Source organism: Bauldia litoralis (genome assembly GCF_900104485.1).
GTDB classification, from domain to species: Bacteria; Pseudomonadota; Alphaproteobacteria; order Rhizobiales; family Kaistiaceae; genus Bauldia; species Bauldia litoralis.
Genome location: NZ_FMXQ01000003.1, coordinates 221,674 through 333,861 on the forward strand (window position 1 = coordinate 221,674; position 112,188 = coordinate 333,861).

Genomic DNA, 112,188 nt, shown 5'->3' on the forward strand with positions numbered 1-112,188 from the left:
AACGTGATCGACCGTTCCAACGACGGTGTTGTTGCCGGGAGTGTGATGCGAGCCGGCCGTCGGAGCGGAAGGATCATCGACGTGGCCTGCCGCCGAGGCGGAACGATCACCTCCACGCAGTCCCACTGCGCCAAGGGCAACTGCCGTTCCTATGGCGGCTCGGCGCGACACAGGATGCGATCTCCAGTCCGGCATTTTCGAACGTTCCTGCAAATGCGAATTATTCTCATTATCATAAACTGAGGGATTGGAGAAGCGCTATGTCGCTGGTCCGTCGCATCCCGCCAGAATCGCCCTGCCTGGCGTTCTGGCCGCTGAAACGCTCTTGCTCAAAAGCGTGTCTGCTGAAAGCGCCCCATGAGGAGAGACCGGCCTGCGTCATCGAGCAGGGCCACGGGCGGACAACGAATCACGAATGCGAAAGTGCCGTGGGTCTCTGGCACCGACCGGCGCACCGACCCACGCCTTCCCGCCGGATGCCGGGAGAACCCTCAGGCCGCCAGGTCGGCCACCACCGCGTCGAGGACGAAGGACCCCGCCCGCGTCGCCCGCAACCGCCCGTCCACCGTCCGCTCGACCATGCCGTGGGCGACGAGGTCGGCGAGCTGTTCCGGGTCGAGGTCGCGGCCCGAGAGTTTCTCGTAGCGGGCGATGTCGATGCCCTCGGCGAGGCGAAGCCCCATCAGCAGCATCTCGTCGCCCTGTTCCTCGCGGTTCAGCAACTCGTCGACGATCAACCCGTCGCCGTAGCGCTCGACCCGTGCCAGCCAGGCTTCCGGGTTGCGCTCGGTCTCGGTGGCGTGGCGGCCATCGGGCAGGCGCAGCCGGCCATGGGCGCCGGGGCCGATGCCGGCATATTCGCCGTAGCGCCAATAGACCAGGTTGTGCCGGCACTCGGCGTCGGGACGGGCGTGGTTGGAAACCTCGTAGGCCGGCAGGCCGGCGCCCTCGGCGGTCTCGCGCGTCACCGCGTAGAGTTCGGCCGCCGTGTCCTCGTCCGGCACCTTGAGCTTGCCGGCGCGGTAGAGCCGGGCGAAGGGCGTCTCGTCCTCGATGGTCAACTGGTAAAGCGACAGATGGTCGGCGGCGAGCTTGAGCGCCTCGCCGAGTTCGCGCTGCCAGGCAGCCGGCGTCTGGTCGGGCCGGGCATAGATCAGGTCGAAGGAAATTCGCGGAAAGGTCTTGCGGGCGATCTCGATCGCCTTCAGCGCCTCGGCGACATCGTGCAGCCGGCCGAGAAACCGCAGGTCGGCGTCGTTCAGCGCCTGGACGCCGAGCGACACGCGGTTGACGCCGGCCAGCCGGTAGCCGCGGAACCGCTCCGCCTCGACGCTCGACGGATTGGCCTCCAGCGTCACTTCGGTATTGGCGGCGACCGTCCAGTTCAGCGCGATCGCGTCGAGAATCGCGCCGACCGTCGCCGGCTCCATCAGCGATGGCGTGCCGCCGCCGAGGAAGATGCTCGACACGGTGCGGCCGGGCATCCGGTCGGCCGTCGTGGCGATCTCGCGGGCCAGAGCGCGCGAGAAGCGCGCCTGGTCCGGCGGGTCATGGCGGACATGCGAGTTGAAGTCGCAATACGGACACTTCGCGGCGCAGAACGGCCAGTGAACGTAGACGCCGAAGCCGGGTTCGGCGGCGCTCATCCCTTCAGCCTCTCGTCGGCGAATTTTGCGAAGGCGCGCGACCGGTGGGAAAATTCCGCCTTGGTCTCGGGGGCCAGCTCGCCAAAGGTCTGGTCGTAGCCGTCGGGCACGAACATCGGGTCGTAGCCGAAGCCGTTGGTGCCGCGCGGCGGATAGACCAGCGCGCCGGCGACCTCGCCGCGGAAGAAGGCGCGCTCGCCATCGGGAAAGGCGAGGCAGAGAACGGAGACGAAGGACGCGCGGCGGTCGGCCGGGTCGGTGGCGCCAAGCGCGTCGAGCTTCTCGGCGACCTGGCGCATGGCGGCGTCGAAATCCTTGTCCGGTCCCGCCCAGCGGGCCGAATAGATGCCGGGCGCGCCGCCCAGCGCCTCGACCACCAGGCCGGAATCATCGGCCAGCGCCGGCAGGCCGGCCGCTTCCGAAACGGCCGCCGCCTTGAGCTCGGCATTTTCCTCGAAGGTGACGCCGGTTTCCTCCGGCTCGGCGATGCCGAGTTCGGTCGCCGAGACGACCGACAGGCCGAATGGCGCGACCATCTCGCCGATCTCGACGAGCTTGCCCGGATTATGGCTGGCGACGACCAGCCTGTCGCCGCGCTGGAAGGCCCGGGCCATCGGCAACCGTCAGCTGATGGCCAGCTTCTGCAGCTCGACGAGCCGGGCGATGCCGTCGCGGGCAAGGCCCATCAGCTGGCCGAATTCGGCTTCGCTGAACGGGGCGCCTTCGGCGGTCCCCTGGATCTCGACGATGCCGCCGGAGCCGGTCATCACGAAGTTGGAGTCGGTTTCGGCGGCGCTGTCCTCGACATAGTCGAGGTCGAGCACCGGGGTCTCGCGATAGATGCCGGCGGAGATCGCCGCGACATGGTCGATCAGCGGCGATGTCTGCAGGATCTGCCGGGCCATCATCCATTCGATGCAGTCGCGCAGCGCCACCCAGCCGCCGGTGATCGCGGCGGTGCGGGTGCCGCCATCGGCCTGGATGACATCGCAATCGACGACGATCTGGCGTTCGCCGAGCGCCTTGAGATCGACGACGGCGCGCAGCGAGCGGCCGATCAGGCGCTGGATTTCCTGGGTGCGGCCCGACTGCTTGCCGGCGGTCGATTCGCGGCGCATACGCTCGTTAGTGGCGCGCGGGAGCATGCCGTATTCGGCGGTGACCCAGCCCTTGCCGGCGCCGCGCAGCCATGGCGGCACGCCGGAATCGAGGCTGGCCGTGCACAGCACATGGGTGTCGCCGAAGCGGACCAGGCAGGAGCCCTCGGCGTGTTTCGAGACGCCGCGCTCAAGCCGCACGGGCCGCATGTCGGCGGGCATGCGTTTCGAGGGGCGGATCTGGGTATCGGTCGCTGTTTCCATGCCGCTTCTTAGCGGCCGTCCGGGCTCAAGGCAAAGGCAGCTTGAAACCTTGGTGAAAACCGACACTTAATAGGGTGAAACATGGACCAGTCGCGATGACCAACCAGCCCCCGTCGAATTTCTCAATCGGCTCCGGCGCAGGCGATTCGCAGGGCTCGGCCCTGCAGGGCCTCGACCGGCGGTCGCGCGAAATCTTTCGCAGCATCGTCGAGACATTTCTCGATACCGGCGAGCCGGTCGGCTCGCGCAACATCAGCCGCCTGCTGCCGGCGCCGCTGTCGCCGGCCTCGGTCCGCAACGTCATGGCCGACCTCGAACAGCTCGGCCTGATCTACGCCCCGCACACCTCGGCCGGCCGGCTGCCGACCGACTATGGCCTGCGCTTCTTCGTCGACGCCCTGCTCGAGATCGGCGACCTGCCGGCCGACGAGCGACGCCGGATCGAGGCGGAGATGCGCGCCTCCGAACCCGGCCGCGGCATGGAGAGCCTGCTCAACGAGGCGAGCCAGGCGCTGTCCGGCCTGTCGCGCGGCGCCGGCGTGGTGCTGTCCGGCAAGACCGACACCCGGCTCAAGCATGTCGAATTCGTCCGCATCGAGCCGACCCGGGCGCTGGTCGTACTCGTCGGCGAGGACGGCTCGGTCGAGAACCGGCTGATCGACCTCGATCCCGACACCACGCCCTCGGCGCTGGTCGAGGCCGGCAACTATCTCAATACCCGGCTGCGCGGCCGAACCCTAGCGGAAGCCCGGTCCGAGCTGCAGCGCCGCGAGGCCGAGGCGAAGGCCGAGCTCGACCAGCTGACCGGCAAGCTGGTCGAAGCCGGCCTTGCCACCTGGGGCGATGTCAGCGACGGCCACCCGCCGACACTGATCGTGCGCGGCCGCGCCAACCTGATCGAGGACGTCACCGCGGCGGAGGACCTCGAACGCATCCGCCGCCTGTTCGACGACCTCGAGACCCAGCGCGAGCTGATCCGCCTGCTTGGCCTCGCCGAAGCCGGCGACGGCGTCCGCATCTTCATCGGCGCGGAAAACCAGCTCTTCTCGCTGTCGGGATCGTCGCTGGTGGTGTCGCCCTATCGCGACACCGAGCAGCGGGTGATCGGCGTCCTCGGCGTCATCGGCCCCACCCGCCTCAACTACGCCCGCATCGTCCCGATGGTCGACTACACCGCCCAGGTCGTCAGCCGCCTGATGCGGTAGCGGGTTTCCCGGGGCCGACGTCAGAAGGGCGCCCAGCCCTCCCCTTGTGGGAGGGCTGGGCGCGGCGTTCCCCTCCCGCGATCGCGCTCCTACACCACCCGATCAACCGCCGAGATACTGCCGCCAGATTGCCTTGTCGCCGAGGGCTTCCAGCCGCGCGGCGTGGGCGGCCATTTCGGCTTCGCTGACCCGGAAGAGCCGCGGCTCCGGCCTGGGGGCGGCGGCGTGGACCACCGCGCCGTAGCGCGCCTGCTGGCCGCCGCCGCGTTCGTCGGCGAGGATCAGGCTCGCCTGGCGGCCGCCGATCAGCTCGATATAGACCTCGGCGAGTAGGTGGGAATCGAGCAGCGCGCCATGCAGCGTCCGCTTGCTGGTGTCGATCTGGTAGCGGGCGCAGAGCGCGTCGAGCGAATTCGGCCCGGCCGGATGCTTGCGCCGCGCCAGCATCAGCGAATCGACGATCTGCCCCGCAGGGATCAGCGGCTGCTTGCAGCGGCCAAGCTCGGCATTGAGAAAGGCGAGGTCGAAATCGGCGTTGTGGGCGATCATCGGCGCATCGCCGACAAAGGCGAGCAGGTCAGCGACGATCGACGCGAAGAGCGGCTTGTCGGAGAGGAACTTGTCGTCGAGACCGTGAACGCGCTGCGCCTCGGCCGGCATCGGCCGCTCGGGATTGATGTAGCGGTGAAAGGTCTGGCCGGTGGCGATATGGTTGAACAGCTCAACGCACCCGATCTCGACGATCCGGTCGCCATTGGTCGGGTCGAGGCCGGTGGTCTCGGTGTCGAAAACGATCTCGCGCATGATTCGCGAATCGTGAACGGCAATCGCCCCCGGTGCAACCCGCCCGGCGCCGGGCATCCCCGATAATCGTCGGCCGGCCGGTGACCGCCCGGATGCGACCCACCGGCCGGCCGAATGCTATTTCGGTTTTCGCGTCCGCCCCTTGCGCGCTGCCGGCGGCGAGACCTCGGGGGCCACCGTGTCGGCCTGTTCCTCTATGGTCGGGGTCGGGTCGTCGTGGTCAGGCTCGTCGGGAAAGGCGATGGCGTCGGCGGGATCGGCGTCAACGTCGCGCGACTCGCGCTCGGCCCGCATCCAATGCTCCTCGGCCAGGCCCTCCGGCCGCCCGTCCTCTTCCCATAGCTGATAGGCGCGCTCCGCAATCCGCGCGTCCCTCTCGTCGTCTTTCCGGCCATCCATTGCCATGTCTCCGGCTCCGTATCTGACAGCCGATCAACGCCGATCGGGCACCCGCGGTTCCCGCGTCCGCGCGCCCTCAAACGCGCCCGGTCATCCCCGCCACGGCGCGCAGCACGCCGCCGACCTGGCGGCGCGCGTCTTCGATGCTGGTGCTGGTGTCGATGAGGAAGTGCGCCCGCCGCCGCTTCTCCGGGTCGGGCACCTGGCGGGCGATCATCGCCTCGGCCCGCTCGCGGGTCATGCCGTCACGCGCCAGCATCCGCGCCATCTGGATTTCGGCCGATGTCGTCACCACGATCACCATGTCGACATCGCCCTCGGTCGCGGTCTCGAACAGCAGCGGAATGTCGAGCACCACCGCCCGGTAACCGCCGGCCGCTGCCTCGCGGAGAAACCGGTCGCGCTCGGTCCTGACCAGCGGATGGATCAGTGCTTCGAGACGGGCCATCGCCGCATCGTCGCCGAGCACGCGGTCGCGCAGCCTGTCGCGATCGACGACGCCGTTCTCGGTGGTGCCGGGAAACGCCGCCTCGACCACCGGCGCCGCGGCGCCGCGATAAAGCTCGTGGACCGTCCGGTCCGCGTCGAAGACCGGCAGGCCGGCCTCGGCGAACATCGCGGCGGTGGTCGACTTGCCCATCGCGACCGAGCCGGTGAGGCCGATCAACAGCATCAGGCGGCGTCCGTCCCGGCGCCGGCATCGGCCGCGGCCGGCGCGACGACACCCATGGTCTCCAGCACGGCGGTGCGCAGTTCGGGCGTCACGGTCGGCGTCTGGCCGAACCAGTGGGCGAAGCCCGGCACCGCCTGGTGGAGCAGCATCCCCAGCCCGCCGACGGCGCGAAGGCCACGCGCCTCCGCCGCCTTCATCAGTCCGGTTTCCAGCGGCACATAGACGAGGTCGCTGATCACCGATTTGCCGGGCATCGCGCCAAGATCGAGATCGAGCGGCGGCTGGCCGTCCATGCCGAGCGTCGTCGTGTTGACCAGCACCCGCGCATCGCCGAGCAGGCCGGAGAGCGCGGTGAAACGCGCCGCGGCGATCGGACCGCCGAGATTGCGGGCGATCTGTTCGGCCCGCTTCTCGGTGCGATTGACGATGGTCACCGGGGCGAAGCCGCGCGATCGCAGCGCGAAGACGATCGCCTTGGCCGCGCCGCCGGCGCCGAGCACCACGGCCGGACCCGGATGCGCATCCCAGCCCGGCGCCTCCTGATCGAGGCTGGCGAGGAAGCCCGGCGCGTCGGTGTTGGCGCCGACCAGCTTGCCGTCCTCCATCCAGATCGTGTTGAGCGCACCGATGGCGCGCGCCGCCTCGTCCATCTCGGCCACGGCGGCAAAGGCGGCTTCCTTGTGCGGCACCGTGACGTTGCAACCGACGAAACCGGAATTGGCGAAATCGGCGAAGAAGCCGGCAATGGCGTCCGGCTCGACCGGCTTCAGCACATAGTCCCCCTCGATCCCCAGTTCCTTCAGCCAGTAGCGATGGATCACCGGCGAGCGCGAATGCTTCACCGGCCAACCGACGACGCAGGCAAGGGGAGTGGTCATGACTTTCTTCTTTCTCAACGCGGCAGGAAATGGTTCGACAGTCTCATACGCGCTCACCCCCCGACCCGTCACGCCCCGCGGGTATCGGATGTTCCGGATCGGATCGTGTGCGTCCTTCGAGGCTCCACTACGTGGAGCACCTCAGGATGGCGGGGATGTGCTTGCCCCTCTTGCCCTGAAATGCCTCAAGTCCCCGGACAACCCACCTCGCCATGCGAGAACGCTCAACTCGTTTGCCTACCCAGACAAAGCCGTAGCCATCCTGAGGTGCGAGGGCAGAGCCCGAGCCTCGAAGGACGCACCCCACCTGAACCGACGAACGGACCGCCCCCGGTCGACCTCACCCCAATCCCCCCTCCTCCCGCAGCCAGTGGAGAACCGGCAGCAGCGGCAGGCCGAGGATGGCGAAGTAGTCTCCGTCGATGTGGTGGAAGAGCTGGATGCCCGGGCCCTCGATCTGGTAGGCGCCGACGCTGCCCAGGGCCGCCTCGCCGACCGTTTCCAGGTAGCGGTCGACCTCCGCCCGCGACAGGGACCGCAACGTCAGCGTCGCGCTCTCGACATGGCGCCAGCGGAGTGCGCCGTCGCGGACCCCGGCCACCGCCGTGTGGAGCCGATGGCTTCGCCCGGCGAGCGACAGCAGTTGTCCGCGCGCCGCATCCATCGTTTCCGGCTTGTCCCAGCGCTCGCCGTCGGCATCGAGCGTCTGGTCGGATCCGACGACCAGGGCGTTGCCCGCGTTTATCGCGACATCCATCGCCTTGGCTTCGGCCAGCGCCAGCGCCACTTCGGCAGGCGAAGCACCGGCGGCGATCAGCGGCGCTTCGACCTGCCGCTCGTCGACGCGCGACGGCATCGTCTCGAACGCGACCCCGGCATTGGCGAGGATGGCGCCGCGGGTCGGGCTTTTCGAGGCGAGAACGATCCGGGTCATGGCGGTCCTGCTATGGCGGCGCGGCATCGCGCTCGCGCTTCTCGCGCAACGCTATGATCGCCGCGGCGGTCTCCTCGATCGACCGGCGGCTGACATCGATGGTCGGCCAGCCATGCCGGGCAAAGAGCTTGCGGGCCTGGGAGATCTCGTCGGCGATCGCCGCCTTGTCGATATAGGATTCGCCGTGCGCCATGGCGTTGAGCGACAGGACGCGGTTCTCCCGCAGGTGCGCGATCCGTTCGGCGCTGGCGGTCAGCCCGACGACCAGCGGATGCTTCACCGTCTCGAGCTCCGCCGGCGGCGGCACGCCGGGCACCAGCGGGATATTGGCGGTCTTGATGCCGCGATTGGCGAGATAGATGCTGGTCGGCGTCTTCGAGGTCCGGCTGATGCCGAGCAGGACGACGTCGGCTTCCTCAAGCGCCCCAGCCAGCTGGCCATCGTCGTGGATCATCGTGAAGTTCAGCGCGTCGATGCGACGGAAGTAGTCCGCGTCGAGCATGTGCTGGGCGCCGACCCGGCGGGTGTGCGGCGTGCCCAGGTAGTTCTGCAAGAGCTGCAGCATCGGTTCCAGCACCGAGGCGCAAGGGATGCCGATCCGGCGGCATTCCTGTTCGAGCCGCTCGCCGAGCTCCTTGTCGACCAGCGTATAAAGGACGATGCCGGGCTCTTCCTCCAGCGCCGTCACGATCATGTCGAGCTGCTTGCGGGTCCGCACCATCGAATGGATGTGCTCGACCGGCCGCATGTCGCGATATTGCGCCGCCGCTGCCCGGCCGACGGTGATCAGCGTCTCGCCGGTCGCGTCAGAAATCATGTGCAGGTGGAAGAAGCCTTCGCGGTTCCTCACACGGTTCTCCCCAGGCCTGTTGATAAGGTCACCCGAAAACGCCCCCTGTCGCCGACCGCGCAAAACTGTCCCCACAGCGCCGGATTCGATCAACAGGTGTCTGCCCTGAGGATACGATTCCGTGACGGTGGGAAGGAATCGGTAATTTCACAGGTTGTCCCCGGCCATCCCGTGGATAGTCCTGTGGATGCCGCTGAACGACTGCCTGCCACAGAGATTAATGGACTGTTAATGCAGGCCGGTTCAAGATTTCCCCGCTGTTACCACAATTCAGTGTGAGGCCTTCGGAAACCATCCCGATTGCCTGCCAGACGCTGCCGATTTGTGGACGCTGCGGATTGGCTGTAATCCACCCCCAAACTAAAACAAAACCAATAAGATTCTCTTACCTTTTGGACTCTTGGTGTGAATCCCGAACCCCGCGATCTTCCCTATCGGCGCATGCGCGACGCTCTCGCCGGCAACACAGCCACGCCGCCTCCGATCTGGCTGATGCGGCAGGCGGGACGCTACCTGCCCGAGTATCGAACGCTTCGCGAGACAGCCGGTTCCTTTCTCGACCTTTGCTACAATCCAACCTTCGCTGCAGAAGTCACCCTTCAGCCCATCCGTCGCTTCGGCTTCGATGCCGCAATCGTCTTTTCGGATATCCTGGTGATTCCCGATGCCTTCGATCGGGGGCTCACCTTTGTCCAGGGCGAAGGCCCGCGACTTGATCCGATCGACGCGGCCGGTATCGCCGCCCTTGATGTCTCTCCGGTCAGGGAACGGCTGGCGCCGGTCTTCGAGACCATCCGGCAGGTGCGGGCTGCCCTCGATGCCGACAAGTCGCTGATCGGCTTCTGCGGGGCTCCCTGGACGGTGGCGACCTACATGGTGGCCGGTCGAGGCACCCCGGACCAGGCGCCGGCGCGATTGATGGCGGCGACCGAGCCGGAGGTGTTTCAGGATCTCATCGACACGCTGGTCGAGGCTTCGGTCATTTCGCTCCTCGGACAGATCGAGGCTGGCGCGGATGTCGTGCAGATCTTCGACAGCTGGGCGGGCATCCTCAACGAGCATGACTTCGACCGCTGGTCGATCGCGCCGACGGTCGAGATCGTCCGCCGGGTCAGAGCGGCGGCCCCCGATGTGCGGATCATCGGCTTTCCGAAAGGCGCCGGCTTCCGGATCGAACGCTATGTCGCGGCGACTGGGATCGATGCCGTCGGGATCGACTGGACCGTGCCCTTCGATGTCGCTGCAAAGCTTCAGTCGCAGGTGACGGTCCAGGGCAATCTCGATCCGCTGGTCCTGGTGGCGGGCGGTGCGGCGCTCGACCGGGCGATCGATGCGATCCTCGAGGCCCTGGGCGGCGGCCGGTTCATCTTCAACCTCGGCCATGGCATCGTGCCCCAGACACCGATCGCCCATGTCGAACACCTGATCGCACGCGTCCGGGGACGCTAGGACCGCATCATGCCCGCCGATACCCGCACCCGCATCCTGCGCGCCGTCACGGCACTCGCCATCGTCGCGATCCTGTTCGCGCTGCTGGTCTGGTGGCAGCTGTCCGGCCTCTACAACTGGCTGAAGGCCGCCCACATCATCGCCGTCATCTCGTGGATGGCGGGGATGCTCTACCTGCCGCGGCTGTTCGTCTATCACACGGCGGCGGCAGTCGGCTCGGAGCAGTCCGAAACCTTCAAGGTGATGGAGCGGCGGCTGCTGACCGCGATCATCAACCCGGCGATGATCGCCACCTGGGTGCTCGGGCTATGGCTTGCCTGGGACGGCGGCTGGTTCCAGAGTCCGTGGCTCCACGCCAAGATCGCTCTGGTGCTGATCCTCTCCGGCATCCACGGCATGTTCTCGCGCTGGGTCCGCGATTTCGCCGCCGACCGCAACACCCACAGCCAGCGCTTCTACCGCTTCCTCAACGAGGCGCCGACGCTGCTGATGATCGTCATCGTTATCCTCGTTGTCGTGAAGCCTTTTTAAGGCGTTCAAACCGCTTGCCGTTCCGATCGCGAACGACTATCTTCCCGACAACCACACGAGAAGCAGACGGCGCTGGCGATCGATTGGGACCGTCAGATAGCCGTGCCGACGACCCCCTCTTTCGGCCGCAAGCTCTCCTTTTTCCCCCCCTCTGTGCTCACTTTCCTCATTCCAAGAGACATCTGAATTCTATGCCAGAAATGAAACTGAAGGACCTCAAGGCGAAGTCGCCTGTCGAGCTTTTGGCTTTCGCTGAAGAGCTGGAGGTCGAGAATGCGAGCATCCTCCGCAAGCAGGAGTTGATGTTCGCGATCCTCAAGCAACTGGCCGCGAATGATACCGATATCATCGGCGAAGGCGTCGTCGAAGTGCTGCAGGACGGCTTCGCCTTCCTGCGCTCCCCTGACGCCAACTACCTCGCTGGCCCCGACGACATCTACGTGTCGCCGTCACAGATTCGGCGGTTCTCGCTGCGCACCGGCGACACGGTCGAGGGCGAGATCCGCAGTCCCAAGGACGGCGAGCGCTATTTCGCGCTGCTCAAGGTCAACTCGATCAACTTCGAGGATCCGGAAAAGACCCGCCACAAGGTCCATTTCGACAACCTGACGCCGCTCTATCCCGACGAGCGTTTCCGGATGGAGCTGGAGAACCCGACCAGCAAGGACCTGTCGTCGCGAATCATCGATCTCGTCGCGCCGCTCGGCAAGGGCCAGCGCGGACTGATCACCGCGCCGCCGCGAACCGGCAAGACGGTCTTCCTGCAGAACATCGCCCATTCGATCGCCGCCAATCATCCCGAGTGCTATCTCATCGTCCTGCTGATCGACGAACGGCCCGAGGAAGTCACCGACATGCAGCGCTCGGTGAAGGGCGAGGTGATCTCCTCGACCTTCGACGAGCCCGCCACCCGCCACGTCGCCGTCGCCGAGATGGTGATCGAGAAGGCCAAGCGCCTGGTCGAGCATGGGCGCGACGTCGTCATCCTGCTCGATTCGATCACCCGCCTCGGCCGCGCCTACAACACCGTGGTGCCGTCCTCCGGCAAGGTGCTGACCGGCGGTGTCGACGCCAACGCCCTGCAGCGGCCGAAGCGCTTCTTCGGCGCCGCCCGAAACATCGAGGAAGGCGGTTCGCTGACCATCATCTCGACCGCGCTGATCGATACCGGCAGCCGCATGGACGAGGTGATCTTCGAGGAGTTCAAGGGCACCGGCAACTCCGAGATCATTCTCGATCGCAAGGTCGCCGACAAGCGCACCTTCCCGGCGATCGACATCACCCGCTCCGGCACCCGCAAGGAAGAACTGCTGGTCCCGCCCGACATTCTCAAGAAGATGTATGTGCTGCGCCGCATCCTGATGCCGATGGGCACGGTCGATGCCATCGAGTTCCTGCTCGACAAGCTCAAGGCGACCAAGAGCAACGACGACTTCTTCGATCAGATGAACACCTGATCGTCGCTTGGCGGCGGGTTCGCCCGTCGCCGCGATTGCCGGTCAGACCGCACCCCCAGGTCCGGGTGGCGACAGGGATCGACCCGCACCGCCGGATGGTGGTCGAGGGTGTTCTCTGCGCACGGTCAGAATGAGACCGCTCGCAAGGACGACCCCCGCTGAGCCACCCAGCCATGATTCACAACGATACTGACAGGCCTGCCGGCAGCAATTTCTTCGTCATCAGTGGCGGGCCTGGATCGGGCAAGACGACCATCATCGACGGGCTGCGGTCGCAGGGCCTGGTCTGCGTCGACGAGGCGGGACGCGACGTCATCCGGGCGCAACGGCGGATCGACGGCCGTGGAACCCACGCGTCGGACCGGGCGCTCTTTTGCGAACTGATGCTGGCGCGGATGATGGCGGACTACGATGAAGCCGGGTCGGCACAAGGCCCGGTGGTCTTCGATCGCGGCATCCCGGGTCTGGTCGGCTACTGCAGGCTGACTGGGCTGGCGGTGACGGACCACCTGCTCAGGGCGGTCGCCCTGTTTCGCTACAATCCGGTCGTCTTCGTCACGCCGCCATGGCGGGCGATCTTCGGCCAGGATGACGAGCGGAAGCAGGATTTTGCCGAAGCGGTGCGGACGTTCGGGACTGTCGCGGCGGCCTATGCCGCGTCGGGCTATCAGGTGGTCGAGGTTCCGATCGGTCCCGTCCACGAGCGGGTCGCCTTCGTCGCCGCGGCGATCGCGGACGCCTGACGGTCCAATTGCGGCCTGGGCTCAGGCCGAGCGCATTGCCTTTCGGAACCAGGCGCCAGTGCGCCGTTCGGTCCGCTCCGCGCGGCCATGGTTTGCCGAAACCTCGCCTTCGTACCGGGCGAAGCCGAGCACCTTGACCCGCTCCTTGGCTTCCGAGAGAGACAGGGCGGGGATGTCGACGCTCCACTCGGTGCCGTTGAAGCAGTAGGTGAAGCGGTACGGCCGGTATTGCGGGGTCGGGGCATCGTGACTATGTGATCGGGAAGCGAGAATTGAGGTCATCGCGGTACGCCTGTTACCTGGGTCGGTCTTGAGCGGGTCCCGGAACCGGGATGCGGCGGGTGGCCGCTTCTCCTTTCCTTGCGCCAGCAAGTCCCGTCCGATGTTGCGGGGAGTTGCTGTGGGAATACGTTAGCCGGCAACAGGTTTACGAATCGTAAACCATGTTTTTCTCCTCACGCTGGCTGCCTTTGGAGCAGGGCGGCGAGGTCTTTGGGCCCGGTGATCGGCAGCGAACAGGTCTCACCGTGGCAGACATAGGCGGTGGGGCGGTTGTCGGCGGTCGTCTTGCCGGATGCGGGATGGCCGGTCGGCAGGTCGGCCGCGCCTTCGTAGACCGACAGGATGATGTCATCGGTCCAGTGGTTCCGGGTGTGGGCAATCAGGTCGGCGGGACTTGATTCCGCGGGGTGGACGATGACGACGTCGGTTGCCCGCATGCGGAGGTCGAGGGCCGACAGCATGGCGGCGGAAGCGAAGAGGTTCTGGGCGATCGCGGGCCCGGCGGCGGCGATGATCGCGTCGGCGTCGGCGCGGTAGGCGTCGTTGCCGGTAAGGTGCCAGAGCCGGGTCAGGTTCTGCGCCATGATGGCGTTGGCCGAGGGCGTCGCTTCGTCGGTTTCGGAGCGGGGGCGGACGATCAGGGCCTCTGCGTCGTCGGCGGGCAGGAAGTATCCCGCGGCCTCGTCATCCCAGTGATGCCGCCGGATCAGGCCGGCGAGGCGTTCGGCCTCGGCGATGAAATGTGTGTCGAGCGTCGCTGCGTGGAGGGCAAGGGCTGCCTTGATCGTGTCGGCATAGTCGGTCGCGAGACCGGGGAAGACGGACTTGTCGTCGCGCCACGAATGGGCGAGGCGGCCATTCCGGGCCATCGGCCCGGTGATGAAGGCATAGGCCCGCTTGGCCGCGTCGATCCAGTCCGCTCGGTCGAAGGTCGAGCCGGCCAGGGCCAGGGCGGCAATGCTGAGGCCATTCCAGTCGGCGAGGATCTTGTCGTCGGTTGCCGGTCGGATGCGACGGGTGCGTTGGTCGAGGAGTTTGGCCCGGGCCCGCGCGAGGCGCGCTTCGTCTTCGTGCGGGAGCCGGTCCATCGTGCCGAGCCGGTTGAGGATATTGACCCCCTCCCAGTTGCCGTCGGTATAGACACCATAAGCCCTTGCGAAGAAGGCGCCCTCCTCCGGTCCCAGCACGTCGGTGATCTCGGCTTCGCTCCAGACGTAGAACTTGCCTTCGTGGCCCTCGGAGTCGGCGTCGATGCTGGCGGCGAAGGCGCCGGATGGCGTCGTCATCTCCCGGTCGAGCCAGCCAATTGTCTCCTCGACCCGATCGCGGAAGAGCGTGTCGCCGGCGGCGATGAAGGCCAGGCAGAGCAGTTCGATCAGCTGGCCATTGTCGTAGAGCATCTTTTCGAAATGCGGCACCAGCCAGCGGTCGTCGACGGCATAGCGGGCGAAGCCGCCGCCGAGATGATCGTAGATGCCGCCCTGGCAGATGTTGCGCAGCGTGGTGAGGACGGTCTGGCGGTAGGCTGGGTCCTGGGTGCGGCCACCGGCGCGCCACAGGAAGGCGAGCAGGCTGGGCTGGGGGAATTTGGGTGCGCCGCGCGTGCCGCCGTGATCGGGATCGGTCAGGCTGAGAAGGCGCGTTGCGGCGCGGTCGAGGAGATCTCGGTCGAGGGTAACGGTGGCGTCGGCCTCGGTGCGGCGCTCCGACAGGCGGTTCATCAGAAGACCGCTGTTATGCGCGACGGTCTCCGGTTCCTCGCGGACGACGCGGGCGACCTCCTCGAGGATGCTGGTAAAGGCGGGGCGGCCGTAGCGGGCTGTCGGCGGAAAGTAGGTTCCGCCCCAGATCGGCTTGCCGTCCGGGGTCAGGAACATGGTGAGCGGCCAGCCGCCCTGTTCGCCGAGGGCGTGGAGGGCCGTCATGTAGATCTGGTCGATGTCGGGGCGCTCTTCCCGATCGACCTTGATGTTGACGAACAAGCGGTTCATCACGGCGGCGGTGGTGGGATCTTCGAAACTTTCATGTGCCATGACGTGGCACCAGTGGCAGGCGGCGTAGCCGACGGAAAGCAGGATCGGCTTGTTCTCGCGGCGTGCTTCGTTGAGGGCGTCCGGTCCCCAGGCCCGCCAGTGGACAGGGTTGTCCTTGTGCTGCAGAAGATAGGGGCTCGATTCGTGGGCCAGCAGATTTTCGCTCATGGTGCGCAATCTAGTAACGCCTGTGGTGGTTTGATAGTGCGGGCGGCGAATGGGGGCTGAGACGATCTTTGCGCTGGCGTCGGGGGGAACCCCGTCGGGTGTCGCGGTTGTCCGGGTTTCCGGACCCGGGACTCGATTCGGACTCGAAACACTTATCGATTCGGTGCCGGAACCACGCCGGGCGTCCTTGCGATCCATCCATACCGTGACAGGCGATCCGATCGATCGGGGGCTTGTTCTGTTCTTTCCCGGGCCGGCGAGCTTCACCGGTGAGGACGTCGCCGAACTTCATCTGCATGGCGGGCGCGCCGTCGTTGCGGCGACGCTGGACGCCTTGGGCGGTCTTCCGGGATTCCGTGCGGCGGAGGCGGGCGAGTTTACCCGGCGGGCTTTTGACAGCGGGCGCCTCGATCTCAGCCAGGTCGAGGGACTTGCCGATCTCGTTGCGGCGGAAACCGAAGCCCAGCGCCGGCAGGCCCTGCGCCAGGCCGGCGGCGGTCTCCGCGCCGTCTGTGAAGGGTGGCGGGAACGTCTTGTGCGAGCGCGGGCATTGCTCGAAGCCGAACTCGACTTTCCGGACGAGGACGACGTTCCCGGCTCGGTCGCCGACTCGGCCTGGGCCGATGTCGGGGCGCTTTCGGCTGAGATCGGAGCGCTCCTTGACGATGGCCATCGCGGCGAGCGGCTTCGGGATGGTATTGAGGTGGTGGTGCTTGGACGGCCGAATGCCGGCAAGTCGAGCCTGATCAACGCCCTGGCGCGGCGGGACGTGGCGATCGTCTCGGAGGAGCCCGGAACAACCCGGGATCTGATCGAGGTGCGGCTCGATCTCGGGGGCTACCCGGTTACCGTGGTCGATACCGCCGGGCTTCGCGAAGCCGGAGGTGGGGTCGAGCGCGAGGGCATGCGTCGGGCCACGGCCCGGGCGGAAGGCGCCGACCTGGTGCTTCTCCTGGAGGATGTGACCGCGGCCCCGGCGGCGATCGTCCTGCCCGCCGCAAGTCCGGTGATCCGTGTCGGGACGAAGATCGACTTGATTGATTCGGCGGAGGAACGGTCGAGGATCTCCGCGGGGTACGACCTCGTCGTGGCGCCGACGACGGGCGACGGCCTCGATGCGTTGATGACGGCGCTGACGAATTTCGCCGGAGATGCGCTCGCGGTCGGCGAGTCCTCCCTTGTCACCCGGGCCCGCCAGCGGTCGGCCCTGGTCGGATGCCGGGCTGCCCTCGAAGACGCGCTGGATGACATCGGCAAGCCGCTTGAACTTCGTGCCGAGGATCTGCGGCGGGCGACCGACGCTCTCGGTCGGGTGACCGGCCGGGTTGATGTCGAGGACCTCCTCGACGTGATTTTCGGCGAGTTCTGCATCGGGAAATGACATCTGGATGGGACAGCTGCCGATTGCGCCTGTCTCGCCGGCGTCCGGGGTTGTCCCGGGCGGTGTCCGACGGTGCATTAGGGTCGTCCGTTTGGTGTCCGCCGGTGTCCCAAGGTGGCTTTGAGGATGGCCGGCGTAACGGAAACGGCGGAATTTCTATCTTTCGGGCGGCGTCAGGTGGGATGTTTCACGTGAAACAGCGGCGGTTATGTCAGGGCAATTCAAATTCGTCTTTGACGTTGCAACGGTCGACGGTCTAGGGAATTCGCCATGGACAGCTTTGATGTCATTGTCATTGGCGGTGGGCACGCCGGGACCGAGGCAGCGGCCGCGTCGGCGCGGTTCGGTGCGCGCACGGCGCTGGTCACCCACAGCTTCGGCACCGTCGGCGCGATGTCCTGCAATCCGGCAATCGGCGGCATCGGCAAGGGGCACCTGGTCCGGGAGGTCGATGCGCTCGATGGATTGATGGGCGTTGCGGCGGACCGGGGCGGAATCCAGTTCCGGGTCCTCAACCGTCGCAAGGGTCCGGCGGTCCGCGGTCCGCGGGCCCAGGCCGACCGCAAGCTCTATCGCCAGGCCATTCAGGATCTTATTCGCGAGACGGCGAACCTGACGGTCGTGGAGGGGGAGGTCGACGATCTTATTGTCGAGAATGAGCGGGTCACCGGTGTCCGGCTTGGTGATGGTCGGGAGCTGTCTGCGGGGGCCGTCGTCATCACCACCGGCACGTTCCTGCGCGGCGTGATCCACATTGGTGACAAGACGGTGCCTGCGGGACGAGTCGGCGAGGGGCCGGCGGTGGGCCTCGCGTTGACCATCGAGCGGCTCGGTTTCCGGATGGGTCGCCTCAAGACCGGCACACCGCCACGTCTGGATGGAAAGACTATCGACTGGTCGAGCCTCGAGCGCCAGGCGGGTGACCAGCCGCCGCTCCCCTTCTCCTTCATGACTGAGGCAATCACGACCCCGCAGGTCAATTGCCACATCACCCGCACGACCCCGGCGACCCATGCGGTGATCGAGAAGAACATTAGCCGCTCGGCGATGTATTCCGGCGGGATCACCGGCCGTGGCCCGCGCTATTGCCCGTCGATCGAGGACAAGATTGTCCGCTTCGGGGATCGCGACAGTCACCAGATCTTTCTCGAGCCAGAGGGCCTCGATGACGCCACCGTATACCCGAACGGCATTTCTACGTCGCTTCCGGAGGACGTCCAGCGGGCATTGATCGCGACGATCCCGGGGCTTGAGCGGGCTTCCATAGTCCGGGCGGGCTACGCGATCGAGTACGACCATGTCGATCCGCGAGAACTGAAGGCGACGCTGGAAACCCGTCGTCTCCGTGGCCTCTTCCTCGCCGGCCAGATCAATGGCACCACCGGTTACGAAGAGGCCGCCGGCCAGGGCCTGGTCGCCGGGATGAATGCCGCGCGATTGGCTGCCGGCATGGAGGGCGCCGTCCTGGGTCGGGCGGATGCCTATATCGGCGTAATGATCGACGACTTGGTGACGCGGGGCGTGACCGAGCCCTACCGCATGTTCACCTCCCGCGCCGAATATCGCCTGTCGCTCCGTGCCGACAACGCGGACCGCCGCCTGACCGGAGAAGGGTTGCGGCTCGGGATTGTCGGATCGGCGAGGGCTGACCTCTTCTCCAGAAGGATGACGGCGCTGACGGAATGCCGGGCGATGGTCGAGAACTTGTCGCTGACGCCGAACGAGGCCGAGAAGCACGGGCTGGTGCTGAACCGGGACGGCGTGCGCCGGACCGGTCTCGACCTCCTCGCGCGCCCGGACGTGACGATGGAGGTCCTTGCTCGAGTCTCGCCGGAACTCGGCGGGTTGAATCGATTCGTTGCCGAACAGATTGAGATAGACGCTGGCTATTCAGTCTACCTTGAGCGGCAGGACGCCGATATCGCTGCGTTCCGGAAGGATGAGAACATTTCGATACCTGATGATCTCGATTTCCTGGTTGTGCCCGGATTGTCGACGGAGATGCGCGAGCGACTCGTTGCCGGGGCCCCGCGGACGTTGGGGCAGGCGGCCCGCATCAATGGAGTGACGCCGGCGGCGCTCGTTGCGTTGCTCGGCGAGGTCAAGCGCCATCGGGGGCGGAATGCCGCCTGACAAACGGTCCAGCGACGGTCCCGAAGTGCTGCGGCCGATCCTTGATGTTTCACGTGAAACAGTCGACCGTCTCACAGTTCTCGTCGAGCTGGTCCGCAAATGGCAGCCGGCCGAAAACCTCGTAGCCCCAAGCACCCTGCCGGACATCTGGCGGCGCCACGTCGCCGACAGCGCTCAGCTCGTGCCGCTGTTTCCGAGCGCCCGGCGCTGGCTCGACCTTGGCAGCGGTGGCGGATTTCCGGGGCTGGTCCTTGGCTGTCTTCTCGCCGACCGGCCAGGCGCCGCAGTGCATCTCGTCGAAAGCAACGGCCGCAAGTGCGCCTTCCTGCGGCGCGCGGCCGCCGCGACCGGGAGCCCGGTTACCGTCCATCAGGGACGCATCAAATCAATCCTTGCCGGATGGGACACGCCAATCGACTGTCTCACCGCCCGCGCCTTGGCGCCGCTCGATCGGTTGCTCGACCTCTCAGAACCGATCCTGGCCGCCGGAGCACCCGCCGCCTTCTTCAAGGGGGCAGATTTTGTGCGGGAAATCGACGAAGCCACTCAATCTTGGGATCTCGATCTGGTAGAACACAAAAGTCGAATCGATGACCGGGGTGTCATCCTGGAGATTCGTCAGGCCCTCAGAAGGGACGCCGGCGAGCGGCCGGCCTGAAACGTCATGAGCCTACCGATCTCTCCCCGCGTCATCGCGCTCGCCAACCAGAAGGGCGGCGTCGGCAAGACGACGACTGCGATCAACCTCGGAACGGCGCTGGCGGCGATCGGCGAAGAGGTGCTGATCGTCGATCTCGATCCGCAGGGCAATGCATCGACCGGTCTTGGAATCGACCGGAAGAGCCGGGAATTGTCGACTTACGATTTGCTTCTCGGCGAAGCGACACTGGCCGAGGTGGCGATGACCACTGCCGTTCCGCGCGTGTCCGTCGCGCCGTCGACCCTCGACCTGCTTGGCGTCGAGCTCGAGATATCGGCGGCCACCGACCGCGCCTTCCGGCTGCGGAATGCCCTCGCTACGGCATCGGAACGGAGTTCGAGTCGCACCCGAAACTATACCTATGTGCTCGTCGATTGCCCGCCGTCGCTCAATCTGTTGACCATCAACGGCATGGCCGCGGCCCATTCGGTCCTCGTGCCGCTGCAGTGCGAGTTCTTCGCGCTGGAGGGCCTGAGCCAGTTGCTGCAGACCGTCGAGCAGGTCAAGCATGCGCTCAACCCCGAGTTGTCGATCCACGGTATCGTTCTTACTATGTTCGACAGCCGCAACTCGCTGTCCGGCCAGGTTGCCGCCGACGTGCGCGCCAACATGGGCGCGGCGGTCTACGAGACGGTGATTCCCCGCAACGTCCGCGTGTCGGAAGCCCCGTCGCATGGCAAGCCGGTGCTGCTCTACGACTTCAAGAGCACCGGGAGCCAGGCGTACCTGCGGCTCGCGGCGGAGATCATCCAGCGCGAACGGCAGTTGCGCGCCGCCTGATCGATTCGTCTCCGGAACCAGATCGCAACATTCTGTTAACCATGTAAGTCAATGATCATAAGAGGAAAAGGCCATGGCTGAAGATGCACCCCGGCAGCGCCTTGGCCGCGGACTTGCTGCGCTGATTGGCGATATCGCACCGGAGCCGGCCACGGAGAAACGGCGGTCAGGGCCGCCAAGGACCCTGCCGGTCGAGTTCCTGCGGCCGAACCCGCGTAACCCGCGCAAGGATTTCGTCACCGCCGACCTCGACGACCTGGCTTCGTCGGTCAAGGAGCGCGGCGTCGTGCAGCCGATCCTCGTCCGGCCGGTCGCGGATGCGGCCAACACCTATGAGATCATCGCCGGTGAGCGGCGCTGGCGGGCCGCGCAGAAGGTCGGTCTCCACGACGTGCCGGTCGTCGTCCTCGAGGTTTCCGACAGCGAGGCGCTGGAACTGGCGATCATCGAGAATGTCCAGCGGGCGGATCTGAATCCCCTCGAGGAGGCGCTTGGCTACCAGCAACTGCTCGACGATCACGATTATACTCAGATGCAGCTCGCCGAAGTGATCGGCAAGAGCCGATCGCATATCGCCAACACGCTGCGCCTTCTGAAGCTCCCGGAGTCCGTCCTCGCCTATGTGCGCAGTGGGAAGCTCTCCGCCGGGCATGCGCGTACGCTGGTGACGCTTCCCGATCCGGAAGCCGTGGCGCGCCGGATCGTCGAGGCCGGGATGAGCGTTCGCGAAGCCGAGGCGCTGGTCGAGACCGATCGCCGCAAGCCGGGTGGCAAGGCCCCTGCCGCGGCGAAGGACGCCGATACGCGCGCGCTGGAAAAGGCGCTGTCCGATGCCTTGGGGCTGACCGTCGCGATCAACCACGGCAAGGGCGGCGGCGAGGTTCGCATTCGCTACAAGACGCTGGAACAGCTCGATGGCGTCTGCCATCGTCTCAAGCATTAGCAACCGAAGATGGCGGTCATGCGCGCAGCCGGGCCCCGGCGCAATGGTGCGGGTGGTCGGACTCGAACCGACACTCTGTCACCAGAACTGGATTTTGAGTCCAGCGCGTCTACCAGTTCCGCCACACCCGCGCGGCCGGCCGATCGCCACTTGGCGGATCGGAAGGCCGGGATCATAGTGCCGCGCCCGGCCCGGTCAACCTCGCAACAACCGGCGCCGCTTCGTCGCCTCATTCGCGGATAGAACCAGCCCGTGCTCCGACGCCTTTACGACTGGACGATGAGCTTTGCCGCCGGCCGCCACGCCACCAAGGCGCTTGCCGGCGTCGCCTTTGCCGAGAGCTCCTTCTTCCCGATACCCCCCGACATCCTGCTGATTCCGATGGTGCTGGCAGAGCGCGCGAAGGCCATGCGCTTTGCGGCGATCGCCACCGCCGCGTCGGTAATCGGCGGGATCTTCGGCTACCTGATCGGCGCCTTCCTGTTCGAACAACTGGCGTTGCCGATTCTACAGTTCTACGGCTACGACCAGCAGTTCGAGACCTTCGCCACCTGGTATAACGACTGGGGCGTGTGGATCGTCTTCATCGCGGGCGTGACGCCGTTTCCCTACAAAGTCATCACGATCGCCAGCGGCGCGACGGGCCTCAACTTCGTGGTCTTCATCGTCGCCAGCATCATCGCCCGCGGACTCCGCTTCGTCATCGTCGCCGGGCTTCTCTACTGGATCGGTCCGCCGATTCGCGATTTCATCGAGAAGCGGCTCGGGCTTGTTTTCACCGTTTTCGTGGTGTTGCTGATCGGCGGATTCGTCGTTGCCCGATACATGATCTGAAGGACTGAAGCATGGACGCAGCGCGTCGCCGCGAGATGTTCGCGCCCGCCGTCGTTACCGTCGCGGGACTGGTTACGATCGCAACCGCATGGGGTTTCGAGCTGATCGGCGGGTTCATTCCCTGCGCGCTCTGCCTGCAGGAACGCGTGCCCTATTACATCGGCATCCCGCTGGCCTTCGCCGCGCTGCTTGCCGCACTTGCCGGCGCGAAGCCGACCGTGGTGCGGATGCTGCTGGTCATCGCCGGCCTGATCTTCGCCTATGGCGCCTTCCTCGGCATCTACCATGCCGGGGCAGAGTGGGGGTGGTGGCTTGGCCCGGCCGATTGCGGCGGCAACGCCGGCGGCGTCGCCAATGTCGACGACCTGCTCAGCCAGCTCGACACCATCCGGGTGGTTTCCTGCACCGAGGCGAGCTGGCGTCTCTTCGGCCTGTCCTTCGCCGGCTGGAACGCCGTGGCCAGCATCTTCCTGGTCGCCGTGGCGATGTGGGGCGCATTTCGTCCCCTGGCGGACGAGCCGGCGGCAACCGCCGGCTCGCGCGCCTGATCGTCAGAGATACGGCCCGAGCAGCGCCATGTCGGCGTCCGACAGGCGGTCGTCGGCGGCCATCGCCTGGTGCCAGTAGGGATAGATCAGCGGCAGCTTGCTGACATCGTCCAGCCGCTGGCGCTCGTCTTCCGTCAGCTTGAGTTCGTCGGCCGCAAGGCTGTCGCTGAACTGCTCTTCGTTGCGGCCGCCGACGATCACCGACGTGACGCCCGGACGACCAAGCGTCCAGGCCAGCGCCACCTGGGTGCCCGAGACCTTCCGCGCCTTGGCGATGTCGACGATGACCTCGACGATGTCGTAGAGCCGCTCGGTGTCGCGGATCGGCGGCTCGCGCCAGTCCTTCGCATGCCGGGTCCCGGCCGGACGCTTCTTGCCGCGACGGAACTTTCCGGTCAGCAGGCCACCGGCCAGCGGGCTCCACACCAGGATACCAAGGCCCTCCGACAGCGAGATCGGCACCAGCTCGTATTCCGCCTCGCGCGCCTCGACGGTGTAGTGGATCTGCTGGCTGACGAAGCGCGGTCCACCGAGTCGTTCGGCAGCGCCGAGCCCCTTCATGATGTGCCAGCCCGACCAGTTGGAGCAGCCGATGTAGCGAACCATGCCGGCCGAGACGAGGTAGTCGAGCGCCGCCATGATCTCGTCGATCGGCGTCTGCCCGTCCCATTGATGCACCTGGTATAGATCGATCCAGTCGGTCTGCAGCCGCTTGAGGCTCGCCTCGCACTGGCTGATGATGTGATGCCGCGACAGGCCGCGGTCGTTGGGGCCCGGTCCCATGCCGAAGCGCACCTTGGTGGCCAGGATCACGTCGGCGCGTTTGCCCTTCAGCGCCGCGCCGGTGATCTCCTCGGATCGGCCGGCGGAATAGGCGTTGGCGGTGTCGATCAGGTTGACGCCCCGATCGATGCAAAGGTCGATCTGCTTGCGCGCTTCCTTGAGGCTGGTCGAACCGACCGCGTCCTTGCGGCGACCGAAGGTCATGGTCCCCATCGCCATGGTCGAAACTTTGAGGCCCGAGCGGCCGAGCAAACGATATTCCATCGTCATCCCTCACAATAATTTGCAGACAAAAAGTACCGTCGTCGCATAGCGCGTTCACGCCGGCTTGTCGCGGTCGCGGCGTGGCTTTCGTGTCGCCGCGCCGCTGGCCGGGGTGTCGAGAATGGCGCTGCGGATCAGGATCCAGGCGAGCAGCGCGGCCAGCAGATGCCAGAGGAAATGCGTGCCGAAGGGGATCGCGGCGCAGAGCGGACCGTCCGACTCGCGCGCCGCCAGCGCACCGAGAAACACGATCGAGGCCAGAAGATAACTGACGCCGGCTTTCGACCCGCGGCGCTGGAGGATCACCGCGACAGCGAAGAGGACAAGCAGCGGCGGCAGGTAATAGGCCCCGCCGGGAAGCAGTCCGCGCGGGATCAACGGACCGCTGCCGAAGGTGATGGCGAGAAAGCCGAGCACGGCGATCACCGCGGCCCATGCGGGCCAGCCGAAATGACGGGTCAGGGCCAACCAGAGGATGATCATCATGAAGACCAGGAAGGGCATCATGTCGGCCCAGACCGCCCACACCGTCGCGGTGGTGTGGAAGAGGGTGGCGCCAATGCCGCCGAGGGCCACGGCGATGATCGCCGCCCAGATCAGGCCGGCGGCATCCCGGTTCGGGCGGGCGATCTGCAGGCGCGCGGCGAAGGCCGCGACGACCAGCATCGCGACGTTGGTCAGCGCATTGAGCGGCTCGGCGTCGAGGCCGAAGCCGATGCGCTCGCAATAGACATCAAACTGGCGGCAAAGCGCCGGCGCGGCGTCAGCGATCAGGGCAGGGCAGACAAGGTCCATGACGAGGAGACTCCAGCGTCGATCGACAGGACCGCGGCGGTGGCCTCGATACCCGCCTCCATGTCAGGATAGCGCGAAACCGGTTCAAGACGCGGCGAGGGATACCAGGGCATGGCGACCAAGATAACATTTCGCGGCGGAGCGGGGACCGTCACAGGATCCTGCTATCTGGTCGAGCATGACGGCGGCCGCTTCCTCGTCGACTGCGGCATGTTCCAGGGCAACAAGACGATCCGCGAACTCAACTATGCGCCTTTCCCCTTTGATCCGGCGACCGTCGACTACCTGCTCCTCACTCACGCTCATATCGATCACAGCGGGCTGATCCCGAAACTGACGCGGCATGGCTTCGCCGGGCCAATCCACGCGACCGCGCCGACGCTCGATCTCCTGACCTTCATGCTGCCGGACAGCGGCCGCATCCAGGAGGGCGAAGTCGAGCGGAAGAACCGCACGCTGCGGCGCCGGGGCAAGCCGCAGATCGAGCCGATCTACAATCAGGCCGACGCCGAGGCCGCCCTGAAGAATGTCTCGCCACACGAACTCGAGGAATGGTTCGACGCTGGCCCCGGCGTCAGGGTCCGCTTCTGGAATGCCGGCCATATCCTTGGCTCGGTATCGATCGAACTGGCGATTGACGACGGCGCCCCGCGGCCGGTGCGCATGCTGTTTTCCGGGGATCTCGGCCCGGACGAGAAGGTCTTTCACCTCGCCCCGGAAGCACCGGAGGGTTTCGACTATATCGTCTGCGAAAGCACCTATGGCGATCGCGACCGCGAGGATGTGACCGTTGTCGCGCGACGGCAGGCAATGGAGCGCGAGATCACCGAGGCGCTGAAGCGCGGCGGCAATCTCGTCATTCCAAGTTTCGCGGTCGAGCGCAGCCAGGAACTGCTGCACGACATCGGCGTCCTCCTGGCGGAAGGACGGATCCCGCCGGCAACGCCGGTCTTCCTCGACTCGCCGCTGGCAAGCCGCGTCACCAAGGTCTTCATCCGCCATGCCGATACCCTCGACGATATCGCGGTCGACGAGGCGGCGCTTTTCCGGCATCCGAATTTCCACATCACCGAGGATGTCGAGGAGTCGAAAGCGATCAACCGGATTGCCGGCGGGGCGATCATCATATCGGCCAGCGGCATGTGCGACGCCGGCCGCATCCGCCACCACCTGCGGAACAACCTCTGGAAACGCGACGCGACGGTGTTGTTCGTCGGCTACCAGGCGCCGGGAACGCTCGGCAACATCATCCAGGGCGGGGCGGACGAGGTCCGCATCCATGGTCGCGACATCAAGGTGAAGGCCACCATCCGCAGCCTCGGCAGCTACTCGGCCCATGCCGACCAGACCGAACTGCTGGCCTGGATCCGGGAGCGCCTGCCGGTCAGCGGCGGACTGTTTCTCACCCACGGCGAGGACCATGCGCGCGAAGTCCTGCGCGACCTCGTTGTCGCCGAAGGGGTGCCGGCGGATCGCATCCACATGCCGCAACTCGACGACGCTTTCGACCTGAAGGCCGGGGCGGAGCGGCTTCGGCGGCCGCCGGAAGCGCCACGCGTGCCGCCCGGCCAGATCGAGCGCGACTGGGCCAACGACTACGTTGCCTTCACCCAGGCGCTGGCCCGGCGGCTCGAGGCGATGTCCGACGAGGAAGCGAAACAGGCGCTTGTGCAGGAACTGGAGGCGGTCCTCGAACGCGGGCCGCCGCCGGCGTAAGCCGCCGCCGGAATCCCGCGGTTCCGACGGGGTTTGGACGGGCGGCGCGAGCCCCCTTCACACCGGTGTCACAGACACTATAGACTATCCCTCCGCGACGACCGCTTACGCTGTTCGAGCGTTTGTGATTCGGGAGTAGAAGTGAACGTTCACGTCTCGCCGGGGTCCAATCCGGCGCTGGTCCTCAATGCCGACTACCGTCCGCTCAGCTACTACCCGCTCTCGCTGTGGTCGTGGCAGGATGCGATCAAGGCGGTGTTTCTCGACCGGGTGAACATCGTCTCGGAATACGAGGTGGCGGTTCACAGTCCGTCCTTCGCGATGAACCTGCCGTCGGTCGTTTCGCTCAAGACCTACGTGAAGCCGGCGAAGCACCCGGCCTTTACCCGGTTCAACGTCTTTCTCCGCGATCGTTTCGAATGCCAGTATTGCGGGATCGACGAAGACCTGACCTTCGACCACCTGATCCCGCGGGCCCTTGGCGGCCAGACGACCTGGGACAACGTTGTCGCCGCCTGCTCGCCGTGCAACCTGAAGAAGGGCGGCAAGCATCCGCGCGACGCCGGCATGTGGCCGGGGCAGCGGCCCTACCAGCCGACGGTCAGCGACCTCCACAATAACGGTCGGCTTTTTCCGCCAAACTACCTGCACGAATCGTGGTTCGACTATCTCTACTGGGATACCGAACTGGAGCCGTAGTCGCGGTCGGGCCCGGACACCGGCGCACCCTTCCTGGGCACGCCGGCGATCCAGGATCAGTTCGTCGCGAAGCAGTAGAAGTAGCCGTTGCCGCCGGTTCCGATCAGCGCTTCCTGGCTGCAGCCACGCGACGGGTGCGATGCATTCCACGACTTGGACGGCGCGTCGTCACGCAAGCCCATGCGGTCGCTGTGTCCAACCATCGCGGCCCCGTCGCCATTCAACGTCCAGTCGCCGCAGGTCATGTCCGGGGCATAGGTGCCGTCGGCATTCGAGCCGGTCAGGATGTCGTGCTGGTTCGGGGTATCGCCACGCCCGTTGACCACGTCGCCCTTCTCGGTCAGGCCGGTCTGCTTGCTGATGGCGTTGGCGCCGCCATGCAGGTCGTCGAGGCTGGCGGCGATCAGTTCGCCCTTGGCGTTGTGCCAGGGACCGGAGCCGATCCGGTCGCGGGCGTTCTCATCGCTCGTCGACAGGTAGGCCCGCCAGGTCTTGTCGCCGCTTCCGGCGACTTCGGCCAGCGACGCACAGATCGCATCCGCGCCGGCTATACCGCCGAGATTCGCGCCGTCACCGGGCCCGGCGCTGGTGATGAAGAAGGTCATGTCCTCCATGTCCTGCGCCCCGGCGACCGCCGTGGCGCTGCCGATCAAGGCGCCGGCGAGAAGTGCGATGGTCAGTCTGCTCATGGATTCCTCCCTGGTTGGTCGGTCCGCGACCCGCGTCGCCAACCCGACATCGCCGGGAAATAGGGCGGCGAACGCCTGGGACCAGCATGGCGCGCCGCGCAGCATCTGCCATGGTTTCAACGCCGGTCCGGTGACGTCAGCGCAGGATGCGGTCCATCAGCCGTGTCGGCAGGAGGCGCTTGAGGAGGGCGCCGACATGGGTCGGGACCGTTACCCGATAGCGCGGACGCGGATTCCTGCTATCGAGCGCCCGGACCAGTTGCCGGAAGACCGCGTCGGGCCCGCGTCGGAACGGCGTCGGGGCGTGCCCGTCCGGTCGTTCGGCGAGGTCGCGCCGATAGGAATCGCGATGAACCGAGGCGTCGATGTCGATCGTGCCGCGGGTATTCTCGACGGCGTTGGCCCGGAAGGCGCTGGCAATCGGGCCCGGCTCGATCAGGACGACGGCGATGCCGGTGCCATGCAGTTCCAGCCGCAAGGTGTCGGCGTAGCCCTCGACGGCGTGCTTCGAGGCGACATAGGCGCCGCGATAGCGCGCGCCGAGAAAGCCGAGCACCGACGAACAGAAGACGAGGCGGCCATGTCCCTGCCGCCGCATGACCGGGATCGCCAGCCGGGTCAGTTCGTGCCAGCCGAAGAAATTCGTCTCGAACTGGGCGCGCATCAGGTCGGTGTCGATGTCTTCGATGGCGCCCGCCTGCGCGAAGCCGCCATTGTTGAACAGCGCGTCGACCCGTCCGCCGGTCTGCTCCAGCACATGAGCGAATCCGGCCCCGATCGAGGACCGGTCGGCATAATCGAGCGCCACCGATTCCAGGCCCTCCCCGGCAAGCCGCTCGACATCGGCCGGCTTGCGGGCGGCGGCGAAGACGCGCCAGCCGCGCGCCTTCAGGCCATGGGCGGCGTGATGGCCGATACCGGAGGAGCAGCCGGTGATGAGAATGGTGCGGGGCGCTTCGGTCAAGGGATCCGGTCGTCGGGTTGGCCTCGTTGCAGGCGGCAAAGGTAGCACTTGGGCGGCGACCATGATACGCGGCGACGGTCAGCCGGCGGCGGGAGATTCATGACGGACGCGAACGCATCCCTTTACAGGCGATGTCGGGCAGTGATTGGCGACGCTGTCGGCCACCTCACGGTCGACGACGGCTTTGCCATGGCCAGTCACGTCGCCCTGTCGGCGCTGATGTCGGTCTTCCCGTTCCTGATCTTCGTCGCGGCCCTGGCGGGCTTTATCGGCGAGGCCGATCTTGCCGGGCGGGTGGCCGGCCTGCTCTTCGAGACATGGCCCCAGGATGTCGCCGAGCCGATCGCCAGGGATGTGAGCGACGTGCTCACCCGGCAACAAAGCGGGCTGCTGACGATCTCGGTGCTGGTGACCATCTTTCTCGCCTCGAACGGGGTCGAGGCGGTGCGCACCGCGTTGAACCGCGCCTATCGCGTCACCGACAAGCGCAACTATTTCCTGCTCCGCCTGCAGAGCGTCGTCTTCGTGATCGGCGGCGCCTTTGCCAGCCTCGCGGTCGCCTTTCTCGGCCTGCTCGGCCCGCTGCTGTTCGACTGGCTGTCGACTCACTTTCCGGCAATCGAGCCCTACGCGACGACGTTCGATCTCGTCCGCTTCGCGGTGACCGGCGTCATGCTGGCGCTGGTCCTGATCGGCGCTCATCTCTGGCTGCCAGCCGGCCGCCCCCCGGCGCTCCGGCTGTGGCCGGGCATCGTGATCACCCTGGCGCTGTGGCTGATCGCGACCTGGGCTTTCGGATTCTATCTCCAGCGTTTCGCCAACTACGCCGCCTACTATGCCGGTCTCGCCAGCGTGGTGACCGCCATCTTCTTCATGTATCTGGTGGCGCTGATCATGATTTTCGGCGCCGAGCTCAACGCGTCGCTGGCGCGGACGGATCGACCGCGGTCCTGACGGCAGCCGCCGGTCAGGACAGGGGCAATGCCGGTTGCGCGGCGTGGATGAGCGCGGTTTCAAACGCGCCGTAGAGTTCCCGCGGGCTGTAGGGCTTGGCTACCGCCTGATCGAAGCATGCGCCCCGCGCGCCAAGGGCGTCGGTCATCGTCTCCGCGTCGGCAATGGCGACGATCGGCAGGGCGCTGTCCTTGTCGAGGATCCGCACCAGTTGCGCCGCGACGTAGGGGTCCATGTCGGGAATGGCGAGGTCGATGGCCACCAGATCGACCGCGTTTTCCTGCCTGAGAAGCGCCAGGGCGTCTTCCACCGAGCGGCTGGCGATGACCCGACAACCGAATTGCTGGCCGAGCATGACCAGCACGGCGGAGGTCGACGGGTTGCTATCGATCACCGCGAGGACCGGTTGTCGGCCATCATATGTTCGAAGTCCCCTGACGGCGTCGCCTGGCATTTGCGCTCGCTTCCACGGCAAATTCCGGGCAAGTATCCGTCGCCTTGCTTAAGAACCGGCTAACAGCGCTGCCGTGGTCGTCACCCAGATCGTCAATATCGTCCTTCCCGTCTTCGGGCTGATCGCCATCGGCTGCGGGGTCGCCTGGTCCCGCCTGCTCGACCGTACGGTGGGCGAGGCGCTGGCCGACTTCGTCTTCGTCATCGCCATCCCGATGCTGATCTTCCGGACCATCGCCACGGCGGATTTCAGCGGGGCCGAGCCGTGGCGGATCTGGCTTCCCTACTTCGTCGCGCTGGCCGTGATGTGGGCGATCGGCGACCTGATCATCCGCAAGTTTTTCGGGCGCGATGCCCGCGCCGGACTCGTCGGCGGCGTCTCCGCCTCCTACAGCAACACGGTTCTGGTCGGCATTCCGCTGATCATCGCCGCCTATGGCAATGACGGCGCAGTGGCGATCGCCCTGATCGTCGCCGTCCACATGCCGTCCCTCATGGTCGCCAGCGCGATCCTCATCGTGCGCGCCGAGCGCCGCGATGGCGTCTCCGAGCCCGGCGGCGGTGCTCGGGTCATTGTCCGCACGGTCGTCGTCAACCTGGTGACCAACCCGATCATCATCGGCCTCGTGCTCGGACTTCTTTGGCGGCTGATCGACCTGCCCTACGAAGGCCTGCCGGCGACGCTGATCAACCGCCTTGCCGATGTCGCGGCGACGCTGGCGCTGTTCGCCATGGGCATGTCGCTGCGCAAATACGGAATGCGCCGAAACATTCCCGCCGGCATCGCGCTGAGCGTCGTCAAGCTGATCCTGATGCCAGGCCTGGTCCTGCTCTTCGCCCGCTACGTCGTGCCGATGCCACCGGTCTGGGTGAAGGTCGCGGTGGTCGCCGCCGCCTGCCCGACGGGCGTCAACGCCTATCTGCTGGCGTCGCGTTTCCGGACCGGCGAGGCGCTGGCCTCCAACACGATCTCGATATCGACCGCCTTCGCGGTCGCCACCGTCACCCTGTGGATGACCGTTCTCGAGTGGCTCTAGGCGCGATCCGCCAGCGCCGCGTCGATGCCGATCATGGCGCGAATGTCGTCGGGTGTCGCGCCGGCCTCACGCAGCGAACGCAGGCTGGTTGCGCGGTCCGACTTCGAAAGCTTGCGCCCCGTATTGTCGGTGATCAGCCGGTGGTGGTGATAGACCGGCGAGGGCAGGCCGAGCAGGCGCCTGAGAAGGACATGTGCCGCGGTGGCGTGAAACAGGTCGCGACCGCGGACGATATGCGTGACGCCCTGCGCCGCGTCGTCAAGCACCACGGCGAGGTGGTAGCTGGTCGGCACATCCTTGCGGCCAACGACGAAATCGCCCCAGCGCTCCGGCCGCGCGACGACCACGCCGCTCTCGCCATCCGGACCGGCGCCGTCCTCCTGCCACGACAGCGGTCCGGCCTGCGTCGCGGCGATGTCGGTCCGCAAGCGCCAGGCGTATGGCGTGCCGGCGGCGATCCGCTCTTCCGTCGCGGCTCGGGTGAGATCGCGATCCGTGGCGGGGTAGAGCGGCGCACCGTCGGGGTCGCGCGGCCAGGTCGGGTCGGCGGCGACGGTGGCCGCGATCTCGCCCCGGGTCATGAAGGCCGGATACACGAGGCCGGCAGCGCGCAGCCGGTCGATGGCCTCGCCATAGGTCGGCATGGCATCCGACTGGCGGCGGACAGGGGTTTCCCACGCAATGCCGAGCCATTCGAGGTCGCGGTAGATGCCCTCTTCGAATTCCGGGCGGCTGCGCGTCCGGTCGATATCCTCGATCCGCAACAGGAAACGCCCACCTGCCTGCCGGCACAGGGCATGGTCGTAAAGCGCCGAAAAGGCGTGACCGAGATGAAGCTCGCCGTTCGGGCTCGGCGCAAAGCGGAAAACGGGTGGCATGGGTGGCATCGGCCAGCTTGAATAGAAGGCTGTTCGTGGTCTAGCAGCAGACGCCCGCCCGGACAAAGGTCGACGCGATGGCCAGGATCAACACGGATGCCGATGTCGCGGAAGGCCTCGCCTGGCTTGCCCGTCGGGACCGGCGTCTCCACGCGGTCATTGATGTCGCCGGTCCTCTCCCCCTCCGCCGCACCGAGGGCGGGCTACCGGGTCTTGCTCGCATCGTCGTCGGCCAGCAGGTCTCGGTCGCCAGCGCGGCGGCAATCTGGCAGCGAACGCAAACGTCCTTTCCAGGCCTCGTCGCCGCCGATATTCTCGCGGCCGATGAGTCCCGGTTTCGCGCTGCCGGGCTGTCGATGCCGAAGATCCGGACGCTGCGTGCCGTCGCCACCGCCTGTAACGAAGGCCTCGACCTCGATCGACTGGCCACTATCCCCGCAGAGGAGGCGCATGGGCGCCTGACGGCGATCAAGGGGATCGGCCCCTGGACCGCCGACATCTATCTTCTCTTCTGCCTCGGTCACGCCGATGTCTTCCCGGCCGGCGATCTCGCGCTGCGCAAGGCGGTTGGCGACGCCTTTGGCGCTGACGAGACACCATCCATCGAAGGGGTGGCCGAGATCGCCGCAGACTGGTCGCCATGGCGGGGTGTCGCGGCGCGGCTCTTCTGGGCTTACTATCGCGCGACTCGGCAAAAGGCGGCAGTACCAGTCTGATGATTGACGGACCCCGAATTCCACCGGCCAGCGGCGGCCCGGCGCGGCATCTCGTCGTGCTTCTTCACGGTTATGGCGCGGACGGCAACGACCTGATCGACATCGGACGGCATTGGGCGCCGCTGCTGCCGGACACAGCTTTCGTTTCACCCAACGCGCCGGAGCCCTGCGACCAGGCGCCGATGGGGCGGCAGTGGTTTCCCCTTTCGATGATCGACATGGACCTGATCGCCGACGGTGTCCGGCAAGCGGCGCCGGTCGTCGATGCCTTTCTCGACTCCGAACTGGCGAGCCTCGGCCTGACCGACGCCAACCTGGCGCTGGTCGGTTTCAGCCAGGGGGCGATGATGGCGCTGCACGTTGGTCCGCGTCGTCCGGCGCCAATCGCCGGCATCGTCAGCTATTCCGGCATGCTCGCGGGTCCCGAACGTCTGGCGGAGGAAGCGGTCGGCAAGCCGCCGGTCCTGCTCGTCCATGGCGATGCCGATCCGATCGTTCCCGTCATGGCGCTGCATGGCGCCGTGCCGGCGCTGGCCGAAGCCGGCTTCGCGGCCGAGTGGCATGTCTCTCCCGGCCTCGAACACGGCATCGATGGCGCCGGCCTGCAACTCGGCGCCGCCTTCCTACGTCGCGTTCTCGTCTAGTCTCGAGCGGAAAGCGTCGGCGGGGCGCACGCAACAAGGAGGCCGCCCATGGCCGTCGACGATATCGCCCGCTATCGCGCCAATCTTCAGGGCGAGGTCGACAGCGTCGCGCTCTACACCGCGCTGTCAGAGGCCGAATCCGATCCGAAGGTCGCCGAGGTCTATCGCCGCCTCGCCGCCGTCGAGCAGGATCATGTCGAGGTCTGGCGCAAGGAGATAACCGGGAAGGGTGGGAGCCCGGGCGACATCAGGCCGAGTATTCGCGCCAGGGTCCTCGGCTGGCTTGCGAAGCGTTTCGGCGCTGCGATGGTCCTGCCGGTGATCGCGGCGACGGAAGCGCGCGACCACGCGGTCTACCAGGACCAGCCTGAAGCGATCGCTGCCGGCCTTCCGGCCGACGAGCAGTCGCACGCGCGGGTGATCCGCACCGCCATGGCCGGCTCCGGCGGCCTTGCCGGTCCCGAAATCGCCCGGCTTGAGGGGCGCCATCGCGCCGGCTCCGGCAACGCGCTGCGGGCAGCGGTGCTTGGCGCCAATGACGGCCTCGTCTCGAACATGAGCCTGGTCATGGGGGTCGCCGGCGCAGCCGCGGCCGAACAGACCATCCTGCTCGCCGGCCTCGCCGGGCTGATAGCCGGCGCGTGTTCGATGGCGATGGGCGAGTGGCTTTCGGTCAACAGCGCCCGAGAGCTCGCCGAGCAGCAGATCGCGCTGGAGGCGAACGAACTCGAAATGTTTCCCGAACAGGAACGCGAGGAACTTATCCTCATCTACCAGTCGAAGGGCCTGTCCGAGACCGAGGCCACCTCGGTCGCCGATCGCTTGCTCAGCCAGGACGGCGCGGCGGTCGATACGCTGGCGCGCGAGGAACTCGGCATCGATCCGAGCGAACTCGGCGGCTCGGCCTGGGTCGCGGGCGCCTCGTCCTTCCTGCTTTTCTCAATCGGAGCGATCTTTCCGGTCGCGCCCTTCTTCTTCCTGACCGGCACCACCGCCGTCATCGCCAGCCTCTTGTCGGGCGGTGTCGCGCTGGCGCTGATCGGCTTCGGCACGTCGCTGTTCACCGGTCGCGGTGTCCTGTTCTCGGCGGGCCGGCAGTTGCTGATCGGCTATGCCGCGGCGGGCGTCACCTATGCTGTTGGCGCCCTCGTCGGGGTTTCCCTGACCTGAGGCGATTGCCGAGGGCGGCCCGCAGCCGCTACGCTCCGGCAAAACAACCTGAGGGAGTTGCGCCGATGTTCACGACCCGAAGACTCTCCGAGACTTTCGGCATGGCGATCGAGGGCGTCGATCTTTCCCGACCGCTCGCCGATGACGAATTCCGCGCCGTCGAACAGGCTTTCTTCGACGGCCAGATCCTCGCGATCAAGGGCCAGTCGCTGGAACCGGGCGCGTTTGTCGACTTCGCCCGGCGCTTCGGGCCGCCGCAGCCGCATGTCATCGACCAGTTTCACTATCCGGATCATCCCGACATCCTGATCCTTTCCAATGGCAAGGAGAACGGCCGGCCAATCGGGCTGGCGGATGGCGGGAGCTATTTCCATACCGACTATTCGTATCTCGCGGTGCCGGCGCGGGTGACGATCCTCTATTCGGTGGCGGTGCCAAAGCAAGGCGGCAACACGCTTTTTGCCAACATGTACGCCGCCTATGACGACCTTCCCGAAGCGACCAGGGAACGGATCGACGACCTTGTCGTTCTCCACCACTATGGCAACCGCGACGACCTCGATGAGACCTCCCGCACCGCCGCTTCGCCGCTGAGCGAGGCGCAGAAGGGTAAGGTCGACTGGGTTCGGCACAAGCTCGTCCGCACCCATCCCGGCACCGGGCGCAAGGCGCTCTACGCGGTGTCGGGCTCGTCTTTCGAAGTCGAGGGAATGCCGAAAGATGAGGGGGTTCAACTGCTTGACGACCTGAAGGCGCATGCATTGCAGGACCGCTACATCTACAGCTACGCCTACGAGAAGGGCGATGTCGTCCTGTGGGACGATCTGGCGACTCTCCACTCGGCGACGTTGACAGACCCCAACGATCTCAGGACCTTGTGGCGAATTACCGTGATCGAGGAAGCGTAGGCGCATGCGGGTTCTGATTTGTGGCGGCGGGGTGATCGGGGCGGCTACTGCCTATTACCTTAGCCGGCGAAACATCGCGGTAACGCTCGTCGAGCGGACCGGAATCGCCTGTGCCGCGTCCGGAAAAAGCGGGGGATTCCTTGCACTTGACTGGTGTGACGGAGGAACGCTTCAGGATCTGGCGCGGCGGAGTTTCGCGCTTCATGCTGAGCTGGCTAAGGAAATCGACGTCGATTATGGCTATCGCCGCATGACGACCTATTCGGCGGCCGCCGCCGAAGGCGAAAGACGCAAGCAATCCAATGACTTCGGTGTCGACTGGGTGGCCGATACCGTGGCGCTTGGGCCACGGCTGGGATCGACGGAGAGCACCGCCCAGGTCAATCCGGAAGCCTTCACCAAGGCCTTGGTACAGGCCGCGGAAGGGCATGGAACGGTGGTGCAACGGGGTACGGTCACCGGTTTGACGCGTTCGGACGACGGCCGGGCGGTGACGGGCGCGACCGTCTCGGGCAAAACACTCGAGGCCGACGTCGTCGTCCTGGCGATGGGGCCGTGGTCGATCCTCGCCTGCGCCTGGGTGCCGCTGCCGGCCGTCTACGGGCTGAAAGGGCATAGCCTGGTCTTCGATACCCCCGCGGCACTGCCGCCCGACGCGCTGTTCGTCGAGTATCGCGAAGCCACCGGCGCGATGGCGTCGCCGGAGATCTTTCCGCGCACTGACGGCACGACCTATGTCTGTGGCGTCTCGGCCCATGACAGCCCGCTGCCGGTCGATCCGGCCGACGTGACGCCCGATCCGGGTGCGATCGAACGGCTGGAGGCGATGTGCGCCGCGATGGCGCCGGCCCTGGCGCCGTCGACGATCGTCGCCCGGCAGTCCTGCTTCCGGCCGGTCACCCAGGACGGGCTGCCGCTGATCGGCGCGGTGCCCGGTATCGATGGCGCCTATGTCGCGACCGGCCACAGCGTCTGGGGAATCCTCAACGCCCCGGCGACCGGCGAGGCGATGGCCGAGCTGATCGTCGACGGCGGGGCGACGACGGTCGACCTGTCGCCCTTCGATCCCGGCCGGAGCCCGCCCTTCGACGCGGCCGGCCTGCAGACCGGGATGCTCTAGGCCCCTCGGTCCACCTCTCGACATTTCGCGAGACGCTCATTGGGCGGCGCGATCGCCTCACCCCGGTTGTCCCACATTCCAGGCTCGCCCCCCGGCGCACGGCGAGCACTGCCGTGATATACTCCGCCCGACTATCAGCGAGTGTCTCCGATGATCTTTCGCCAGCTCTTCGACACGACGTCCTCGACCTATACCTACCTGATCGCCAGCCGGAAGGGCGGCGAGGCGCTGATCCTCGACCCTGTGTTGGAGCGCGTCGACCGATACGTGAAACTGCTGACCGAGCTCGACCTCAAGCTGGTCAAGGCGGTCGATACCCATGTCCATGCCGACCACATCTCCGGTCTCAGCGAATTGCGCGACCGGACCCGCTGCATCACGGTGATGGGCGAGGAGAGCGGCGTCGACGTGGTGTCGATGCGGGTCGGCGACGGCGAGCGGGTGGCGATCGAAGGGGTGAGCCTCGAGGCGATCTACACACCCGGCCACACCGCCGATTCCTACTCCTTCGCGATGGGCGACCGGGTGTTCACCGGCGACACGCTGCTGATCCGGGGAACCGGACGGACCGACTTCCAGAACGGCAGCCCGGAAGCGCAATACGATTCGATCTTCAATCGGCTCCTGCGCTTTCCCGACGAAACGCTGGTCTTCCCGGCGCATGACTACAAGGGCGATACGGTGTCGACGATCGGCGAGGAGCGGGCGTTCAACCCGCGCCTGCAAGTCGGTTCACTCGACGAATATGTGGCGATCATGAACAATCTCGACCTGCCCAATCCGCGGATGATGGATGTCGCGGTGCCGGCCAACCTCCAACTCGGCCTCGACCAGGATAATCCCGACCGACGGCAATGGACGCTCGATGTCGACGCGGTGATCCGGGCGGTCGACACCGGCGGCGCGGTGCTGGTCGACCTCCGCGACCGGTCGGAACGCGAGCGGCATGGCGTGATACCGGGCTCGGTCCATGTGCCTTACCCCGCGCTCGACGAACAGATCGCACCGGGCGGGCTGTTGAGCGAACTGGTCAAGGCCAGCGACAAGCGGCTGATTTTCTACTGCGCCTATGGCGAACGCTCGGCGATGGCGGCGGAGGCGGCGCGTGACGACGGGCTTGCCGGCTCGTGCCACCTCAAGGGCGGTCTCAAGGCGTGGAAGGCGGCCGAGGCGCCGATCGCCGGATGACGACACCGACGATTGCGCCAATCGCCGGCGCCGACGCGGCGACCCGATCGGCCCTGCTCGACCTCAACAACGATCACGCGCGCGAGACGTCGCTGCTGACGCCGGCAAGCTGGGACTCCATGGTCGCCACCGCCTTCTCGGCGACCGTTGTCGACGGCGGCGCCGCTTTCCTGATCGCCTTCGATCAGTCGGCCGCCTATGACAGCCCGAATTTCCTGTGGTTTCGCGAGCGGCTGCCCCGCTTCGTCTATGTCGACCGGATCGTGGTGGCGGCGGACGATCGCGGCCGCGGGCTGGCGCGGCACCTTTATGAGGATCTCTTCGGCAAGGCGCGGGCGACCGGCTTTGACCGGATCGTCTGCGAGGTCAATTCCGAGCCGCCGAACCCGGGATCCGACGCATTTCACGGGCGGATGGGATTCACCGAAATGGGTCGTGCCGAGCTCATCGATCGCGGCAAGACGGTGCGCTATCTCGTCAGGATCCTCGATGCCGCCCCATAGCCGGGCAGTCCGGTCCGATCGCTGATCTTCTCTTAACAATCGCCCTCTAACTGTCACGAGGCCGAGCGACACATGTGTCCTGCTCGCCGGTCCCAAACAGGAGAAGACCTGATGCTCTTTCGTACGTGCATGGCTGTCGCCATCTCCGTCTTCGCGGTGTCGACGGCGACGGCGCAACAACCCGCGACCTCCGCGGTGCTTTTCGAGGATGTCCGCATTTTCGATGGCACCAGCGAGGCGCTGTCGGGGCCATCGCACGTCCTGGTCGAGGGCAATGTCATCAAGCAGATTTCCGCGTCGGCGATCACGCCCGACGAGGGGATTGAGACGACGGTGATCAAGGGCGGCGGGCGGACCCTGATGCCCGGATTGATCGACGGCCACACGCACCTGATGATGTCCAACGTGCCGCAACTGGCGCTGCTGACCGCCGACATCGGCTACGTCAACATCGTCGCGGCAAAGGCCGCCGGGGAGATGTTGCTGCGCGGCTTCACCAGCGTTCGCGACATGGGCGGTCCGGTGCTTGGTCTCAAGCGCGCGATCGATTCCGGCGTCACGCCCGGGCCGCGGATCTGGCCCTCGGGAGCGATGATCTCGCAGTCCGGCGGTCACGGCGATTTCCGCCTGCCGACCGACCTGCCGGCGGCGCCGGATGCCTTTTCCTATTCCGAACGGATCGGCGCGGCCGAGATCGCCGACAGCCCCGACATGGTCAGGAAGCGCTCGCGGGAGCAACTCGCCCTTGGCGCGTCGCAGATCAAGGTGATGGCCGGCGGCGGTTCGTCATCGAACTACGATCCGATCGACGTGACCGAATACACGGTGCCCGAACTGGAAGCCGCAGTGGGGGCGGCCGAGAACTGGGGAACCTATGTCGCCGTCCATGCCTACACGCCGCGGGCGATCCGGCAGGCCCTCGAGGCCGGGGTCCGCTCGATCGAGCATGGGCAACTGGTCGACGAAGACACCGCAAGGCAGATGGCGGAAGCGGGCGTCTGGTGGAGCATCCAGCCGTTCACGGTCGACGACGCGACCTCCTTCGCGGTCGGCTCGTCGAACTGGCTCAAGCAGCAGGAGGTGCGGCACGGCACCGATACGGCCTACGGCTTCGCCAAGCAGTTCGGGGTCAAGACCGCCTGGGGGACGGACATCCTGTTCGATCCGGCAAAGGCGGCCGAGCAGGGCTCATTCCTGGCCAAGATGACCCGCTGGTACACGTCGGCCGAGGCCCTGCGGATGGCGACCGCCGACAATGCCGAATTGCTCGCCCTGTCCGGCCTGCGCAGCCCCTATCAGGGGAAACTCGGCGTGGTCGAGGAAGGCGCACTGGCCGACCTTATCCTGGTCGACGGCAATCCCCTCGAGACGCTGGAGCTGGTAGCGGACCCGGCCGCGAATTTCGACGTCATCATCAAGGACGGCAGGATCTACAAGAATGCCGTAAGCAACTGATTGCCAGGCTTTGTCGAGCGGCAGCGGGGCGCCCTGCTTTCAGTCGTCGCCCGATGCGATGCCTTGCTGGTTGCCGAGCACCCCGAAGTCGTTGGACCGGGAGGAATCCTCGGCAATATCGAACCCTTCCGCAAGTAGTCCGCGGCGCAGCAGCTCGCGGACCGCGGCGGCGCGGCTCGGCATCCGCGCGCTGAATCGCCAGTCGTCGATCGCCTTGCGTTCGGCAGGGCTCAACATGATCTGCAACCGCTCATCGCGCGACCGGTTCATCGCCGCTTCTCCCACATCGACCTCTGCTCCAGGCAAGCAAACGGCCAAGCCACAAATATAAACTGTTAGTAAGTGACTGCAAGAAGGGTCTCTCAGCCACCAGCGGTGATGGCAGTCATCGTTGCATGGCCGCCAGTTGCGTCAGCGACGGCTCTACGGCGGGATGGCATTGATCTATATTGATTGAAGCAGGCAGAGGGGCGGCGTGCCGACGGCGAGGAGAAAGACCCAGAAATGAAAGGCGTTCACGACATCGGAGCGACCCTGCAGGGCACATTGGCGCGGCCGATCAGCAGCCTTCCGTTCTTCGACGTCATCGAGGCCTTGCCCGCTGCGATCTACACGACGGACGCCAACGGCCGCATCGACCTCTATAATCATGCCGCCGTGACGTTGTGGGGGCGCGAGCCCGTCGGAGACGAGCGATTCTGGTGTGGCCCTCATCGGCTCTTCACGGCCAATGGCGCGCTGTTGCCGCACGACAGATCTCCCACCGCAAGAGCCCTCCAGACCGGCCAGGCAATTGCCGCCGAGGAGATTGCCGTAGAACGGGCGGACGGGACGCGGGTGGCGCTCCTCTCCTACCCGACGCCGCTTCGCAACGAACACGGCGCGATCATCGGCACGATCACCATGATGGTCGACATCTCGGATCGAAAAGCCGCCGAAATCGAGCGCGACCGTCGCCTCGTCCAGCTCGAAGCCCTGTCCGAGCTCGGCATCCTGGCCATGAGCAGCGACGATCTCGACGCCCTTTTCGACCAGGCGGTGGCTTTGCTTTCGAAAGGCCTCAACGTCGAGTTCGCCAAGGTGCTGGAGCTCAGCTCCCATGGACAAGATCTCCACCTCCGCGCCGGGATCGGCTGGAAGGATGGGATTGTCGGCAAGGCGCGTGTCGGGACCGACCGCGAGTCCCAGGCCGGCTACACCTTGTCGATCGATGAGCCGGTCATCGTCGAGGATCTGGCGACGGAAACGCGGTTCAGCGGGCCGCGCCTGCTGCTCGACCACAAGGTGACCAGCGGTCTCAGCGTCATCATCCGGCAGGAGGATGGCCGTGCCTTCGGCGTGCTCGGCGCGCATACCAGCGCCCGCCGCCAGTTCACCGGCCACGATGTCAACTTCCTCCAGTCGGTCGCCAACATCCTGTCGTCGGCCATCGGGCGCGTCGTCTATCGGGACCGGCAGACGATGCTGATGCGCGAGCTGTCGCATCGCATGAAGAACAACATGGCGGTGATCCATTCGCTTGCCCGCCAGTCCGGCCGCGACGCCAGCAACGTCGCGGACTATGTCGACCGCTTCGAGGGGCGGCTTGCGACGATCGAGGCGGCGCAGGACCTGCTGACCGACGCCGACGGCACCGGCGTCGCGCTCAGCGCGCTGCTCTCCATGGTGATCGGCAGCCAGTCGGACGCCGGCTCGGTGACGCTGGAGGTCGATGATGTCGACCTTGGCCCGTCCGGTGTCCAGACGATGAGCCTGCTGCTCTACGAGCTGATGACCAACGCCGTGAAATATGGCGCCTTCTCCGATGGCGGCGGCAGGGTGGCGATCACCGGACGTCGCGACGGCGACGGTCACTATGCCCTGACCTGGGCGGAGAGCGGCGGGCCGCCGGTCGAGGAACCGTCGCGCGAGGGCTTCGGCTCGCGACTGGTCGTCGCGACCGTCGAGCGGCAATGGGGCGGCACGATCTCGCGGGACTGGCGGCGTGAGGGTCTTGTCGTCAACTGCGCCCTGCCGCTGCAATCGATCACCGGGCAGGGTGCGCCGCTCGTCCAGAAGTAACGCGCTGGCGGCTTGACGCTGCGGCGCGGCATGACGATGGTTGGGCGACAGGGCCGCGGCCCGCCGCTCGAACCAGGAATTTCCATGACGATCAAGGTAGGACTCATCGGCGCCGGCGTAATGGGCGGCGACCATGCGCGGATTCTCTCGACCTCGGTCGGCGGGGCGGAGCTGGTCGCGGTCTCGGATGCCGACAGGGCAAGGGCGGAGGCGGTGGCCGCGTCGTATGGCGGCGGGGTGGTCGCCGATGCCGAGGCGGTGATCGGCAACGACGCGGTCGACGCGGTGATCGTCGCCTCGCCGGACCCGACCCACAAGCCGCTGGTCCTGGCCTGCCTCGCCGCCGGCAAGCCGGTGCTTTGCGAAAAGCCGCTCGGCCTAACGACCGACGAATGCCTCGAGATCATCGCGGCCGAAACCGCGCTGGGCAAACGCCTGGTGCAGGTCGGCTTCATGCGCCGCTTCGACCCGGGCTATGTGGCGATGAAGACGACGCTCGACAGCGGCGACCTCGGCCAAGCGCTGATGCTCCACTGCGTCCATCGCAACGAGACGGCCGCCTCCTACACCACCTCCGAGAACATGATCGCCAACACGGCGGTACACGAGATGGATATCGCCCGCTGGCTGCTCGGGACCGACGTGGCGCGGGTCACCGTGGTGACGCCGCGGCCGACGCGCCTGGCCAGGATGCAGGATCCGCAGATCCTGCTCTTCCACATGACCGACGGCGTGGTGGTCACCGTCGAGGTCTTCGTCAACTGCCAGTACGGCTACGACGTGCGCGGCGAACTGGTCTGCGAGAAGGGCACCGCGACGCTGACGCCGCCGCATGACATCACGCTGCGCCAGGCGCGCCACGACGGCTTCGGCCATCCGGCGGACTGGCGGCCGCGCTTTGCCGAGGCCTACCGGGTCGAGCTGCAGGCATGGATCGATGCGGCGGCGGGCGGGCCACCGGCCGGGGCCAGCGCCTGGGACGGCTACGCGGCGACCGCCGTGGCCGAGGCGGGGCTGGCGGCGCTGAAGAGCGGGGCGACGACCGAGGTGACGATGGCGGATCGGCCGGGACTCTACGACTGACGGTCGGAGGTGTTCGTGGGTCGCGGTGCGGTCGGCGGAGAACCCCACCCACCATCACTGCGTGATGGTCCCCCCTCCCCGGTTCGGGGAGGGATGGTGCTTGGGAACGGCCGAACCGAAAAGCTCCGTCAGTTGGGGCCGCCAGTCCGGAAGGGTCTACGCGGTGAAGGGCAGACCCTGTCAGCGTTCCCTGATCCACCAGTCGAGGGCGAAGGCGCCGGTCTTCGGGGCGAGCGTTTTTCGCAGCGACTGGCAGAGCGCGTCGAGTTTGGCGCCGAGGCCGTAGGGCGGGTTGCAGATCAGCAGGCCGCCGCCGGCCAGGGTTTCGCCGTCGACCGGGGTTCGCAGGAATTCGCAGGTCAGGGTCGGCGGATTGTCGGGGGCGTAGCAGCGGCGGAGGGTGTCGATGCCGGCGCGGTCCTTGACCGGATACCAGGCGGCGAAGATGCCGGTCGGCCACTTGGCGATGCCGGCATTCAACGCGTCGGCGAGGCGCTCGAACTCGTCGCGGGCCTCGTAGGGCGGGTCGATGAAGACGAGGCCGCGCCGGGTCGGCGGCGGGACGAAGGCGCCAATCGCCTCGTAGCCGTCGCGGGCATGGACGGCGACGCGCGGGTCGCCGCGGAAGGTCCGGCGGAGCAGCTTCACATCGTCAGGATGAAGCTCGCAGGCGATCAGCCGGTCGTCGTCGCGCAGCAGGGCGCGGACGAGGGCCGGCGAGCCGGGATAGACCTTCAGGCCATCCGGGTTGAGGCCGCGGACGATGTCGAGATAACCGCTGGCTGCGGACATGTCCGCGTCGATGATGCGGGCGATGCCGTCGGCCGCCTCGCCGGTCTTGCCGGCCTCGATCGAGGCGAGGTCATAGAGGCCGATGCCGGCATGGGTGTCGATGACCGTGAACGGCTTCGGCTTCCTGCGCAGATGTTCGAGCAGCATGACCAGCACCGGGTGCTTGAACACCTCGGTGTGGTTGCCCGCGTGATAGGCGTGGCGGTAGTTCATGGTGGGGTCTTTTTGTTGCTCGCTCTTCCGGACGGAAAAGTGTGCACACTTTTCCTGGAAACGCTCGGGCTCGCTCTCTCCGGGCAGCGATTGGGCACACTTCTTCTGGAAAGGCCCGGGGCCACTCTTTCCGACCGATGCGGTCGGGCTTGTCCTCAGACCGGCGGGGCGTAAGCGGCCGGGTCGACGGTGGGCGGGCGGCCGTCGAGGGAGAGGGTGGCGATCTGGGGCGGGGTCTCGGCGATGACCTTGCCGCGGCGCACCACCGCGAGGCGGCGTGCCTTCAGGCGGATCGCCTCGATCGGGTCGGCGGCCTGGAGGACGACCATGTCGGCGTTGCAGCCGACGTCAAGGCCGTAGCCGTCGAGGCCCATCGCCTTCGCCGGATTGACGGTCACCGCGTCGAAGCAGAAGCGCATCGCCTCGCGGCTGGTCATCTGGCCGACATGCAGGCCCATATGGGCGACCTCCAGCATGTCGGCGCTGCCCAGCGAGTACCAAGGGTCCATGCAGCAATCCTGGCCGAAGGAGGCGTTGATGCCGTGCGGGCGCATCTCGGGGATGCGGGTCTGGCCGCGCCGCTTGGGATAGGTGTCGTGGCGGCCCTGCAGGACGATGTTGATCAGCGGGTTGGCGATGACCTGGATGTCGGCCTCGGCGATCAGCGGCAGCAGCTTCGAGACATAGTAGTTGTCCATCGAATGCATCGAGGTGAGATGCGAGCCGGCGACGCGGCCCTGCAGGCCGAGCCGGGTGGTCTCGGCGGCCAGCGTCTCGATGTGGCGGGAGAGCGGATCGTCGCTCTCGTCGCAATGCATGTCGACCATCAGGCCGCGCTTCTCGGCAATCTCGCAGAGTGCGGCGACGCTGGCCGCGCCGTCGGCCATCGTCCGTTCGAAATGCGGGATGCCGCCGACGACGTCGACGCCGAGGTCGAGGGCGCGGTCGAGGTTCTTCGCGGCGTTGGGCGAGCGGTAGTAGCCATCCTGCGGGAAGGCGACGAGCTGGAGGTCGATATAGGGGGCGATGCGCTCGCGGACATCGAGCAGCGCCTCGACGGCGAGCAGGCGATCGTCGCAGACATCGACATGGGTGCGGATGGCGAGCAGGCCTTGCGCCACGGCGAGGTCGCAGTAGCGCAGCGCCCGTTCGGCGACCGCCTCGTGGGTGAGCAGCGGCTTGAGTTCGCCCCACAGGCCGATGCCTTCGAGCAGCGTGCCGGACTTGTTGAGACGCGGCAGGCCGAGCGACAAGGTGGCGTCCATATGGAAATGGCAGTCGATGAAGGGCGGCGAGACCAACCGGCCGCCGGCATCGATGACCCGCGCCGCCTCCGCCGTAATGCCTTTTTCGATGGCGGTGATGCGGCCGCCCTCGCAGGCAATGTCGACACCGGCGCGGCCATCGGGAAGCGCCGCGTTGCGGATGATGAGGTCGAGGGACATGGGAAGGTTCTCCGGCTGACGCTTCGCTGACGCGGCTCGCGCCGCGCATAGTCTTTTCGCTCTTTCCGGGCGCAAAAGTGAAGCTACTTTTCCTGAAAACGCTCTACCGCGCGCCCTTGAACCACGGGGCCAGCAAAGCGCGCGGGTATTCGGCGCGGCGGGCGACGAGGACCAGCGCGACGATGGCGAAGAGGTAGGGCAGCATCAGGAAGACCTGGCTCGGCAGGAAGGCGCCGACCTGGGTCTGGAGGCGGACCTGGTAGGCATCGAAGGCGCCGAAGAGCAGGGCACCGAGCAGCGCCTTGCCCGGCCGCCACGAGGCAAAGACGGTCAGCGCGATGCAGATCCAGCCCCGGCCGTTGACCATGCCGAAGAAGAAGGCGTCGAAGGCCGACATGGTGAGGAAGGCGCCGCCCATCGCCATCAGGGCGGAACCGACGACCACCGCTCCGGTGCGCAGCGCATAGACCGAGAGGCCCTGGGCATCGACGGAATCCGGGTTGTCGCCGACGGCGCGGATCGCGAGGCCGAGCGGCGTCCGGTAGAGCACCCAGGCGACGATCGCCACCATGGCGAAGGCGAGCCAGGTGAAGGCGGTCTGGCTGAACAGCGCCGGGCCGAGGAAGGGAATGTCGGAGAGGACCGGGATATCGAGCGGCCGGAACGGTTCGATGCGCGGCGGCGAGGTCACGTCGGGCAGGGCGGTGCGGTAGATGAAATAGCTGAGGCTGGAAGCAAGCAGCGTGATCCCGATGCCGGAGACATGCTGCGACAGGCCGAGCGGCACGGTCAGCGCAGCATGCAGCAAGCCGAAGAGCGCGCCGGTCAGGGCTGCGACGAGGACGCCGGTCCACAGGTCGACCCCGAGCCAGACCGCCATCCAGCCGGCCATGGCCCCGGCGGTGAAGATGCCCTCGATGCCGAGATTGAGGACACCGGCACGCTCGCAGATCAGGGCGCCGAGAACGCCGAAGATCAGCGGCGTGGCGATCCGGATCGCCGCCGCCCAGAAATTCGCCGTGAACAGGATGTCGAGGAATTCCATGGCTATGGCGACGACCGGTATGGGGCGCCTCCTCTCCCATGGGGAGAGGATAGCGAGACTTGCGCCGCGAAGCGGGGCGTAGGCGAGCTTGGTGAGGGGCGAGACCTGTCCGCAGCTCCTTCTTCTTCGAGCCGTCGCCCCTCACCAAGCTCCGCATCGATCGCAAGCGATCGTGCTCCACTGTCCTCTCCCAATGGGAGAGGAGGGAGGGTGCCCTTCGTGAGGAGGCTTCGCCCCTCACCAACTTCGCCTTGGCGCGCCCGGGGCGCGCGAGGCTTCGTATCCTCTCCCCATGGGAGAGGAGGGTGGGGCGCGCAAACCTTTCGGCGCAAAGGAGTTTTCATGGCCGTACCGTCCTGGCCGCGCGACCGGCCCAGCGGATGTGGAAGCGGGTGATGAAGCCGCCGATCAGGACGCAGAGCAGCGACAGGGCGACAATGAGATCGGCGAGGTAACTCGAGACACCGAGGCCACGGCTCATCGAATCGGCGCCGACGAAGACGCTGGCAATGAACAGCGCGGCGGCGACAACGCCGAGCGGCGACAGGCCGGCCAGCATGGCCACGACGATGCCGGCATAGCCGAAGCCGGGCGACAGGTCCGAGGTCAGGTAGCCCTTGAGCCCGGCGACTTCGCCAACACCAGCCAGGCCCGCGAGCCCGCCCGAGATCAGCGCGACGCGGACCATGGTGGCGGTGACCGGGATGCCGGCATAGCGGGCGGCCGGGGCGTTCTCGCCGACGGCGCGGATCTCGGCGCCCCAGACGGTACGGCGCATCATGATGGCGACGGCGACCGCCGCGACAAGGCCGATCAGAAGGCCGGAATGGACCCGCATGCGGCCGAGCAGCGGTGGCAGCATGGCGGAGTCGATGATCGGCGCGGATTGCGGCCAACCAAGACTCATCGGGTCCTGCAGCGGGCCTTCCAGCATCATCTGGACGAAGAGCAGCATGACGAAATTGAGCAGCAGCGTGGTGACCACCTCGTCGGCGCCGAATTTCAGCTTGAGCAGCGTCGGCCCGAGCATCAGGAGCGCCCCGGCCAGCGCGCCGGCAAGCAGCACCAGCGGGATCATGACGATCGGCGGGCCGTCGATCAGGCCGGAGCCGACCGCGACCGCTGCCAGCGCACCGGCGTAGAGCTGGCCCTCGGCGCCGATGTTCCATAGCCGTGCCCGGAACGCGACTGCCGCGGCGAGGCCGGTGAGGATCAGCGGTGTCGTGCGGGTCAAGGTTTCCGAGAAAGCGAAGAGCGAGCCGAAGGCGCCTTCGACCATCAGGCGATAGGCCTCGACGATCGGCGCGCCGGCAAAGGCGAGGGGGATCGCGGCCAGCGCCAGCGCGACGAAGCCGGCAGCAACCGGCGCAGCGATGGCGAGCGCCGGCGAGAGGTTCTGGCGGGGCTCGAAGCGGATCATGCCGCTTCCTCTTCGTCGCGGTGGCCGGCCATCATCAGGCCGAGGGTACCGCGATCGAGGGTGTCGGCGGCCATGGTCTCGCTGAGCCGGCCGCCGGTCATCACCGCGATGCGATCGGACAGCGCAGTCAGTTCGTCCAGATCCTCAGAGATGAGAATGACGCCGACGCCGGCTTCGCGCGCGGCCAGCAGGCGGCGGTGGACTTCCGTCTGGGCGCCGATATCAAGGCCGCGTGTCGGCTGGTTGGCCAGTACCAGGCGGGGCTGGCGGTCGAGGACGCGGGCGAGGATCAGCTTCTGGATGTTGCCGCCGGAGAGGAGCCGCGCGGCAGTGTCGGGCCCGGGACAGCGGACATCGTAGTCGCGAATGGCGGCCTCGGCCCGCGCCCGGATCGCGCCAAAGCGCAGGAAACCGGCTCGCTGGAAGCCGGGCTGGCGCAATTCCTCCAGCGCGACATTCTCGGCCACCGTCATCGCGCCGACGACGCCGTCGTGGTGGCGGTCCTCGGGAATACGGGCGATGCCGGCGCGGGCAAAATGGCCGGGGTCGTGGCGGGTGACGGGCGCGCCGAACAGATGCATGGCGCCGCCGCTGGGTCGTTCCAGACCCGCGACGAGGGCGGCGAGCGCCGCCTGGCCGTTGCCGGAAACGCCGGCGATGCCGACGATCTCGCCTTCCCGGACGGCGAGGCTGGCGTCGACCAGCGTGCGTCGATGGGCGCCGGCGACGGAGACGCCAGCGAGTTCGAGCAGGACGGCACCGGGCTCACGCGCGACGCGCCGGCTTGCCGGTACCTCGCGCCCGACCATCATCTCGGCGATCGAGCGTCGGTTGGCGTCGGCGGTGACCATCTCGCCGACCTTGGCGCCACCGCGCAGGACGGCGATGCGATCGGAAATGGCGAGAACCTCGCCGAGCTTGTGGGAGATGAAGACGACGGCGAGGCCGCGCGCGGCAAGGGCGCGCATGGTGACGAACAGGCTGTCGGATTCCTGGGGCGTCAGCACCGCGGTCGGCTCGTCCATGACGAGGATGCGGGCATCGCGATAGAGCGCCTTGAGGATCTCGACCCGCTGCCGTTCGCCGACGGTGAGCCGCGAGACGGGGACGTCAAGATCGACGGTCAGGCCGGAGTCGGCCATGACCTTGCCGATCTTGCGGCGGGCCGGGCCGGTGCGCCGTGACAGGCGAAAGATCGACTCGGTGCCGAGGACGATATTCTCCAGGCCCGTGAGGTTCTCGGCGAGGGTGAAATGCTGGTGGACCATGCCGATGCCGGCGGCGAGCGCCGCGCCCGGCGAGCCGGGTTCGAGCGGCGCGAGGACGCCGTCATCGCCGGCAACCATCACCGTGCCTTCGTCGGCGACATAGTGGCCGAAGAGAATGTTCATCAGGGTGGTCTTGCCGGCGCCATTCTCGCCGAGCAGCGCCAGGATCTCGCCGCGGCCGAGATCGAGGTCGATCGCATCGTTGGCGGTCAGCGCGCCGAAGCGCTTGGTGATGTTCTGGAGGCGGAGGACGATGGGGCGGGGGTCAGGCATGGTGGGGGTGCCTCCCCGGTCGGTGGATGCTGGTCAGGGGGGGCGGTGGTGACGGTAACGGTCGTGCGTCCTTCGAGGCTCGCCGCGCATGCGGCGAGCACCCCCGATCAAGCCGGGGGCAAGCTCTCAGGATGGCGACGTTGGTGTGGGCGACCAAGGGCTCGTGGAGTGCACTTCCCTCGCCATCCTGAGGTGCTCCGCGCAGCGGAGCCTCGAAGGACGCACCAAACGCAAGGCGCGCCCGAAGCGCGAGCGGCGGAACGCCCCCTCCGTCACCGCTTCGCGGCGCCACCCCCGGTCGCGCCGGGGGCAGGCTCTCCCCCGTTGCACGGGGGAGGATATCGCGCGTGCTTCCCCGCGGGGGGCGGGGAAGATGAAGCGTCACCGCCTGCGGCCTACATCGACGACTTGGGTTCGCCGTCGTTGACGTTGACGCGGAACAGGCCGTCCTTGATTTCCTGCTGCTTGGCGTTGGCGGCCTCGAGGGCCGCGGCATCGACCAGGGTCTCGTCGACGACGAAGCTGCCGCCGTCATAGGCCATGTAGCTGTACTGGCCGTAGTCGGCCGGCTCGAAGCGTCCCTCGGTCACCGCGGCGATGGCGCGGTCGATGGTCGGCTCCATGTGCCAGAGCGCGCTGGCGAGGATGGTGCCGGGATAGTCGGCCGCCGTGTCGATGACGTTGCCGATCGCCTTGACGCCACGCTCCTTGGCGGCGTCGGAGACGCCGAACCGCTCAGCATAGAGGATGTCGGCGCCGGCATCGATCATCGCGAAGGCGGATTCCTTGGCCTTCGGCGGGTCGTACCAGGAGTTGATGAAGGTGACGAGGAACTTGACGTCGGGATTGACCGCGAGGGCGCCTTCCATGAAGGCGTTCATCAGCCGGTTGACCTCGGGGATGGCGTAACCACCGACCATGCCGATGATGTTCGACTCGGTGGCGGTGCCGGCGATCATGCCGGTGAGGTAGCTCGGCTCGTGGATGAAGTTGTCGAAGACCGAGAAATTCGGCTGGCTCGGGCCGAAGGACGATCCCATCAGGAAGGCGATGTCGGGATAGTCGCCGGCGACCTTGCGGGCGGCACGCTCGACGCCGAAGACCTCGCCGATGATCAGGTCGTTGCCCTGCTCGGCATATTCGCGCATGACGCGCTCATAGTCGGTGTTGGCGACATTCTCGGAATAGACATACTCGACGTCACCCCGGTCCTGGGCGGCGTTGAGCGCCTTGTGGATGCGGCTGACCCACTGCTGCTCGACCGGCACGGTGTAGATCGCGGCGACCTTGATCGGCTTCTCCTTCTGGGCGGCGGCCGGGCCGGCGAGACCGAAGGCGGCAACGGCCGCGGCGGCGAGAGTCATCGCGGCGCGGCGGGTGATGGTCATTCTCGGCGTGTTCATATGAAGTTCCCCTCTTCGCGGGCGGGCGTCGTTGCGCCGGCCGCGTTGCCAAAACAGCGTGCATCCAATCAGGCAGAGCCTAGCAAGGATGAGACCACCTGTCGGCGGCGAGGATAGCGGCTTTGCGGGGTCCCGACAATTTGGGGGCGTGAGGCGGACGGACCGCACGCCGGCGCGGTCAGTCCATGGGATAGTCGCGGGCGAAATCGGCGCCCGGGATATCGACGGTGACGGGGCGGCGCTCGGCAGCGCTGGCGACGGCCGCCTCGACGATGGCAATGCCGCGCAGGCCGGCGCCGAAGGTCGGAAAATCGGCGGTTTCGCCACGCATGCCGCGCCACGACTCGGCGATGACGTTGCGGAAGGCGTCGGGGTAGCCCTCCGGGTGGCCGCCCGGCACCGCGGCGGTCCAGCGGTCGGCGGGGTCGAGGCGGTCGGGGTCGCGGTCGCGGATGATCTTCAGGCCGGGCCGGCGCTCGACGAAGCTGTTCGGCTGCTCCTGGAGCCAGTCGAACCCGCCGCTCTCGCCGTCGACCGAGAGGGCGATGTGATTGGGGTTGCCTGGTGAAAGGGCCATCACCGTGGCGCTGCCAGAGGCACCGCCGGCGAGACGGAGGAGCAGGTCGGCCTGGTCCTCGAGGGCGAAGTCGACCCGGACGCCGCCGTCCTCGGTGGCTTCGCCCCGCGGCCGGGGGCCTTCGCCGGGGTTGCCATGCCAGGTGCGGTCGGGGCGGCGGGTGCTGAACTGCGCCTGGATTTCGGCGATCGGTTGGCCGGTGACGAACTGGAGGAGATCGAACCAGTGGACGCCGTAGTCGAAGAGGGCGAAGGCCGGTCCGCAGAGGCCGGGCGAAAAGTGCCAGACGTATTTGTCGGGGTCGCAGACGTCCTGCGACAGGTAAAGGCCGGTGATCCGCCACAGGGCGCCGAAGTCGCCGTTGCGGACGAGGCGGCGGAGCTCGCGGACAATCGGGTAGCCGCGATAGCAATAGGCGATCGCGCCGACCCGGCCGGCGGTGTCGGCGGCGTCGATCATCCGGCGGCAGTCGTCGGCACTGGTCGCCATCGGCTTCTCGCACAGGACATGGGCGCCGGCGGCGAAGGACGCGATGGTCTGTTCGGCATGGAAGCTGTTGGGCGAACAGATATGGACGACGTCCGGCTTCTCGGCCCGCAGCATGGCGTCGAGATTGTCGTAGGCCTGGCCGATGCCGAAGGCCTGTGCCCCCGAGAGCGTCCGACCGCAGACGGCGACGACATCGCCGCAAAGCTCCGCGATCAGGCGGGCATGGACCCGGGCGATGTAGCCCGAGCCGACGATGGCTGCGCGCATCACGGGTTCGCGCCGGCGTTGGAGCCGCCGGGATTGTCGGCGATGACGGCGAGCAGGCCCTCGATCTCGGCTTCGAGCGAGCGCAGGTCCTCGCCGCCCGACATGATGTTCATCACCTCTTCCCGCGAGATTTCCGACTTGCGGAAGGTGCCCTGGTTCTGGCCGCGATTGAGCAGGGTGAAGACGTCGCCGACCGGGTAGGCGTGGTGGATGTTGTGGCTGATGAAGATCACGGCGAGGCCGCGGAGCCGCGCCTCGATGATGAATTTCAGCACCATCGCCGCCTGGTGGACGCCGAGCGCCGAGGTCGGCTCGTCGAGGATCAGGACTTTGGCGCCGAAGTGGATGGCGCGGGCGATGGCGACAGACTGGCGCTCACCGCCGGACAGGGTGCCGACCGCCTGGGTCGGGTCGCGGACGTCGATGCCGATATCGGCCATCGCCTGGCGGGCGGTATCGTTGGCGCGTTCCTTGTCGAAGCGCCGGAAGGGAAAGACACCGCGCAGCGGCTCGCGACCGAGGAAGAAATTGCGCGAGATGCTCATCAGGGGGATCATGCCGAGGTCCTGGAAGACGGTAGCGATGCCACGCTCCTGCGCGTCGCGCGGATTGCGGAAGGTGACCGGCCTGCCGTCGATGAGGATCTCGCCCTCGGTCGGCCGGTGGACGCCGGACAGGATCTTGATCAGCGTTGACTTGCCGGCGCCGTTGTCGCCGAGCAGGCAATGGACCTCGCCGGGCTGGACCTGGATGTCGACGTCGCGCAGCGCGATGACCGAGCCGAAGCGCTTGGTCACCTTGCGCAGTTCCATGGCCGGGGCGGTCATCGTGCGGTTCCTTCGCCAAGCGCCTTGGCGCGGATGTAGTTGTTCACAAGCACCGCGATGAGAATGACGATGCCGAGGAAGACCTTGAACCAGTCGGTGTCGATACCGGTGAAGAAGATGCCCATCTGGACCAGCCCGAAGATCAGGGCACCGAACATCGCGCCGTAGACCGTGCCGTAGCCGCCGGTGAGGAGGACGCCGCCGATCACCGCGGCGATGATCGCCTCGAACTCCTTCAACAGGCCGCGCAGCGTATCGGCCGAACCGGCGTCCATCACCTGGATGGTGGCGAGCAGGGTGGCGGAACAGGCGGTGCCGATGAACAGGATGATCTTCACCCGCGACACCGGCACGCCGACGTTGCGCGCCACTTCGGGATCGCCGCCGGCGGCGTAGATCCAGTTGCCGAAGCGGGTCTGGGTGAGGACATAGGCGGCGACGACCGTTACGCCGATCCACCAGACGATCGACATCGGGATGCCGGGGACGAAGGGCACGCCGTCGCTGCGCGTGGCGATCCAGCCGAGGTCGCCCATCCACTGGAACAGGCCGGTCAGGACATTGCCATTGAACAGGCTTGCCGTTCCGGGGTCGGGGACGTCGTCAAGGATATAGGGAATCTGCGTGCGGCCGGTGACCGCCCGGGTGATGGCGACCGACAGGCCGCGCAGGATGAACAGCGTCGCCAGCGTGACGATGAAGGATGGCAGTCGGGTGCGCACGACGACAAAGCCGTTGAACCAGCCGACGGCGATCGCGACGGCGAAGGCCGACAGGATGCCGCCCCAGAGCGGGAAATCGAGATGGCGTACGGTCAGGCCGATCACGACGCCGGCGAAGCCGATCATCGAGCCGACGGAGAGATCGAACTCGCCGGCGATGATCAGGAGCGCAGCGGCGGTGGCGATGATGCCGAGTTCCGCCGAGAGCGTCAGGAAGGTGAGCGACCCCTGCAGCGAATAGAGGGCGCTGGCGCCGGGCAGGAGGGCGAAGATGATGATGGTGGCGACGAGGCCGCTGGCGGCACCGGCTTCCGGCCGCCTCAGCAGTCTGGTCAGCCAGCCGGCTGCCGCAAGGCGCTCGTCTGCCTCGCCCCGGCGTTTGGAACTCCCGGTCGTACCCACCTCGGCCATGGACAAGTCTCGCGGTTCTGCGCTGGTCATCGTAGGACTTCGCCGGGCTGGAGTCTTCGGGTCGCCGCGAGGATCGCGGGAGGGAGGAAGGCCGCCAGGGGGCGGCCTTCCCAATGGATTGCCGCGATCAGCGGATGCCCTGCTTGGCGAGCGTCAGGATCGCCTGGGCCTTCTCCGGCGTGTCGACGAAGAGCGGGCCGGTATAGGTCGAGTTGATCGGCATGATGCCGTTGACCGCGACCTCGACGAGGTAGAGCGCGGGCAGGAAACCCATCAGATACTGCTGGGCGTCCATGCCGAAGCCCATCTCGCCGGCGATGACCGAGTCGAGAACCTCCGGGCTGATGTCGAAGGTGTAGAGGCCGAGCGTGCCGAACAGTTCCTTGTCGTGGAACAGGTCGATCAGCGGGTTGGCGGCGCCGGCGCCCATGGCGAAGACCGCCTGGACATCGGGATGGGCCGACAGATAGGCCTCGGTCCGACGCTGGATGTCGGCCGGATCGGGCGTCACGGCAACGACCTCGGTGCCGCCACCGGACGGCTCCAGACCGTCATTGAGGCCCTGGCACCGCTCATCGAGGCTGACATTGCCGACCTCGTGATTGATGCAGACGACCTTCAGCGTGCCTTCCTTGGCGAGGCGCTGGCCGGCCTTCACGCCGGAGTCATATTCGGAGACGGTGCCGACATAGCCGTTGACGCCCATCTCCATGCCCGGGCCTTCCCCGGAGTCCATGACGATGACCGGAATGCCGGCGGCGAGCGCCTTCTCGACACCGTCGCGCATGGCGTCGGCATCGGCGATGGAGACGGCGATGCCGTCCGGTCCGGCGGCGATCGCGGCATCGAGCAGGCGGGCCTGCTCGATGACGTCGAAGACCTGCGGATTGTAGTATTCGATCTGGGCGCCGGTCAGCGCGGCGGCGTCATCGACACCGCGCTTGACGACGGACCAGTAGGGATCGGACGCGGAGCCATGGACGACGAAGGAAATCTTGACGTCCTTCGGGTCCTTCATGCCGTCGGCATGGGCGGCGGCGGACAGGCCGCCGAGTGCGATGAGGCCCGCAAACGCGGACTTGGCAAGTGTCGTCAGTGTCATTGTCATTCCCCTCTTTCTGGTTGAACGGTCCAAAGCCCCCGGTGGCCGGACCCAGGCAGAGCGGCGCGTGGCGAAACGGTCGCGCGTCGCGTTGAGAACAGATGTCACGGTCTTGTCGTTGCCGATTAGCCAGCCATTCTCCCCTTCAGGCCGCCGCCGCGACGGTCACTGCCGTCGGTTGGCGGAATGCCATTTCGTTTCCCGGCCGTGAGAGGTCCGGGAGATCGTTTTGCCAAAGCGTGGTGGGCGGGATCCGACATCAAGCCGCTCCCTCGCGTGTCTCGACGGTGAAGCCGGCATCGCGCGCCATGCGGACCAGGTTGTCGTATCCCAGCCGCGCGTAGGTCAGCGGGATCGCCTTGCGCGGATCCTGCTCGGCCTCGACCACCAGCCATCCCTCGTAGCCGGCGTCGCAGAGCCGCTCGAGGATCGCCGGGTAGTCGATGCTGCCATCGCCGGGCACGGTGAAGATGCCGTCGAGCACCGCGTCCATGAAGCTCATGTCCTCGGCGCGCGCCTTCGCCAGCTTGTCGGGGCGAACGTCCTTGCAGTGGACGTGGACGACGCGGTCGATGGTACGGGCAAGCAGCGCCAGCGGATCGCCGCCGGAAAAGGAACTGTGGCCGGTGTCGTAGAGCAGACCAACCGCCTTGCCGGTCACCGACATCAGCCTTTCGGTCTCGGCGTCGGTTTCGACGATGGTGCCCATGTGATGGTGGAAGGCCATGTCGACGCCGAAGTCGTGCATCCATTCGGCCAGTTCGGTGACCTTGTGGCCATAGGCCGGCCAGTCCTCGTCGCCGAGCTTCGGACGGTCCGAGATCGGCCGCCAGATGCCGTCGTGTCGGCCCATCGAGGTGTCGGCATAGACGACATGGGCGGCGCCGAGATCGCGATGCAGCGTCAGGTGGGGCAGCAGCGCGTCGAACTCCTCGGCGACCTCGCGTTCGAGGATGCGGCCATCCCACCAGCCGGCGATCAGCCTCAGGTCATATTGCTCGAGCAGCGGGCGGAGCACGGCCGACTCCCGCGGAAACTTGCCGCCAAGCTCGGTGCCGGAATAGCCGGCTTCGCTTGTCTCGGAGAGGCAGGTTTCCAGCGGCGTGTCGCCGCCGAGTTCGGGGACGTCGTCATTTGTCCAGGTGATGGGGTTGATGCCGATCCGGACTGTCATGCGTTCAGTGCTTCCCTGGCGTGTGCGGCTGACGGGTTCGCCTCCGGCCGATCGATGCGGGCGCCGGAGGTCGAGGAATCGAGAACGGCCTCGCAGACCCGGGCAATGCGGCAGGCCTCGTCGAGATCGGGCGCGAGGTTGCCGCCGGCCGCGATGGCGCGCAGGAAGCCGTGGAGTTCGATGGTCTTGAGGTCGTTGAAGCCGAGGCCGTGGGCCGGGGCCGGGATGAAGGCGCCATAGCCGGGATGGGCCCCGTCGATGCGGATCGTCTTGAAGCCCTGGTCGCCGGCCGGCTCGCCGTGGCGGTAGAGCTGCAATTCATTGGCGCGCTCGCCGTCGAAGATGATGCCGCCGCGCTCGCAGGTGAGCTCGAAGCCGATGTCCATCTTGCGGCCATGAGCGATGCGGCTTGCCTCGATGCTGCCGACCGCGCCGCTTTCGAAGCGCGCAAGCAGGCCGGCCCAATCCTCGTTGTCGACGTTGCGCGGCCGCTCGCCGGCCTTGGCCGTCCGGCGCGTCGCGTAGCGGGTCTCGGCCAGTCCGTTCAGCGAGACGATCGGCCCGCAGAGCAGCCGGGCGATCGCGATGATGTGCCAGCCGAGATCGCCGAGCGCGCCGCAGCGGCCGGCAAGACTCGCGTCGAGACGCCATGAGAAAGGCGCGTCGGGATCGGCCAGATAATCCTCGGCGTGCCAGCCGCGGAAGCTGACCGGCTTGCCGATAGCGCCCGAGGCGACGATCGTGGCCGCGTGCTGGACCATCGGGGCGCGAACATAGGTGAAGCCGACGCCGGTCGTGACACCGGCTTTCGCGGCCGCCTCGGCGATCTCTTCCGACTCTGCGACCGAGCGGCCGACCGGCTTTTCGCACAGCACATGCTTGCCGGCGGCGATCGCGGCGAGAGCGATCTCGCGGTGGCTGAAACTCGGGACGGCGATGATGACGGCGTCGACCTGGTCGAGCGCTGCCCGCCAGTCCGTGCCGGAGCCGGCGAAGCCGAGCTGCTCCGCCTGGCGCTGGGCCAGGCCTGCGTCCTGATCGACGAGGATGGTGGCCTCGGCCCGGGGCGCGTCGCTGAAGACGCGATTCACCGCCTGCAGCGCCAGACCATGGATACGACCGATGAAACCCGCACCGATCAGCGCGAAACGAACCTGCCCGCCTGTCAACTTTTCATGCCCCCACACAGACGAAAAAACCTTTCGTCATCCCCACGCTACGGCTAACGTTGGCCCCACAAACAGGGCCATTTTCCAAGAATCGAATGGGTACAGTCTCCCAACTCAGCTATCCGCTCGACCTCGTCGCCTTGAAGCCCAGGGCCGGCGCGCCGCTGCATCGGCAGCTCTGCGACCAACTGCGCGAGCTGATCCTCGAGGGAGCGGTTCCGGCCGGGACGCGGCTTCCGTCGATCCGCGCATGCGCCGCCGAACTGGCCATTTCGCGCAACACGGTGATCACGGCGCTCGATCAGCTTTCGGCCGAAGGGCTTCTCGAAAGCCGGCGGGGGTCGGGCACGCATGTCTCGCTCGCCGCGGCGGTGTCGCAGCCGCGCGGCCCGTCGGCCGGCGACAGCCTGGCGAAGCTCTCGCCGCGCGGCCGGATGATGATTTCGCAGCCGCGGGTGCGGACCTTTCCGGGACGCACGGCCTTCCATCCGGGGACGCCGGAGCTGGCCGAATTCCCGTTCAAGACCTGGAGCCGGCTCTTGTCGCGCCGCGCCCGTTTCGGTGGCGAGGACCTGTTCGGCTATCACTATGTCTCCGGCCATCCGGAACTGCGCGAGGTGATCGCCAGCTTCCTGACCGCGATGCGGCGGGTGCGCTGCTCGCCGGAGCAGATCGTCGTCACCACCGGCGGCCAGGCGGCGCTCGACCTGCTGGCGCGGCTGCTGCTCGCCGAGGGCGACACGGTGTGGATGGAGGAGCCGGGTTATCTCGGCGCGCGCGGGGCGTTTCTCGGGGCGGGTGCGAAGCTGGCGCCGCTTCCCGTCGATCGCGACGGCTGGCGGGTGCCGGCCAGCGCCGATCCGTTGCCACGGCTGATCTACCTGACGCCGTCCTGCCAGCATCCGCTCGGCATCACCATGCCGCTCGAACAGCGGCTGGCGGTGCTCGATGTCGCCGGAGCCGCCGACGCCTGGGTGATCGAGGACGACTTCGATGGCGAATATACCTTTCGCGGCCAGCCGCTGCCCTCCATGCAGGGGCTGACCGACAACCCGCGCGTCATCTATGTCGGGACCTTTGCCAAGACGCTGTTTCCGGCGATGCGGCTCGGCTTCATCGTGCTGCCGGCCGACCTCGCCGACCGGATTCGGCCGGCGATCAGCGTCACCGGGCAATTCGCGCCGCTGGTGCTGCAGGCGGCGCTGGCCGACTTCATCGAGCAGGGCTATTTCTTCCGCCACCTCAACCGGATGCGGCGCCTCTACGGTCGCCGCCGGGCGGTCTTTCTCGGGCTGCTGGCCGAACACCTGGAGCCGTGGCTCGATCCGATCGACGGACGGACCGGCATCCAGCTCGCTGCCCTGTTCAAGTCGGCGATCGACGACAATCGCGTCGTCGACCGGGCGGCGGCGGCCGGCATCAACCTGGCGCCGCTGTCGGTCTACTTTGCCGGCGAACCACGCGCCTCCGGATTGCTGATGGGCTATGCCGGCGTCGTCGAGGCCGAGATGCGCCGGCTGATCCCGATGATGCGGGACATCCTGCAGGAGCTTTACCCGGCCGGCAGCGACGGTTGACGGGATCGCAGCGCAGGACTATTCCATTGCTGTGAAATAAACGCGGTTGTCGGCGAACGGTTGGCCGGATCGCGCCGGTCACTTTGTCAGGCTTCGCGATGAGCACACCCAGCGTTCTTTCCGACGACGATCCAGTCCCCGGCACGGCGGCCGCCTCCGAGACGCCACGCCGGACGCGGGTCAGCGGCATCGACCGGGCGTTGCAGATCCTCGATCATCTCTACCACACGGAAAAACCGTGGACCGCGTATGCGATCGCCAAGGCGATCGGCGCGCCGCTGTCGACGACCTACGCGATCATCGACGACCTGATCGCCCGCGACCTTCTCACCCATCGCGGCGACAAGGAAGTGTGGCTCGGGCCGCGGCTCTACCACTACGGCCTCGCCTATGCGCATTCGCTCGACTTTCTCAGCCGGGCGACGCACGAGATGCACGAGCTTTGCCGGGAGGTCGGCGAGACGGTTCAGATCTGCGGCCGCGACGGCGATCGCATGGTGGTGCTGGCGATGGCGGACGGGCCCGGGCATTTCCGCGTCACGTCGGAGATCGGCACCCGGGTGCCGCTCAACTGGACGGCCTCGGGACGGCTGCTGGTCGGCCACCTTGGTGAGGACGAGCGGCTCAACCTCTTCCGGCAGAGCGCCAAGATGTCCCCGACCGAACGGGCCGAGACCGATCCGGTGCTGCTGGCCGGACTGTCGCGCCAGGCGCTGAAGGACCGGCTGTCGATCCAGATCAGCGAGACCGACTTCCTGGTGTCCTGCGTCGCCTCGCCGATCTGCAACCGGCTCGGCGAATGCGTGGCGACCATTTCGATCGTGCTGCCCGAGCACAAGGTCGTCGAGAAGCGCGACTACTACGGAGATGCGGTCCGCCGCGCTTCGGAGAAGGTCGAGCGGGCGCTCGGCTGGCGCGACCCGTAAGCCCTAGTCGCGAACGGCGATCACCGCCTCGATCTCGACCGTGATCTGGCCGGGCAGCGAGCCCATGCCGACGGCCGAACGGGCGTGGCGGCCGATTTCCTCGCCGAAGACCGCGACGAACAGGTCGGAACAGCCGTCGATCACCTTGGGGTGGCTGTCGAAGGTCGGATCGGCGTTGACCATGCCGAGCAGCTTGACGATGCGGCGCACCTTGTCGAGCGAGCCGAGCGCCTCGTGGATGACGGCCAGCATGTTGATGCCGGTGATGCGGGCATGGCCATAGGCTTCCTCGATGGATACGCCAGCGCCGACCTTGCCGCTATGCTCGATGCCGCTGGGCTCGAGCGGCCCCTGGCCGGCGAGGTAGAGGAAACCGCCTTCACGCACGGAGGTGACGAAATTGGCCACCGGCTTCGGCGGCGTCGGCAGGACGATGCCGAGCTCGCGCAGCCGTTGATACGGTGCCGATTCACCGGGCGTGCCGGCAGTATTCACTGATTGCTCCATGCGTTCCCCGTCGCTCAGTCTTTTGGCGAATCCGTTCCGCTTTGGCGCCGAAATGAGGCGCTGGCGAAGGTCTGGCAAGCGGCCGGAGTTCTATAGTAATGTAATTGCATTCACTCGGGCGGAAGGGTATCATTTTCGCCTTCCGGGTCAATACCCGATCGGCGCGCCAGGCCGCCCAGGCGCAGCGGTCCGGGTGCGACCGCCATCCTGCTGCCGGGGAGCCTCCGCATGGCCAGTGTCGTCGTCAAGGACTTGTACAAATCCTATGGGGACACCGAAGTCCTGCACGGCGTGAATATCGACATCGAGAATGGCGAATTCGTCACCCTGGTCGGGCCGTCCGGCTGTGGGAAGTCGACGCTGCTGCGCATGGTCGCCGGGCTCGAGGACGTCACCGGCGGCGAGATCCGGATCGGCGACAAGGTGGTCAACCTCGACCCGCCGAAGGATCGCGACATCGCGATGGTCTTCCAGAATTACGCGCTCTATCCGCATATGAGCGTCGAGCGGAACATGGGCTTCGCGCTCCGCCTCTCAGGCGTCGCCAAGGACGAGATCGCCAAGCGGGTCGGTCGCACGGCCGAAATCCTCAAGCTCGAGTCGCTGCTCAAGCGCCTGCCACGCCAGCTTTCGGGCGGTCAGCGCCAGCGGGTGGCGATGGGCCGGGCGATCGTCCGCGATCCCAAGGTCTTCCTGTTCGACGAGCCGCTGTCGAACCTCGATGCCAAGCTCCGGGTCCGGATGCGGGCCGAGATCAAGGAATTGCACCAGCGGCTGAGTTCGACCACGATCTATGTCACGCACGACCAGATCGAAGCGATGACCATGGCCGACAAGATCGTCGTCATGCAGAGCGGCAATATCGAGCAGATCGGCAGCCCGGTCGAACTGTATGACCGGCCGAACAACATCTTCGTCGCCGGCTTCATCGGCTCGCCGGCGATGAACTTTCTCGGCGGCCGTTGCGAGGGAAGCACCTTCGTCACCGGTGGCGGCGGCACGATCCAGCTTGGCCGCGCGATTGCCGCGCCGGCCGATCGCGAGATGGTGCTCGGCGTGCGTCCGGAAGACCTGACGCTCGCCGCCGACGGCGCCGATGAGGGTGTCCTGTTCCCGTCCGAGGCGCGCGTCGTCGAGCCGACCGGGGCGGAGGAACACGTCGTCGGCAGCTTCGAGGGCGAGGAAATCGTCGCGGTGCTGCGCGGCCGACACGGACTGAAGAGCGGACAGGCGGTCCGCTTCACCGCCGAGCCGGCCAAGCTTCACGTCTTCGACGCGGCGAGCGGCAAGCGAATGGGCTGACCGCCCCGGGGAGGCACGCGACCATGGATACCGAACCCAAGCCCAACGGCCGCCTTGCCGGCAAGGTCGCCATCGTTACCGGCGCCGCCGGCGGCATTGGCGGAGCGGTGACCGAGCGCTTCCTGCAGGAAGGGGCGCAGGTGGTGGCGATGGACCTCGGCGGTCCGCTGGGTGGCATTGCCTGGGACGGGCCGCAGATCGTCTCCGTCTCGGTCGACCTCGCCGATCGGGTCAATACCGACGCGGCGCTGGAAACCGCGCTCGCCGCCTTCGGCACGCCGGACATCCTCGTCGCCGCCGCGGCATTGAAAGGCGGCAAGTCCTTCCTCGATTGCAGCGATGCGGACTGGGACAGCTATGTCGCGGTCAATCTCACCGGCACCTTCCGCGCCTGCCAACGGGTGGCGAAGGCGATGGTCGCGGCGGCGAAGGGCGGCCGCATCGTCACCGTCGGCTCGGTCAACAGCTACATGTCGGAGCCGAACGCCGCCCAGTATGTGGCGACCAAGGGCGGGATCGCGATGCTGACCCGGGCGATGGCGGTCGACCTCGCCCGCCACGGCATCCTCGTCAACATGATCGCGCCCGGCCCGATCGACGTGCCGAGCAATGGCGACATGTACCGGGAGCCGAAGCTTGCGGCGTCGCTCGCCGACGAGGTGGCGCTCGGCCGGCCCGGCCTGCCGGAGGATTGCGCCACTGCCGCGCTTTTTCTCGCCGAGGACGAGAACCGCTATACGACCGGCAGCACCATCACGGTGGATGGCGGGCTGTCGGCGATGATCTTCGGGGCTATGCGATGATCGACGGCGGGCAGGCGAAGCGCACCACATATTCCATCGCCGCGTCGGCATGGCGGCGGGCGTCGCTCAGGCTGAAATTGAGATGACCCGGAAGCAGGGTGTCGAAGTCGCGCGCGGCGAGGGTCCGGACCGTGCTGCAGACAGCGCCGATGTTGCAGTCGTAGATATCCTGGATGGCGACCTTGCCGCCGCAGAAGAGCGCGTCGCCGCCGACGAGGATGCGGCGGGTCGGCGTCGTCACCAGATAGGAAACATGGTCGAAGGAATGGCCGGGGGTCTCGATCATCTCGACCGTCACCGGGCCGAATTGCAGCGGATTGGCGGTCTCGACCACCGTGTCGATCGGGCAGGCGCGGTAACGGTAGTCGGCCGGGTAGACGCCGCCCTCGATGGCGCGCTCGAGGCTGATGCCGGCCGTGTCGCCGCCGCTGACCATCTTCGCCGTCGCAGCGCCGGCATAGGTCCTGAGGCCGAAACGCTCGCGAAGCGCGGCGGCACCGCCGGAATGGTCGGCATGGCCATGGGTGAGAAAGAGGTGGCCGACCGATCCGGGATCGATGCCATCCCCGGCCAGAATCTCGGCGAAGCGATCGGGCGCGCGACCGGCGCCGGCGTCGAAGAGCAGCCAGGTGTCGCCGGCCGCGATCATGAAGACATTACAGTCGAACGCGTCGGAGAGGTCGAACCCCGCGCCGCCGCTCAGCACCAGATGCAGTCCGTCTTCAATCTTCATTCTTGCCCACTCCCGTTTTCCATTCACACAATTGCCCGGCCGGCTCGGCTATCGCCTCCGGACCGGCTGGAGACTTTCGGATAATGCACACCGGCGCCTATTGCGACATCTCCTGGGACGACGACGGCAAGCAGGTCGGCTTCATCGGCTTCCCCTACTCGATCGACCGTTCGCCCTATTACCAGATCAAGGTTCCGGTCTGCCGGATCGCCAATGGCGAGGGGCCGAGCGTCGTCCTGATGGCCGGAAACCACGGCGACGAATACGAGGGCGAGCTGACCCTGCTCAAGGTCACTCGCCTGCTCGAACCGTCGGCCATCAAGGGCAGCGTGACGATCCTGCCGGCGACCAACCTGCCGGCGGTGATGGCGGCCAGACGCTGTTCGCCCTTCGACGGCGGCAATCTCAATCGCGCCTTTCCCGGCAACCCGGCCGGCGGGCCGACACAGCGCATCGCGCATTATGTCGAGCACGACATCCTGCCCCGCCACGACGTGCTGTTCGACATCCATTCCGGCGGCACCAGCATGGACCACCTGGTCTGCGCGCTGATCGAGACAATGCCCGACCCGCAGCGCCAGGCGCGGGCGGTCGCGTTGATGAAGGCGATGCGGATGCCCTATGGCATGGTCGCCGACAACGGTGCGGACTCGCCGACCTCGATGGCCGCCGCCCTGCGGTCCGGCTGCATCGGGCTCAGCGGCGAGTTCGGCGGCGGGGCGACGGTGACGCGACACACCATGGCGATGACGGCGCTGGCCGTCGACAACCTGCTGCTGGCCATGGGGATCACCAGCGCGCGGCTCCTGACCGACGCCGATGCCGACACCGAGAGCCGGATGATGCAGCAGGGGTCGCAGAACCTCTTCGTCTATGCCGAACGCGAGGGCTGGTTCGAACCGGCGGTCGACATCGGCGACATCGTCGCGGAAGGCGATACGGCCGGCTGGCTGCACGATCTCGAACGGCCGCTGGCCGAACCCGAGGTGCTGCGCTTCCGGGCCGGCGGCATCGTTCTGTCGCGGCGGCTCCATACCCACAGCCAGTCGGGCGACTGCCTGATGAATCTCGCGCAATTCGTCGATTGAAGCGCGGCAGTGGCCGGCAGGCTGAAGCCGACCGGTCACAGCACCTTGCCGAGGGCGTCCAGGCATCGATCAATGTCGTCGGCGTCGTTGTAGAGATAAGGCGAGAAACGGACGCGCTCTTCGCCGGCCCAGACCAGGACGCCGTGTTCCCGGAGTCCGGCCTCGACCCGTTCGGAGGCTTCCATGGCGATGCAGACATTGCCGGCGCGGCGCTCCGCCGGTTCGGGCGTCAACACGTCGAGACCGCGCGCGACAAGACCGTCGCGCAGCCGCCGCGTCAGCGCCTCGCAATGGGCCTCGCGGTCGGCGGCGTCGATCGCCATGAGGGTGTCGAGGCCGTTCTCGAGAACATGGATGGCGAGGAAGGGCACGTTGCCGCTTTCGAAGCGCTCGATGCCCGGCTTCAGGGTGTGGCCGAGGAGCGGCTGCCCGGTCTCGGTCTCGATGATCGCGTGCCAGCCGATGGTCCGGGGCATCAGGTCCGGCCACCGGCGATGGTTGACGCAGAACAGGCCGCAGCCATGAACGGAGAGCAGCCACTTGTAGCAGCAGGAGACGACGATATCGCAGAGCCGCCCGTCGACCGGGACGGCGCCGGCGGCGTGGGACACATCGACGATCAGCCGGGCGCCGACCGCATCGGCGACGGCGCGCAGGGCGGCGAGGTCCTGCCGCGCGCCGGTCAGGTGGCTGACATGGCTGACGAAGATCGCGCGAGTCTTCTCATCGACGGCTGCCGCATAGTCGTCGGTGGTGGCGACGAGGCCGCTGCCCGCGGCGCGGATCTCGACGCCGGCCCGGCGAAGGCCGGTGGCGGCCAGCACGACGGAGGGAAAGTCGGCGCCGGCGACGACGACGTTGTCGCCCGGTCCCGCGCCAAGGCCGGCGGCGGCGACCGTCAGGCCTTCGGATGCGTTGAGAAGGAAGCCGATATCGCCGGCCTCGAGGTCGAACAGGCGGGCGACCTTGCCGCGCACCCGGCCGGCCGTCTCGAACAGGCGGTTACGCCCCGGCATGCCGCCGGACTTGTCGGTCAGGAAGCGCTCGACGGCGGCGGTGTGGCTGCGCAGGGCGGGGGTTTCGCCGCCGGCGGCGAGATGGGTGATCCCGTCGAGACCAATGAACTGCTGCGGAGGGATGAGCGGCGTGGCGCCGTGGGTGATGGTCATGTCCGGCGAGCCTCGCGGATGTCTGATGGCAAGAGCAGGCGCAAGCTGTTCATCGATCGGATACTCTCGCTGGTCCCGGCTGGCACCGACTGAGCAGCCCGCTTGACCGGGCGCTGCACGGTGATAAACTTCTTTTGGTCTGTATGCAATTCCATTGTTGAGGAATAAAGCATCGTCGGGAACTGAATCAGGAGACGCGACGAATCCACGTTTCGATCCTGGACAAATACAGGGGAGCCCTATGCTGAAATCGGGAATTCTGGCCGCGGCAGGCGCCGCGATCATCACCGCCGCGGTCTCGACCGCAGCGCTTGCCGACACCACCATTCTCGCATGGCCGGGCGGACCGGCCGAGACGGCGCTCCGCAAGGTTGTCGACAAATACAACGAGACCTCCGACAGCAAGGCGGAGCTCCTGTATTTCAGCCGCGACAACTTCTTCGACAAGATGCTGGCCGACTCCGCCGCCGGCTCGACCGAGTTCGACGTCATGCTGACGGCCACCTACAACGTCGGCAAATACGCGCCCTTCATGAACCCGATCGACGACCTGATCACCGAGGACGTCCTCAAGGTCTTCCCGCAGAGCGCCATCGACTCCCAGGCCTTCGACGGCAAGGTCTATGGCATCCCGATGGATCTCGGCCTGCACTTCCTCTACTACCGCACCGACCTGATCGACGAGCTGCTTTCCAACGACGAATGGAAGGCCAAGTACGGCGAGATCTCGGAAGAGTATCTGGGCACAAAGATGGAGCCCAAGATGCCCGACGCCTGGACCTGGGACGACTTCATCGCCTCGGCGCTGTTCTTCACCCAGTCGATCAATCCCGACAGCCCGGTCCGCTACGGCACCGTGCTGCAGATGAAGAACCTCCTGTTCAACATCATGATCTGGCAGGGCACCGCGGCGAGCTATGGCGGCAACTGGCTTGATGCCGACGGTAACATCACCGTCGACTCCGACGCCTATCGCAAGGGTCTCGACATCTTCAAGAAGATCACCGAGCTCGAAGCGACGCCCGGCGACTCGAACAGCTATGAGTATGCCGAGGCGAACGGCGCCTTCGGTACGGGCCAGGTGGCTTTCTTCATCCAGTGGTCAGCGGCCTATGCCGAGTTCGTCAACGCCGAGGACTACCCGGCGATCGCCGACAAGTTTGACATCACCCATCAGCCGGCCGGTCCGGAAGGCCCGAAGACCCACTTCCATGCGCTTGGCCTCGGCATCAACAAGGCGTCGGAGAAGCAGGACGAGGCCAAGGCCTTCTTGACCTTCCTCGCCTCGCAGGACGCCATGAGCATGTATGCCAAGGAAGGTGGCCAGCCGCCGGTGGTCGACTCGATCATCAAGGCCGTCGCCAGCGACCGTCCGGACATGCTGAAGATGGGCGAGCACACGGGCGCCTACGGCATCGTGATGAACGGCAGCACCAGCGCCGAGGCGCTCGGCATCTATTCCAACATGGCGGAGAACTTCACCGCCTACTGGAACGGTGCGCTCGACCAGGACACCGCGATCGCCAATGTCGAGGCCTACATGAAGGACGCCTTCGGCAAGTAGCTTCCTCCCGGCCGGGCCGTCGGCGCCACGTTGGCGTTGACGGCCCGCGATCGCTGCGCTCCTCTGCTTGACCGGCCGATGCCGGGTGTTAGACTTCTGTTCCTGTGTATGCGGTTCCATAACTGCGTTACAAAACATGGCTGGCAAACCGGCCGGGATCTCAGGACTTCACGTTTCGACTGGGTAAAAAGAGGGGAACTCCAATGCTGAAATCCAAAGTCCTCGCTGCCGCTGGTGCAGCGATCCTGTCGGCGGCCATATCGACGACGGCACTCGCCGACATCACCATTCTCGCATGGCCGGGCGGACCGGCCGAGACGGCGCTCCGCAAGGTCGTCGACAAATACAACGAGACCTCCGACAGCAAGGCGGAGCTCCTGTATTTCAGCCGCGACAACTTCTTCGACAAGATGCTGGCCGACTCCGCCGCCGGCTCGACCGAGTTCGACGTCATGCTGACGGCGACCTACAATGTCGGCAAATACGCGCCGTTCATGGTGCCGGTCAACGACCTGATCACCGACGACGTGATGACGGTCTTCCCGCAAAGCGCCATCGACTCGCAGGCCTATGAGGGTAATGTCTACGGCATCCCGACCGACCTCAGCCTGCAATTCCTTTACTACCGCACCGACCTGATCGATGAGCTGCTTTCCAACGACGAATGGAAGGCGAAATACGGCGAGATTTCGGAAGAGTATCTGGGCACCAAGATGGAGCCCAAGATGCCGGACGCATGGAGCTGGGACGACTTCATCGCCTCGGCGCTGTTCTTCACCCAGTCGATCAACCCGGACAGCCCGGTCCGCTACGGCACCGTGCTCCAGATGAAGAACCTCCTGTTCAACATCATGATCTGGCAGGGCACGACCGCCAGCTACGGCGGCAACTGGATGGACGCAGACGGCAACATCACCGTCGACTCCGACGCCTATCGCAAGGGTCTCGACATCTTCAAGAAGATCACCGAGCTCGAAGCGACGCCGGGCGACTCGAACAGCTATGAATATGCCGAAGCCAACGGCGCCTTCGGTACCGGCCAGGTGGCGTTCTTCATCCAGTGGTCGGCTGCCTATGCCGAGTTCGTCAACGCCGAGGACTATCCGGCGATTGCCGACAAGTTCGACATCACGCACCAGCCGGCCGGGTCCGAGGGTCCGAAGACCCACTTCCATGCGCTTGGCCTCGGCATCAACAAGGCGTCGGAGAAGCAGGACGAGGCCAAGGCCTTCCTGAGCTTTCTTGCCTCGGAAGATGTGATGAGCATGTACGCCAAGGAAGGCGGACAGCCACCGGTGGTCGACACGATCATTCAGGCGGTCGCCAGCGATCGTCCGGACATGTTGGCGATGGGTGACCACACCGGCAAATACGGCATCGTGATGAACGGCAGCACGGCGGCAGAGGCGCTTGGCGTCTATTCCAACATGGCGGAGAACTTCACCGCCTACTGGAACGGCGCGCTCGACCAGGACACCGCAATCGCCAATGTCGAAGCCTACATGAAAGAAGCTTACGGCAAGTAAGCCGGCTTTCCTCCTCCGGCCGTCGGCTCCATCGCGGGGTCGACGGCCGACTTTTGTTTCCCCATGCCACTGAATTGGCGACAACGCGGAAGGGCCGATGGCTCGTAGCAAAGCCGGCGTGCACGAAACGGAGCGGGCCAACGCTCGCACTTTCCTGATCGGGCTCTGCATCTTCCTGGCCCTGATGCTGGGATTCCCGACGGTCGCCAATCTCTGGTACTCGTTTTCCAACGTCTCGATCTACGACCTGACCGGCACTGCCTTTGTCGGGCTGGCCAACTACGCGGAGGCGGTGACCAATCCCAATCTCTGGGACGCGCTCGGCTTCTCGCTGAAATTCGCGGTGATCTGCACCGTGCTCGAGGTGGCGCTCGGGCTGGCGATGGTCTTCATCCTCCACCCGATCCTGACCAAGCGGCCGTGGCTCACCGGTCTGCTGATGCTGCCGATGATGGTGTCGCCGGCGCTGATGGGCGTGATGTACCGGCTGATCCTCAACGAATTCACCGGCGTCGTGCCAGCCTATCTCTACATGATGGGCCTGCCGATCAACCTGCTCGGTCGCAACTGGATCTACGAGACGGTGATCGCCATCGAGGTCCTGCAATGGACCCCCTTCGCCTTCCTGATCATGCTGACGGCGCGTCAGTCGATGGCCGGAGAGCTCGAGGAAGCGGCTGCCGTCGATGGCGCGACCGGCGCCAAGTTCGGCCGGCTGATCGTCATGCCGGTGATCATGCCGTCGATCATCATCGTCTCGTTCATCCGCTTCATCGACTCGTTCCGGGTCTTCGACCACATCTTCGTGCTGACCGGCGGCGGGCCGGGCAACGAGACGACATCGATCAGCATCTACATCTACAAGCTGTTCTTCACCCACAGCAAAATCGGCGAGGCGGTCGCCGTCTCGGTCATGCTGCTGATCGCATCGATGGCGCTGCTCTATTCGGCCTTGAGACTCGCGGTCAGGAGGGCGCCGACATGATCGTCACCCGCCGCAACCCGGTGACCCGGCTGGTCCACGCGCTGCGCTGGGCTGCCTTCATCGTCATCGCCTTCATCCTCAACCTGCCGATCCTCGCGACGATCATGACCTCGTTCAAGACGACCGGCGACATCAACACCAGCCCCCCGGTGTGGATCTTCACGCCGACGCTGTCGAACTACGAAGAGGTGCTGTTCGCCGGCAACACCAACCTGCCGGAATATATCTTCAACAGTATCGCCATCGCCGGCGGCGGCACGATCCTGGCGATGTTGCTGACCTTCCCGGCGGCCTACGCGATGGTGCGCTACGACATTGGCAAGAGCTGGCTGCTGCCGCTGGTCACCAATGTCCGGGCGCTGCCGCTGATCATCTACGCGATCCCGATCTACCTGATGTTCCAGATGGTCGGGCTGCTCGACACCCGCACCGGAATGGCGCTGATCGCCTGCGTCATCAATATCCCGGTGGCGCTGGTGCTGTTCGTCGGCTTCCTCCAGGAAATCCCGGAGGAGATGGACGCGGCGGCGAAGATCGACGGGGCCGGCAAGTGGGGAATCCTCTGGCATATCATCCTGCCGCTGTCGCGGCCGATCCTCTTCGCCGTGCTGGTGCTGAGCTTCGTCTATAGCTGGAACGAGTTCCTGTTCGGGCTGATCCTGACCACCAAGAACGCGGTCCCCGTCACCGTCGGCGCGACCTTCTTCGTCACCTCCTACGGGGTGAAGTGGGGTGCGACCGCTGCGGCGATGACGCTCGGTATCGTGCCGCCGATGATCCTCGGCCTGTTCGCCTATCCCTATATCGGCAAGTCGATGCTTGCCGGCGCGCTGAAAGGCTGACGATGGACGCAAGCGCCTACACGGACGCGGCGGCGCGGATCGCCGGGCACGTCCGGCGCACGCCGCTGGTGCCCGCCGCACCCGCCGGCGAGCGGGCGAACCTTTGGTTCAAGCCGGAGTGCCTGCAGGTCTCGGGCTCGTTCAAGGCGCGCGGTGCGTTCAATTCGGTTCTCTCGATCCCCGAAGAGAAACGCGCAAACGGCGTGGTCACTGCATCCGGCGGCAATTTCGGCGCGGCAATCGCCTATGCCGCCGAGCGGCTCGGGATTCCGGCCCGTGTCGTGGTGATGACCGGATCGACCGAGCTGGCCCGCGACCGCATCCGCTCCTTCGGCGCCGAACTCCATGTCATCGGCGAGCATTGGGACCTGAGCTGGGAAGCCGGCAAGGAACTCGCCGCCGAATCCGGCGGGACGCTGCTGCATCCCTTCGCCGAGGATCCGGTGATCGCCGGGCAGGGGACGATCGGCCTCGAAATCCTCGACGAAATGCCCGACGTCGAAACGGTGGTGGTATCGATCGGCGGCGGCGGCCTGATCAGCGGCATCGCCGAGGCGATCAAGCAACGGCGACCGGGGGTGCGGGTGATCGGCGTCGAGACGACAGGCTGTCCGACCCTCTACCGGGCCCGCGAGGCCGGCCATATCGTGATGATCGAGTCCTTTGTCACCAACGTGCCGATCCTTGCGGCGCGCACTACCGAGCCGATCAACTTCGAGATCGTCGAGCGCTGCGTCGACGACCTGGTGCTCGTGCCGGAGGACGAACCGATCGAGGCGGCGCGCTGGATGTGGCGCTCGACCGGGCTTGCGGTTGAACTCGGGGCGGCGACCGCCGTCGCGGCAGTCCGGAACGGTCATGCCAGGATCGGCGACGGCAAGACCGTCGTGGTGCTGTGTGGCAGTGGCAATGACGGATTGCCGCCGCGCTGATCACTCGTTTCAGGCGATGCCGGATTTCGTCAGGGCGATTGCGTTGTCGCCGAGCTTTCCCGACAGGTCCCGCGCTGCCGATTTGAGTGCTTCCCGATAGGTGTCGAAATTCCTGACCGCGTCCTCGCGCGGAGATATCAGGCACAACGTTGCGACACAGGTTGTGCCGTCCTGGCTGACGGGGGCGGCGAAGCAATGGGTGAAGGTGTCGGCGAGGCTGTCGAAAGAGAAGACGCCCTCCTGCCGCGCCCGCTCTGTCTCGGCGAGGAACACCTCGGTCGCGAGCGTCGAGCCGTCCGGCAGGACAAAGTCCTCGGACGGGATGAAATCGAGGATCTCGGCGTCGCTCATGTGCGAGAGGAGGAGGCGGCCGGATGCCGTCCATGGTAGCGGGATCGGCTCGCCGACATCGGCGCTGATCCGGAAGGGACGGGCGCCCTCATGCATCATCGCCACGGTGTATTTGTTGCCGTCGAGCATGCAGAGCTGCGCCGTCTCGCGGGTCTCCGTGGCGAGATCGCGGAGGTAGGCCTTGCACTCGCGTGTGAGATCGAAATGCTCCTGGTAGGCAAGGCCGAGGAAGTAGAGCTTGCGACCGAGGAAAACGCGGCCGTCGCCGTCGGCATATTCGAGGACGCCGGTCGCCAGCAGGGCGTTCACCAACTCATAGGCCGTCGATTTCGGCGCGCCGATGCCGATGGCGATCTCGTTTGGCCGGGCCGGCCCGCCGCGCTCGCGCAGGTAGGCCAGCATCTCGAAGGCGCGGTCGAGACCGCGCATCCGCCGGCTCGCGCCGAGTTCCGTGACGTTGTCGGATGTCACTGCTGAATCCTCCTTCCGTTGCGCTGTCTTCTATTGCCGATCCCGGGGATCGGCGCTAGGCTCCGCTTGTCCGCTATATTGGTATCAATTCCAATATATTGGAATTGTCGGGCAAGGGGTAGGATATGGGGCTTTCGACATCCGCGCGCCAGAGGTCGAGCGACCAGCCCGCGGGGGAAAGCGTCACCGCCCCCAACATCTCCAGAGAGGAAGAGACATGCTGAAATCGTCACTCAAAGCGGCGACCGGCGCTGCCTTCATCGGCCTGTTCGCCATGACGGGACTGGCGTCGCAGGCCCAGGCCGCGGCCAACTGCATCGACGGCAAGCGCCAGCCTCCCTACACGCTGGGCTGGGCGAATATCTATTCGGTCCCGACCTGGATGAAGCAGACCGAAGGCACGATCGCCGACGAAGTCGAGAAGCTGAAGGCCGCCGGCATGGTTGACGAACTGGTCATCACCGACGCCCAGGGCGACGCCAATGTCCAGATCCAGCAGATCCAGTCGATGATCGACGCCGATGTCGACGCCATCCTGCTGATCGCCGGTTCATCCACGGCGCCGGCCCGCGTCCTCGAAGACGCCTGCTCCAAGGGTATCGCGATCATCAACTTCGACAGCCTCGTCGACACCGACCAGGTGACCGCGAAGGTCAACACCGACTCCAACAAGTGGGGCGACACCGCCGCCAAATGGCTGATCGAAAAGCTGGGTGGCGAGGGCAAGATCCTCGTCCTCAACGGTCCGGCCGGCATCTCGGTTTCGGACGATCGTCGCGCCGGCTCGAACGAGGCGCTTGCGGCCAATCCCGGCATCGAGATCCTGGCCGAGACCAACACCGCCTACAACGTGGCGCCCGCGCAGGAAGCGGTCACCAGCCTGCTCTTCGCCCATCCCGAGATTGACGGCATCCTGTCGCTCGGCGGTGCCTTGTCCGCCGGTGCGATCCTCGCCATGGACAAGCAGGGCCGTGACATGGTCCCGATGACCGGCGAGAATGCCCGCCAGTTCCTTGAGCTGTGGAAGGAAAAGGGCCTGAGCTCCTGGGCGACCATGCAGCCGAACTGGCTCGGTGCTTTCGCTGCCTATACGGCGGTCAAGGCGCTGCAGGGCGAAGACATCCCGGCCTTCATCGAGGTGCCGCTGCCGATCATCGACGACAGCAACATCGACGAGTACCTGGCCCGTGCAGGCGACTTCCCGGCCGACGGCTACATCTACTCGCCGTGGGACGAAGCCCTGTTCGACGACATCATCGCAGGCTCGATGTAAGCCTGTCGTGACGATGCCTGCGCCCATCATCGCCGCGCGCGATGTCTCGAAGTCGTTCTTCGGCAATCCGGTCCTGCGCGATGTCTCCATCGCACTGGTACCCGGACGGATCCACGCCCTGCTCGGCGAGAATGGCGCAGGCAAGTCGACGCTGATCAACCTCCTGTCGGGGGCCTTGCCCTCCGACAGGGGAACCATCGAGATCGACGGCAAGGCCGTCGCCGCGCTGACACCGGCCGCGGCAAGGAACGCCGGCATCGCGGTGGTCCAGCAGGAACTCAGCCTGACAAGTTCGCTGTCGATCGCCGAGAATATCGGCCTTGGCGCTTATCCCCGTCGCTACGGGTTCATCGACTATGGCGCGCTGGCGCGACGGGCGAAGGCCGTCTGCGACATGGTGGGGCTCGACGAAAGCCTGTCGCGGCCTGTCGGCGACCTGCCGCTCGGCCGGCGGCAGATGGTCGAGATCGCCAAGGCGCTGTTTCGCGAACCGCGGGTGCTGATCCTCGACGAGCCGACCTCGTCGCTGTCGGCGCATGAGGCGGACACCCTGACGCGGCTTCTGGTCAAGCTGCGTGAAGCGGGCACCGCCGTTCTCTACATTTCCCACCGGCTCAACGAGGTCATGCGGCTCTGCGACCACGTCACCGTTCTCAAGGACGGGGTGGTGACGGCGGACCAGTCGCTGGCCGGAACCGATGCCGACGGGCTGGTGCGGCTGATGGTCGGCCGCGATCCCGGCGACCTGTTCCCTTCCTGGACGGCAACGCCGGAGACCGAGACGATCGTTTCGGTCGAGGGCTTCTCGTCGGGGCCGCTCAAGGACATCGACCTGACGATCCGGCGCGGCGAAGTGCTGGGCATCGGCGGGCTGGTCGGCCAGGGGCAGGAAGACCTGCTGCTCGGCCTCTATGGCGCGTTGCCGGCTTCGGCGCGGCGCGCGTCCTTCGACGGCGTCCCCGGCATTCCCGCCTCGGTGCCGAAGGCCAATGCCCTCGGCCTCGCCTATGTGCCAGCCGATCGCAAGCGCGAGGGCTTGCATCTCATTCACACCATCGCATGGAACATGATGCTTCCGCAGTTTGGACGGGCGCGCGGCCTGTCGCTCCGCAATCGCGGTAAGGAAAAGGCGCTGGCGCTCGACCTTGCCGATCATCTCGGTATCAAGGGCGACCTGACCCGGCAGGTCCAGGCGCTGTCCGGCGGCAACCAGCAGAAGGTGGCGCTGGCGAAATGGATGCCGAGCGACCCGTCGATCCTGCTGCTCAACGATCCGACCCGCGGCGTCGATGTCGAGACCAAGCGCGAGATCTATATCCTGCTCCGCCGCTTCGCCAGCGAGGGCAAGGCGGTGGTGCTGTCGAGTTCCGACACGCCGGAACTGGTCCATCTCTGCGACCGTGTCGCGGTGATGCGCGAGGGCAAGCTCGCCGCGACGCTCGACCGCGACGGGCTCAGCGAGGAGGCGATCGTCGCCGCCGCGATGGGCGCCGAGGAAGCGGCGCAAGCGGCATGAGTCACACGCCTGACACCCGTTCGCAGCGGCTCTACTGGCCGGTGCAGATGCAGCGCAATCGTGGCGTCCGCGGCCTGTTCGTCGTCGTCGCGGCCTTCCTGGCGCTCTACGTCTACCTGTTCCCCGGCCTTTTCTCGATCGGCGGCGTCTCGAAATTCGCCCAGAGCTGGTTCCCGCTGGCGCTGGTCTCGATGTCCCAGGCGATCCTGATGCTGACCGGCGGTATCAGCCTGTCGATCGGCGCGACGGTCAGCCTCGGCGCAGTGATCGCCGCGACGACGATGACCGGGCCACTTGGCGTCGTCGGCGGTATCGCCGCCGTGGCCGTCGCCGGCCTTGGCATCGGCGCGATCTCGGGCGCGATCGTCGTACGGCTCAAGCTGCCGGCGATCGTCGTGACGCTGGCCGCGTCCTTCATCATCGGCGGGGCGGCACTTCTGATCCTGCCGCGACCGGGCGGAGCGATCCCGATCTGGTTCTCGGACCTGCTTGCCGGCAACACGCCGGCGGCGCTGATCCTGCTGATCGTCACGGCGCTCTTGTGGAAGCTCTATCTCGCCACGCCGCTCGGCCTCAGCCTCTATGCCTCGGGCGAAAATCCGGTCGGCGCCTATCGCGGCGGCGTTCCGGTCGACCGCTCCCTGATCGCCGCCTATGCGATCAGCGGATTGCTGGCCGCCGCCGCCGGGCTGTTCGTCGCGGCGCAGACCGGCTCCGGCGATCCGGTGATCGGTACGGCCTTCACCCTCAACTCGATCGCCGCGGCGGTGCTCGGCGGCGTCGGCTTCCTCGGCGGTCGCGGCACGATGCGCGGCGCCATCGCCGGCAGCCTGCTGCTCAGCGTGATGATCAACGTCATGTTCTTCCTCGGCTTCCCGCCCGTCGCCCAGTATGTGGCGCAGGGACTGATCATCATCGGCGCCGTGGCGCTGCCGGAAATCACCGGACGCAGGGGGCCGCGATGAGCGCGACGGAAAGCGAAACAACCCGGTTCCCGCCGCGCCGGATCAGCGCGTTGCTGCGCAACCGCGCCTTCCTGACCTTCATCATCGTCGCGCTGGTCTGGGTCGTCGCCGGCTTCGCAAAGCCCGGCTTCGGCTCCTTCGGCCATCTTCGCTACCTACTCGAACTCGCGGCGGTGATCGGGCTGGTGGCGATCGGCCAGACATTCGTCGTCATTGCCGGCGGCATCGACCTGTCGGTCGGCGCGATTGTTACAGTCAGTGCGGTCGGCGTGCCGCTGGTTGCCGATCTCGGCGATCCGACCGGCACGGTTCCGGTCCTCATCGTACTCGCCGCGGCAAGCGGCATCGGCCTGCTCAACGGCCTCGGCGTCGCCTATCTTCGCGTCCACCCGATGATCATGACGCTGGCAATGGCGACCTTCCTGCAAGGGGTGCTGATCCTTGTCGCCGGTGGCAGCGCGGTCTCGGCGCAGAACCCGCTCCTCCACTGGTTTGGCAACGCCCGGCCAATTGGCATTCCGGCGGGGGTCTATCTGTGGGTCGTGGTCTCGGCGATCACGCTGGTGGTGCTGCACGCGACGCCCTTCGGCGCGCGGATCTTCGCCATCGGCGCCAACCCGCTGGCAACCGCGCTGTCCGGGGTCAACACGCGGACGACGACCATGGCGGTCTACGCGATCGGCGGGCTGACCGCCGGGCTCGCCGGGGTGCTCCTGCTCGGCATGAACGGGCAGGGCTATGTCGGCATCGGCGACCCCTATTTGCTCGCCTCGATCGCCGCGGTGGTGCTCGGCGGCACGTCGATCCTCGGCGGCTCCGGCACCTATGCCGGGACGATCCCCGGCGCGATCCTGCTGGTGACGATCACCGCGCTGATCACCGTGGTCAACGCGTCGCCGGGCTGGCGCAGCATCCTGTTCGGCTCGCTGATCCTCGCGCTGCTGCTCTTTTCCGGCCGGGAGTCGCGTGGCCGCTAGCCGCCGCGATCAGCCGGCGCGGCCACCGACCAGCCGGCCGTTGCGGTGGACGGTCGTCGCGCCGGCTTCCCAGCTTAGCCGGCCATTGACGAAGACCTTCTCGATGCCGACCGAAAACTGGAGCGGATCCTCATACGTCGCCCGGTCGATGACCGTCGCCGGATCGAAGATCACGAGGTCGGCGAAGCAGCCCTCGGCGATCCGGCCGCGGTCCTTGAGGTTGAAGGTCTTCGCTGTCAGGCCGGTCATCTTGTGAATGGCGGTCTCGATCGGGAAAAGCCCGAGTTCGCGGGCGTAGTGGCCGATCACCCGCGGGAAGGTGCCCCACAGGCGCGGATGCGGATGCTTGTCATGGGGCAGGCCGTCGGAGCCGATCATCGTCAGCGGGAAGGCAAGCACGCGGCGGACGTCGTCCTCGTCCATCTGGAAATAGATGGCGCCGGCCGGATCGAGGCGGCGGGCGGCCTCGTCGAGGTCGACGCTCCACTCGGCGGCGATGTCGGCAAGGTCGCGGCCCGTCATCTCGGGATGCGGCTCAGACCAGGAAATCATGATCCGGTAGGTATCGGTGACCAGGTCGGCGCGCAGGTTGGTCGAGCCGGCGGCGTAGGGATAGGCGTCGATCCCGATCGGCTGGCCGGCCGCCGCCTTCGCGATCACCGGCAGCGTCTCCCGGGTCCGGCCCCAGTTGCTGACGCCGGCGCATTTGTGATGGGAGATGACGAGTTGGATTCCGGCCCGCGCGGCGGTGTCGACGCTCTCGGCGATCGAGTCGAGGACATGGTCCATCTCGTCGCGCATGTGGGTGGCGTAGACGCCGCCGTGGGCGGAGAAACGGGCCGCGACCTGCGAAACCTCGTCGGCGTCGGCACCGGCGTTGGTCGGGTAGAAGAGGCCCGTCGAAAAGCCCGCGGCGCCATTCTCCATCGCCTCGTCGACGCGGTCGAGCATGGCGGCGATCTCCGACGCGGCGGCCTTGCCGCCGATATCCGACATGGTGGCGAGGCGGAGCGACGAATGGCCGACCAGCGCGGCGACATTGACGCCCGGCGTCGTCTCGGCGATCGCCCGCGCGTAGTCGGCGAAGGTCGGGAACTGGTAGGCCTCCTTGCCGCCGAGCAGGTTCAGCGGGGCCGGTGGCGGACCGTCGAAGGTGACCGGCGCGAGACTGATGCCGCAGTTGCCGGCAACCACCGTCGTGACCCCCTGGCTGATCTTGGGCAGCATGTCCGGGCTGTCTAGGACGATGCGGTCGTCATGGGTGTGGCTGTCGATGAAGCCCGGAGCCAGCGCCTTGCCCTTCAGGTCGTGCTCCCGCGTCGCCGGGCCGGCGGGGATCGTCCCCTGATCGGCGATGGCGACGATGCGCTCGCCGGCAATCGCAACCTCACCCGGGAGGGGGCCGTCGTTGCTGCCGTCGTAGATCAGGGCGTTGCGGAAGATGTGGTCGTGGCGGGGAGGCGTCGTCTCGTCGGTCGTCGATGTCATTCGCGCGGTTCCAGGTCTTTCATGATCTGTGACGGGTCGGTACTCGGCGCGGGAATGGCGACGCCAAGACGGGCGAGGGTGTAGCGGACACGGCGGAGCGACTCCCGGCCGCGGCTGCCGAGCGCGGCAGCAACGCCGGTGGCGAGGGTGTCGACGATGGCCATATGGGCGTAGCGCGACGGCGTCGGCCGGAGGATGTCGTTGACCTCCTCGACCGTGACGGCGATGACGATGTCGGCGGCCTCGGCCAGCGGCGTCGCTGGCCGGGTCAGGGCAACGGTGGTCGCGCCGAAGGAACGGGCGATGGCGACGGCGTCGATGACCGGCTTGCTGCGGCCGGAATTGGAGATCGCCAGAACGCAATCACCGGGACCGAGGGTGGCGGCGGACATGCGCTGTTGCTGGCCGTCGCTATAGGCGGCGACCGGGATGGAGAGCCGGAAGAGCCGGAGCCGGGCGTCCTCGACGATCGCCGCGGAGGCGCTGCCCTGGCCATAGATCTCGATGCGTCGGCTGGCGGCCATGGTGCCGATGGCCCGGCCGAGCGCCGTCGTGTCGAGCTGGTCCAGTCCCTCGCGGATGGCGTTGGCGGCATTCATCATGATCGCCTGGGCCAGCTGCCCGGCATCGTCGCCGAAGACCCGGTCGGACTTCAGGTAGGCCGCGGCGACGGTCAGGGTGGTGGCGAGCTGGATCTTGAACTCGCCGAAGGACAGGGAGCCGACAGATCGACAGAAGCGGGTGACGGTCGGCTGGCTGACGCCGGCGCGCCGGGCGAGTTCGGCGATGGTGAGGCGGGTCGCCGCCTCGAAATCCTGCCGGACGGTTTCGGCGACGCGGCGTTCGGCCGGGCTGAGCGTGCTCTCGACCCGTTGGATCCGCGAAACGATGTCGATGGCGGATGCCACAGCGCCAGTCGGCTGCTGAACGGATTCCCGCCGGGTCGCGCCTTCTTCCACCGTGCCTCCTCGCGGCAGGGTTGCCGTCGTGGCCACCGCATCGCTCGTGAAACAAAATTACACCGATTTGGGTGCGGAGCAAGCCGCCGCGGTTGGGAAGGGCGATCCGGGCTTGATCCATTGCCGGGAATCGCACGCGGTCAGCGATCCAAGCGCCGCCTGATCTTTGTGACTCGGGCGAATCACGCCGACCGGCCGAATTTCCGGTTGATGTCGTGTTCGATCTGTAACATCATTTCACGTTCACACCCGGCCATCGTCAAGCGGACCGGGGAACGATCTGGCAGAACAGCGCGCGGACTGGGCAATCTGGACATGACCGCAGAACACACCAAGACCAAGCTGTCGGTCACCGGCGCCAGCAAGTATTACCAGACAAAGACCGGGGCGGTTCACGCGCTCGACGACGTTTCGCTCGAGGTGCGCGAGGGTGAGTTCCTTTGCATCATCGGGCCGTCGGGCTGCGGAAAGACGACGTTGCTGTGGTCGATGGCCGGCCTGCACGACCTGTCCAGCGGTCGCGTCGCCATCGACGGCGAGGTCATCACCAAGCCGCATCCGCAGATCGCGATGATCTTCCAGGACGCCAATCTTCTGCCCTGGCGGAACCTCGAGAAGAATATCGAACTGCCCTTCGAGCTGAAGGGCACCAAGCCGGATCGCGCCCGCATCGACAAGCTGCTCGACAGGGTCGGGCTCGTTGGCTTCGGCAACAAGCATCCGCGCGAATTGTCGGGCGGCATGCAGCAGCGCGCCTCGATCGTCAGGAGCCTTGCCGTCGATCCGTCGGTGCTGCTGATGGACGAGCCGTTCGGCGCGCTCGATGCGTTCACCCGGGACGAGATGAACCTCCTCATCCAGGAGATCTGGATGGAAACCGGCAAGACCATCGCCTTCGTCACGCACTCGATCCCGGAAGCGATCTTCCTCGCCGACCGGATCGTGGTGATGTCGGCGCGGCCCGGACGGATCGCCTCGATCTACAACGTCGATATTCCGCGTCCGCGCCCGGTGTCGATCCAGACCGAGCCGGACTTCATTGCCAGGGTCATGGAAATAAAGACGCGTATCGACAATCAGCGCGGCCAGCAGGAAGATCATTCCTCGGTCGCCTGAGCGGCCGGGACGGGGAAACGGAGAAACCGGTTGAGCAAAGCCCTCGGGGAGACAATCCCGGAATTCAACAAGAAGGGCGGCGGCGGCGCCGATGTCAGCCTCTCGGGCGGACTGTCCGCCCTCGGTTCCGCTGGCGGAGCGCGCACCCGGCTCGAAATCCTGGTGATCATCCTTGTCGCTGTGATCATCATCGGCGGGGCGGAGCTGACGCTCACCGTGATGGAGGTTCCGCAATACATCCTGCCGAAGCCGAGCCAGATCGCCACGGCGCTGGTCACCGAATGGACCTTCATCTGGCCGCATCTTCTGGTGACGCTGTTCGAGTTGTTCACCGGCTTTGCCATCGGCGCCTCGATCGGCTTTCTGCTGGCGGCGGTGATTACCCAGTTCCCCTTCGTCGAGAAGGTGGTGACGCCCTATATCCTTCTCCTCGTCACGACGCCGATGCTGGCGCTGGTGCCGCTGCTCATCCTGCGCTTCGGCTTCGGCAGCGAGCCGCGGATCATCGCCGTGGCGCTTGCCAGCGGGCCGATGGTGATGATCAACGCGGCCACTGGCTTCCGCCGCACCGACCTCGCCAAGATCGCGCTGGCCCGCTCCTTCGGCGCCAACACGCTGCAGATCTTCACCAAGATCCGGATCCCGATGGCCATGCCGATGATCATCGTCGGCCTGATGGTCGGTTCGATCTTCGGCCTGCTGACCACGGTCGGCGCCGAGATGGTCGGCGGCGCCGAGGGCCTCGGCAACCGGCTAACCTATTACTCATCGCTGATCCGCATGCCGCAATTCTTCGCGATCATCCTCCTGCTCGCGACGATCGGCATTTCGATCTATGTCTTCTTTTTCTGGCTCGGCAAGAAATGGGCGAGCTGGGAGGCCTGAAGTCGGACTGAAAACGACAACAATCTGGAGAGGACAATCAGCATGAATGATGCAAGCAAGACCGGTCGGACCGTGATCGGCCGACGCCGTCTCCTGACCGCGGCCGCCGTCGGCTTTTCTCTCGCCGCCGTCGGTGGTCTCACCGTTGGCAGCGCCTTCGCCGCCGATGCGATCCGCTGGGTGTCGCCGCGCGGCACGCTGGAAGTGCTCGACGACTATCCCTATTGGGTGGCCAAGAAGTTCGGCTATTTCGGCGACCTCGAAACCGAGATCGAGCCGGGCCCGTCCGACGCCACCGCGACCGTAAAGCTCGTCGACCAGGACCAGGCCGATGTCGGTTATCCGTCGCCGGGCGTCTTCTCGCTGGCGCTGGCCCAGGGCATCCCGCTGGTCTCGGCCTTCGAGATGGGCGGCTCCGACGTCTTCGACTTCGCCTTCCGCAAGGGCGAGGCCCCGGACGACATCAAGGGCATCGAGGGCATGACCATCGTGCTCGGCAGCGCCGGCTGGCAGTCGATCGTCGATCCGATGCTGACGGCGGCGGGCGTCGATATCAGCAAGGTGACCTACGTCGATGCGGGCTGGCCGACCTGGGGCACGGCAGTCGCCGCCGGCCAGGGCGACACGGCCCTGTCGTGGGAGGGCCTGCGCGCCCAGTGGAAGGGCCAGGGCCTCGACTTCGACTATATCCTCGGCCGCGACTTCTCCCAGCTGCCCGCCAACAGCTTCGTCATCCGCAAGGCTGATTTCGACGATCCCGAGAAGCGGGAGATGTACGAGAAGTACTTCCGGGGGTGGGCGATGGGCCTTGAATTCGGCTACCTGAACCCGCGTGCGGCGACCCAGATCGTCATGGAGCAGTTCCCCGGCCTCGCCTCGCAGATGACGCCGGACGTCGCGGTGGAATCGATGATGCAGCTCGCCAACGTCTACCGTGGCCGCTGGGACGAGCGCGGCAAGTGGGGCCAGCACATCATGCCGTCCTGGGACCTGTTCTTCGAGACCGGTCGCGAGATCGGCCAGATCTCCGGCGACTTCACCACCGAGGAAGTGGTCAAGAACGACATGGTCGACGCGGCCAACGATTTCGACGCCGCCAAGGTCAAGGCCGATGCCGATGGCTTCGAGCTGAACGACGACTACAAGGCCGTCGACGTCAAGGCGATCGAACAGGCTCTCTGACACGCGACCACAATTCGGGGCGGCCGGCACCGGCCGCCCCGTCATAATTCAGGGGGGATGCCATGAAGCTCGTCTTCGACCATGTCGGGATCACGGCCCATCAACCGATGCCGGGCGAGAACTGGGTCGAGCAGAGCCTCTGCTGGGTGACCAGTCCGCGCGACCATCCGGAATCGATCGAGTTCCTCCGCTATCACCCCGACAGCAAGGTGCCGGACCGGGTCAAGAACAACCCCCATGTCGGCTACCGGGTCGAGGAGATCGCGCCGCATATCGAGGGCCACGAGCTTCTCATCCCGCCCTTCATCGTCGCCGACTTCCTCGAAGTGGCGTTCATCTGGAAGCACGACGCTGTGTTCGAGTACATGCGCTACCTGAACGACAGCTGGTTCGGGCAAGACTAATCGCCGCGCCGGCAAGGCTGGCGGCAAGCATGGGGGCGTCATGAGTTACCGGGCGATGTTTGCCTATACGTGGGATCTCGACGAGCGGCCGCTCGGCGCGGTCGCCGACGAGGTGGTGGGGCTTGGCCTCGATACGATCACGCTGGCGACCAGCTATCACGCAGGCAAGTTCCTGCGGCCGCGCGGCAAGACCGGCAAGGTCTATTTCCCGGAGGATGGCACCGCCTATTTCCGGCATGATCCGGCCCGCTATGGCGCGCTGCAGCCGGCCGCCAACAGCATCATGGCGAAGCGCGACATCCTCGGGGAATTGTGCGAGCTCGATTCGGTGGCGACACAGGCCTGGCTGGTGCTGATGCACAATTCGCGGCTCGGCATGCTGCATCCGGAGTCCTGCGTCCGCAACGCCTTCGGCGACCGTCTCATCTACAACCTCTGCCCGTCGGCGCCGGAGGCGCGGGCCTATGCGGTGGCGCTCTGCAAGGATGTCACCGACGCCTATCCGGTCGCGGGGATTTCGCTCGAGACGCCGGGTTTCCTGCCCAGCGTCCATGGCTACCACCACGAATTCGCGCTGGTCCGCCAGAATCGCTGGCTCGACAATCATCTCGGGCTTTGCTTTTGCGACCACTGCCTCGCCGGGGCCCGCAAGGCCGGGATCGATGCCGAGGGTCTGCGGGCGCAGGTTTGCGCCGATGTCGAATCCGCTCTCGACAGCGACTTCGACCTGCCCGACGACATGGCCGAGGCGATGTGGCTCGCCGACACCCGGACCGATGGCGTGCTGGCGGCCTTTCTCGCCTGGCGCTGCGACGTCGTGACGTCGCTGGTCGCCGAGATCCGCGGCGCGGTACGCGACGACGCGACGGTGGCGATCATCCCTTCGGTAGCGCGTCCGAGCGGCGGCGCCTGGTACGAGGGCAGCGACCTCAGGGCGCTGGCCGAGGCGGCCGGCATCATCGAGGCCTGCTTCTACGAAGGCAGCGCCGAGCGGGTGCGGGCCGACGCCTGGGACGTGCAGCGGCGGATGCGCGGCGCGGGACACCTGCGCGGCATCCTGCGCGCCGCGTTCCCCGACCTGCAGGGCGCGGACGTCGTCGCAGCGGCGGTCAGCGGCTTGCGGAACGCCGGCATCGAGGACATCGCGTTTTACAATTACGGACACTTTCGCCAGCAGAGCCTCGACTGGATCGGCGCGGCGATGAACCAGACCAGGAGCTGACAGCGTGGCATTCAAGGACAAGGTTGTTGCGATTACCGGCGCGGCCGGCGGTATCGGTCAATCGCTCTGCCGGCACTTCGGCGAGCAGGGCGCGGCGATTGCCGCCATCGACAGGAGCGAAGCTGTCGTCGACTTCGTCGCGACGCTTGCCGGCGAAGGCATCAAGGCTGAAGCCGCAGTTGTCGAAATCTCGGACGCCGACGCCGTGGCCAAGGCTTTTGCCGATCTCGAAAAAGCCCTCGGCCCGGTCGACGTGCTGGTCAACAATGCCGGCTTTTCCCACCAGCCGACGCTGGAGCGGACCACGCCGACCTCCTGGCAGAGCGATGTCGACGGCAATCTCAACGGCACCTACTACTGCACCCACGCCGTGCTTCCCTCGATGAAGGAGCGCCAAGGCGGCGCCATCGTCAACATCGGCTCGGTCAACGGCCTGTCGACCTATGGCGATCCCGCCTACAGCGCGGCCAAGGCCGGCATGATCAGCCTGACCAAGGCGCTGGCGATGGAATATGGACGCTTCGGCATCCGCGCCAACATCGTCTGCCCGGGCACCGTGCGGACGCCGATCTGGGAGCACCGGGTGGAGAAGAGCCCGGAGATACTGACGGAGCTCGGCAAGTGGTATCCGCTCGGGCGGGTTGCCAATCCGATCGACATCGCGCGGGCGGTCGGCTTCCTGGCGTCCGACGACGCGGCGGCGATCACCGGCGTCGTGCTGCCGGTCGATTGCGGGCTCAGCGCCGGCAACATCGTGATGACCCGCGAGATCACACTCGAAGACTTCTGAGGGAGACACATCGTGGACAGGTTACGGATCGGCGTCATCGGCCTCGGGTGGTTCGGCGAAATTCACTGCGACGCGATCGCCGGGATTCCCAATCTCGAACTGGCGGCGCTGTGCACCCGGACCGAGAGCCGGCTGGCCGAGATGGCGACCAAGTTCGGTGTCGCCAAGACCTATACCGATTACGCCGACATGCTGGCCGACCCGGATATCGATGCTGTCTCGATCGTGACGATGTGGGACCAGCATACCGATCCGACCATCGCGGCGCTCAAGGCCGGCAAGCACGTCTTCCTCGAAAAGCCGATGGCCAGCACCGTCGCCGATTGCGCCCGGATCATGGAGGCGGCGAAGGACGCGAAGGGCATCCTGCAGATCGGCCATATCTGCCGCTTCAATCCCCGCTACCGGGCAGCCAAGGAAGCGATTGACGCCGGCCGGATCGGCAAGATCGTGTCGATGTCGTCGCGACGGAACATCCCGGCCGCCTGGACGCCGACCATCCTCAACAAGATCGGCCCGATTGTCGGCGATGCGATCCACGATACCGACCTGATGCTGTGGTTCACCGGCGATCGGGTGGTTAGCACCTATGCCCAGACCGTCGACGTGCGCGGACTGAAGCACCCGGATATCGGCCAGACCATGTACCGCTTCGCCGGTGGCGCCTCAGCGACCCTGGAGACGGTGTGGTGCATGCCGGAGAAGACGCCCTATGACATCGACGAGCGGATGAACATCGTCGGCACCGAGGGCTTCATCCAGATCCAGGACACCTTTCCCAATCTCGGCATCGCCGATGCCGAGAAATTCGGCAGCCCGGACACGACCTACTGGCCGATGTTCGAGGGCGTGCGCGGCGGAGCGCTGCGCGAGGAATTCGCATACTTCACCAAATGCGCGCTTGCCGGCGAGAAGCCGACGATCGGCACGCCCGAGGACGCCATGGCGGCGCTGGAGGCGACGCTGGCAGCCGAAGAGTCGGCGCGGACCGGCGAGGTCGTGAAGATCGGCTAGCGCGCCAGACATAACGGCGATCCCTCACCGGTTTGGGGAGGGACAGGCGCTGGCGGCACGGGTTCGGCATGGCCTCCGCATGAGCACCTAGCTGGAACATCGAGTACCAGGGAGAAGACACATGGCGAAGCAAAGGGTTCTGGTCGTCGGGCTTGGCAGCATGGGCATGTCGCACGCCATGGCCTATACGCGCATCCCCGGCTTCGAGGTAGTTGGCGTCTGCACCCGCCACATCGACCAGGTGAAACTGCCGGAAGCGCTCGCGGGCGTGAAGACCTTCTCGAAATTCGAGGAGGCGCTGGCCGAACTGAAGCCGGACGTCGCTTCGATCAATACGCTGCCCGATACCCATGCCGACTACGCCATCAAGGCGATGGAGGCCGGCGCCCATGTCTTCGTCGAAAAGCCGCTGGCGGATTCGGTCGAGAATGCCGAGAAGGTGGTGGCGACGGCGCGGCGCACCGGCAAGAAGCTGGTGGTCGGCTACATCCTTCGCCAGCACCCCTCGTGGAACAAGTTCATCGAGATCGCGCGGCAGCTCGGAACGCCGCTGGTGTTCCGGATGAACCTTAACCAGCAGTCCAATGGCGAGACATGGGCCTGGCACAAGCGGCTGATGGAATCGTGGCCGCCGATCGTCGACTGCGGCGTCCACTATGTCGATGTCATGTGCCAGATGACCGGCGCGAAGCCGGTCCGGGTCCATGCCATGGGCGCCCACCTGACGGACGAAGTGCCGGTCTACAATTACGGCATGCTCCAGGTCGCCTTCGACGACGGGTCGGTCGGCTGGTACGAGGCCGGCTGGGGGCCGATGATGAGCGAAACGGCCTTCTTCGTGAAGGACGTAATCGGCCCGAAGGGTTCGGTGTCGATCGTCATGGCCGAGGGCGGCGGCGACGTGAAGTCGGACGACATCAACGCCCATACCAAGACCAACCAGATCCTGTGGCATCACACCGACATGGCGAAGCCGGACGAACGCATCGACATGACCGACGAGCCGGATCACGATGCGCTGTGCCAGCGCGAGCAGGAATACCTGCTCAAGGCGATCGACGAGGACATCGACCTTGGCGACCACATGGACGACGCCGTCAAGAGCCTCAGGATCGTGGTGGCGGCCGATGAGTCGGTCCGCACCGGCCAGGTCGTGCAGCTCTAGGGCGAGCCGACCCCGGGCCGCAGCCCGATCACCGGGCCGGGAAAACGCACCCAAGAGTTGTAGAAAGACCCCGGTTCGTTTGAATTTTAATCATGTCGTAACCTCCATCTTAGGACCTCGATCCCTAAACAAGCCCTGCAGGAATGGACCGGGCGGATTATGGATCGACGAAAAAGATTGGCGGGACGCGTTAGGGCGGAGCAACTGCGCACCGTGACTGACACGGCGGTCTCGACCGCCGCGATCAATTCCGTCAATGCGCTCCTGGTCTTCCTCACTTTCCGCGATACGGATGCCGATCCCGGCCTGCTGGTCGGATGGCTGTTGGTCAACCTGCTCTATAGCGGGATCCTTCTCCTCGACCGGCGCTGGGAGGACGCTGCCCAGTCCACGTGGCCAATCCGCCGGGTCATCATTCGTGCCTCGTTCCTTGGCGTTCTGTGGGGCGCGATTCCATGGCTCGTGCTGCCGCTTGCCGATCCCGGCCACATGCTGGTCCTTGGCGTGATTGTCGCGGGGATGATCGCCGGCGGCGCCGTGCGGCTTTCCGTGCTGCCCGCGGCGGCCTTCGGATACCTGTGGTCGATCACCATGCTCAGCGGAGCCGCTTTTCTCATCCGCGCCGAACCCTTGTCGCTGATTGGACCGGTGCTGCTCCTGATGCTGGCGGTGTTTCTCACACGCCATATCCGCAACAGCACGACACATCAGATCCGCTATGTCGTGAACCAGTTCGAACTGTCGGAGCAGAACGAAACGATCAACCTTCTCCTCAATGATTTCCGCGACCAGTCAACCGACTGGGTATGGGAGACGGATCGACGCGGTCGCATCTGTCGCGCGTCTCCGCGGTTCCTGGAGGCGGCTGGTCGCGCGGAGGGCCACCTGAACGGACTCATGATCGACCGGCTCTTCCAGCCAGAACCGGTCGCTCTCTCCCGCCATTTGAAGAGGCGAGAAACCTTCCGCGAAGTGCCGGCCAGCATCGAGCTGGATGGCGTGGTCCGTCACTGGAAGTTGACCGGGCGGCCGATCTACGACCTCGGGCGGCGCTTCTCCGGCTATCGCGGCGTCGCCGCCGACTTCACAGAGGAGGTGCTCGCGACGGATCGGCTCTCCTATCTCGCCCACCATGATTCGCTGACCGGGCTGAGCAATCGCGTCACGCTGCGCGACGAGGTCGAGGCCGCTCTCGGGCAACGCGCGGACAACCGGGTCATTGCCCTCTTCCTGCTCGATCTCGATGAGTTCAAGGCAATCAACGACACGATGGGCCATCCCGTCGGCGACGAATTGCTGGCCGCCGTCGGCGCCCGTCTCTTGGCCCGTTACGGTCAAGAAGACATCGTCGCTCGTCTCGGCGGCGACGAATTCGCGATCCTGCACTGCAGCCAGGCCTCGGCCTGGTCGCCGACTGGCTTCGCGGTTGCGCTACTGGCGCTGTTCGACGAGCCATTCAAGCTCAGCACCGCCGAACTGTCGGTCAAGACAAGCGTCGGCGTCGCGCTGATGGACGCAGCCACGAGTGCCTGCTCGCCCGATGATCTTCTCCGCGACGCCGATGTCGCGCTCTACCGGGCCAAGGCCGAGGGGTCCGGTTTCAAGGTGTTCGAGCCCGAGATGAACGAGTGGGCGGCACGGCGGCACGCCCTGCGGCAGGCACTCGCGCTTGCCATCGAGCGCGACGAACTCAGCGTCGTGTTCCAGCCAATCGTCGATATTTCGAGCAACCGGATCGTCTGCTTCGAGGCATTGTCACGCTGGGCATCGGCCGAATTCGGTGAGGTGTCCCCCGCCGAGTTCATCGCCATCGCCGAAGAGAGCGGCCTGATGAAGACCATTGGCGAGTGGGTCTTCGCGCGGGCCTTGCGGGATGCGTCGCGCTGGCCGAAGGAGATCAAGCTGTCGGTCAATCTCTCGGCCGTCCAGTTTCGTGAGACCGCCCTCACGACGCGGTTCGAGACGATGCTGGCGGAGGTCGGCTTCGATCCGCGTCGTCTGGAACTCGAGGTGACGGAATCGACGTTCCTGCATTCCAACGAAGTGACGCGCAACACGATGCTCGGGTTGAAGGCGGCGGGCGCTTCGATCGTCATGGACGACTTCGGCACCGGCTATTCGTCGCTCAGCTATCTCAGGGATTTTCCCTTCGACAAGATCAAGATCGACCGCACCTTCATCGAAACGAGCAAGACCGACGCCGCGTCACAGGCCATCGTTCGGTCGGTGATCGCCCTTGGTCATGCGCTCGGCATGACCGTTACGGCGGAGGGCATCGAGGAAGCCGCGCAGATCGACATGCTCCGCTCGATGAATTGCGACGAGGTGCAGGGCTACATCTTCTCCCAGCCGCTCTCCGCCGAGGCCGCATGGGGCATGGCGTGCGGCACGGGCTACCTGGAGCCGGAGGCCGGCAACTTCGATGCTGGCGACGATGTGCGGCCTCTCCGACGGTCGGACGCCGCCTGAGCGGCCTTCCGGCCGGTGGTGGTGCCGTCGCCTCTAGTCGACCACCCGGACACACATCGGCGTGCCGATCCGGATCGGCCGACCGGCGTCGGTCAGCCGGCCGGTTTCGGTGTCACGGCGGAAGATGGTGACGTTGTCGCCATTCTGGTTGGCCGAGAAGAGCAGGCTGCCCGACGGGTTTAGGGCCAGGTTACGCGGGGTCGCGCCGCCGCAGGGGACGTAGTCGACGAGTGTCAGCTTGCCGCTCGCCTGATCGACGGCGACGATCGCGACGCTGTCATGGCCACGGTTCGAGCCGTAGAGAAAGCGGCCATCCGGCGAGATCTGGATGTCGGCGCAGTGATTGCCGTCGCGGGCCTCGGCGGCGACGGCCGGCAGGGTGTCGACCAGTGTCAGCGCGCCGGAGGCGGCATCGATCGACAGGGTGGCGAAGGTCGAATCGAGTTCGTTCATGACGAACATGAACCGGCCGTCGGGATGGAAGGCGACGTGGCGCGGACCGGCGCCGGGGGCCGTTGCGAACTCCGAAACCCTGGTCAGGGCGCCGTCGGCACCGAGACAGTAGGAAACCAGCTTGTCGATGCCGAGGTCGGCGACGATGACGAGATCGCTGCCCGGCACCGGGTTGACGCTATGGGCATGGCTGCGCTCCTGGCGTTCGGCGTTCGGTCCTGTACCCGTATGGGCGATGCTGCCGCGCGGCGGCGTCAGGCCGCCGTCGTCGCGAATGTCGTAGACCGCAACCGACTGGTCCGGGCCGCCTTCGCCCATCGCGTAATTCGCCGCGAGGACCTTCGTGCCGTCGCTGGAAATCGCGTTATGGGCGGCGATGCTGCCAAGCGTCGGCTGCTTGTTGATGTAGCTCAGCGTGCTGGTGGCGCGGTCGTAGGCGAAAGCCGACACCAGTCCCTCGCGCCACTCGAAGACCTCCGACGTCGCATAGAGGTGCGTCCCGTCCGCCGTGGCGGTGATGAAGGTCGGGTTGTCGACCGCGCTGGTCTCCGTCAGCAGCGTTGCATCCAGGGTCGTCTCGTCGAGCGCATAGACCGACAGGCCGGGGCCGCGCGCACCCTGGAAGTATGGCGTCTCGCGATTGAGGCTGCCGATGAAGACAAGGCTTTGCGTGGTCATGTGTGGTCCCTCCCGATCCGTGCAGAACGTTTAGATGATCTGCCGGCGACCGGCTACCCGAACAACGACCGTTTCCTCTCCACTCAGGGAAAGTGGCCACGGGTCCTGTTGGCGAATGCGACCAACGAAAGCATCACCGGCACCTCGACCAAGACACCGACGACCGTCGCCAGGGCGGCACCGGAGTTGAGGCCGAACAGGCTGATCGCAACGGCGACGGCGAGCTCGAAGAAGTTGGATGTCCCGATCATCGCGCAGGGCGCAGCAATCCTGAAGGGGACACGCATGAACCATGCTGCGCCGTAGGCGATGGCGAAGATGCCATAGGATTGCAGCAGAAGCGGTATGGCGATCAGGAGGATCAGAATCGGTTGCGCCAGGATCGCGCTGCCCTGAAAGCCGAAGAGCAGCACGACCGTTGCCAGGAGACCGACAATCGAAAACGGCTTCAGTCTGGTGGTGAAGTTCGACACTGCCTCGACATCGCGTTTGTCGCCGAGCAGTACCCGTCGCGTGACTACTCCAGCGATCAGCGGCACGACGACATAGAGGATGACGGACAGCACCAGGGTATCCCACGGCACCGGAATATCCGTCACGCCGAGCAGCAAGGCCACGATGGGTGCATAGGCAAAGACCATGATCAGGTCATTCACGCTCACTTGCACCAGGGTGTAATTGGCATCGCCGCGCGTCAGTTGCGACCAGACGAAGACCATCGCCGTGCAGGGCGCGGCGCCAAGCAGGATCAGGCCGGCAATGTAGGAATCGGCATCGGCCGCCGACATGAGATCCGCGAAAAGATACTTGAAGCACAGGACGCCGAGCGCCGCCATGGTGAACGGCTTGATCAGCCAGTTGACCACGAGCGTGATCAGCAATCCCTTCGGTTGATCGGCAACATGGGTGATGCTGCCGAAGTCAACCGAGATCATCATCGGGTAGACCATCGCCCAGATGAGAATGGCGACGACCAGATTGACATGGGCGTATTCAAAGCCGGCAAGGGCTTCAAAAAGTCCGGGGAAGACTTGCCCCAAGACGATGCCGAGAAGGATCGAAAGAGCGACCCAGATGGAAAGCCATCTTTCAAACCCGCCGATCGCGGAAGCGCTCAACGCCCTGTCGGTCATCGGCTTCCCTCAGCACGCACAGGCGATCTCATCGATGATCGGTTGGCAAATTTCGGGATTTCCGCCGCAGCAATCTTCCATCAGGAAGCCAAGCAGGCCCCGCACCGCTTCAAAATTGGCGAAATAGCGAATTGTTCGTCCCTGACGTTCGTTGCGGACAAGACCGGCATTCAGCAAGACCGCGAGGTTGGCCGACATGGTGTTCTGTCGAACATCCAGTCGGTGGCCGATCTCGCCTGACAGGGCGCCGTCTTCGCCGGCTTTGACGAGAAGACGGAAAACGTCGAGTCGCGTTTGCTGGCTCAAGGCCGAGAAGGTTTTGATCGCATCTAAAGAATCCATATATCATGAATATTCGATATTCTGAAATCAGTCAAGAAGCGGCTCTCGATTGCGGGGTTACCGGCAAGAACGGTGGTTTTCTGAATCGGCTTGTCAGCCTCGTCCATATGTGAAAATGTTCTTCACAAGAAAATAGATTAAGGGAGAAATCGCCGGTGGAGGACTTTGCGCCGACGGTGGGCGTCTCATCGACGCGACCGACCGACATGCCGGAGGATCACGCCGAACTACCGGTGTGGAACGCCGAAAACTGGTTCTACGAGGATTGGCCGGTCGGCCAGAAGATCCGCTCGCTTCGTCGCACGATGTCGGAGAGCGACAGCCACCTGTTCAACACGCTGGTCGTCGACATCCATCCCTATGTGCAAGACCAGATGTTCGCCGAGCGCGAGGGCATTTTCGGCAAGCGGCTGATTGCCGGCGCCTTCGTCTTCTCGGCCGGCCTCGGCCTGGTCGCGACCAACTGCGTCAACGCCTTTTCCTACGGCTATGACAAGCTGCGCTTCATCAAGCCGGTCTTCATCAACGACACGATCTACACGATCCGCACCAACATGGAGAAACGCCCGCGCTACAAGGAGCTCGGGCTGATCCGCGCCAGCTACGAGGTGTACAAGGGCGAGGGCGAACTGGTGCTCTACTGCGAGCATCTGCAGACCGTGAAATACAAGAACCCGGCCGACTTCGTCGGCAAGACCGAGAAATAGACGACGATGGACGAGGATAACGGCTTGCCGCTCCAGGGACTGGTCGTCGTCGACATGAGCCAGTTCCTGTCGGGACCCTACTGCTCGCTGCGGCTGTCGGATCTCGGCGCGCGGGTGATCAAGATCGAGCGCCCCGACGGCGGCGACCTGTCGCGCCGGCTCTATCTCAGCGACACCGAGATCGGCGGGGATTCGACCATCTTCCACGCCATCAACCGCGGCAAGGAAAGCCTGGCAATCGACCTCAAGGACCCGGACGACCTGGCCGTGCTGAAGCGTCTGCTGGCCAGCGCCGACGTGCTGATGCAGAATTTCCGTCCAGGTGTCGCGGCCCGCCTCGGCATCGACTACGAGACCGTCCGCACGATCAATCCGCGCCTGGTCTATGCCTCGATCAGCGGCTATGGCGACGAGGGGCCGTGGGTCAAGCGACCGGGCCAGGACCTGCTCGCCCAGGCGCGGTCCGGGGTGATGTGGCTGAACGGCGACGAGGGGCAGGGACCGGTTCCCTTCGGTCTCGCCGTCGCCGACATGCTGGCCGGCGCCGCGCTGGCGCAGGGCATCCTCGCGGCGCTGGTGCGGCGTGGAATCACCGGCAAGGGCAGCCATGTCGAGACCAGCCTGCTCGAGGCGCTGGTCGACTACCAGTTCGAGGTGCTGACCACCTTCCTCAATGACGGGCGCCGGCTGCCGAAGCGATCGTCCTTCCGCAGCGCCCACGCCTACCTGTCGGCGCCTTACGGCGTCTATCCGGCGAGCGACGGCTTCCTGGCGATCGCGATGACGCCGCTTGGCAAGCTCGCCGACCTTCTCGAACTGGACGAGCTGGCGCCGTATCGCGATACGCCGGCGACATGGTTCACCGCCCGCGACGAGATCAAGGCAATCATCGCTCGCCGCATCGAGACCCGGACGATCGACGAATGGCTGGCGATCCTCGAACCGGCCGACATCTGGTGCGCCAAGGTGCTCGACTGGAACGAGCTCCTGGCCAGCGACGGCTTCAAGGCGCTCGACATGCTGCAGACGGTCGAACGCGAGGATGACGTCTCGATCGAGACCACCCGCTCGCCATTGCGGATAGACGGGGTCCGGGCCCGGGTCACCCGTGCCGCGCCGCTGGTCGGCGAGCATAGCGACGCGATCCGGTCGGAGTTCGGCCTGTGAGCGCAGTGACGCTCAAGGGCATGACCTGGAGCCATCCGCGCGGCTACGATCCGATGGTCGCCTGCTCGGCGATCTGGAAGGAGAAGACCGGCGTCGACATCGCCTGGGACAAGCGCTCGCTCCAGGATTTCGAGTCCTTCCCGGTGGATGAACTCGCTGCCCGCTACGACCTGGTGGTGATCGATCATCCCCATGTCGGCCAGATCACCGACGAGAATTGCCTGATCCCGCTCGATACGCCGCATCGCGACGCCGAGCTGGCGGCGCTTGGCGCGGCATCGGTCGGCGGTTCGTTCGAGAGCTACCGCTGGGACGGACATCTCTGGGCCTTGCCGATCGACGCGGCCGCGCAGGTCCAGGCCTGGCGGCCGGACCTGATCGACGGTCCGGCGACGACCTGGGACGCGGTGATGGCGCTGGCCAGGTCCGGCGCGGTGCTCTGCCCGCTCCGTCCGCCGCATTCGCTGATGGTCTTCTACACACTGGCCGCCAATCTCGGCACTCCCTGCGCCAATACCGGGCCGGGCGACCTGATCGCTGTCGAAAACGGGCGGCGCGTGCTCGGGATGATGCGCGCCCTTTTCGCCGTCATCGATCCCGCCTGCCTGACGATGGATCCGATCGACGTCTTCGAAGAGATGACGCAATCGGCTTCGACCGTCGCCTGCGCGCCCCTGATCTACGGCTATATCGGTTATGGCCTCGACGGATTCCGGGAGAAGGTTCTGGCCTTTGCCGACATTCCGGTCGCGGGCGACGACGGGCCGGTCGGTTCGGCGGTCGGCGGCACCGGTATCGCGGTGTCGGCTCGCAGCGCCCATCCGGCCGAGGCGAGCGATTTCGCCTACTGGATCGCCAGCGGCGACGTGCAGCGCGGCCCCTATGCCGCCGCCGGCGGACAGCCGGGCCACGCCGCCGCCTGGGAAGACGAGGCGGTCAACGCTGCAACCGGATCGTTCTACCGGAACACGCGCGCGACTTTGGAGGGCGGATGGGTGCGGCCTCGCCACCATGGATACATGGCGTTTCAGCAGGCTGCATCGGATAGACTTAACCAGGCGCTGCAAGACGGCGGCGACGACGATCTCGTCATCGCCGATCTCAACAGCGCTTTCCGCGGGAGCTTCCGGTGATATCGCCGGAATGAGAACTGAAAAAACGGAGGAAGTCGGAATGTCTTACATGAAGCTTACAATTGCAGGAGCCGTCGCGGCCGCATTGGCAGCGACCGCCATGCCGGCCATGGCCGACAACCACGATCTCACCGGCTCCCTGCCGGACGAACTCAAGGCGCTTTACGACAATGCCGCGCAGGGCTTGATGCCGTCTGCCTATGACGACTTCGAAATGCCCGCCAAGCCGTGGAAGTGGTGCCACTCGGAATCCTACCAGGGCAACCCGTGGCGCGTCTCGGTGACCGAGGAACTCCACCGGCTGGTCGACGGCCTGATCGAGAAGGGTGACGTCACTTCCTTCGAGATCTCCGACTCCAACGGCGATGTCAGCCAGCAGATCAACCAGATCCGCACCTTCATCGAATCCGGCTGCTCGATCATCACCGCGATCCCCGGCTCCTCGACCGGTGTCAACGACGCGATCAAGGCTTCCTATGACGCCGGCATCCCGTTCATCACCGCGTCCGCCTATGTCAGCAGCCCGTATGCCATCAATGTCGACTCCAACTTCTGGCGCTGGGGCTACGACATGATGAGCTACATCGCCGACAAGCTCGACGGCAAGGCCAGCATCCTCATGGTCGAGGGCATAGCCGGCGCGCCGATCGTCGCGATGGAGCGCGAGGGCGCAGAAGCCATCCTCGCCGACCATCCCGACATGAAGGCAACGCGCTCGGTCAACGGCAACTGGACAGCCAACGTCACCAAGACCGTCACCCTGCAGACGCTGGCCACCAACCCGGCGCCGATCGACGCGGTGTGGACCACCGGCAGTGAATCGCGTGTCGTCGCCGAGGCTTTCGCCGAGGCCGGCCGCCCGGCGCCGCTGATCACCGGTTCGATCACCGGCGACGCGCTTGGCTACTGGAAGGAGAATCCGGACAAGTTCCGGTTCGAGGGTAACGCCGTGCTGCCGGGTTGGACCGCCCAGACCCTGTTCCGCGTCGGCCTGCGGATGCTCGAAGGCCAGAAGCCGAAGCTCAACGTGCTGCTGATCCCGATCCCGCCGGTCAGCGGCGACAACCTCGAGGCCTGGTACGAGCCCTGCATGACGCCGGACTCGGTCTCGGTCTTCCCGGTGCCGCCGACCGATCCGATGCCGGTCGAGATGATGAACGAGTATTTCACCAACCCGGCATCCATCGGCTTCGATTACGAGTCGGTTCCCGGCGCCTGTGACGCCGAGTAGTCACCACGCCTGACAAAGACGGCCCGTCCGGGGTTTGGCTCCGGACGGGCCTTTCCGAATCGAAGAGCGCGATGCTGGAAGTCCGCAACCTTTCCAAACGCTACGGCGAAACCGTCGCCCTCGACGGCGCGTCGATTTCCTTCGCGGCCGGCTCGGTTCACACGATCATGGGCGAGAACGGTTCCGGCAAGAGCACGCTGGTCAAGCTCCTGTCCGGCGTCGTGTCGCCAGATCAGGGAGAGATCCTGGTCAACGGCGAAGCGTTCTCGGGCCGCGACCCGATCGCATTCCAGGCGAAGGGATTCGCGACCGTCTTCCAGGAAGTCCTGGTCGCGCCCGATCGCAACGTCATCGACAATATCCTGCTCGGCTATGAGGGGCCGTTCGTCCGTCGGCTGGCACGGTCGGCGCGCCGGGGCGCCGTCACCGAAGTCCTGTCGCGCTGCGCGCGCACCGTCATCGACCTCGATGTCGATGCCGGGTCGCTGCCGCTCGCCACCCAGCAACTGGTCGTGCTTGCCCGGGCCCTGGTCCGCAAGCCGCGCATCCTGATCCTCGACGAGGTGACGGCGGCGCTCGATTTCAACGATCGCGAGATCGTCTTCTCGCTGATCGAGAGCCTCGCCCGCGACGGCTGTCTCGTGCTGTTCATCTCGCATCGGATGGACGAGGTGCTGCGGCTGTCGGACCGGATCACCATCCTGCGCAGCGGCAAGGTCGTCGAGACCCTCGACCGCGCCGACGTTTCCCCGGAACGGCTGCTCGAAAAGATGGCGCCTGAAATACTCGAGGAGCGCCGGCATGGCTGAATCGCAGAGCGAATTGCGGGTCACCGACCTGGCGCTCGCTCCCGGCAAGGGCGCCATCAACGCGGCGATTCGGCCCGGCGAGATCGTCGGCCTTTCGGGGCTCGACGGCCACGGCCAGGAGCGCTTCCTCGAGACGCTCGCCGGGCTGGTCCCGCCGGCTGGCGGCCGGATCGCCATCGGTGGTGAGGCTGGTGGCGTCACGATCGAAGGCTTCAGCCAGGCGGTCCGCCAGGGCGTCGCCTATCTTCCCCGCGACCGGCGCGCCACCGGCATCTTCCCGCCGCTGTCGATCCTCGACAATTTCTCGATCGCGACGATCGGGCGCGACGTGCGCGGCGGCCTGATCAGCAACCGCTCCCGGCGCGAACGCTATGAGGTCTTTCACAAGCGGCTCGGCATCGTCGCGCCGAACGCCAATGCGCCGATCACCTCGCTGTCGGGTGGCAATCAGCAGAAGGTGCTGCTCGCCCGCTGGCTGGCGCATGACCCGCGCTTCCTTCTCCTCAACGACCCGACCCGGGGCGTCGATATCGCCACCCGCCAGACGCTCTATGGCGTTTTCCACGAACTCGCCCGCGACGGCATGGCGCTGGTGGTGCTGTCGAGCGAGATCGAGGAGATCGTAGCGCTCTGCCACCGCGTGCTTGTCTTCCGGGAAGACGAACTCTTCGAGACGCTCTCCGGCGACGACCTGACCAGCGACCGGGTGATCGCCGCCATGTTTGGCAGGAGCCAATGACCGCCGTGCCCGACACCTCACCGACACCGCGCCAGGATGGCCTGGTCCGCGCCGTCTGGCGGCGCACCGGCTTCGCGCCGGCGCTTCTGATCGTCCTGCTCGCCCTGAATATCTGGCTGAACCCGGTCCGCTTCGCGCCGGCCAACTGGGGCATCCTGATCGGCCTCGCGGCGCCGCTGATTGGCGCGGCGCTCGCCTCGACCCCGGCCATCCTCGGCGGCCGTGGCGGCATCGACGTCTCGGTCGGCCCGATCATGGGCTTCGTCAACGCCATCGTGGTCAAGATCCTCATCACCGATCTCGGGCTGTCCTCGCCCTTTGTCGTGATCACCGCGGCGCTGGGCATCGGCATCGCGATCGGTGCGGTGAACGGCATTCTCGCCGCCTATGTCCGCATCCAGCCGATCGTCGCGACGCTGGGCACCTACCTGATCCTGGTCGGCGTGACGCTGACCATCCTGCCGTCGCCGATGGGCACCGTGCCGGATTGGCTGAAGACACTGAACGGGCCCCTGTCGATCCTCCCGATCGCGGCGATCTTCCTGATCTGGTGGGGCGTGCGGCGGCTGCCCTATTACGACCAGCTGATGGCGACGGGCTCGGACGACCGCGCCGCCTATACGGCCGGCGTGCCCGTCCCCTTCGTCCGCTTCCTCTCCTACGTCATCACCGGGCTCTTCGCCGGGATTGCCGGGCTGATGATGACGGCGCTGATCGGATCGGCCGACGCCAACATCGCGCCGTCCTACACGCTGATCGCCATCTCTGCGGTGGCGCTCGGCGGGGTCAGTCTCGCGGGCGGGCGCGGCGGGTTGATCGGCGCGGCGATCGGGGCGATCGACATCTTCCTGATCCAGAGCGTGCTGACGCTGTTCAACGTCTCGACCTTCGTGTTGCAGATCGCTTATGGCGCGGTGCTGGTCATCGCCATCTCGCTGATGGCCTTCCAGGACAAGATCGAAGCGCGGGGGCGGCAACGATGAGCCTCAACTTCAACTCGACCGGGGCTCGTGTCGCCGGCGCCATCGCCATAGCACTGCTCCTGCATCTTGCCGGCACCCTGCTGATCGAGGGCTATTCCTCGCCCTTCTCGATTCGCGCCATGCTGGTTCTCGCCTGCCTGCTGGCGGTGGCCTGTGTCGGCCAGACGCTGACCATCATCATCGGCGGCATCGACTTGTCGATTCCATTCGTCATCGGCTTCGCCAATGTCGTCGCGGCGCAGCTCTACGGCGACGGCATGAACTTCGTCGTCGTCTGCATGATCGTCGCCGTCCTGGCGCTTGGCATCGGGGCGGTGAACGGCCTGATTTCGGCCGGCCTCAACATTCATCCGCTGATCGTGACGCTGGGCATCGGCACCATCGTCCAGGGCGCCGTCCTCGTCTGGACGCGGGGCTTTCCTTCCGGTTCGGCGCCGGAGGCGGTGACCAAGTTCGTCTCGATCGGCGGCTCGGTCGGGCCGATCCCGGTGCCATGGCTGATCCCGGCTTTCGTCGTCATGAGCGTGCTGATCATCGTGGCGCTCAACCGGACGCCCTATGGCCGGCAGCTTTTCGCGCTCGGCGCCAATCCGCGGGCGGCGAAGCTGGCGCTGATCAACCCGCTGCGGATGTGGATGATCACCTTTGCGCTGAGCGCCCTGTTCGCCGCCATCGCCGGCGTGCTGCTTCTGGGCTTCACCGGCTCGGCCTATGGCGATGTCGGCCAGCCTTATCTCTTCCAGACCATCGCCGCGGTGGTGATCGGCGGCACGGCGCTGGTCGGCGGCCGCGGTTCCTACCTCGGCACGGTCGCCGGCGCGGTGGTGCTGACCGAGATCAATACGTTGCTGATCGGCCTCGGCCTGCAGCCGTCGCTGGTCCAGGCGGCGCTCGGTCTGGTGATCATCCTGCTGGTCTCGCTCTATGGCCGCGAACGCCATGTCAGCACGACGATCTGAGTCAGGCGTCTTGCGGTTCCTTGCCGACATCGGAGCCGGCCAGCCGGGACAGCCGCTCGGCCGTCTCCTGGATGAGCTTGACGGTGCGGGCGATGTCCGGGGCGGCGGGGTCGTTGACCAGGTGAATATAGGGCACGGTCAGCGCGGCGAGCGCCTTGCCGTCTGGGCCGAGCACCGGGGCGGAGAGATTGAAGACGCCAGCGGTCTGGGCGCTGGGCATCATCTCGTAGCCGCGGTCGCGAATCTGGTCGAGTTCGGCGAAGAAATCCGGGCCGACATCCTGCGCCGCGCCGTCCCCGCCGCTCTCCGCCAGCATCATCAGCCGCTCGTCCTGCGGGCGGAAGGCGAGGAGGACATGGCCGGAGCCGGTATCGATCAGGCTGACATGGGAGCCGACCCGGATCGAAATGCCCCAGTAGCTCGGCGCCTCCTGCTGGGCGATGACCACCGCCGAGCCGCGGTCGAAGACGACGAGCTGGGTCGCCTGGTGCGTCGTCGCGGCAAGCTCGCGCATCAGCGGCGTCGCATAGGAGACGAGGCGGCGGACGGGGATATGGAGCTGCGCCAGTCCGAAGAGCTTCAGGGTCAGCGCATAGCGATCGCCGTCGATCCGCGCGACATAGCCGCGTCGGACCAGCGTATCGAGCATCCGGTAGAGCTCGTTATGGCTGCGGCCAAGGCGCTTGGCGATCTCGGCCTGGGTGAGGCCGCCATCGACGCCGGCCAGCAGCTCCAGCATGTCGAGCCCCTTGTCGAGGGCTGGTGCCCGGTAACGGTCCTTGCTGGTTTCCACGCTGCCTCTCCAAATGAATGCGATAATTCACATATGCAGATTTCAGGTTGGCTCCAACCAGAATCGCACCAGACAGTCGGTAATCAATTTTCTCATATGAAAACTGTCCGCTACCAACGAGCAGCCGGTCGACACGGAGGATCGCCATGACGGAAATCTACTTCGAGGATTACGCCATCGGCGACGCCCGGACGACCTCCGGCCGGACGATTACCGAGACCGACTTCGTCGTCCATGCCGGCCACACCGGCGATTTCTTTCCGCACCACATGGATGTCGAGTTCGCCAAGACCACCCCGTTCGGCCAGCGGATCGCCCACGGCACCATGGTCTTCGCCATCGGCGTCGGGCTGACGGCGACCCTGATCAACCCGGTCGCCTTTTCCTATGGATACGACCGGCTGCGGTTCATCCGTCCGGTGTTCATCGGCGACACCATCCGCACCGTTGTCACCATCGTCGCCAGGGAAGACGATCCGAAACGGCCCGAAGTCGGGCGGGTGATCGAGCGCTGCGAGGTGAAGAACCAGCGCGACGAGGTCGTCCTGGCGGCCGATCACATCCTCATCGTCGAGCGCCGGGAAAAGCCCGCCTGACCGTGTTAGTCTCGCTCGTGGCGGGACGGCCGACTCGGGGGAGGGCAAAATGGACGGAATGCTTGCCGGCAAGATCGTAATCACCGCCGGATTTGGGCTGTGGTCACTGATCAATGTCTACAATCACCTGGCCGACTTCAGGGGCTCGTTGCAAGCCGTCGCCGACTTCATGCGGATGACGTCACTCGATGCCCCGCCGCCGATTCCCTCGCCGCTGAAGAAGCGGGCGATCGAAAGCCCGCTGCTGCATCGCCTCGCCTTCATCGCCATCACCATTGTCCATGGCGCCCTCGGCGCCCTGTTCGTCGTCGCCACTGTTTTCCTGGTCAGCGGGCAGGTCGCGGCCGGGCTCGCCTGGGCGACCTGGGCTTTCGCGCTCGCCTCCGCGCTCTGGCTCCTCTTTTTGCTCGGCGACAGCTGGTTCGCTGGCTGGATCCGTCTCGACGCCTTGCAGCGGACCCATATCGCGTTGCTGGCGACGGCAATGCTCGGCCTGATCCTGATGGGCGGGTAAGGCCTGCCCAATGGCCTGTCGCCGCCGCCTGAAATAGGGCATAAAGGCTGTCGTAATTTTGAAGCGCGGGGAGGGGCCGGCGTCTTGCCGGAAGCCGCGGAGACGGTGAGGAAGGACCAACGCGATGAATACGGACGATCTGACGCTGCTCCAGGCGCTGGAACGCAAGGTGCGCTGGCTGTCGACCTGGACCGTGCACAACGCCAATCATCTGCGGGAGAATACCGACGGCCTGAAGGTCGGCGGTCACCAGGCTTCCTCGGCGTCGCTGTCGACGATCATGACGGCGCTCTATTTCTCCGTGCTCAGGCCGGAGGACCGCGTCGCGGTCAAGCCGCATGCCAGCCCCAACTTTCATGCGATCCAGTATCTGCTCGGCCACCAGACGCGGGAGAAGCTCGAGAACTTCCGTGGCTATGGCGGCGCGCAGAGCTATCCGTCGCGGACCAAGGATATCGACGATGTCGACTTCTCGACCGGCTCGGTCGGGCTCGGCGTCGCGCAAACCCTCTTCGCCAGTCTCGTGCAGGACTATGTCCGCGCGCATGGCTGGGGCAAGGACCGGCCGGAAGGGCGGATGGTGGCGCTGGTCGGCGATGCCGAACTCGACGAGGGCAACGTCTTCGAGGCGCTGCTCGAGGGATGGAAGCATGGCCTGCGCAACACCTGGTGGGTGGTCGACTACAATCGCCAGGGTCTCGACGCGGTGCTGCGCGAAGGGCTCTACGAGCGCTTTGCCGACATCTTCCGGACGATGGGCTGGGATGTCGTCGTGGTCAAATACGGCTCGCTCCAGCAGGCTGCCTTCGCCGAGCCAGGCGGCGACAAGCTCCGCACCTGGATCGACACGTGCCCGAACCAGGAATACTCCGCCCTCGTCTTCCAGGGTGGCGCGGCGTGGCGCAAGCGGCTGCTCGACGACCTCGGCGACCAGGGCGACGTCACCCGGCTGATCGAGGCGCGCTCGGACGACGATCTCGCGGCGCTGATGAACAACCTCGGCGGTCACGACCTGCCGGCGCTGCTCGAAGCCTTCAACGCGATCGACCACGACCGGCCGGTCTGCTTCCTCTGCTACACGGTCAAGGGATTCGGCCTGCCGATGGCCGGTCACAAGGACAATCACGCCGGACTGATGACGACCGCGCAGGTCGACACGATGCGGGAATCGCTTGGCATTCGTCCCGGCCATGAATGGGAGAAGTTCGAGGGGCTGGCGCAAAGCGCGGGAGAAATCGAGACGTTTCTAGCCGCGGTGCCCTTTGCCGCCAAGGGAACGCGGCGGCTCGAAGCGGAGCGGGTGTCGCTGCCCGAAACCCTAGCGACGCCCGGCAAGGAGAGCCTTTCCACCCAGGCCGGCTTCGGTCTCATCCTCAACGAGATCGGACGCACCGACAGCGACCTTGCCCGCCGCATCGTCACCGCCTCGCCCGACGTCACCGTCTCGACCAACCTTGGACCGTGGCTCAATCGGCGTGGGCTCTTTGCCAAATCGGTGATGGCCGACGTCTTCAAGCGTGAGCGGATTCCCTCGACCTTCGCCTGGGAAGCGTCGCCCGAGGGCCAGCATATCGAGCTCGGCATTGCAGAGATGAACCTCTTTCTGCTGCTTTCGGCGCTTGGCCTGTCGCATTCGCTGTTCGGCGAGCGGCTGTTGCCGATCGGCACGCTCTACGATCCCTTCATTTCGCGCGGCCTCGATGCGCTGAACTATGCCTGCTACCAGGATGCCCGCTTCATGGTCGTGGCGACGCCGTCGGGCGTGACGCTGGCGCCGGAGGGCGGCGCGCACCAGTCGATCGGCACGCCGCTGATCGGCCTTGCCCAGGACGGGCTCGCCGCTTTCGAGCCGGCCTTCGTCGACGAACTGGCGGTGATCGTCGACTGGGCCTTCGACTACCTGCAGCGCGACGGCGACGCCGTCCATGACGAGCGCACGTGGCTGCGCGACGAGACCGGCGGCTCGGTCTACCTGCGGCTGTCGACGCGGCCGGTCGACCAGCCCGGCCGTGTCGTCGATGACGAATTGCGCCAGGGCATCGTCGACGGCGCCTACTGGATGCGGAAGCCCGGCCCCAACTGCGAGGTGGTGGTCGCCTATCAGGGCGCGATCGCGCCGGAGGCGATCGAGGCGATCGGCCTGATGGCCGAGGACCGCCGCGACGTCGGCCTGCTGGCGGTGACTTCGGCCGACCGGCTCAACGCAGGCTGGACGGCGGCGAACCGGGCCCGCGAGCGCGGCCTCGTCCATGCGCGCTGCCATGCCGAACGGCTGCTGGCCGAGGTGCCGCAACACTGCGGGATCGTCACGGTGATCGACGCCCATCCGGCGACGCTTGGCTGGCTCGGCTCGGTGCTCGGCCATCGCGTCCGGCCACTCGGGATCGAGCATTTCGGCCAGACCGGCACGCTGCAGGACCTCTATCGGCACTACGGCATCGACGCCAACGCCATCGTCGCGGCAGCGGAGTCGGTGGCCCCCGGCCGGCCGATCCGGCACATCGCGGCGCTGCCGGCGATGTAGAGTATCGAGGGCGGTGGGTGCGGCCTACGGGCTGCCCCGTTGCCACCAGAGCGGCTCCCCGGACCATGAGGCACACTTTCTTCTGCATCGACGGCCACACCTGCGGCAATCCCGTGCGGGTGGTGGCCGCCGGTGCGCCGCCGCTCACTGGCGCGACGATGAACGCCTGGCGCGAGCATTTCGTCGCCAAATATGACTGGATTCGCACCGGCCTGATGTTCGAGCCGCGCGGCCATGACGTGATGTCGGGGTCGATTCTCTATCCGCCGCTTCGCGACGACGTCGACGCCTCGTTGCTCTTCATTGAGACATCGGGCTGCCTGCCGATGTGCGGCCACGGCCTGATCGGCACGACGACCATGGTGATCGAGGAGGGGCTTGTCCGCCCGGCGGTCGAGGGTCTGGTTCGTTTCGAGGTTCCAGCCGGTATTGTCGAGGCGAGCTACGCACGTGACGACCACGGCCATGTCGTCGAGGTGCGGATCCGCAACGTGCCGAGTTTTCTGTGTGCGACCGGGCTGACGGTCGAGGTGCCGGACCGAGGGCGGCTCACCTTCGATGTCGCCTACGGCGGCAACTTCTATGCGATCTTCGAGCCGCAGCCGGGGTACCCGGATCTCTCGGCGTTTGGTGCCGGCGACATCCAGCGGCTGTCGCCGATCGTGCGCGAGCGCATCAACGCGGCGCACGACTTCCGGCATCCCGACTATCCGACGATTCACGGGCTGCGCCATGTCATGTGGACCGGCGCGGCGGTAGACGCCCGGGCCGATGGCCGCAACGCCGTCTTCTACGGCGACAAGGCAATCGATCGCTCGCCCTGCGGCACCGGCACATCGGCGCGAATGGCGCAACTCGCGGCGCGGGGTACGCTCAAGGTCGGCGACACCTTCGTCCACGAGAGCATCATCGGCAGCCTTTTCTTCGGCCGGGTCGAGGCGGCGGCCAGCGTCGGCGGGCGCGAGGCAATCGTTCCGTCCGTCGCCGGGCAGGCCTGGATCACCGGCCACAACACCATCTTCCTCGACGACCGCGATCCCTTCGTGAAGGGCTTCTCGGTCCTCTGATCGGTCACGCCTCGGCGTTGACGACGATCTCGATCCGATCGGCGGCAAAGCGCGTGCTCGAGACATGGAGCGGCGTCCCGTCAGCATCGTCGTTCAGCGCTTCCGCGATGAGGACCGTGGCGCCGGCGGTGAGGTCGAGCCGTTCGCATTCGGCAGGCTCGGCGATCCGGGCGCGAATTCGCGTCCACCGGCGCAGGTAATCGTCGACGCCCAGCCGGGACAGCGCGGCGGTGATCGAGCCGGTCTCCGTGTAGGTCTCGACGATGCGCGGAAAACGCTCGGCCACGAACCAGCTGCGGGCCAGCGAGACGGGAACGTTGTCGGCGACGCCGAGGGTTTCCAGGCACAGGAGCGGGGTGTCCGGCACGACGCCCAGCGCCTCCGCCTGCCAGCCGCCGGCCGGTTCGAGACCGCTGGCGATCAGGCGTCCGCCGGGCGCCTTTGCCTGGCGGCCGACGATCTCTGAAAACCGCGTCCGCCGGCCGATCGGGTAGGCGAGGCGCTCGCCCAGCGCGAAGGTGCCGCGGCCCTGATCGGAGCGGACAAGGCCCTCCGCCACGAGTTCCGCGACCGCGCGGCGGACCGTATGGCGGTTGACGCCGAAGCGATGGGCGAAGGTGGCCTCGGTCGGGAGGGCGGTTCCCGCCGGCCAGGCTCCGGCGCGGAGTTCGGATCGCAGGAAATCGGCGATCTGCCGCCATAACGCGATGCCGGCGGCGCGGTGGAAGGTCGGATCGGGAGAAAGTGCTGGGTCCGTCATCCTAGTGTCAACAACCGGCTGCTAGATTGACTTGTCTATATCATTAGACAAGTCGGGAGCCAAGCGCTTGGACCATCAGCCAGAGCAAAAAACCGATCGCCGACAGGCACTTGCGGTTCTGGCCCGCGCCAATTCCGCCGAACTGGCGGCCGCCTGGGAGGCGCTTTCCGACGCGCCGGCGATCGAAACCCTGCGCGATTCGGAGATCGGCCTGGTGATGGCGCGCGGCCGGGTCGGGGGCGGCGGGGCGGCGTTCAATCTCGGCGAGGTGACGGTCAGCCGGGCGACAGTGCGGCTTGCCTCCGGCGAGGTCGGAATCGGCCATGTGATGGGCCGCGACACCGGCCGGGCGCTGATGGTCGCCCGATTTGACGCGCTGTGGCAGTCGCCGGGACATCGCGGGTGGGTCGAGACGGCGGTCGTCGCGCCGGTGTCGCAAAGACTGGCGAAGGCCGACGCCGAAACCCGCGCGAAGGCGGCCGCGACCCGGGTCAATTTCTTCACGATGGTGCGGGGAGAGGACGCATGAGCGTCGACGCGCTGAGCGGCGGCTTCGCCGATCCGGTGACGGAGGCGCAGGCGGTGTTCCGCGCGGTGCTCGACGTTCTATCGCGACCGGGGACGATTGCCGCGCTTGTGCCCGGGGTCAGGCCGCCGCCGCCCCTCAATGCCGGCGCGGCAGCGGTCCTTGCGAGTCTCGCCGACCAGGACACGCCGGTCTATCTCGACGCGGCGCTGGCCGCCGAGCCGGCGGTGGCGACGTGGATCGGCTTTCATACCGGCGCACCGGTGATCGACGATCCGGAGGCGGTGACCTTCGCGGTGATCGCCGACCCGGCGGCGATGCCCGCGCTTTCGCAGTTCCGGCTCGGGACCGACGAGTATCCCGACCGTTCGACAACGATCGTCATGCAGGTCGCCGACTTCGCCGGATCCGCACTCATCCTCGAAGGCCCGGGTATCGATGAAACGGCGCATCTCGCACCACACCCTTCGCCGGCTAACTTTGCCGAACAGTTCCGGGCCAACCGCGGCCTCTATCCGCGTGGCGTCGACCTGATCTTCGCGACCGGCGACAGCCTCGCGGCGCTGCCGCGCTCGACGCGAATCCGCCAAGGAGCGGCCTAGCCATGTATGTCGCGGTCAAGGGCGGCGAGGCCGCCATTCGCAACGCCCATCAACTGCTGGCCGAGAAGCGGCGCGGCGACCGCTCGCTGCCGGCGATGACGGTCGGCCAGATCGTCGAGCAACTGACGTTGGCGGTCGACCGGGTGATGGGGGAGGGCTCGCTCTACGACCGGCGGCTGGCAGCGCTGGCGATCAAGCAGGCGCGCGGCGACCTGATCGAGGCGATCTTCCTGGTCCGCGCCTATCGGACGACGCTGCCCCGCTTCGGCGCCAGCCTGCCCCTCGATACCGGGCGGATGGTGGCGGAGCGGCGCATTTCCGCGACGTTCAAGGACCTGCCGGGCGGGCAACTGCTCGGCCCGACCTTCGACTATACGCACCGTCTGCTCGATCCGGCGCTGGAGGATGACGGCGCAACCGAACCCGCCGTCGCGGACGCGGCGCCGACCGAGGACGGGCTGCCGCGGGTCACCGATCTCCTGGCCGACGCCGGACTGATCGAGCCGGATGGAACCGGCGAGGACGCCGAACCGGCGGACATGACCCGCGAGCCGATGGCCTTTCCGGCAGGCCGCGACCTTCGCTTGCAGGCTCTGGCGCGCGGCGACGAAGGATTCCTGCTGGCGCTCGGCTACTCGACCCAGCGCGGCTACGCCCGCACGCATCCCTTTGCCGCGGAAATTCGCATGGGCGAGGTCGAGATCGAGATCGCGGTGCCGGGGCTCGACTTCCCGGTGTCGCTCGGCCGGGTGGCGGTGACCGAGTGCCAGATGGTCAACCAGTTCAAGGGAAGCGGCGTCGCGCCGCCCCAGTTCACGCGGGGGTACGGGCTGGTCTTCGGCCATGCGGAGCGGAAGGCGATGGCGATGGCGCTTTGCGATCGCGCGCTGCGCGCGCGCGAGCTTGGCGAAGACCAGACCGCCCCGGCGCAGGACGAGGAGTTCGTGCTTTCCCATTCCGACAACGTTCAGGCGACCGGCTTCGTCGAGCACCTCAAGTTGCCCCATTACGTCGATTTCCAGGCCGAACTGGACTTGCTTCGTCGGCTAAGGAGCGAGTGGGAAGCGCGAGACGAGGCCGGGCGGGAGGCGGCGGAATGAGCCAACTGATCCACTGGTCGCGGCGTGGCTCCTGTCTCGCTCCTGCGTCGAGGGCGCCAATCCCTCCCCTAACCGGGGAGGGGGGACCGCGCGTGGGCGCGGTGGGCGGGGCTTCTTCCGGATGCCGCGCCGGAAGCGAGTCCTTGCCACCTTCTTCTGCCTTTGGGCCGGAAAGGATGTGCGCCTGGTTTGGGAACCCCACCCACCACGCCTTCGCTCCGCTTCGGCGCGGTCCCCCCTCCCCGGTTCGGGGAGGGATGGAGCCCTGTTCGGCATTGTCGGTGACCGGCCCCTCTGGCGGGGAGCGTGGTTCCAATGCGTGACTCCAAGCAGGCGACCGCGACGTCTCCCTACAACTTCGCCTATCTCGACGAGCAGACGAAGCGGATGATCCGGCGGGCGTTGCTCAAGGCCGTGGCGGTGCCGGGGTACCAGGTGCCGTTTGCCAGCCGGGAGATGCCGATGCCCTATGGCTGGGGGACCGGCGGGGTCCAGGTGACGGCAGCGGTGCTTGGGCCGGACGACGTGCTGAAGGTGATCGACCAAGGGGCGGACGACACCACCAACGCGGTGTCGATCCGCGCCTTCTTCGCCCGCACGGCCGGTGTGGCGACGACCACCCATACAGCGGAGGCAACGATCATCCAGACGCGCCACCGTATTCCGGAGACGCCGCTGACGGGCGAGCAGATCCTCGTTTATCAGGTGCCGATCCCCGAGCCGCTGCGCTTCCTCGAGCCGCGCGAGACCGAGACCCGGACCATGCATGCGCTGGAGGAATACGGGCTGATGCACGTCAAGCTCTACGAGGACATCGCCCGCCACGGCCACATCGCCACGACGTATGCCTATCCGGTGAAGGTCGAGGATCGCTACGTGATGGACCCGTCGCCGATCCCGAAATTCGACAATCCCAAGCTCGACAATTCGCCGGCGCTGCAGCTGTTCGGCGCCGGTCGCGAGAAGCGCATCTACGCGATCCCGCCCTTTACGAAAGTGGCGAGCCTCGACTTCGAGGACCATCCCTTCGGCGTGCAGACCTTCAGAGAGCCTTGCGGGCTTTGCGCGGCCACCGGCGTCTATCTCGACGAGGTGATCCTCGACGACCGTGGCGGCCGGATGTTCGTCTGCTCCGACACCGACTTCTGCGAGGGGCGGCGGGAGGCCGGGCACCGGGGGCATCTCGCCGGGGCGCTGGAGACGGCGTCGTGAGGGGCGTGGCCGGGCCGAGGGTGGCGAAGGTCGCGTGCCTCGGGGCGCCCCCTCCACCATGCTTCGCATGGTCCCCCTCCCCCGCTACGCAGGGGAGGATCGCGGTGTCACCGACGGCGCGTCAACGTTGGGCGTTTGCCCTTCACCGCAGGACTGCGCCAATCCCTCCCCGCTTGCGGGGAGGGGGGACCGCCCGAAGGGTGGTGGGCGGGGCGCAGCTTTTGCCGTGCATTGGTCCGCTGGGCCAAGGGGCACCCGGCGCTCTCTCTTCGACCTGCCGATTTGAGGGGCGGTGCCTGTTCGGTGAAGGCTCAACCCCTCACCCCGTTTCGCTAAGGCTCGCGGATTACTCGCCAAGCGAAACGGCCCTCTCCCCATGGGAGAGGGGGTGGACGCGACTGCGGCTTTCGATATTGGGGGCGCCCCCTCCACCATGCTTCGCATGGTCCCCCTCCCCCGCTTTGCAGGGGAGGACCGCCATGTCACCGACGGCGCGTCAGCTCTGGGCGTTGGTCCTTCACCGCAGGACTGCGCCAATCCCTCCCCCCTTGCGGGGAGGGGGGGCCGCCCGAAGGGCGATGGGCGGGGCGCGGCCTTGGGGGCGGCCATGCGCCGATTGGAGTCTTGCGGCATGACGGATCGGGAAGCGCCACTGCTCGAGGCGCGGGGTGTCTCGCACTATTACGGTGCGCGGCTCGGCTGCCGTGATGTGTCCTTTTCGCTTTGGCCGGGGGAGGTGCTGGCGATCGTCGGCGAATCCGGGTCCGGCAAGACGACGCTGCTCAACTGCCTGGCGGCGTCGCTGCCGCCGACCGCAGGCACTGTTGCCTACCGGATGCGCGACGGGGTGAGCCGTGACCTGGCGTCGTTGAGCAAGGCCGAGCGGCGCTTCCTGATGCGGACCGACTGGGGCTTCGTTCACCAGAACCCGGCCGACGGGCTGCGGATGACGGTTTCGGCCGGGGCCAATGTCGGCGAGCGGCTGATGGCGATCGGCGAGCGTCACTATGGCGACATCCGGCAATCGGCGATCGGTTGGCTGGAACGGGTCGAGGTGCCGGCCGACCGGGTGGACGACGACCCGCGCGGGTTCTCCGGCGGCATGCGGCAGCGCCTGCAGATCGCTCGCAACCTCGTTACCGCGCCGCGGCTGGTGTTCATGGACGAACCGACCGGCGGGCTCGATGTCTCCGTGCAAGCGCGGCTCCTCGACCTGATCCGCGCCCTGGTCGCCGATCTCGGCATGGCGGCCATCGTCGTCACCCACGATCTCGCGGTGGCGCGGCTCCTGTCGCACCGGATGATGGTGATGAAGGGCGGGGTGGTGGTCGAGGAGGGGCTGACGGACCGGGTGCTCGACGATCCGCAGGCGCCTTACACCCAGCTTCTCGTCTCCTCGATCCTGCAGGTATGAACGCGATGACACCGATGCTTGAGGTTACCGATGTCGCCAAGAGCTTCACCATGCACCTCCGGGGCGGCCTTCGCATTCCGGTGATCGAGGGGGTGTCCTTTTCGGTCTCCGCCGGCGAATGCGTGGCGCTCGGCGGGCCGTCGGGGGCGGGGAAGAGCTCGATCCTCAAGATGGTCTATGGCAATTACGCCGCCGACCGGGGGTCGATCGCCATGGCCAGCGGCGGCGGCACGGTCGATGTTGCCACCGCCGATCCTCGCGCCGTGCTGGCGCTGCGGCGGGAACGGGTCGGCTATGTCAGCCAGTTTCTGCGGGTGGTGCCGCGGGTCTCGGCCCGCGATATCGTCGCCGAGCCGCTGGTGGCGGCGGGGGTGGCGAGGGACGAGGCCGCCGCGCGGGCCGAGGCGTTGCTGGAGCGATTGCGGCTGCCGCGCCATCTCTGGGACCTGCCGCCGGCGACCTTTTCCGGCGGCGAACAACAGCGGGTGAACATCGCCCGGGGCTTCATCGCGGCGCGACCGCTGTTGCTGCTCGACGAACCGACCGCCTCGCTCGACGCGGCCAACAGCGCCGTGGTCGTGGCGCTGATCCGCGAGGCCAAGGCGGCCGGCACCGGATTTCTCGGCATCTTCCACGACACGCCCGTTCGCGAGGCGGTGGCCGACCGGGTGGTCGATGTCACCGGTTTTGCCTCACAGGTCGCGCAGTGAGCAACGAACCGCGCCTTGGGTGCCAACCGCTGGTCGCTGCCGGCGCGACGATCGAGGCCTCGACCCTCGGGCGCTATGTCGAGATCGGCGAGCGCACGCGGATCAGTCATTCGACCTTCGGTGACTACAGCTACATCATGGAGGACGGCCAGATCCTGTTCAGCGCGATCGGCAAGTTCTGCTCGCTCGCCTCCAGCGTCCGGATCAACGCGCCCAACCATCCGGTGTGGCGGGCAAGCCAGCATCATTTCACCTACCGCTCAGAGGATTACTTTGCCGCCGAAGGACCGGACACCGGTATCTTCGACTGGCGCAAGCAGAACAGCGTCACGGTCGGGCATGACGTGTGGGTCGGCCACGGCGCGACGATCACGGCGGGCGTGACGATCGGCGATGGCGCGGTGGTCGGCGCGGGGGCGGTAGTGA

The 112,188-nt window shown here is 66.5% G+C and carries 110 protein-coding genes and 1 tRNA gene (2 of these 111 cut by a window edge); 68 read left to right on the top strand and 43 right to left on the bottom strand.

From position 1 onward, the window contains the following. The 4 genes from BLT60_RS08425 to rph all read right to left on the bottom strand — a co-directional run. Positions 1–195, bottom strand: the start of a protein-coding gene (locus tag BLT60_RS08425; RefSeq protein ID WP_090875982.1) for a multicopper oxidase domain-containing protein. 900 nt of this gene lie to the left of the window's left edge; 195 of the gene's 1,095 nt are visible here — the first part of the coding sequence; it begins with the start codon at positions 193–195; its stop codon lies beyond the left edge, outside the window. A 296-nt stretch (positions 196–491) separates the two neighbouring features. Further along, complete coding sequence (hemW, locus tag BLT60_RS08430) at positions 492–1,646, bottom strand: radical SAM family heme chaperone HemW (protein WP_090875983.1); 1,155 nt, start codon at positions 1,644–1,646, stop codon at positions 492–494. Next, positions 1,643–2,260 (bottom strand): RdgB/HAM1 family non-canonical purine NTP pyrophosphatase, encoded by a 618-nt coding sequence (gene rdgB / locus BLT60_RS08435; RefSeq protein WP_090875984.1) that lies wholly within the window; start codon positions 2,258–2,260, stop codon positions 1,643–1,645. The genes hemW and rdgB overlap by 4 nt, the downstream gene beginning before the upstream one ends. A gap of 9 nt (positions 2,261–2,269) precedes the next feature. After that, complete coding sequence (gene rph, locus BLT60_RS08440; RefSeq protein WP_090876325.1) at positions 2,270–2,983, bottom strand: ribonuclease PH; 714 nt, start codon at positions 2,981–2,983, stop codon at positions 2,270–2,272. 119 nt (positions 2,984–3,102) lie between these two features. On the opposite strand from rph, the gene hrcA reads away from it, so the two are divergent. After that, positions 3,103–4,212, top strand: a complete 1,110-nt coding sequence (hrcA, locus tag BLT60_RS08445) for a heat-inducible transcriptional repressor HrcA (RefSeq protein WP_090875985.1) — start codon at positions 3,103–3,105, stop codon at positions 4,210–4,212. A gap of 102 nt (positions 4,213–4,314) precedes the next feature. Here hrcA and dnaQ read toward each other — a convergent pair whose 3' ends face one another. The 6 genes from dnaQ to BLT60_RS08475 form a co-directional block, all read right to left on the bottom strand. Then, positions 4,315–5,016: a DNA polymerase III subunit epsilon gene (dnaQ, locus tag BLT60_RS08450; RefSeq protein ID WP_090875986.1), complete on the bottom strand. Its 702-nt coding sequence runs from the start codon at positions 5,014–5,016 to the stop codon at positions 4,315–4,317. A 117-nt stretch (positions 5,017–5,133) separates the two neighbouring features. After that, positions 5,134–5,415: a DUF2934 domain-containing protein gene (locus tag BLT60_RS08455; protein ID WP_090876326.1), complete on the bottom strand. Its 282-nt coding sequence runs from the start codon at positions 5,413–5,415 to the stop codon at positions 5,134–5,136. Positions 5,416–5,491: 76 nt separating this feature from the next. Continuing rightward, on the bottom strand, positions 5,492–6,088 hold the full coding sequence (gene coaE / locus BLT60_RS08460; RefSeq protein WP_090875987.1) for a dephospho-CoA kinase: 597 nt from the start codon (positions 6,086–6,088) through the stop codon (positions 5,492–5,494). Further along, positions 6,088–6,966 (bottom strand): shikimate dehydrogenase, encoded by an 879-nt coding sequence (locus BLT60_RS08465; protein WP_090875988.1) that lies wholly within the window; start codon positions 6,964–6,966, stop codon positions 6,088–6,090. The genes coaE and BLT60_RS08465 overlap by 1 nt, the downstream gene beginning before the upstream one ends. 340 nt (positions 6,967–7,306) lie before the next feature. Next, positions 7,307–7,900, bottom strand: a complete 594-nt coding sequence (locus BLT60_RS08470; RefSeq protein WP_090876327.1) for a Maf family protein — start codon at positions 7,898–7,900, stop codon at positions 7,307–7,309. Positions 7,901–7,910: 10 nt separating this feature from the next. Further along, a complete protein-coding gene (locus BLT60_RS08475) occupies positions 7,911–8,750 on the bottom strand; it encodes a pyruvate, water dikinase regulatory protein (RefSeq protein WP_090875989.1) in 840 nt (279 codons plus the stop codon). 441 nt (positions 8,751–9,191) lie between these two features. On the opposite strand from BLT60_RS08475, the gene hemE reads away from it, so the two are divergent. The 4 genes from hemE to BLT60_RS08495 all read left to right on the top strand — a co-directional run bounded on the left by hemE (position 9,192) and on the right by BLT60_RS08495 (position 12,930). Beyond that, a complete protein-coding gene (hemE, locus tag BLT60_RS08480) occupies positions 9,192–10,199 on the top strand; it encodes a uroporphyrinogen decarboxylase (protein WP_090876328.1) in 1,008 nt (335 codons plus the stop codon). Between the two features lie 9 nt (positions 10,200–10,208). Further along, positions 10,209–10,730: a protoporphyrinogen oxidase HemJ gene (hemJ, locus tag BLT60_RS08485; protein ID WP_090875990.1), complete on the top strand. Its 522-nt coding sequence runs from the start codon at positions 10,209–10,211 to the stop codon at positions 10,728–10,730. Positions 10,731–10,921: 191 nt separating this feature from the next. Continuing rightward, on the top strand, positions 10,922–12,187 hold the full coding sequence (rho, locus tag BLT60_RS08490; protein WP_090875991.1) for a transcription termination factor Rho: 1,266 nt from the start codon (positions 10,922–10,924) through the stop codon (positions 12,185–12,187). Positions 12,188–12,360: 173 nt separating this feature from the next. After that, on the top strand, positions 12,361–12,930 hold the full coding sequence (locus BLT60_RS08495) for an AAA family ATPase (RefSeq protein WP_090875992.1): 570 nt from the start codon (positions 12,361–12,363) through the stop codon (positions 12,928–12,930). A 21-nt stretch (positions 12,931–12,951) separates the two neighbouring features. Here BLT60_RS08495 and BLT60_RS08500 read toward each other — a convergent pair whose 3' ends face one another. Both BLT60_RS08500 and BLT60_RS08505 read right to left on the bottom strand, forming a co-directional pair. Then, positions 12,952–13,212 carry a hypothetical protein gene (locus tag BLT60_RS08500; protein ID WP_090875993.1) on the bottom strand — a complete coding sequence of 87 codons (261 nt, stop codon included), beginning with the start codon at positions 13,210–13,212 and terminating at the stop codon, positions 12,952–12,954. A gap of 173 nt (positions 13,213–13,385) precedes the next feature. Continuing rightward, positions 13,386–15,413, bottom strand: a complete 2,028-nt coding sequence (locus BLT60_RS08505; protein WP_090875994.1) for a thioredoxin domain-containing protein — start codon at positions 15,411–15,413, stop codon at positions 13,386–13,388. 49 nt (positions 15,414–15,462) lie between these two features. Here BLT60_RS08505 and mnmE point away from each other — a divergent pair, with 49 nt between their 5' ends. The 5 genes from mnmE to BLT60_RS08530 all read left to right on the top strand — a co-directional run bounded on the left by mnmE (position 15,463) and on the right by BLT60_RS08530 (position 21,350). After that, positions 15,463–16,794, top strand: coding sequence for a tRNA uridine-5-carboxymethylaminomethyl(34) synthesis GTPase MnmE (gene mnmE / locus BLT60_RS08510; protein ID WP_090875995.1), 1,332 nt, complete (start codon positions 15,463–15,465; stop codon positions 16,792–16,794). Between the two features lie 270 nt (positions 16,795–17,064). Continuing rightward, a complete protein-coding gene (gene mnmG / locus BLT60_RS08515; RefSeq protein WP_090875996.1) occupies positions 17,065–18,927 on the top strand; it encodes a tRNA uridine-5-carboxymethylaminomethyl(34) synthesis enzyme MnmG in 1,863 nt (620 codons plus the stop codon). After that, positions 18,917–19,585, top strand: coding sequence for a 16S rRNA (guanine(527)-N(7))-methyltransferase RsmG (gene rsmG, locus BLT60_RS08520; protein WP_090875997.1), 669 nt, complete (start codon positions 18,917–18,919; stop codon positions 19,583–19,585). The genes mnmG and rsmG overlap by 11 nt, the downstream gene beginning before the upstream one ends. A 6-nt stretch (positions 19,586–19,591) precedes the next feature. Then, positions 19,592–20,407 (top strand): ParA family protein, encoded by an 816-nt coding sequence (locus tag BLT60_RS08525; RefSeq protein ID WP_090875998.1) that lies wholly within the window; start codon positions 19,592–19,594, stop codon positions 20,405–20,407. 73 nt (positions 20,408–20,480) lie between these two features. Then, positions 20,481–21,350: a ParB/RepB/Spo0J family partition protein gene (locus BLT60_RS08530; RefSeq protein ID WP_090875999.1), complete on the top strand. Its 870-nt coding sequence runs from the start codon at positions 20,481–20,483 to the stop codon at positions 21,348–21,350. Between the two features lie 44 nt (positions 21,351–21,394). On the opposite strand, the gene BLT60_RS08535 is transcribed toward BLT60_RS08530, so the two are convergent. Beyond that, positions 21,395–21,481, bottom strand: a tRNA-Leu gene (locus tag BLT60_RS08535). A gap of 121 nt (positions 21,482–21,602) precedes the next feature. On the opposite strand from BLT60_RS08535, the gene BLT60_RS08540 reads away from it, so the two are divergent. Continuing rightward, entirely contained in the window at positions 21,603–22,184 is a 582-nt protein-coding gene (locus tag BLT60_RS08540) for a YqaA family protein (RefSeq protein WP_090876000.1), read from the top strand. 11 nt (positions 22,185–22,195) lie between these two features. Next, positions 22,196–22,732, top strand: coding sequence for a disulfide bond formation protein B (locus BLT60_RS08545; RefSeq protein WP_090876001.1), 537 nt, complete (start codon positions 22,196–22,198; stop codon positions 22,730–22,732). Between the two features lie 3 nt (positions 22,733–22,735). Here BLT60_RS08545 and BLT60_RS08550 read toward each other — a convergent pair whose 3' ends face one another. After that, positions 22,736–23,779, bottom strand: coding sequence for an aldo/keto reductase (locus tag BLT60_RS08550; RefSeq protein WP_090876329.1), 1,044 nt, complete (start codon positions 23,777–23,779; stop codon positions 22,736–22,738). A gap of 54 nt (positions 23,780–23,833) precedes the next feature. Next, positions 23,834–24,574 carry a ceramidase domain-containing protein gene (locus tag BLT60_RS08555; RefSeq protein WP_090876002.1) on the bottom strand — a complete coding sequence of 247 codons (741 nt, stop codon included), beginning with the start codon at positions 24,572–24,574 and terminating at the stop codon, positions 23,834–23,836. 111 nt (positions 24,575–24,685) lie between these two features. Between BLT60_RS08555 and BLT60_RS08560 the strand changes: the two genes are divergently transcribed. Both BLT60_RS08560 and BLT60_RS08565 read left to right on the top strand, forming a co-directional pair. Next, positions 24,686–26,290, top strand: coding sequence for an MBL fold metallo-hydrolase (locus BLT60_RS08560; RefSeq protein WP_090876003.1), 1,605 nt, complete (start codon positions 24,686–24,688; stop codon positions 26,288–26,290). A 141-nt stretch (positions 26,291–26,431) separates the two neighbouring features. Then, entirely contained in the window at positions 26,432–26,989 is a 558-nt protein-coding gene (locus tag BLT60_RS08565) for an HNH endonuclease (RefSeq protein ID WP_090876004.1), read from the top strand. Positions 26,990–27,045: 56 nt separating this feature from the next. On the opposite strand, the gene BLT60_RS08570 is transcribed toward BLT60_RS08565, so the two are convergent. Both BLT60_RS08570 and BLT60_RS08575 read right to left on the bottom strand, forming a co-directional pair. Continuing rightward, positions 27,046–27,678, bottom strand: coding sequence for a hypothetical protein (locus BLT60_RS08570; protein WP_090876330.1), 633 nt, complete (start codon positions 27,676–27,678; stop codon positions 27,046–27,048). Between the two features lie 136 nt (positions 27,679–27,814). Further along, positions 27,815–28,642, bottom strand: a complete 828-nt coding sequence (locus tag BLT60_RS08575; RefSeq protein ID WP_244521190.1) for an SDR family oxidoreductase — start codon at positions 28,640–28,642, stop codon at positions 27,815–27,817. A gap of 141 nt (positions 28,643–28,783) precedes the next feature. On the opposite strand from BLT60_RS08575, the gene BLT60_RS08580 reads away from it, so the two are divergent. Beyond that, entirely contained in the window at positions 28,784–29,596 is an 813-nt protein-coding gene (locus BLT60_RS08580; protein WP_175478351.1) for a YihY/virulence factor BrkB family protein, read from the top strand. Between the two features lie 13 nt (positions 29,597–29,609). On the opposite strand, the gene BLT60_RS08585 is transcribed toward BLT60_RS08580, so the two are convergent. Further along, positions 29,610–29,990 (bottom strand): response regulator, encoded by a 381-nt coding sequence (locus BLT60_RS08585; RefSeq protein WP_175478352.1) that lies wholly within the window; start codon positions 29,988–29,990, stop codon positions 29,610–29,612. A gap of 133 nt (positions 29,991–30,123) precedes the next feature. Here BLT60_RS08585 and BLT60_RS08590 point away from each other — a divergent pair, with 133 nt between their 5' ends. After that, the gene (locus BLT60_RS08590; RefSeq protein ID WP_090876008.1) at positions 30,124–31,086 is read left to right on the top strand and encodes an AEC family transporter; all 963 of its coding nucleotides are present in this window, start codon (positions 30,124–30,126) and stop codon (positions 31,084–31,086) included. Here BLT60_RS08590 and gluQRS read toward each other — a convergent pair. Further along, positions 31,083–31,964, bottom strand: a complete 882-nt coding sequence (gene gluQRS / locus BLT60_RS08595) for a tRNA glutamyl-Q(34) synthetase GluQRS (protein ID WP_425284981.1) — start codon at positions 31,962–31,964, stop codon at positions 31,083–31,085. The genes BLT60_RS08590 and gluQRS overlap by 4 nt on opposite strands. 77 nt (positions 31,965–32,041) lie before the next feature. On the opposite strand from gluQRS, the gene BLT60_RS08600 reads away from it, so the two are divergent. The 8 genes from BLT60_RS08600 (at position 32,042) to BLT60_RS08635 (ending at position 39,668) form a co-directional block, all read left to right on the top strand. Then, positions 32,042–32,680, top strand: a complete 639-nt coding sequence (locus tag BLT60_RS08600) for a DNA-3-methyladenine glycosylase family protein (protein ID WP_090876010.1) — start codon at positions 32,042–32,044, stop codon at positions 32,678–32,680. Beyond that, on the top strand, positions 32,680–33,324 hold the full coding sequence (locus BLT60_RS08605; protein WP_090876011.1) for an alpha/beta hydrolase: 645 nt from the start codon (positions 32,680–32,682) through the stop codon (positions 33,322–33,324). Before BLT60_RS08600 ends, BLT60_RS08605 begins: the two co-directional genes overlap by 1 nt. Before the next feature lie 48 nt (positions 33,325–33,372). Continuing rightward, positions 33,373–34,494, top strand: coding sequence for a VIT1/CCC1 transporter family protein (locus BLT60_RS08610; RefSeq protein ID WP_090876012.1), 1,122 nt, complete (start codon positions 33,373–33,375; stop codon positions 34,492–34,494). Between the two features lie 65 nt (positions 34,495–34,559). Next, the gene (locus tag BLT60_RS08615) at positions 34,560–35,402 is read left to right on the top strand and encodes a TauD/TfdA dioxygenase family protein (RefSeq protein ID WP_090876013.1); all 843 of its coding nucleotides are present in this window, start codon (positions 34,560–34,562) and stop codon (positions 35,400–35,402) included. A 4-nt stretch (positions 35,403–35,406) separates the two neighbouring features. Continuing rightward, positions 35,407–36,522, top strand: coding sequence for an NAD(P)/FAD-dependent oxidoreductase (locus tag BLT60_RS08620; protein ID WP_090876014.1), 1,116 nt, complete (start codon positions 35,407–35,409; stop codon positions 36,520–36,522). A 150-nt stretch (positions 36,523–36,672) separates the two neighbouring features. Further along, entirely contained in the window at positions 36,673–37,710 is a 1,038-nt protein-coding gene (locus BLT60_RS08625) for an MBL fold metallo-hydrolase (protein ID WP_090876015.1), read from the top strand. Next, on the top strand, positions 37,707–38,213 hold the full coding sequence (locus BLT60_RS08630) for a GNAT family N-acetyltransferase (RefSeq protein WP_090876016.1): 507 nt from the start codon (positions 37,707–37,709) through the stop codon (positions 38,211–38,213). Before BLT60_RS08625 ends, BLT60_RS08630 begins: the two co-directional genes overlap by 4 nt. A 111-nt stretch (positions 38,214–38,324) precedes the next feature. Further along, positions 38,325–39,668: a metal-dependent hydrolase family protein gene (locus tag BLT60_RS08635; protein ID WP_090876017.1), complete on the top strand. Its 1,344-nt coding sequence runs from the start codon at positions 38,325–38,327 to the stop codon at positions 39,666–39,668. 39 nt (positions 39,669–39,707) lie between these two features. On the opposite strand, the gene BLT60_RS08640 is transcribed toward BLT60_RS08635, so the two are convergent. Further along, on the bottom strand, positions 39,708–39,938 hold the full coding sequence (locus BLT60_RS08640; RefSeq protein ID WP_090876018.1) for a hypothetical protein: 231 nt from the start codon (positions 39,936–39,938) through the stop codon (positions 39,708–39,710). A gap of 234 nt (positions 39,939–40,172) precedes the next feature. On the opposite strand from BLT60_RS08640, the gene BLT60_RS08645 reads away from it, so the two are divergent. Then, positions 40,173–41,729 carry a PAS domain-containing sensor histidine kinase gene (locus tag BLT60_RS08645; protein ID WP_139167785.1) on the top strand — a complete coding sequence of 519 codons (1,557 nt, stop codon included), beginning with the start codon at positions 40,173–40,175 and terminating at the stop codon, positions 41,727–41,729. An 84-nt stretch (positions 41,730–41,813) separates the two neighbouring features. After that, on the top strand, positions 41,814–42,812 hold the full coding sequence (locus BLT60_RS08650; RefSeq protein WP_090876020.1) for a Gfo/Idh/MocA family protein: 999 nt from the start codon (positions 41,814–41,816) through the stop codon (positions 42,810–42,812). A gap of 180 nt (positions 42,813–42,992) precedes the next feature. On the opposite strand, the gene BLT60_RS08655 is transcribed toward BLT60_RS08650, so the two are convergent. The 12 genes from BLT60_RS08655 to BLT60_RS08710 form a co-directional block, all read right to left on the bottom strand. After that, a complete protein-coding gene (locus BLT60_RS08655; protein WP_090876021.1) occupies positions 42,993–43,817 on the bottom strand; it encodes a 23S rRNA (adenine(2030)-N(6))-methyltransferase RlmJ in 825 nt (274 codons plus the stop codon). Between the two features lie 155 nt (positions 43,818–43,972). Beyond that, on the bottom strand, positions 43,973–45,262 hold the full coding sequence (locus BLT60_RS08660; RefSeq protein ID WP_090876022.1) for an amidohydrolase family protein: 1,290 nt from the start codon (positions 45,260–45,262) through the stop codon (positions 43,973–43,975). 103 nt (positions 45,263–45,365) lie between these two features. Further along, entirely contained in the window at positions 45,366–46,307 is a 942-nt protein-coding gene (locus BLT60_RS08665; protein ID WP_090876023.1) for an ABC transporter permease, read from the bottom strand. A 340-nt stretch (positions 46,308–46,647) separates the two neighbouring features. Continuing rightward, positions 46,648–47,727: an ABC transporter permease gene (locus BLT60_RS08670; RefSeq protein ID WP_090876024.1), complete on the bottom strand. Its 1,080-nt coding sequence runs from the start codon at positions 47,725–47,727 to the stop codon at positions 46,648–46,650. Beyond that, the gene (locus BLT60_RS08675) at positions 47,724–49,268 is read right to left on the bottom strand and encodes an ABC transporter ATP-binding protein (RefSeq protein WP_090876025.1); all 1,545 of its coding nucleotides are present in this window, start codon (positions 49,266–49,268) and stop codon (positions 47,724–47,726) included. Before BLT60_RS08675 ends, BLT60_RS08670 begins: the two co-directional genes overlap by 4 nt. 395 nt (positions 49,269–49,663) lie before the next feature. Further along, the gene (locus BLT60_RS08680) at positions 49,664–50,671 is read right to left on the bottom strand and encodes a BMP family protein (RefSeq protein ID WP_210185570.1); all 1,008 of its coding nucleotides are present in this window, start codon (positions 50,669–50,671) and stop codon (positions 49,664–49,666) included. Between the two features lie 178 nt (positions 50,672–50,849). After that, positions 50,850–52,004 (bottom strand): Gfo/Idh/MocA family protein, encoded by a 1,155-nt coding sequence (locus BLT60_RS08685; RefSeq protein WP_090876027.1) that lies wholly within the window; start codon positions 52,002–52,004, stop codon positions 50,850–50,852. Beyond that, a complete protein-coding gene (locus tag BLT60_RS08690) occupies positions 52,004–52,831 on the bottom strand; it encodes an ATP-binding cassette domain-containing protein (protein WP_090876028.1) in 828 nt (275 codons plus the stop codon). Before BLT60_RS08690 ends, BLT60_RS08685 begins: the two co-directional genes overlap by 1 nt. After that, the gene (locus BLT60_RS08695) at positions 52,828–53,964 is read right to left on the bottom strand and encodes an ABC transporter permease (RefSeq protein ID WP_210185571.1); all 1,137 of its coding nucleotides are present in this window, start codon (positions 53,962–53,964) and stop codon (positions 52,828–52,830) included. Before BLT60_RS08695 ends, BLT60_RS08690 begins: the two co-directional genes overlap by 4 nt. Before the next feature lie 127 nt (positions 53,965–54,091). Beyond that, complete coding sequence (locus BLT60_RS08700) at positions 54,092–55,066, bottom strand: rhizopine catabolism ABC transporter substrate-binding protein (RefSeq protein ID WP_175478353.1); 975 nt, start codon at positions 55,064–55,066, stop codon at positions 54,092–54,094. Between the two features lie 259 nt (positions 55,067–55,325). Beyond that, positions 55,326–56,240, bottom strand: a complete 915-nt coding sequence (gene iolE / locus BLT60_RS08705) for a myo-inosose-2 dehydratase (RefSeq protein WP_090876031.1) — start codon at positions 56,238–56,240, stop codon at positions 55,326–55,328. After that, positions 56,237–57,409 carry a Gfo/Idh/MocA family protein gene (locus tag BLT60_RS08710; RefSeq protein WP_175478354.1) on the bottom strand — a complete coding sequence of 391 codons (1,173 nt, stop codon included), beginning with the start codon at positions 57,407–57,409 and terminating at the stop codon, positions 56,237–56,239. Before BLT60_RS08710 ends, iolE begins: the two co-directional genes overlap by 4 nt. Before the next feature lie 95 nt (positions 57,410–57,504). Between BLT60_RS08710 and mocR the strand changes: the two genes are divergently transcribed. Next, positions 57,505–58,986 carry a rhizopine catabolism transcriptional regulator MocR gene (gene mocR, locus BLT60_RS08715; RefSeq protein WP_090876033.1) on the top strand — a complete coding sequence of 494 codons (1,482 nt, stop codon included), beginning with the start codon at positions 57,505–57,507 and terminating at the stop codon, positions 58,984–58,986. Positions 58,987–59,084: 98 nt separating this feature from the next. Further along, positions 59,085–59,912 carry an IclR family transcriptional regulator gene (locus BLT60_RS08720; RefSeq protein WP_090876034.1) on the top strand — a complete coding sequence of 276 codons (828 nt, stop codon included), beginning with the start codon at positions 59,085–59,087 and terminating at the stop codon, positions 59,910–59,912. A gap of 3 nt (positions 59,913–59,915) precedes the next feature. Here BLT60_RS08720 and BLT60_RS08725 read toward each other — a convergent pair whose 3' ends face one another. Further along, entirely contained in the window at positions 59,916–60,419 is a 504-nt protein-coding gene (locus tag BLT60_RS08725) for a RidA family protein (RefSeq protein ID WP_090876035.1), read from the bottom strand. 228 nt (positions 60,420–60,647) lie between these two features. Here BLT60_RS08725 and BLT60_RS08730 point away from each other — a divergent pair, with 228 nt between their 5' ends. Then, complete coding sequence (locus BLT60_RS08730) at positions 60,648–61,721, top strand: ABC transporter ATP-binding protein (protein ID WP_090876036.1); 1,074 nt, start codon at positions 60,648–60,650, stop codon at positions 61,719–61,721. A gap of 23 nt (positions 61,722–61,744) precedes the next feature. Next, a complete protein-coding gene (locus BLT60_RS08735; protein WP_090876037.1) occupies positions 61,745–62,524 on the top strand; it encodes an SDR family NAD(P)-dependent oxidoreductase in 780 nt (259 codons plus the stop codon). On the opposite strand, the gene BLT60_RS08740 is transcribed toward BLT60_RS08735, so the two are convergent. After that, complete coding sequence (locus BLT60_RS08740; RefSeq protein ID WP_090876038.1) at positions 62,514–63,257, bottom strand: MBL fold metallo-hydrolase; 744 nt, start codon at positions 63,255–63,257, stop codon at positions 62,514–62,516. The two genes, BLT60_RS08735 and BLT60_RS08740, sit on opposite strands and share 11 nt — an antisense overlap. Positions 63,258–63,340: 83 nt before the next feature. Here BLT60_RS08740 and BLT60_RS08745 point away from each other — a divergent pair, with 83 nt between their 5' ends. Then, positions 63,341–64,345 carry a succinylglutamate desuccinylase/aspartoacylase family protein gene (locus BLT60_RS08745; RefSeq protein ID WP_090876039.1) on the top strand — a complete coding sequence of 335 codons (1,005 nt, stop codon included), beginning with the start codon at positions 63,341–63,343 and terminating at the stop codon, positions 64,343–64,345. A 35-nt stretch (positions 64,346–64,380) separates the two neighbouring features. Here BLT60_RS08745 and BLT60_RS08750 read toward each other — a convergent pair whose 3' ends face one another. Then, positions 64,381–65,514 carry an aminotransferase class V-fold PLP-dependent enzyme gene (locus BLT60_RS08750; RefSeq protein WP_175478355.1) on the bottom strand — a complete coding sequence of 378 codons (1,134 nt, stop codon included), beginning with the start codon at positions 65,512–65,514 and terminating at the stop codon, positions 64,381–64,383. Positions 65,515–65,755: 241 nt separating this feature from the next. On the opposite strand from BLT60_RS08750, the gene BLT60_RS08755 reads away from it, so the two are divergent. From BLT60_RS08755 to BLT60_RS08775, 5 genes are all read left to right on the top strand, one after another. Further along, positions 65,756–67,078 (top strand): extracellular solute-binding protein, encoded by a 1,323-nt coding sequence (locus BLT60_RS08755; protein WP_090876041.1) that lies wholly within the window; start codon positions 65,756–65,758, stop codon positions 67,076–67,078. A 203-nt stretch (positions 67,079–67,281) separates the two neighbouring features. Beyond that, entirely contained in the window at positions 67,282–68,604 is a 1,323-nt protein-coding gene (locus BLT60_RS08760) for an extracellular solute-binding protein (RefSeq protein WP_090876042.1), read from the top strand. A 97-nt stretch (positions 68,605–68,701) separates the two neighbouring features. Further along, complete coding sequence (locus BLT60_RS08765; RefSeq protein ID WP_090876043.1) at positions 68,702–69,589, top strand: carbohydrate ABC transporter permease; 888 nt, start codon at positions 68,702–68,704, stop codon at positions 69,587–69,589. Beyond that, positions 69,586–70,431, top strand: a complete 846-nt coding sequence (locus BLT60_RS08770; protein WP_090876044.1) for a carbohydrate ABC transporter permease — start codon at positions 69,586–69,588, stop codon at positions 70,429–70,431. Before BLT60_RS08765 ends, BLT60_RS08770 begins: the two co-directional genes overlap by 4 nt. Before the next feature lie 2 nt (positions 70,432–70,433). After that, positions 70,434–71,363 (top strand): threonine ammonia-lyase, encoded by a 930-nt coding sequence (locus BLT60_RS08775; protein WP_090876045.1) that lies wholly within the window; start codon positions 70,434–70,436, stop codon positions 71,361–71,363. Between the two features lie 9 nt (positions 71,364–71,372). Here BLT60_RS08775 and BLT60_RS08780 read toward each other — a convergent pair whose 3' ends face one another. Further along, positions 71,373–72,143, bottom strand: coding sequence for an IclR family transcriptional regulator (locus tag BLT60_RS08780; protein WP_090876331.1), 771 nt, complete (start codon positions 72,141–72,143; stop codon positions 71,373–71,375). Positions 72,144–72,402: 259 nt separating this feature from the next. Here BLT60_RS08780 and BLT60_RS08785 point away from each other — a divergent pair, with 259 nt between their 5' ends. The 4 genes from BLT60_RS08785 to BLT60_RS08800 are packed head-to-tail and all read left to right on the top strand — an operon-like array spanning position 72,403 to position 76,916. Beyond that, on the top strand, positions 72,403–73,458 hold the full coding sequence (locus tag BLT60_RS08785) for an ABC transporter substrate-binding protein (protein WP_090876046.1): 1,056 nt from the start codon (positions 72,403–72,405) through the stop codon (positions 73,456–73,458). A gap of 13 nt (positions 73,459–73,471) precedes the next feature. Beyond that, a complete protein-coding gene (locus BLT60_RS08790) occupies positions 73,472–74,974 on the top strand; it encodes a sugar ABC transporter ATP-binding protein (protein ID WP_175478356.1) in 1,503 nt (500 codons plus the stop codon). Further along, a complete protein-coding gene (locus tag BLT60_RS08795) occupies positions 74,971–75,939 on the top strand; it encodes an ABC transporter permease (protein ID WP_090876048.1) in 969 nt (322 codons plus the stop codon). The genes BLT60_RS08790 and BLT60_RS08795 overlap by 4 nt, the downstream gene beginning before the upstream one ends. Continuing rightward, on the top strand, positions 75,936–76,916 hold the full coding sequence (locus BLT60_RS08800; protein WP_090876049.1) for an ABC transporter permease: 981 nt from the start codon (positions 75,936–75,938) through the stop codon (positions 76,914–76,916). The genes BLT60_RS08795 and BLT60_RS08800 overlap by 4 nt, the downstream gene beginning before the upstream one ends. A gap of 9 nt (positions 76,917–76,925) precedes the next feature. Here BLT60_RS08800 and BLT60_RS08805 read toward each other — a convergent pair whose 3' ends face one another. Continuing rightward, entirely contained in the window at positions 76,926–78,404 is a 1,479-nt protein-coding gene (locus tag BLT60_RS08805) for an N-acyl-D-amino-acid deacylase family protein (RefSeq protein ID WP_090876050.1), read from the bottom strand. Continuing rightward, positions 78,401–79,399, bottom strand: coding sequence for a MurR/RpiR family transcriptional regulator (locus BLT60_RS08810; protein ID WP_090876051.1), 999 nt, complete (start codon positions 79,397–79,399; stop codon positions 78,401–78,403). Before BLT60_RS08810 ends, BLT60_RS08805 begins: the two co-directional genes overlap by 4 nt. A gap of 279 nt (positions 79,400–79,678) precedes the next feature. Here BLT60_RS08810 and BLT60_RS08815 point away from each other — a divergent pair, with 279 nt between their 5' ends. From BLT60_RS08815 to BLT60_RS08855, 9 genes are all read left to right on the top strand, one after another. Continuing rightward, positions 79,679–80,479 carry an ABC transporter ATP-binding protein gene (locus BLT60_RS08815; protein WP_090876052.1) on the top strand — a complete coding sequence of 267 codons (801 nt, stop codon included), beginning with the start codon at positions 79,679–79,681 and terminating at the stop codon, positions 80,477–80,479. A 30-nt stretch (positions 80,480–80,509) separates the two neighbouring features. Next, entirely contained in the window at positions 80,510–81,364 is an 855-nt protein-coding gene (locus BLT60_RS08820; protein WP_090876053.1) for an ABC transporter permease, read from the top strand. A gap of 42 nt (positions 81,365–81,406) precedes the next feature. Continuing rightward, entirely contained in the window at positions 81,407–82,546 is a 1,140-nt protein-coding gene (locus BLT60_RS08825) for an ABC transporter substrate-binding protein (protein WP_090876054.1), read from the top strand. A 62-nt stretch (positions 82,547–82,608) separates the two neighbouring features. Then, positions 82,609–82,950, top strand: coding sequence for a hypothetical protein (locus BLT60_RS08830; protein ID WP_090876055.1), 342 nt, complete (start codon positions 82,609–82,611; stop codon positions 82,948–82,950). Positions 82,951–82,990: 40 nt separating this feature from the next. After that, positions 82,991–84,172 carry a hypothetical protein gene (locus BLT60_RS08835; RefSeq protein WP_139167786.1) on the top strand — a complete coding sequence of 394 codons (1,182 nt, stop codon included), beginning with the start codon at positions 82,991–82,993 and terminating at the stop codon, positions 84,170–84,172. A gap of 4 nt (positions 84,173–84,176) precedes the next feature. Next, positions 84,177–84,962: an SDR family oxidoreductase gene (locus BLT60_RS08840; protein WP_090876057.1), complete on the top strand. Its 786-nt coding sequence runs from the start codon at positions 84,177–84,179 to the stop codon at positions 84,960–84,962. Positions 84,963–84,974: 12 nt separating this feature from the next. After that, positions 84,975–85,976 (top strand): Gfo/Idh/MocA family protein, encoded by a 1,002-nt coding sequence (locus tag BLT60_RS08845; protein WP_139167787.1) that lies wholly within the window; start codon positions 84,975–84,977, stop codon positions 85,974–85,976. A gap of 121 nt (positions 85,977–86,097) precedes the next feature. Continuing rightward, on the top strand, positions 86,098–87,141 hold the full coding sequence (locus BLT60_RS08850; protein ID WP_090876059.1) for a Gfo/Idh/MocA family protein: 1,044 nt from the start codon (positions 86,098–86,100) through the stop codon (positions 87,139–87,141). A gap of 213 nt (positions 87,142–87,354) precedes the next feature. Next, on the top strand, positions 87,355–89,610 hold the full coding sequence (locus BLT60_RS08855) for a putative bifunctional diguanylate cyclase/phosphodiesterase (protein ID WP_175478357.1): 2,256 nt from the start codon (positions 87,355–87,357) through the stop codon (positions 89,608–89,610). 33 nt (positions 89,611–89,643) lie between these two features. Here BLT60_RS08855 and BLT60_RS08860 read toward each other — a convergent pair whose 3' ends face one another. The 3 genes from BLT60_RS08860 to BLT60_RS08870 all read right to left on the bottom strand — a co-directional run bounded on the left by BLT60_RS08860 (position 89,644) and on the right by BLT60_RS08870 (position 92,216). Further along, positions 89,644–90,741, bottom strand: coding sequence for a lactonase family protein (locus BLT60_RS08860; RefSeq protein ID WP_090876061.1), 1,098 nt, complete (start codon positions 90,739–90,741; stop codon positions 89,644–89,646). 83 nt (positions 90,742–90,824) lie between these two features. Next, entirely contained in the window at positions 90,825–91,874 is a 1,050-nt protein-coding gene (gene arsB / locus BLT60_RS08865; RefSeq protein ID WP_090876062.1) for an ACR3 family arsenite efflux transporter, read from the bottom strand. Positions 91,875–91,883: 9 nt separating this feature from the next. Next, the gene (locus BLT60_RS08870; protein WP_090876063.1) at positions 91,884–92,216 is read right to left on the bottom strand and encodes an ArsR/SmtB family transcription factor; all 333 of its coding nucleotides are present in this window, start codon (positions 92,214–92,216) and stop codon (positions 91,884–91,886) included. A gap of 155 nt (positions 92,217–92,371) precedes the next feature. On the opposite strand from BLT60_RS08870, the gene BLT60_RS08875 reads away from it, so the two are divergent. The 8 genes from BLT60_RS08875 to BLT60_RS08910 all read left to right on the top strand — a co-directional run bounded on the left by BLT60_RS08875 (position 92,372) and on the right by BLT60_RS08910 (position 99,944). Beyond that, positions 92,372–92,923 (top strand): MaoC family dehydratase, encoded by a 552-nt coding sequence (locus BLT60_RS08875; RefSeq protein ID WP_090876064.1) that lies wholly within the window; start codon positions 92,372–92,374, stop codon positions 92,921–92,923. Between the two features lie 6 nt (positions 92,924–92,929). Next, the gene (locus BLT60_RS08880) at positions 92,930–94,090 is read left to right on the top strand and encodes a CaiB/BaiF CoA transferase family protein (RefSeq protein ID WP_090876065.1); all 1,161 of its coding nucleotides are present in this window, start codon (positions 92,930–92,932) and stop codon (positions 94,088–94,090) included. Continuing rightward, positions 94,087–95,223, top strand: coding sequence for an extracellular solute-binding protein (locus BLT60_RS08885; protein ID WP_244521191.1), 1,137 nt, complete (start codon positions 94,087–94,089; stop codon positions 95,221–95,223). Before BLT60_RS08880 ends, BLT60_RS08885 begins: the two co-directional genes overlap by 4 nt. Positions 95,224–95,272: 49 nt before the next feature. Next, positions 95,273–96,454 (top strand): ABC transporter substrate-binding protein, encoded by a 1,182-nt coding sequence (locus BLT60_RS08890; protein WP_090876333.1) that lies wholly within the window; start codon positions 95,273–95,275, stop codon positions 96,452–96,454. Between the two features lie 71 nt (positions 96,455–96,525). Next, positions 96,526–97,263 (top strand): ATP-binding cassette domain-containing protein, encoded by a 738-nt coding sequence (locus BLT60_RS08895; RefSeq protein ID WP_090876066.1) that lies wholly within the window; start codon positions 96,526–96,528, stop codon positions 97,261–97,263. Continuing rightward, the gene (locus BLT60_RS08900; RefSeq protein ID WP_090876067.1) at positions 97,256–98,002 is read left to right on the top strand and encodes an ATP-binding cassette domain-containing protein; all 747 of its coding nucleotides are present in this window, start codon (positions 97,256–97,258) and stop codon (positions 98,000–98,002) included. The genes BLT60_RS08895 and BLT60_RS08900 overlap by 8 nt, the downstream gene beginning before the upstream one ends. After that, a complete protein-coding gene (locus BLT60_RS08905) occupies positions 97,999–98,985 on the top strand; it encodes an ABC transporter permease (RefSeq protein ID WP_090876068.1) in 987 nt (328 codons plus the stop codon). Before BLT60_RS08900 ends, BLT60_RS08905 begins: the two co-directional genes overlap by 4 nt. Then, positions 98,982–99,944, top strand: coding sequence for an ABC transporter permease (locus BLT60_RS08910; protein ID WP_090876069.1), 963 nt, complete (start codon positions 98,982–98,984; stop codon positions 99,942–99,944). Before BLT60_RS08905 ends, BLT60_RS08910 begins: the two co-directional genes overlap by 4 nt. Position 99,945: 1 nt before the next feature. Here BLT60_RS08910 and BLT60_RS08915 read toward each other — a convergent pair whose 3' ends face one another. Beyond that, complete coding sequence (locus BLT60_RS08915) at positions 99,946–100,683, bottom strand: IclR family transcriptional regulator (RefSeq protein WP_425284987.1); 738 nt, start codon at positions 100,681–100,683, stop codon at positions 99,946–99,948. A gap of 200 nt (positions 100,684–100,883) precedes the next feature. On the opposite strand from BLT60_RS08915, the gene BLT60_RS08920 reads away from it, so the two are divergent. From BLT60_RS08920 to BLT60_RS08935, 4 genes are all read left to right on the top strand, one after another. After that, the gene (locus BLT60_RS08920) at positions 100,884–101,333 is read left to right on the top strand and encodes a MaoC/PaaZ C-terminal domain-containing protein (protein ID WP_090876071.1); all 450 of its coding nucleotides are present in this window, start codon (positions 100,884–100,886) and stop codon (positions 101,331–101,333) included. Positions 101,334–101,382: 49 nt separating this feature from the next. Further along, positions 101,383–101,847: a DUF2165 family protein gene (locus BLT60_RS08925; protein ID WP_090876072.1), complete on the top strand. Its 465-nt coding sequence runs from the start codon at positions 101,383–101,385 to the stop codon at positions 101,845–101,847. A 124-nt stretch (positions 101,848–101,971) separates the two neighbouring features. Beyond that, positions 101,972–104,371 (top strand): transketolase, encoded by a 2,400-nt coding sequence (locus BLT60_RS08930; protein ID WP_090876073.1) that lies wholly within the window; start codon positions 101,972–101,974, stop codon positions 104,369–104,371. A gap of 65 nt (positions 104,372–104,436) precedes the next feature. Next, positions 104,437–105,438 carry a 4-hydroxyproline epimerase gene (locus BLT60_RS08935; protein WP_090876074.1) on the top strand — a complete coding sequence of 334 codons (1,002 nt, stop codon included), beginning with the start codon at positions 104,437–104,439 and terminating at the stop codon, positions 105,436–105,438. Between the two features lie 4 nt (positions 105,439–105,442). Here the strand turns inward: BLT60_RS08935 and phnF are convergent, their stop codons facing one another. Further along, positions 105,443–106,198, bottom strand: a complete 756-nt coding sequence (gene phnF, locus BLT60_RS08940; protein WP_090876075.1) for a phosphonate metabolism transcriptional regulator PhnF — start codon at positions 106,196–106,198, stop codon at positions 105,443–105,445. A gap of 67 nt (positions 106,199–106,265) precedes the next feature. On the opposite strand from phnF, the gene phnG reads away from it, so the two are divergent. The 7 genes from phnG to BLT60_RS08975 all read left to right on the top strand — a co-directional run. Next, positions 106,266–106,727, top strand: a complete 462-nt coding sequence (phnG, locus tag BLT60_RS08945; protein WP_090876076.1) for a phosphonate C-P lyase system protein PhnG — start codon at positions 106,266–106,268, stop codon at positions 106,725–106,727. Continuing rightward, positions 106,724–107,326 (top strand): phosphonate C-P lyase system protein PhnH, encoded by a 603-nt coding sequence (phnH, locus tag BLT60_RS08950; RefSeq protein WP_090876077.1) that lies wholly within the window; start codon positions 106,724–106,726, stop codon positions 107,324–107,326. Before phnG ends, phnH begins: the two co-directional genes overlap by 4 nt. A 2-nt stretch (positions 107,327–107,328) precedes the next feature. Continuing rightward, entirely contained in the window at positions 107,329–108,426 is a 1,098-nt protein-coding gene (locus tag BLT60_RS08955) for a carbon-phosphorus lyase complex subunit (RefSeq protein WP_090876078.1), read from the top strand. 315 nt (positions 108,427–108,741) lie between these two features. Further along, positions 108,742–109,638 (top strand): alpha-D-ribose 1-methylphosphonate 5-phosphate C-P-lyase PhnJ, encoded by an 897-nt coding sequence (locus BLT60_RS08960; protein WP_090876079.1) that lies wholly within the window; start codon positions 108,742–108,744, stop codon positions 109,636–109,638. A 631-nt stretch (positions 109,639–110,269) separates the two neighbouring features. After that, positions 110,270–111,052 carry a phosphonate C-P lyase system protein PhnK gene (phnK, locus tag BLT60_RS08965; RefSeq protein ID WP_090876080.1) on the top strand — a complete coding sequence of 261 codons (783 nt, stop codon included), beginning with the start codon at positions 110,270–110,272 and terminating at the stop codon, positions 111,050–111,052. Positions 111,053–111,057: 5 nt separating this feature from the next. Beyond that, entirely contained in the window at positions 111,058–111,762 is a 705-nt protein-coding gene (phnL, locus tag BLT60_RS08970; protein WP_090876334.1) for a phosphonate C-P lyase system protein PhnL, read from the top strand. Continuing rightward, positions 111,759–112,188, top strand: partial view of a DapH/DapD/GlmU-related protein gene (locus tag BLT60_RS08975; RefSeq protein ID WP_090876081.1) — the 5' portion only. The gene runs 245 nt beyond the window's last position; the window shows 430 of its 675 coding nt (coding positions 1–430); its start codon is at positions 111,759–111,761; the stop codon falls past the right edge of the window. Before phnL ends, BLT60_RS08975 begins: the two co-directional genes overlap by 4 nt.

What these genes read in the sequence shown, in the direction of transcription:
- BLT60_RS08530 (WP_090875999.1), top strand. Translation starts at nt 20,481, where the DNA reads ATGGCTGAAGATGCACCCCGGCAGCGCCTTGGCCGCGGACTTGCTGCG.
- BLT60_RS08925 (WP_090876072.1), top strand. Translation starts at nt 101,383, where the DNA reads ATGGACGGAATGCTTGCCGGCAAGATCGTAATCACCGCCGGATTTGGG.
- iolE (WP_090876031.1), bottom strand. Translation starts at nt 56,240, where the DNA reads ATGACAGTCCGGATCGGCATCAACCCCATCACCTGGACAAATGACGAC.
- mocR (WP_090876033.1), top strand. Translation starts at nt 57,505, where the DNA reads ATGGGTACAGTCTCCCAACTCAGCTATCCGCTCGACCTCGTCGCCTTG.
- BLT60_RS08675 (WP_090876025.1), bottom strand. Translation starts at nt 49,268, where the DNA reads ATGCCTGACCCCCGCCCCATCGTCCTCCGCCTCCAGAACATCACCAAG.
- BLT60_RS08895 (WP_090876066.1), top strand. Translation starts at nt 96,526, where the DNA reads ATGCTGGAAGTCCGCAACCTTTCCAAACGCTACGGCGAAACCGTCGCC.
- BLT60_RS08800 (WP_090876049.1), top strand. Translation starts at nt 75,936, where the DNA reads ATGAGCGCGACGGAAAGCGAAACAACCCGGTTCCCGCCGCGCCGGATC.
- hemE (WP_090876328.1), top strand. Translation starts at nt 9,192, where the DNA reads ATGCGCGACGCTCTCGCCGGCAACACAGCCACGCCGCCTCCGATCTGG.
- BLT60_RS08470 (WP_090876327.1), bottom strand. Translation starts at nt 7,900, where the DNA reads ATGACCCGGATCGTTCTCGCCTCGAAAAGCCCGACCCGCGGCGCCATC.
- rsmG (WP_090875997.1), top strand. Translation starts at nt 18,917, where the DNA reads ATGCCGCCTGACAAACGGTCCAGCGACGGTCCCGAAGTGCTGCGGCCG.
- phnL (WP_090876334.1), top strand. Translation starts at nt 111,058, where the DNA reads ATGACACCGATGCTTGAGGTTACCGATGTCGCCAAGAGCTTCACCATG.
- BLT60_RS08685 (WP_090876027.1), bottom strand. Translation starts at nt 52,004, where the DNA reads ATGCGCGCAGCCATCGTCGGCTCGGGCTACATCGCCCGGGTCCATGCC.
- BLT60_RS08655 (WP_090876021.1), bottom strand. Translation starts at nt 43,817, where the DNA reads ATGAACTACCGCCACGCCTATCACGCGGGCAACCACACCGAGGTGTTC.
- BLT60_RS08745 (WP_090876039.1), top strand. Translation starts at nt 63,341, where the DNA reads ATGCACACCGGCGCCTATTGCGACATCTCCTGGGACGACGACGGCAAG.
- BLT60_RS08600 (WP_090876010.1), top strand. Translation starts at nt 32,042, where the DNA reads ATGGCCAGGATCAACACGGATGCCGATGTCGCGGAAGGCCTCGCCTGG.
- BLT60_RS08755 (WP_090876041.1), top strand. Translation starts at nt 65,756, where the DNA reads ATGCTGAAATCGGGAATTCTGGCCGCGGCAGGCGCCGCGATCATCACC.
- BLT60_RS08830 (WP_090876055.1), top strand. Translation starts at nt 82,609, where the DNA reads ATGAAGCTCGTCTTCGACCATGTCGGGATCACGGCCCATCAACCGATG.
- BLT60_RS08620 (WP_090876014.1), top strand. Translation starts at nt 35,407, where the DNA reads ATGCGGGTTCTGATTTGTGGCGGCGGGGTGATCGGGGCGGCTACTGCC.
- BLT60_RS08910 (WP_090876069.1), top strand. Translation starts at nt 98,982, where the DNA reads ATGAGCCTCAACTTCAACTCGACCGGGGCTCGTGTCGCCGGCGCCATC.
- BLT60_RS08775 (WP_090876045.1), top strand. Translation starts at nt 70,434, where the DNA reads ATGGACGCAAGCGCCTACACGGACGCGGCGGCGCGGATCGCCGGGCAC.
- mnmG (WP_090875996.1), top strand. Translation starts at nt 17,065, where the DNA reads ATGGACAGCTTTGATGTCATTGTCATTGGCGGTGGGCACGCCGGGACC.
- BLT60_RS08465 (WP_090875988.1), bottom strand. Translation starts at nt 6,966, where the DNA reads ATGACCACTCCCCTTGCCTGCGTCGTCGGTTGGCCGGTGAAGCATTCG.
- BLT60_RS08860 (WP_090876061.1), bottom strand. Translation starts at nt 90,741, where the DNA reads ATGACCACGCAAAGCCTTGTCTTCATCGGCAGCCTCAATCGCGAGACG.
- mnmE (WP_090875995.1), top strand. Translation starts at nt 15,463, where the DNA reads ATGGGGGCTGAGACGATCTTTGCGCTGGCGTCGGGGGGAACCCCGTCG.
- BLT60_RS08850 (WP_090876059.1), top strand. Translation starts at nt 86,098, where the DNA reads ATGGCGAAGCAAAGGGTTCTGGTCGTCGGGCTTGGCAGCATGGGCATG.
- BLT60_RS08900 (WP_090876067.1), top strand. Translation starts at nt 97,256, where the DNA reads ATGGCTGAATCGCAGAGCGAATTGCGGGTCACCGACCTGGCGCTCGCT.
- BLT60_RS08770 (WP_090876044.1), top strand. Translation starts at nt 69,586, where the DNA reads ATGATCGTCACCCGCCGCAACCCGGTGACCCGGCTGGTCCACGCGCTG.
- hemJ (WP_090875990.1), top strand. Translation starts at nt 10,209, where the DNA reads ATGCCCGCCGATACCCGCACCCGCATCCTGCGCGCCGTCACGGCACTC.
- BLT60_RS08785 (WP_090876046.1), top strand. Translation starts at nt 72,403, where the DNA reads ATGCTGAAATCGTCACTCAAAGCGGCGACCGGCGCTGCCTTCATCGGC.
- BLT60_RS08455 (WP_090876326.1), bottom strand. Translation starts at nt 5,415, where the DNA reads ATGGATGGCCGGAAAGACGACGAGAGGGACGCGCGGATTGCGGAGCGC.
- phnK (WP_090876080.1), top strand. Translation starts at nt 110,270, where the DNA reads ATGACGGATCGGGAAGCGCCACTGCTCGAGGCGCGGGGTGTCTCGCAC.
- gluQRS (WP_425284981.1), bottom strand. Translation starts at nt 31,964, where the DNA reads ATGCCACCCGTTTTCCGCTTTGCGCCGAGCCCGAACGGCGAGCTTCAT.
- BLT60_RS08525 (WP_090875998.1), top strand. Translation starts at nt 19,592, where the DNA reads ATGAGCCTACCGATCTCTCCCCGCGTCATCGCGCTCGCCAACCAGAAG.
- BLT60_RS08690 (WP_090876028.1), bottom strand. Translation starts at nt 52,831, where the DNA reads ATGACCGCCCCGGCCATGGAACTGCGCAAGGTGACCAAGCGCTTCGGC.
- BLT60_RS08660 (WP_090876022.1), bottom strand. Translation starts at nt 45,262, where the DNA reads ATGTCCCTCGACCTCATCATCCGCAACGCGGCGCTTCCCGATGGCCGC.
- BLT60_RS08805 (WP_090876050.1), bottom strand. Translation starts at nt 78,404, where the DNA reads ATGACATCGACGACCGACGAGACGACGCCTCCCCGCCACGACCACATC.
- BLT60_RS08760 (WP_090876042.1), top strand. Translation starts at nt 67,282, where the DNA reads ATGCTGAAATCCAAAGTCCTCGCTGCCGCTGGTGCAGCGATCCTGTCG.
- phnH (WP_090876077.1), top strand. Translation starts at nt 106,724, where the DNA reads ATGAGCGTCGACGCGCTGAGCGGCGGCTTCGCCGATCCGGTGACGGAG.
- BLT60_RS08815 (WP_090876052.1), top strand. Translation starts at nt 79,679, where the DNA reads ATGACCGCAGAACACACCAAGACCAAGCTGTCGGTCACCGGCGCCAGC.
- BLT60_RS08495 (WP_090875992.1), top strand. Translation starts at nt 12,361, where the DNA reads ATGATTCACAACGATACTGACAGGCCTGCCGGCAGCAATTTCTTCGTC.
- BLT60_RS08545 (WP_090876001.1), top strand. Translation starts at nt 22,196, where the DNA reads ATGGACGCAGCGCGTCGCCGCGAGATGTTCGCGCCCGCCGTCGTTACC.
- BLT60_RS08835 (WP_139167786.1), top strand. Translation starts at nt 82,991, where the DNA reads ATGAGTTACCGGGCGATGTTTGCCTATACGTGGGATCTCGACGAGCGG.
- coaE (WP_090875987.1), bottom strand. Translation starts at nt 6,088, where the DNA reads ATGCTGTTGATCGGCCTCACCGGCTCGGTCGCGATGGGCAAGTCGACC.
- BLT60_RS08630 (WP_090876016.1), top strand. Translation starts at nt 37,707, where the DNA reads ATGACGACACCGACGATTGCGCCAATCGCCGGCGCCGACGCGGCGACC.
- BLT60_RS08665 (WP_090876023.1), bottom strand. Translation starts at nt 46,307, where the DNA reads ATGGAATTCCTCGACATCCTGTTCACGGCGAATTTCTGGGCGGCGGCG.
- BLT60_RS08780 (WP_090876331.1), bottom strand. Translation starts at nt 72,143, where the DNA reads ATGCGCGGTCTCGACCGCGCCTTCGAGATGCTGGCCTACCTGCGCGAG.
- BLT60_RS08670 (WP_090876024.1), bottom strand. Translation starts at nt 47,727, where the DNA reads ATGATCCGCTTCGAGCCCCGCCAGAACCTCTCGCCGGCGCTCGCCATC.
- BLT60_RS08725 (WP_090876035.1), bottom strand. Translation starts at nt 60,419, where the DNA reads ATGGAGCAATCAGTGAATACTGCCGGCACGCCCGGTGAATCGGCACCG.
- dnaQ (WP_090875986.1), bottom strand. Translation starts at nt 5,016, where the DNA reads ATGCGCGAGATCGTTTTCGACACCGAGACCACCGGCCTCGACCCGACC.
- BLT60_RS08640 (WP_090876018.1), bottom strand. Translation starts at nt 39,938, where the DNA reads ATGAACCGGTCGCGCGATGAGCGGTTGCAGATCATGTTGAGCCCTGCC.
- BLT60_RS08915 (WP_425284987.1), bottom strand. Translation starts at nt 100,683, where the DNA reads ATGCTGGAGCTGCTGGCCGGCGTCGATGGCGGCCTCACCCAGGCCGAG.
- BLT60_RS08500 (WP_090875993.1), bottom strand. Translation starts at nt 13,212, where the DNA reads ATGACCTCAATTCTCGCTTCCCGATCACATAGTCACGATGCCCCGACC.
- BLT60_RS08695 (WP_210185571.1), bottom strand. Translation starts at nt 53,964, where the DNA reads ATGGCCGAGGTGGGTACGACCGGGAGTTCCAAACGCCGGGGCGAGGCA.
- BLT60_RS08505 (WP_090875994.1), bottom strand. Translation starts at nt 15,413, where the DNA reads ATGAGCGAAAATCTGCTGGCCCACGAATCGAGCCCCTATCTTCTGCAG.
- BLT60_RS08935 (WP_090876074.1), top strand. Translation starts at nt 104,437, where the DNA reads ATGAGGCACACTTTCTTCTGCATCGACGGCCACACCTGCGGCAATCCC.
- BLT60_RS08625 (WP_090876015.1), top strand. Translation starts at nt 36,673, where the DNA reads ATGATCTTTCGCCAGCTCTTCGACACGACGTCCTCGACCTATACCTAC.
- hemW (WP_090875983.1), bottom strand. Translation starts at nt 1,646, where the DNA reads ATGAGCGCCGCCGAACCCGGCTTCGGCGTCTACGTTCACTGGCCGTTC.
- BLT60_RS08700 (WP_175478353.1), bottom strand. Translation starts at nt 55,066, where the DNA reads ATGACACTGACGACACTTGCCAAGTCCGCGTTTGCGGGCCTCATCGCA.
- phnF (WP_090876075.1), bottom strand. Translation starts at nt 106,198, where the DNA reads ATGACGGACCCAGCACTTTCTCCCGATCCGACCTTCCACCGCGCCGCC.
- arsB (WP_090876062.1), bottom strand. Translation starts at nt 91,874, where the DNA reads ATGACCGACAGGGCGTTGAGCGCTTCCGCGATCGGCGGGTTTGAAAGA.
- BLT60_RS08795 (WP_090876048.1), top strand. Translation starts at nt 74,971, where the DNA reads ATGAGTCACACGCCTGACACCCGTTCGCAGCGGCTCTACTGGCCGGTG.
- BLT60_RS08765 (WP_090876043.1), top strand. Translation starts at nt 68,702, where the DNA reads ATGGCTCGTAGCAAAGCCGGCGTGCACGAAACGGAGCGGGCCAACGCT.
- BLT60_RS08610 (WP_090876012.1), top strand. Translation starts at nt 33,373, where the DNA reads ATGGCCGTCGACGATATCGCCCGCTATCGCGCCAATCTTCAGGGCGAG.
- BLT60_RS08680 (WP_210185570.1), bottom strand. Translation starts at nt 50,671, where the DNA reads ATGAACACGCCGAGAATGACCATCACCCGCCGCGCCGCGATGACTCTC.
- BLT60_RS08570 (WP_090876330.1), bottom strand. Translation starts at nt 27,678, where the DNA reads ATGAGCAGACTGACCATCGCACTTCTCGCCGGCGCCTTGATCGGCAGC.
- BLT60_RS08825 (WP_090876054.1), top strand. Translation starts at nt 81,407, where the DNA reads ATGAATGATGCAAGCAAGACCGGTCGGACCGTGATCGGCCGACGCCGT.
- BLT60_RS08880 (WP_090876065.1), top strand. Translation starts at nt 92,930, where the DNA reads ATGGACGAGGATAACGGCTTGCCGCTCCAGGGACTGGTCGTCGTCGAC.
- BLT60_RS08960 (WP_090876079.1), top strand. Translation starts at nt 108,742, where the DNA reads ATGCGTGACTCCAAGCAGGCGACCGCGACGTCTCCCTACAACTTCGCC.
- BLT60_RS08560 (WP_090876003.1), top strand. Translation starts at nt 24,686, where the DNA reads ATGGCGACCAAGATAACATTTCGCGGCGGAGCGGGGACCGTCACAGGA.
- BLT60_RS08920 (WP_090876071.1), top strand. Translation starts at nt 100,884, where the DNA reads ATGACGGAAATCTACTTCGAGGATTACGCCATCGGCGACGCCCGGACG.
- BLT60_RS08955 (WP_090876078.1), top strand. Translation starts at nt 107,329, where the DNA reads ATGTATGTCGCGGTCAAGGGCGGCGAGGCCGCCATTCGCAACGCCCAT.
- BLT60_RS08645 (WP_139167785.1), top strand. Translation starts at nt 40,173, where the DNA reads ATGAAAGGCGTTCACGACATCGGAGCGACCCTGCAGGGCACATTGGCG.
- BLT60_RS08650 (WP_090876020.1), top strand. Translation starts at nt 41,814, where the DNA reads ATGACGATCAAGGTAGGACTCATCGGCGCCGGCGTAATGGGCGGCGAC.
- BLT60_RS08735 (WP_090876037.1), top strand. Translation starts at nt 61,745, where the DNA reads ATGGATACCGAACCCAAGCCCAACGGCCGCCTTGCCGGCAAGGTCGCC.
- BLT60_RS08605 (WP_090876011.1), top strand. Translation starts at nt 32,680, where the DNA reads ATGATTGACGGACCCCGAATTCCACCGGCCAGCGGCGGCCCGGCGCGG.
- BLT60_RS08740 (WP_090876038.1), bottom strand. Translation starts at nt 63,257, where the DNA reads ATGAAGATTGAAGACGGACTGCATCTGGTGCTGAGCGGCGGCGCGGGG.
- BLT60_RS08905 (WP_090876068.1), top strand. Translation starts at nt 97,999, where the DNA reads ATGACCGCCGTGCCCGACACCTCACCGACACCGCGCCAGGATGGCCTG.
- BLT60_RS08890 (WP_090876333.1), top strand. Translation starts at nt 95,273, where the DNA reads ATGAAGCTTACAATTGCAGGAGCCGTCGCGGCCGCATTGGCAGCGACC.
- BLT60_RS08930 (WP_090876073.1), top strand. Translation starts at nt 101,972, where the DNA reads ATGAATACGGACGATCTGACGCTGCTCCAGGCGCTGGAACGCAAGGTG.
- BLT60_RS08550 (WP_090876329.1), bottom strand. Translation starts at nt 23,779, where the DNA reads ATGGAATATCGTTTGCTCGGCCGCTCGGGCCTCAAAGTTTCGACCATG.
- BLT60_RS08720 (WP_090876034.1), top strand. Translation starts at nt 59,085, where the DNA reads ATGAGCACACCCAGCGTTCTTTCCGACGACGATCCAGTCCCCGGCACG.
- BLT60_RS08615 (WP_090876013.1), top strand. Translation starts at nt 34,560, where the DNA reads ATGTTCACGACCCGAAGACTCTCCGAGACTTTCGGCATGGCGATCGAG.
- hrcA (WP_090875985.1), top strand. Translation starts at nt 3,103, where the DNA reads ATGACCAACCAGCCCCCGTCGAATTTCTCAATCGGCTCCGGCGCAGGC.
- rho (WP_090875991.1), top strand. Translation starts at nt 10,922, where the DNA reads ATGCCAGAAATGAAACTGAAGGACCTCAAGGCGAAGTCGCCTGTCGAG.
- BLT60_RS08750 (WP_175478355.1), bottom strand. Translation starts at nt 65,514, where the DNA reads ATGACCATCACCCACGGCGCCACGCCGCTCATCCCTCCGCAGCAGTTC.
- rdgB (WP_090875984.1), bottom strand. Translation starts at nt 2,260, where the DNA reads ATGGCCCGGGCCTTCCAGCGCGGCGACAGGCTGGTCGTCGCCAGCCAT.
- BLT60_RS08790 (WP_175478356.1), top strand. Translation starts at nt 73,472, where the DNA reads ATGCCTGCGCCCATCATCGCCGCGCGCGATGTCTCGAAGTCGTTCTTC.
- BLT60_RS08635 (WP_090876017.1), top strand. Translation starts at nt 38,325, where the DNA reads ATGCTCTTTCGTACGTGCATGGCTGTCGCCATCTCCGTCTTCGCGGTG.
- BLT60_RS08555 (WP_090876002.1), bottom strand. Translation starts at nt 24,574, where the DNA reads ATGGACCTTGTCTGCCCTGCCCTGATCGCTGACGCCGCGCCGGCGCTT.
- BLT60_RS08870 (WP_090876063.1), bottom strand. Translation starts at nt 92,216, where the DNA reads ATGGATTCTTTAGATGCGATCAAAACCTTCTCGGCCTTGAGCCAGCAA.
- BLT60_RS08730 (WP_090876036.1), top strand. Translation starts at nt 60,648, where the DNA reads ATGGCCAGTGTCGTCGTCAAGGACTTGTACAAATCCTATGGGGACACC.